Here is a 115343-nt window from a genome sequence, read left to right as displayed (position 1 = left end):
AACAGATGAGCTTGCTAACCAAATTGGTCAAGCATTACAGCAAGGCTTAAATGTCTTCTGGCGGGAGCGGCTTCGTGCCAATTTCGCCCTGGATAGTCAGCTTGAGATTGAATTTGAAACGCATTTCAAACGGTTTTTCATGCCAACGATTCGCCATCAGGAATATGGCAGTAAAAAACGTTATGCCGGCTTGGTAGGCGATCAAGTGGTGTTCAAAGGCTTAGAGAATGTTCGCTCCGATTGGAGTCACCTTGCACGCCGTGTTCAAGCAGAGCTGTTTGAACGAGTGTTCTTTGGTTTGGAATGGAAAGCGTGGCTGATTTCGCTCACGCGTGAGATGTATACCGGTGTTTTCGATAGTGAACTTATATATCGAAAGCGTCTCCGAAAGCCGCTAGACGCCTACGAGAAGCAAATTCCACCTCATGTCAAAGCGGCAAAGATGTTGCCAAGAAAGCCGCGGAGGGGGGATTGGATTGAATACCGCATCACGCTGCAAGGCCCGGAACCGGTGGGGATTTCTAATCGCAAGATGGACTACGATCACTATTTAGAGAAGCAAATAGCGCCAGCAGTGGATTCTCTGCTGGCGGTATTTGGCGAAAGGTTAGAGGCGTTAATAAGTCAACAAATTGGCTTAGATTTCTAACGGTTCTAATTTAGCTTAATGACTAGCTAATGGTTGCTGTGATGGCAGCATGTTGTTCTGGCTTCAGGCGAGGGCCGAACTGTGAAACCACTGCGCCACTTGCGGTGCTTGCCAGCTCGCCGGCATATTCCCAGCTCTTTCCTTGGCAAATCGCCGCGAGGAAAGCGCCTGCGAACATGTCGCCAGCGCCATTCGTGTCGATGGCTTTAACCTTGCTCGCCGCATGGCTGCGCTCTACTTTACCATCAAAACTGACCGCGCCATTTGCACCGCGGGTAATCACATAAGCGGTGCTGAATTCACGCAACGCTTTGCCTGCGGCATCAATGTTGTCAGTGTTAGTGAATTGAAGTGCTTCCTGCTCGTTACAGAAAAGTAGGTCCACGCCATCGCCAATTATCTGTAGCATACCTTCGCGGAAAAACTGCACCATGGCTGGGTCAGACAGTGATAGGGCAACTTTGTTACCGGCCGCGCGAGCCACTTCGCGAAGACGGATGGCCGCCTTGCGACCAGTTGCAGAGGTTACTTGATAACCTTCAATGTATGCCCAATCTGCAGAGGCTGCAGCGGACTCATCAAGCTCGGCCACTGAAAGAGTCTCGCTGATGGCAAGGCAAGTGTTCATGGTGCGCTCTGCGTCTGGTGTAATCAGAACTAAGCAACGTCCCGTTGTGCCAGCCGGGTCATTAATGCCAGTGTTGCTGTCAACGCCGGCTGCTCGTAAGTCAGCGGCGAAAAAAGCACCATTTTCATCGTCGGCCACTTGGCAGCAATAATAGCTCTTCGCACCGAAGTAGCTCGCTGCAATAATACTGTTGCAGCCTGAACCACCGCTTGCGCGCGAAGCGACCGTTCCGCGATCATTCAACTGATCGAGGGCTTCGTGAAGGCGAGCGTCGTCAACGAGGCTCATAATGCCCTTATCAATGTTCATGTCGACCAAGTCTTGATCGTTCACTTCAATTTCGGTGTCCACGAGGGCGGCACCCAAGCCAAAAATCTGATAGTTGTTCATGCGGGCTCACATTTGATGATGTCTATAAAGCGGTCATTATCGTTGCGCAGCGTAAATTTGCAACTTTAGCGCGTAAATTACCTGAGTTATCGCTAATTTTATTCGGTTAGCCGAGGCGGGTTCGGCCACATTAGCAGCGCCTGTTACTGTTGAGCGGTCCAAAGCCATAGAAGAGGGGCGCAAAAGTAGGTTGTATTGATAATCTTGGTCTATTTTTAGAGTAGCTTGGAAGATTGCTGATATTAGCGGTGTAACCTATTACACGGTCTAAAGTCGGTAATATTACGAATGCATGAGTCAAAACTTTTGCTAGCTTGATGTAGGCGCTTGGGATATAATTTGCTCCCAGTCAAAGAGCCGTCACAGGTGCCAATAAACGATATGGAAAACGTTTTATTTGGCGGCGGCAGCTAGAGCTAAAAGCTCCGGCATGCATCAAATTCCAAGCGAGGTGAGAGAGCTCATCTCGCTTTTTTATAGCCGAACGTTTTTGAGTTCAATGAAAATCACGTAGTCGAAAGGCTAGGTGCTTTGTTGTGCCAGAAATGTAAGGCCCTACGTTCGAAGGAGACGAAATGAGTCACATAGCCATTCTCGCGTTAGCAGATGGAAGCGTTTTTCGAGGCACTGCAATTGGTGCGACGGGTTCCGCTAGTGGTGAGGTAGTTTTCAACACGGCCATGACAGGTTATCAGGAAATTTTAACTGACCCATCATACGCCGAACAGATTGTTACCCTAACTTACCCTCACATTGGAAATACGGGTTCAAACAGCGAGGATGAAGAATCGCAAAAGGTTTGGGCCAAGGGCTTGGTAATTCGTGATCTTCCCTTGCTGGCGTCAAACTTCCGCAGCAAAGAAAATCTTAGTGACTATTTAGTACGGCATAACATCGTTGGTATTGCCGACATCGACACTCGTCGCTTAACTCGTATCCTTCGCGAGAAAGGCGCGCAGAGTGGTTGTATCGTCGCGGGGCAATTTGCCAGCGAAGAAGAGGCAATTGAAAAGGCGAAAGCATTCCCGGGTCTGAAGGGTATGGATCTCGCCAAAGAAGTTACCGCCTCAAACGCGTTCAAATGGGAAGTTGGTAGTTGGCAGCTAGGAAAGGGTTTCGTCTCGCCAGCCGAGAAGCCTTACAAGGTTGTTGCCTACGATTATGGTATCAAGCGCAACATCATGCGTATGCTGGTTGATCGTGGCGTTGAGCTACGAGTTGTTCCGGCTCAGACCCCAGCGAGCGAAGTGTTGGCGATGGAGCCAGACGGCGTGTTTCTTTCGAATGGTCCAGGTGACCCAGAGCCGTGTACTTATGCAATTGAAGCAATTCAAACGCTGCTAGAGCAAGATAACCTGCCGATCTTTGGTATCTGCCTTGGGCATCAGCTACTTGCACTGGCTTCTGGCGCTAAAACCGAAAAGATGAAGTTCGGTCATCACGGTGCTAACCACCCTGTACAAGTGCTCGAAACTAAGCAGGTCATGATCACATCTCAAAACCACGGCTTCGCTGTAGATGAGAGCTCGCTGCCAGGTAATCTCGTGGCGACGCACAAGTCATTGTTTGATGGCTCTCTTCAGGGTATTCACCGCACGGACAAACCAGCATTCAGCTTCCAGGGACACCCTGAAGCAAGTCCTGGTCCACACGATGCAGCACCATTATTTGACCACTTTATTGAGCTGATGGCTCAGCGCAAAGCATAACGGAGCGGGTATGCCAAAACGTACAGATATTAAAAGTATTTTGATCCTGGGTGCTGGTCCAATTGTAATTGGACAGGCCTGTGAGTTCGACTATTCCGGTGCGCAGGCGTGTAAAGCGCTTCGTGAAGAAGGTTATCGAGTTATTCTAGTTAACTCTAACCCCGCTACGATCATGACCGATCCGGCTATGGCTGATGCGACCTATATTGAGCCAGTAGAATGGCGCACTGTGGCGAAGATTATCGAAAAAGAGCGACCTGATGCAGTACTGCCAACAATGGGTGGTCAGACTGCGCTAAATTGTGCGCTAGCTCTTGCGGATAATGGCGTGCTCGAGAAGTTCGAGTGTGAGCTAATCGGCGCAAGCCGAGATGCCATCAACATGGCGGAAGATCGCGAGTTGTTCGATCAGGCCATGAAGCGTATTGGGCTTAAGTGTCCGCCAGCAGGTATCGCTCGTAACCTTGATGAAGCACGCGCTATCCGCGATCGCTTTGGTTTCCCGATCATCATTCGACCTTCCTTTACAATGGGTGGATCGGGCGGTGGTATTGCCTATAATCGTGATGAGTTCGAAGAGATTTGTACTCGTGGTCTAGATCTATCACCAACTTCAGAACTGCTAATCGATAAGTCATTAATTGGTTGGAAAGAGTACGAAATGGAAGTTGTTCGCGACAAGAACGACAACTGTATCATCATCTGCTCAATCGAAAACTTTGATCCGATGGGTGTTCACACAGGCGATTCAATCACCGTAGCGCCAGCACAGACCCTAACGGATAAAGAATATCAGATTATGCGTAATGCCTCGGTGGCAGTGCTCCGAGAGATCGGGGTTGAAACCGGTGGCTCAAACGTTCAATTCGCGGTAAATCCAGAAAATGGCGACCTTGTGGTCATTGAGATGAACCCGCGGGTCTCGCGCTCTTCAGCGTTAGCTTCAAAGGCAACCGGTTTTCCGATTGCCAAAGTGGCGGCAAAGCTGGCAGTTGGTTACACCTTAGATGAGCTTCAGAATGACATCACGGGTGGTGCAACACCGGCATCGTTCGAGCCGGCGATTGATTACGTTGTGACGAAAATCCCTCGTTTTACCTTCGAAAAATTTGGTGATGCGGATGCGCGCTTGACCACGCAGATGAAGTCTGTGGGTGAAGTTATGGCGATTGGCCGTAGCTTCCAAGAGTCTTTCCAAAAAGCACTGCGCGGCCTAGAGGTCGGTTCTGCAGGTTTCGAGACCATAGTAGATATTGATGCGCCTGACTTTGAATCGGTTATTCGTCGTGAGTTGTCAACGCCTGGCGCAAACCGAGTTTGGTACTTAGGCGATGCCTTCCGCGCGGGTATGTCGGTAGCGGAGGTCTTCGAGCTCTCGTCTATTGATCCTTGGTTCCTGGTGCAAGTCAAAGACATTATCGATACCGAGCTGTCAATTAGCACTACTGCGCTGTCTAACATTGACAAAGACGCGATGTACGCACTAAAGCGCAAGGGTTTCTCTGATTCGCGCTTGGCAACGCTTTTCGGTGTCAGCGAAAAGCAATTCCGTCGTACTCGTCAGAAGATGAATATTCGCCCCGTCTACAAGCGAGTTGATACCTGTGCGGCAGAATTCTCCACCGCGACGGCTTACATGTACTCAACGTACGAAGAAGAGTGTGAGGCAGCGCCAAGTGGCCGCGATAAGATTCTTGTTCTCGGCGGTGGGCCTAACCGAATTGGCCAGGGAATTGAATTTGACTACTGCTGTGTTCACGCAGCATTAGCAATGAGAGACGACGGTTACGAGACCATCATGGTTAACTGTAACCCAGAAACGGTTTCAACTGACTATGACACATCAGATCGTCTTTTCTTTGAGCCAGTCACGCTCGAAGATGTGTTAGAAATCTGTGATCTTGAGCAGCCTAAGGGTGTTATCGTGCAGTTTGGTGGTCAGACACCGCTGAAGCTTGCGCGTGAACTTGAAGCTGCTGGCGTACCAATTATTGGTACTACGCCGGAAGCGATTGATCGTGCCGAAGATCGTGAGCAGTTCTCCGATATGATTAAACGCCTAGGCCTGCGCCAGCCGCGTAACGCTACGGTGCGTTCAATTGATGAGGCTGTTGTTCGAGCTGAAGAGATTGGTTACCCCCTTGTTGTACGTCCTTCGTATGTCCTTGGTGGTCGAGCTATGGAAATTGTCTACAGCGAAACTGAGCTACGCACCTATTTCCGCGAAGCGGTTGAAGTATCCAATGATGCGCCGGTTCTATTGGATCACTTCCTTAATGCAGCAATCGAAGTAGATATTGATGCGGTATCAGATGGCGAGACCGTTGTCATCGGTGCAATCATGCAGCACATTGAGCAGGCAGGTGTTCACTCGGGTGACTCAGCCTGTTCATTACCTCCTTACTCTCTGCCCGCTGACGTGCAAGATGAAATGCGCGAGATGGTAAAGAGCATGGCGGTTGAGCTAGGTGTTATTGGTTTGATGAATGTTCAGCTCGCTTACCAAGACGGAGAGTGTTTCGTTATTGAGGTAAACCCACGCGCCTCACGAACGGTTCCGTTCGTTTCTAAGTGTATCGGTACTAGCCTTGCTAAGGTTGCTGCGCGCTGTCAGGCAGGTATTTCACTGGCTGATCAAGGTTTTACTTCGGAAATTGTTCCGGATTATTTCTCGGTTAAGGAAGCGGTGTTCCCGTTCAATAAGTTCCCTGGTGTTGACCCAATTCTTGGGCCTGAAATGAAGTCTACGGGCGAAGTTATGGGTGTGGGCGATACCTTCGCTGAAGCCTACGCTAAAGCACAGCTTGGCGCGAGCGACGAAGTGCCGACGGAGGGTGTAGCTTTCCTATCGGTCCGTGAACCTGATAAAGAGGGCGTTGTGGAAGTTGGCCGTGACCTTGTAGAGCTAGGCTTTGAGCTGGTTGCTACTCGAGGTACCGCTAAGGTGCTTCAGGAAGCCAATATCCCAGTTCGCTTGGTGAACAAGGTAATGGAAGGGCGCCCAAATATTGTGGATATGATTCGTAATGATGAGATTACAATGATTATCAACACCACTGAAGGGCGTGTAGCGATTCGTGACTCGGCGCTAATCCGTTCGAGCGCAGAGATACATCGCGTATACTACACCACCACCTTGGCTGGTGGCCGTGCGGTGTGCATGGCGCTTCAGCATAAAGGTGAGGTTCAAGTTCGCCGCCTACAAGATCTACATGGGAGTATTAAAGGATGAATAAGACTCCTATGACAGTCGAGGGCGCGCAAGCGCTCGAGACTGAGCTAGAGCGTTTGAAGAAGGTGGATCGCCCCACTATTATCAAGGCTATCGCTGAGGCTCGTGAGCACGGTGATCTGAAGGAGAACGCTGAGTACCATGCTGCTCGTGAGCAGCAAGGATTCTGCGAAGGGCGTATTCAAGAGATTGAAGCGAAGTTGTCCGATGCACAGATTATTGATATCAAAAAAATCCCGGCAACCGAAAAGGTAATTTTTGGCGTAACGGTAACCATCATTAACGTTGATACTGAGGAAGAAAAACAGTATCGCATTGTTGGTGAAGATGAGGCGAATCCAGCGGAGAATCGGATTTCCTATTCTTCACCAATCGCCCGAGGCTTGATCGGTAAGATGGTTGGCGATGTGGTGAATATCCAAACCCCGGCCGGAGTGGTTGAGTTCGAAATCGATGCGGTTGAGCACTAACTAGCATTGATTTTTTAGTGACAAAAAAAGAGCCTGCGAAGGCTCTTTTTTTTTGCGGCTTAACTTTGGAGCTACTCACCAGTGGGGGTGAGTGTCAGCCACCACTTTTAGCTTGCTAACAGCTTATCGAAGTAGGTTGGAAAGCTTTGGATTAGGCTTGCGGGCCTCACGGCAGATAAGAATGATCTTGCCGATGGTTTGAACAAGCGTAGAGTTGGTCTCGGCAACAACGGCACTGGCAACCTCGGCCCGATCGATTCGCTCAGGGATAGCGAGCTTAACCTTGATTAACTCGTGATCATTTAGCGCGCGATTCAGTTCGTTGAGTACGCCTTCCGTTAGGCCATTTTCAGAGATCATGACAACCGGTTTGAGGTTGTGGCCAATTGCGCGAAGTTGTTTTTTACGTTGTTGTGTGAGTGTCATTAGTTAACTCTACCAAGTTGAATTCATCGTTTGACGGCATTCTACATTAAAGCACAGGAAAGCGAACTAAGTGATTCGCCTGAGTACAATAATTATTCACTTAGATGGCTTCGTTACCATGAATGTTCGCCTAGCTTGAGTGTTAACGTCAATGACGAGCATAAAGCTTAGAATTTATTGGATTACCGAAGTAGTAAAAAAAGTAATTATGGCCGATACTTGAAAAACTAGGATCTAGACCCGATATAGTTGTTTAGATAACAACGCGGCGATACACGTCGCACAACTTTGAGGATGCTTCTTTGAAAGATATGACTCGGACCATGGTACTTTGGCTAGTAATTGTCACCGTGCTTTTCATGGTGCTGCAAAACTTTAGTAGTCCAAACACTAGTCAGGATATGGCCTACAGTGACTTCATTACGTCTGTTAAAGCAGGTCAGGTTGATGCTGTCACCTTCCAGGGTTCAGTCATTCGCGGAACCGATACGAGCGGTCAAGATTTTAAGGTCTTTATTCCGTACTACGACGATGCGCTAATGAACGACCTTTACAGTGCAAACGTTAAAGTGACCGGTGAGCCAGTGGAACAGCCGGGTATTTTGGAGAATCTCTTCTACTCCATTCTCCCTGTGCTCATCATTGTAGCTGTGTTTATTTTCTTCATGCGCCAGATGCAAGGCGGTGGCGGCGGCAAGGGCGGCCCGATGAGTTTTGGTAAATCTAAGGCTCGTTTACTAAGTGAAGATGAGATCAAGACCAGTTTTGCCGATGTTGCGGGCGTCGATGAAGCCAAAGAAGAAGTATCTGAATTGGTAGAGTACCTCCGTGATCCGAGTAAATTCCAACGTTTGGGCGGAAAAATTCCGCGTGGTGTCTTAATGGCTGGCCCGCCAGGAACAGGTAAAACATTGTTGGCAAAAGCAATCGCTGGTGAAGCGCGGGTGCCATTCTTTTCAATTTCGGGCTCTGACTTTGTTGAAATGTTCGTCGGTGTTGGTGCATCACGTGTGCGTGATATGTTTGAACAGGCTAAGAAGCGTGCACCTTGCATTATTTTTATTGATGAAATCGATGCAGTTGGTCGTCATCGTGGTGGCGGTGTAGGCGGCGGCAACGATGAGCGTGAGCAAACCCTAAACCAGCTTCTCGTGGAGATGGACGGATTTGAAGGTAACGAAGGGGTAATTGTAATTGCTGCTTCAAACCGACCTGATGTGTTGGATTCGGCACTACTCCGTCCTGGTCGTTTCGATCGACAGGTGTTTGTTGGACTGCCAGATATTCGGGGTCGCGAGCAAATTTTGCGTGTCCACCTTCGTAAAACGCCAGTCTCTGATAACGTTAATGTGCCGGTGATCGCTCGGGGCACGCCAGGCTTTAGTGGCGCTGATTTGGCTAATCTAGTCAATGAAGCAAGTCTCTTCGCTGCGCGTATGAACAAGCGTTTGGTGACAATGGATGAGTTTGAGCGAGCGCGAGACAAGATCATGATGGGCGCTGAGCGTAAGTCGATGGTCATGTCGGATTCTGAGAAGGTGAATACAGCCTATCACGAAGCGGGTCACGCTATTATCGGTCGTTTGGTGCCAGATCATGATCCGGTGCATAAGGTTTCGATCATTCCCCGAGGGCGAGCTTTAGGCGTCACACAATTCCTGCCAGAAGAGGATAAGTACTCCATTTCGAAGCGTGGCTTAGAATCACAAATCTGCGCGTTGTTTGGTGGTCGTATCGCCGAAGAGATGACGCTTGGGTTCGATGGTGTTACAACTGGGGCGCAAAATGATATTGAGCGCGCTACCGCCTTAGCTACCAATATGGTCACTAAGTGGGGGCTTTCCGAGAAGTTGGGCCCGTTGAACTACGCTGGCGATGAAAGCCAAGCTCAGCAGGGGCAGCAACCGCGAGTTTCTGGTGAAACGGCGAAGGCGATTGATACCGAAGTACGCCGCATCACAGATTCCTGTTATGAGCGAGCGTCAACTATTTTGAAGGAGAATCGCGATATCCTCGAGGCAATGAAAGACGCACTCATGGAATTTGAGACTATTGACTCACTTCAGGTTGATGATCTAATGAATCGTACTGAGGTTCGCCCGCCGAGTAATTGGGAGACTCAGTCTGAGGCTAAGGGGTACGGATCTGCTCCGGCGGCTGAGGCCGATAATGGAGAGCCTGATCCAGCTCCAAATGATGACGCTGGTGACAGCGAAGAATCGAAATAATTCAAAAATGCTTCTGAAAGGAAGCATTTTTTTTAGAGGACGATAATGCATAGTGCCTTTTCAAATCCGACCCCCCAAATCATGGCGATTCTCAACGTAACGCCAGACTCCTTCTCTGACGGCGGCGCGCTTTACAGTGGTTCCGCGCTTGATGGCGGTCTGATTGTTGATACCGTAGCGAGGCTAGTCGCTGAAGGCGCTAACATTATAGATGTCGGTGGAGAGTCAACGCGTCCAGGAGCTGCGGCCGTCACGGAGCAAGCTGAGTTGGATCGCGTGCTTCCAGCCGTAGAGGTAATTAAGGCGAATTTTGATGTTGCCGTCAGTATCGACACTAGCACCCCTTCGGTGATGAGGGAAGGAGCATGCTTGGGGGCTGATATGTTGAACGACGTACGTGCATTTACTCGAGAGGGTGCGCTTGCAACGGCGGCTGAGACGAGACTCCCAATTTGCGTGATGCATATGCAAGGTACGCCCAATACCATGCAGATCGCCCCAAGCTACCATGACGTCTGCGCGGAAGTAGTTGACTTTCTGCTCCAGCGAAGAGCTGAAGCGTCACGAGCGGGTGTCGCCGAGGATCGGGTTTGGTTAGATCCGGGTTTTGGTTTTGGTAAAACGCTTGAGCATAACCTCGCCCTGATGAGGGGCTTGTCGGGACTAGCTGATCATGCACCACTGTTAATCGGTGTTTCAAAAAAACGGATGATCGGTGATGTGACGGCTAGAGAAGTCAATGAAAGGGTGGTCGGTAGTGCGCTATTCGGCTATCATGCTTTGCAAAATGGCGCACGAATTCTTCGGGTTCATGACGTCAAATCGACCCGCGACGCTATTGCAACATTCCTCGCGCTCGATCAATAAAAAAATAGAAATAGGGTAAGTTTTATATGTCTCGAAAGTACTTTGGCACCGATGGTGTTCGTGGTCGCGTCGGCCAATTCCCAATTACTCCTGAATTTGTCATGAAGTTAGGCTGGGCTGCAGGAAAGGTTTTTATGCAGCAGCGCGGTGATCGCCGTCCCCTCATTTTGATTGGCAAGGACACACGCTCGTCGGGCTATATGTTTGAGTCGGCACTTGAATCAGGTTTGATCGCGGCGGGGGTTGATGTCGGTCTACTTGGGCCTATGCCTACGCCGGCGATTGCCTACCTTACAGAGACCTTTAATGCCATGGCTGGTATCGTAATTAGTGCCTCCCATAACCCACACTATGACAACGGTATTAAATTCTTCTCCAGTGTTGGTCAGAAACTCCCCGATGAGGTTGAGTCTGCCATCGAGCGGATGATTGATGAGGAGATGACAGTTGTTGACTCTGCAGACCTTGGTAGGGCCTCGCATGTCACCGATGCGGGTGGTCGCTACGTTGAGTTTGCGAAGTTTACCGCCCCAAGAAACTTCTCCTTGCAAGGAATGAAGATTGTTGTCGACTGTGCCCACGGAGCGGCCTATCAGGTCGCGCCGAAGGTGCTGCTAGAGTTGGGAGCGGAAGTGATTACCATTGGTGCGAAGCCTGATGGTCGTAATATCAATGAGGCTGTTGGGTCAACCTCACCTGAGGCAATTCGCGCTAAGGTGATTGAGGAATCTGCCGATCTCGGGATTGCGCTTGATGGTGATGCAGATAGATTGGTTATGGTTGATCAGCATGGCGAGCTACTTGATGGTGATGACATTCTCTACTTATTGGCGCGCTACAATTACGAGCGTGGATTAGCCTGTGACGGTGTCGTGGGTACGCTGATGTCGAATATGGGGCTAGAAATTGCGGTTAAGAAGATGGGAATGGGCTTTGTTCGTACCAAAGTTGGCGACCGCTATGTCATCGAGGCAATGAAGGCAAATAACTGGCCTATTGGCGGTGAGTCATCGGGGCATATCATTTGCTCTAATGTGCAAAGTACTGGCGATGGCCTCGTTGCTGCGCTTCAGGTTTTAGTTGCGATTCGCTCGCTGGAGATGACCCTCGCCGATGCAAAAGCTGGTATGACTCGTTATCCCCAGAGAATGATTAACGTCTCGGTGGAGCGAATTGCAGCGTTGGATTCCACGAAGTCGATTTGGGATGCTGTATCCGCAAGCGAGGCGGCCTTAGGTGAGCGTGGGAGGGTTTTGTTGCGTCCCTCCGGCACTGAACCGCTTATTCGTGTGATGGTGGAAGCTGAGACCCAGGATTTGGTAGACGAGCACGTAGAGGTCTTGGCTGATGTTGTTCGCGCATCCCTGAGCTAAGTTGTTGAAAAGTTTAAAAAATTCTTGTCAGTCCTGGTGCGCTGTTATAAGATTCGCGCCACTGACTGATTCATCGGAGATGGATGGTTATGAGAGTTAACTACGTACTTGGAAATTGGAAGCTTAACAACCAGCGTAAGGATATTGACGATTGGTTGGAGGTCTTCAAACATACCGCTAAAGCGGGTGTCAGAGTAGGTGTTTCTCCAACGCTTGGTTACTTGGATTATATGAGTGGCAAGTGTGAAGGTCTTATGGTTGGCGCTCAAAACGTGAGTGAATTCGACCAGGGAGCATTCACTGGAGAGGTCTCGGCAGCAATGCTGAGTGACTTGGGTGTAAGCTTTTGCTTGGTAGGGCACTCCGAGCGTCGTCAATTTTTTCAGGAAACAAATGAAAAAGTTGCCGATAAGGTGAAAGGCCTATTGTCTCACGAGATAATTCCTGTAATATGCTGCGGCGAATCTCAGGTAGAGTACGAAACTGGTCAGGCGAAGGAAGTTATTGGTGCTCAGTTAAGCGCAGTGTTCAGTCGTTTGGAAGTGAGTCAGTTGTCAAAGGTGGTGGTAGCGTACGAGCCTGTTTGGGCTATTGGTACCGGATTGACAGCTACCCCAGAGGTAGCGCAAGAGATACATCAGTTTATACGTCAGTTTGCCGGTGATTTTTTTGGTTCGGTAGCGGCGCAGAGTCTGTCCATCTTGTACGGTGGCAGCGTTAATGAACAAAGTGCGGCGGAGCTGTTTGCTCAGCCTGATATTGATGGTGGTTTGGTTGGCGGAGCATCGCTGAAACCCACATCATTTATGCAGATTATTGAGGCGTTAAGCTAAATGGAACAAGTGTTAATCATAGTTTTTGTTGTTGTAATTGTAGCGCTTGTCGCTTTAATTATGCTTCAGCAAGGTCGTGGTGCGGATGCAGGTGCTTCATTTGGCGCTGGTGCATCACAGACAGTATTTGGTAGTTCGGGTTCAGGTAACTTCCTGACGCGTACTACAACAATTTTAGCATTCGTTTTCTTTGCGGTAAGTCTTTCGTTGGCTTATATCGCAAAGGAGAAGAGTCAAGTTCAGAACTCAGTGGTTCCTGAAATTCAGGAAGTTCCGAGCGCTGACACTGATGTGCCGGTAATGGCTGATGATTCGTCGGAAGATGAAGCGCCAGAGGTCCCTCAGTAGTAGTAAATTAGCCGAAGTGGTGGAATTGGTAGACACGCTATCTTGAGGGGGTAGTGAGCTATGCTCGTGCGGGTTCAAGTCCCGCCTTCGGCACCATATAAAAAAACCAGTTTGATGCGGGATGGAGCAGTCTGGTAGCTCGTCGGGCTCATAACCCGAAGGTCGTTGGTTCGAATCCAGCTCCCGCTACCAATTTTAAGATGGTAGTTTTAGATAGAGTGCCCGGTCGGGCTCAGCTTTCAATCGGCGCAGCCGCTGAAGGTCGATGGTGATAATCCAGCTCCCGCTACCAATTTTAAGACGGTAGTTTTAGATAGAGTGCCCGGTCGGGCTCAGCTTTCAACCGGCGCAGCCGCTGAAGGTCGGTGGTGATAAGCCAGTTCTTAGTGTTAATTTCTCTCTTCCTTTCTTGTTGAAGGCTGTGTTAGTAGCTTGGTTTGAGCGTGCGGAAGAAGAAGTAAGATCCTGCCTTAGTTTAAGGTGTTGGTTCTAAAATCCGAAAGGATTAATGTTTTTGATGCGGGATGGAGCAGTCTGGTAGCTCGTCGGGCTCATAACCCGAAGGTCGTTGGTTCGAATCCAGCTCCCGCTACCAATTTTAAGATGGTAGTTTTAGATAGAGTGCCCGGTCGGGCTCAGCTTTCAATCGGCGCAGCCGCTGAAGGTCGATGGTGTTAAGCCAGCTCCCGCTACCAATTTTAAGATGGTAGTTTTAGATAGAGTGCCCGGTCGGGCTCAGCTTTCAATCGGCGCAGCCGCTGAAGGTCGATGGTGTTAAGCCAGCTATCAATGAAGAATTTAACCTCGGTTGAGGTTCGTTGTGAAAGTCCGAAAGGATTAATGTTTTTGATGCGGGATGGAGCAGTCTGGTAGCTCGTCGGGCTCATAACCCGAAGGTCGTTGGTTCGAATCCAGCTCCCGCTACCAATTTTAAGATGGTAGTTTTTAGATAGAGTGCCTGGTCGGGCTCAGCTTTCAACCGGCGCAGCCGCTGAAGGTCGATGGTGATAAGCCAGCTCCTGCTACCAATTTTAAGATGGTGGTTTTAGATAGAGTGCCCGGTCGGGCTCAGCTTTCAACCGGCGCAGCCGCTGAAGGTCGATGGTGATAAGCCAGCTCCTGCTACTATTGGTGGTTCGTTTCTCGGCTCACGAAGTGAATGTGAGTCGATGCCTCACTTAGTTATACATTGGCATGTTTCTTAGAGCTTGAGTCAATGTAGGGACTAAACGTCGTTTTGATTAGCGTTATAGGTGTGTTAGGGGTTCCTCTGGGTTGACTAGTGGAGCTAATCGCTTATAATTTGCACCAGTTTGATGCGGGATGGAGCAGTCTGGTAGCTCGTCGGGCTCATAACCCGAAGGTCGTTGGTTCGAATCCAGCTCCCGCTACCAATTTTAAGATGGTAGTTTTTTAGATAGAGTGCCCGGTCGGGCTCAGCTTTCAACCGGCGCAGCCGCTGAAGGTCGATGGTGATAAACCAGCTCCCGCTACCAATTTTAAGATGGTAGTTGTTTAGATAGAGTGCCCGGTCGGGCTCAGCTTTCAACCGGCGCAGCCGCTGAAGGTCGATGGTGATAAGCCAGCTCCCGCTACCAATTTTAAGATGGTAGATGTTTTTAAGTAAGGTCACCTTTAGATTGGTTTCTAGAGGATCGAAGGACGATGACCTTAGCCTTTCGTATGAAAGCGCATTGATCTCTTGAGTTTTAAGAGATGACAGTTAGGTGAAGCTTATGCCAATTGTGTGCGCACAAAGGCTAACGTTGATCACCCTACGATGGCCCCTTTTTAGGGGCTTTTTGCTACTTGGACGTTACAAAGAAGTTTGAGTAGGGATGGGTTTAGATCCCATTTTTTGGTTAATTTTGAGGTTTATAATGGCAGGAACAAAAGCGGATAAGTTAGAGGCTTTGCTGGCACCAGTAGTGGAAGCCCTTGGCTGCGAACTTTGGACGTTGGAGTATTTATCAAAGGGCAAGGACGTCACGCTTCGCCTCTATATTGATCGTCCTGAGGTTGGGGTGAGCTTAGAGGATTGTGAGCGCGTAAGCCGTCAGGTCTCTTCGGTGATGGATGTTGAAGATCCAATAAGCGGTGAGTACACGCTCGAGGTGTCATCGCCTGGTTTGGATCGCCCGTTAGTTAAGTTATCGCACTACCAAGGTAGTGTTGGCGAAAAGATTAAACTACAGCTGCGTATGGCCTTTGAAGGTCGACGTAAGTATCAAGGAATAATTGTCGGTATCGAAGGCGATGAGGTTGTACTTCACGTAGATGGGGAAGAATTAGTCTTCCCAATTGAATCGATCGAAAAGGCTAAGGTCATTCCTACTTTTAATAATTAATTTTTAGATTATCGTTTTTAAGGGCGCGAATATGAATAAAGAAATTCTGTTAGTTGCGGAAGCTGTATCAAATGAGAAGGGTGTACCTCAGTCGCTTATTTTCGAAGCTATTGAGACCGCGCTTGCGACAGCTACAAAAAAGCGTTACGAAGAAGAATCAGACATTCGAGTAGTGATTGACCGTGAGTCAGGTGACTATGAGTCGTTTCGTCGTTGGGAAGTGGTCGCCGATGATGTCCTAGCAATTCTAGGTACTCAGCTAACCACTGAAGAAGCAGCGGAAGTAAACCCAGAGCTCAAGATTGGCGACTTCCATGAAGAGCAGGTCGAGAATATCAACTTTGGCCGTATTGCTGCGCAAACTGCAAAGCAAGTTATCGTGCAAAAGGTTCGTGAAGCTGAGCGTCAGCAAATTGCTGATGCGTATCGCCTGAGAATTGGTGAAGTGTTAAGTGGCTCGGTTAAGACCGTTAACCGTGAGTGGATCAAGGTTGATTTGGGTGCTAATGCCGAGGCTATTTTACCTCGCGAGAACTTAATCCCTCGTGAAATATTCCGCATGAATGATCGTGTCCGCGCTGTACTCCAGGAAGTTCGCGACGATGGCAAAGGCCCACAGCTTATCCTTAGCCGTGCGTCGAATGAAATGTTGATCGAGTTGTTTAAGATCGAGGTTCCGGAAATCTCTGAACAGGTTATCGAGATTCGTGGAGCAGCTCGAGACGCAGGTTCACGCGCTAAGATTGCGGTTAAGACTAACGATGGTCGTATTGACCCAGTAGGTGCTTGTGTTGGTATGCGCGGGTCGCGCGTTCAGGCGGTATCTGGTGAGCTTCAGAACGAGCGTGTAGATATCATCCTTTGGGACGATAACCCAGCTCAGCTCGTGATCAACGCAATGGCTCCAGCGGAAGTTGAGTCAATTGTCGTTGATGAAGATGCGCATTCAATGGACGTAGCGGTGGATGCCGAGAACCTGGCTCAGGCCATTGGTCGTTCGGGTCAGAACGTTCGATTAGCGAGTGAATTGACTGGATGGCGTATTAACGTTCTATCTGTTGAGGACTTTGCTGAACGCCAGCAAGCAGAAGTGGGTCAATTCGTTAATCTCTTTATTGAGCATTTAGATGTTGATGAATCGTTGGCGGAAGTATTGGCTGACGAAGGATTCACTAGTTTGGACGAAATTGCCTACGTGCCGATGGAAGAAATGCTGTCTATCGAAGGTTTTGACGAAGAGATGGTTACCGAGCTTCGCACCCGTGCTAAAGATGCATTGCTAACATTAGAGCTTGCTTCTGAAGAGCGTCTTGAGAAAGCCGAACCAGCAAAAGATCTGTTAGAGATGGATGGCATGGACCGTCATTTAGCGTTCGTACTAGCGAGCCGCGGCATCATCACTATGGACGATCTAGCAGAGCAAGCCGTTGATGACATTAGTGACATTGACGAACTCGATGAGGAGCGCGCAGCCGCACTTATCATGACAGCCCGTGCGCCTTGGTTCGAGTAATACCAAAGAGCGTCGCGAATACGAAACACGGGGAGAAATTACATGGCTGATGTAACAGTTAAAGATTTAGCAGAACAAATTGGTACAACTCAAAGCAAACTCATTGAACAAATGAAGGATGCAGGGTTGAAAACGCGCAAAGGCGACAGTTTGGTCTCCGCTGAAGAGAAGCAGACCCTTTTGAATCACCTAAAGGCGTCTCATGGTGAATCAACGGATGCGCCGAAGAAGATTACCTTAAAGCGTAAAACTACCACCACGTTAAAAGCAGGTGGACGCAAAACTGTAGCCGTCGAAGTTCGTAAGAAACGCACTTTTGTAAAGCGCAGTCCAGAAGAAATTGCGGCGGACGAAGCTGAAGCGGCAGCCGCTGAAAAAGCAGCGGCAGAAGCACAAGCTAAGGAAGCAGCAGAAGCGGCAGCTGCGGCTAAAGCGGCTGAGGAAGCTGCAGCGGCAGAGGCGAAAGCGGCAGAAGCGAAAGCGGCTCAAGCGAACGTTGAGAATGCGGAAGCTGAAAAGGCGGCGGCTGCCGAGGCTGCGCGTCTTGAAGAAGAGCGTAAAGCAGCGGAAGTTCAAGCTCGTGCTGCGGCAGAAGCTGCCTTGAAGGAAGCTGAAGCCAAGAAAGCACAGCCACAGCGTCGTGAGCGCGAAGCTGAAAAGCCAAAGGGTAAAAAGAAGCCGCTTGGTCGTGGTGAAAACTTCGATCGCCGCGGTGGCCGCAAGAAGCTTAAGGCGAAATCGAACGCCCGCGGCGGAGCACGTGCTGATAATCAACATGGCTTCCAAAAGCCGACAGAGAAGATTGTTCGTGAAGTAGAAGTTCCAGAGACCATTACGGTTGGTGAACTGGCTCAAGCTATGGCCGTTAAAGCGGGTGAAGTGATTAAGACACTGATGTCGTTGGGCTCAATGGCTACCATTAACCAGGCGCTAGACCAGGACACTGCAACCCTAGTGGTTGAAGAAATGGGTCACACGGTAAAGACTGTTTCTTCAAACCAAATGGAAGAAAGCTTGGTTGAGGACTTTGTTCAAACCGACGGTGAGGAATTAACTCGCGCGCCAGTTGTAACCGTCATGGGTCACGTTGACCATGGTAAGACTTCACTCCTTGATTACATCCGTAAAACGCATGTGACCACGGGCGAGGCAGGTGGTATTACCCAGCATATTGGTGCCTACCACGTTGATACTGGTCACGGAATGATTTCATTCCTGGATACCCCAGGACACGCTGCATTTACGGCAATGCGAGCCCGTGGTGCACAGGCTACTGATATCGTCATCTTGGCGGTAGCAGCTGACGATGGTGTAATGCCCCAGACTGAAGAGGCGGTTCAACACGCCAAGGCAGCCGGCGTACCACTTATCGTTGCGGTTAACAAAATGGATAAAGAAAGTGCCGATCCAGACCGTGTTAAGAACGAGTTAGCGGCAAAGGAAGTTATTCCAGAAGATTGGGGCGGTGATACTCAGTTCGTTGAAGTCTCTGCTCATACTGGTCAAGGTATCGATGAGCTACTTGAAGCCATCTTGCTTCAGGCAGAAGTTCTTGAGTTGAAGGCAGTCCATTCTGGTTCAGCACGTGGCGTGGTGATTGAATCTCGCCTAGATAAGGGGCGCGGTTCGGTATCAACCGTCCTTGTTCAGGCGGGTACGCTTGAAAAGGGGGATATCGTTCTTGCAGGTCATCAGTACGGACGAGTTCGTGCGATGTTGGATGAGAACGGTGAAACCGTTGCTAAGGCTGGTCCGTCTATTCCGGTAGAAATTCTAGGGCTTGATGGCACTCCAGCCGCAGGTGATGAGTTCTTAGTTGTGCCTAACGAGCGTCGTGCTCGTGAAGTGGCTCAGTCTCGTCATGACCGCGATCGTCACGATAAACTGGCTCGCCAGCAAGCAGCGAAGCTTGAAAACATGTTTACTAACATGGAAGAAGGCGATAAGAAGACCTTGTCGGTGGTTGTTAAAGCAGACGTTCGTGGCTCGCTTGAAGCGATCTTGGCGGCGCTTGCAGACCTTGGTAATGACGAAGTTCAGGTTCAGGTTGTCTCCAGTGGTGTGGGCGGTCTTACCGAGACTGACGTTAACCTAGCGGTGACATCGGGAGCGATTATGCTCGGCTTTAACGTTCGTGCTGACGCCACCGCGCGTCGTACTGCTGAGGCTGAGTCTATTGAGATTCGTTACTACAGTGTTATCTACAATCTTCTTGATGATCTTAAGGCTGCGTTAACGGGTATGTTGGCGCCTGAGCTTCGCGAGAATATCGTTGGTATCGCAGATGTACGTGAAGTATTCCGTTCGCCGAAGTTCGGCCAGGTTGCTGGTTGTATGGTGACAGAAGGCACAGTTTATCGTGCTAAGCCAATTCGCGTTCTTCGTGATAGCGTGGTGATCTTCGAGGGTGAATTGGAATCGCTTCGTCGTTTCAAAGATGACGCTCAGGAAGTTCGTAACGGAATGGAGTGCGGAATCGGCGTTAAGAACTATGATGTAAAAGTCGGTGACCAAATCGAAGTATTTGAAGTCCTCGAAATTCAACGTAGTCTTTAAAGAAAGGTTTTATGGCTAAAGAGTTTGCAAGAACAGATCGAGTCGGCGATTTCTTGAAGAAGGAATTGTCGCTTTTGATCCAGCGTGAAATGCGTGATCCACGAGTTGGTATGGTAAGTATTACTGACGTCGAAGTGACTCGCGATTTAAGTTACGCAAAGGTGTTTGTCACCTTTATGGGGGTTGAAGGCGAAGAGGCAATAGCTGAAGGTGTCAAAGTGCTTAACGGTGCAGCTGGCTACCTCCGCTCGCTCTTAAGTAAAACACATAGAATGCGTACAACCCCAAAGATTAAGTTCTTATATGACAAGAGTGTCTCACAGGGGTCATACCTTTCAGGATTGATTGATCGCGCGGTGTCAGATGACCGCCGCGACGACGAGGAGTAATTCGTGGCAAGAAGGCGTAGAAGACCATTTGGCCGTCGTTTAGATGGGATCTTGGTATTAAATAAAGGTATTGGTGATTCTTCCAATGATGCACTGCAGCGTGCGAAGCGAATTCTATTCGCCGCAAAGGCTGGTCACACAGGAAGCTTGGATCCGAAGGCAACTGGCGTATTGCCAATTTGTTTTGGCGAAGGCACTAAATTTACTCAGTTTCTACTGGACGCTGATAAAGAGTACAACGCTAGTATTAAATTCGGTGTTCGCACCGATACCGGTGACGTTGAGGGCGAAGAGCGTGATCACACACCAGCACCGGAGCTTACTGAAGCGGATGTCGTTGAAGTACTAAAGCGCTTCGAGGGCGAGCAGAAGCAGGTTCCGTCAATGTATTCAGCGCTTAAGCACAATGGCGTACCGCTCTACAAGCTAGCGCGTGAAGGTAAGACTGTCGAGCGTGAAGCTCGCGATATTACCTTGTTCCATATTGAGCTGAAATCATTTACTCCAGGCGAATACCCGGAGGCAGTGATCAATGTTCATTGTTCCAAGGGAACTTATATTCGTACCTTGGTTGAAGATATTGGTGAAGCGATTGGCTGTGGTGCACACGTTACCGCTCTACATCGTATTCAAGCGGGCCCGTTCCACGAAGATGATGCGCACACATTAGATCAACTCTCGGAAATGAGAGGTGAGAACCGCGCAGAAGTTTTGGATCATTTGTTGATTCCAATTGAAGCTGCAGTGGACCACCTACCTAAAGTTGTGTTGAATGAAGCAGCAGCTTATTATCTTCGTCAGGGTCAGCCCGTGCAAGATAATGCAATTTTACGTATCGCAGATGCGGGAGATTGGGTTAGAATTGCAGATGAATCTGGTAACTTCATGGGTATTGGTGAAGTTAACGAAGATGGCCTGTTGGCGCCAAGGCGCCTAGTGGCTGAATAACGCAGTAATGCGACTTTCCCGAAAGGGACGAACCTGTCTGTAAATATGCGCGGTCAGGCTTGATTTTACGGCATATTATGAGAGGAGTATGACTCATGGCACTAAGTGCACAAGAAAAAGCGGCTATCGTAGCCGATTACGCTCAGGGCGAAGGCGATACTGGTTCACCAGAAGTTCAGGTAGCTTTGTTGACGCATAACATCAACAAGCTTCAGGGCCACTTTAAAGGCAACAAGCAAGATCACCACAGCCGTCGTGGTCTTATCCGTATGGTAAATCAGCGTCGTAAGTTGCTTGATTACCTTAAGGGTAAAAATGTTGCTCGCTACGCCGACTTGATTAAGCGTCTAGGTTTACGTCGCTAAGTCACTTACAACCTCGGGCGCCTAGCGCCCGTTGTTGTTTTACAGATAAAGGAAAATAATGTGAATCCTGTAATTAAACAGTTTCAATACGGTAAACACCAAGTAACGCTTGAAACCGGCCGTTTGGCTCGTCAAGCTGATGGTGCCGTTTTAGTATCGATGGATGACACGGTTGTTTTATGTACGGTCGTTGGTGATAAGAACGCCAAAGAGGGCCAGAGCTTTTTCCCTCTATCCGTTCATTACATCGAGAAAACCTATGCCGCAGGTAAAATCCCAGGTGGCTTCCTTAAGCGTGAAGGTCGTCCGTCAGAGAAAGAAACCCTGACATCACGTTTGATTGATCGTCCAATTCGCCCGCTATTTCCGAATGGCTTTATGAATGAAGTGCAGGTTGTCTGTACTGTGATGTCAGCGGGTAAAGAAGTTGACTCAGATGTCGCGGCAATGATTGGTACTTCTGCTGCATTGGCTATCTCTGGTATTCCATTCGCTGGCCCAATTGGTTGTGCACGTGTTGGTTATTCAGAGAGCGAAGGCTACCTATTAAATCCTACTATCAGTGAGCTACCAGCTTCTGAACTTGACATGGTTGTTGCCGGTACCAAGGATGCAGTGCTAATGGTTGAGTCGGAGGCTAATGAGCTTCCTGAAGACATCATGCTTGGTGCGGTGCTTTACGGTCACCAGGAAATGCAGACAGTGATCAGCGCAATCAACGAATTGGCTAGCGAAACGGCTAAGCCAACTTGGGATTGGCAGGCCGCAGCAGTTAACGAACCGCTAGTTGCGGCTCTAGATCTCGCTTTCGGTGAGAAAGTTGCAGCCGCTTACCAGATTACGGTTAAGCAAGAGCGCTCAGGTACACTTTCAACCCTTCGTGATGAAGCGATTGCTACCTTGGCAACTGACGCGTCGGATTACGATGCAGCCGAAGTCTCATCTTACTTCGGTAAGCTAGAGAAGCGTATCGTCCGTCGTCGTATTCTTGCTGGTGAGCCGCGCATTGATGGTCGTGATACTACTACCGTTCGGGCACTTAAGAGCGAAGTGGCCGTAATGCCAAATGTACACGGTTCGTCAGTGTTCACTCGCGGTGAAACACAGGCTATCGTGGTAGCAACTTTGGGTTCACTTCGTGATTCTCAAATTGTTGATGCACTAACTGGTAGCTTCCGTGACTACTTCATGCTGCACTACAACTTCCCTCCTTACTCAGTAGGTGAAGCGGGTCGTATGGGTGGTGTCGGTCGTCGTGAAATCGGTCATGGTCGTCTTGCTCGCCGTGGTGTTGCTGCGGTTATGCCAAACATTGAAGAATTCCCATACACCATTCGTGTGGTTTCTGAGATCACCGAGTCAAATGGTTCGTCTTCAATGGCGTCAGTATGTGGTACTTCACTCGCAATGATGGACGCAGGTGTTCCGCTGAAGGCACCGGTAGCAGGTATTGCGATGGGTCTTGTGAAAGACGGCGAAGAAGTTGCCGTCCTAACTGATATCCTTGGTGATGAAGATCATCTTGGTGATATGGACTTTAAGGTAGCTGGTACAGAGCAGGGTATTACTGCATTGCAGATGGATATCAAGATTGAGGGTATTAACGAATCAATCATGGATACCGCGCTATCTCAAGCAAAGGACGCGCGTTTGCACATCCTTGAAGAGATGAATTCGGTGCTCGCAGCGTCTCGCTCTGATGTTGCCGAAACGGCTCCACGTTTCCACACCTTGAAGGTTCACACCGACAAGATTCGTGACGTGATTGGTAAGGGCGGTGCAACGATCCGTTCTATTACTGAGCAAACTGGCGCAGACGTCGATATTGAAGATGATGGTACTATCAGAATCTACGCAGCTAATGGCGAAGATCTACGTGCCGCTGTCAACATGATCGAAGGCATTACGGCTGAAGCTGAGATTGGTGCTACATACGAAGGTACGGTTCAGAAGATCGTAGACTTCGGTGCTTTTGTTAACTTCCTTCCGGGTAAAGATGGTCTAGTACACATCTCTCAGATTGCTCACGAGCGTGTTAACGCAGTGGGTGATTACCTCAATGAAGGTGACGTAGTTAAGGTGAAAGTACTTGATGTTGACCAACGCGGTCGCGTCAAGCTGTCTATCAAAGAGACTATTGAAGCACCTGCTCCAGAAGCTGATTCTGAGTCTAGTGAAGACTAAGCTCAATTAGCGATCAAAAAAACGAGGCCAATGGCCTCGTTTTTTTATGTCTGCAACTTGAGCATGACCGCGCCGCTACTAAACCGGTGTCGTCATGCTCGCAGAGCGCTCTCTATTGCGCTTATCGACGTTCAACCGCCATCGCGACACCTTGGCCACCACCAATGCATAACGTGGCAATACCGCGTTTTAATTGGGTCCGTTCTAGGTGGTGAAGTAATGTTACCAAAACTCGGCAGCCTGAAGCGCCAATGGGATGTCCCAGTGCAATCGCACCCCCCCCTATGTTCACCTTGTTGCTATCAAGCGCGAGCGATTGACTAACGCACAGTGCTTGAACGGCGAAGGCCTCATTCGCTTCAATCAGGTCAACCTCTGCCAATTCCCAGTTTGCCTTCTCGAGTACTTTTCGCGTTGCTGGTACTGGTCCGGTGCCCATAATCTCGGGTGCAACACCAGCGCTAGCATGCGCGCTAATATGGGCCAACACAGTAAGTCCTAACGACTTAGCCTTTGCTTCGCTCATGACCACCACAAACGCCGCGCCATCGTTGAGTGACGAGGCATTACCGGCAGTCACGGAACCATTCTTATCGAATGCTGGGCGAAGTCGGCTTAGCGAGTCAATGTTTGCCTCAGGCTTAATGCCATCGTCTTGGCTAACCTCAACAGTTGGACCCCGACGAGGAGTAACGCTAATAGGCGTGATTTCCTGCTTGAACCAGCCGGCTGCTTGAGCTGCTGCGGCCTTCTGGTGAGAAGCTACGGCAAATTCGTCCTGCGCCGTGCGGCTTAAATTTTGAGTAGGGTGAGCCGCAACAAGATTCTCCGCTGTGATACCCATATGATAGTCATTAAAGGCATCCCAAAGGCCGTCGTTAACCATGGTGTCAACGAGGTTCCAGTTGCCCATACGCTGACCCTTGCGACTGTTAGGTAATACATGCGGCGCATTACTCATGCTTTCTTGGCCACCGGCAATGATTATCTCGGCATCACCATTGTCAATGGCTTGAGCGGCTAGGGCGACAGCCTTTAGTCCAGAACCGCAGACCTTATTGATGGTTAGGCTAGCGCACTGCTGACTAAGACCCGCGGCAAGCGCAGTCTGACGGGCCGGGTTTTGGCCACAGCCGGCAGTAAGTACCTGACCGGCTATAAGTTCGTCAACCAGTTCCGGTGCTAGGTTGATACTGTTTAGGCAGTCCTTGACTACTTGCGTAGCAATTTCTACGGCACTTAGGCTAGCGAGCGATCCGCCAAACGAACCTACTGGACTCCGCTTTGCGGCGACAATTACTGCAGACATGATAATTTCCTCAATGTTTTTACCAAGTCTAACATAGCCATTGCTCATGGCGCAGGTTCCAAAGCACTAGACTTACGTACTATTATCGTTGCTCGTCAAAGCCTGAGTTTGACGTTACTATGCCCATCATTTAAAAATGACAGTCGTCCTGTGGATCAGAGTGATGAAGGAAGAGCCCTATGAGTGAAGCCGTAACCGTATACTATCTGGCCATAGAATCTGCGGATTTTGTGGCCGTATCAAGTCAGCCGGAAGGTTGTGAAATCAAGCAAAGCACCCAATCGGTGGGCGCTCTCAACGCCTTCTTCTACCGGTGGGTTGGCGCCGACTGGGGGTGGACAGATAAGTTAGAACTTACATCGGAACAGTGGCAGACACACGCTGAAGGCTGCGAGCTTTGGATTATCTATGATCGGGGCACACCGGCAGGTTATTTTGAGCTAGCCACAGAGAAGGGCGTAACGGATCTGCAATACTTTGGTCTAGCGCCGCACGCTGTTGGTCGTGGCTTGGGGAAATTTGCGCTGGAGTTTGCGATAGCGCAAGGTTTGCTTCGTAGCCCTAAACTCACCGTGAATACGTGTACATGGGATCACCCCGCTGCATTGCCAAACTATCTTGCGCGGGGTTTTAAGCCGCTCTACCAAGAGGTTGAGCAGCGCGAGTAACTTATTCGAAGCTGTGCTCTAGGCTTGGGAAAGCACCGCGTTTTACTTCGTCGACATAGTCTGCAAGCGCCGCCGGGATACTCGGGTTGTATTGCAGGTAATTCTTTGAAAACTTCGGCGACTTGGTAGAAATTCCCAACATGTCGTAGATTACCAATACTTGGGCGTCGGTATCGGAACCCGCACCGATGCCAATAACCGGAATACTAAGTTGTTCGCTGATGCGCTTAGCGAGCACGCTTGGAACACACTCTAGCACCATTAGATCAGCGCCAGCGGCCTCCAGAGCCATGGCATCTTCAATCATTGCCTGGGCAGAGTCTGCGTCGCGTCCCTGGACTTTGTAGCCACCTAACTTATTCACAGATTGAGGTGTTAGCCCTAAGTGAGCGCAGACGGGGATTCCACAGTCAGATAACGCTTTGATGGCCTCTGCTAACCAGCGGCCGCCTTCTAGTTTCACCATGTGCGCACCCGCCTGCATGAGTTTGGTGCTGTTCAGTAGCGCATCTTGGGGTGAGCTATAGGTCATGAAGGGAAGGTCACCAATAATTAAGGACGTGTCATTTCCGCGCTTCACGGCGTGAGTGTGATAGCAGACATCGTCGATGGTGACAGGGACCGTTGTATTGTGACCTTGGACAGTCATGCCAAGTGAATCACCAACGAGGATAACATCCACGCCAGCTTCAGCTAATAAGGTCGAAAACGAAGCATCGTAGGCAGCGACGACGGCAAATTTCTGTCGTTCTAATTTAAGCTTCTGTAAGGTTTGAATGGTTACTTTATTCATTGCATCTCTCGGCGTTAAATCGCCATCGGTATTGGGTTGTAGTAGTGGCGGCCATGTCGGTTCGCCAGCAAACACTGGAAAAACGCCTCGTACTCTTGATCGTCATCAAGATCAATCTCAGAGGCATTGATGATAAGTAAAGGCGACTGATCGTAGAAATGAAAGAAACGCGTGTAGGCATCGTTCATTTTATCCAGATAATCGTCGCTAATTAGGCGCTGGATTTGACGATGATTATCACGCAGCTGACGACGACTATGTTCAGTCGTGGTCTGTAAATAGATCACCAAATCCGGTTTAACCGAATCAATGGCCATCGACTCGTAAACCTGTTGATAAAGCTGATACTCGTGATCGGAAAGATTCACCGAGGCAAACAGCAGTTCTTTATTGATTAGGAAGTCCGAGACATAACGATTATCGAAGAGGCTTCCCTCTTTGACTTGGAGATTGATCTTATTTCGTGCGAATAAAAAGTGCAGCTGAGTAGCGAGTGCAAATTGCTTTGGATCACGATAGAAATCATTGAGGAATGGGTTGCTATTCGCCGTTTCTAATAGCTCCGTTGCCTTTAAACTCTCCGCGAGCCGACGTGCTAAGCGAGTTTTTCCGGCTCCGATGTTACCTTCAACAGCGATGAATAGCGGTTTTGACGTTACGGTAAAGGCGTCGTTAGTCACTACAGCAGTCCCCAAACGATTAGTCGATAGGGTTATCTTGCCACAAGCAAAGCTGGTCGTCAGTTAATTCTGCTGCAATATCAGCGACTTTTTTGTCATCAAGTGTCAGATCTGCGGCGACATCAGCCCAAGGTCGCATAACAAAAGAGCGCTCGGTACATCTGGGGTGGGGGATGGTTAGACGATCAGTTTCGATTTTCTGATTATCGAAGTAAAGAATATCGAGATCCAACGTTCTTGAGCCCCAGCGGATAAGTCGTTCGCGACCGTGATTGAGTTCAAGGGTTTGGAGGAAGTCTAACAGATCCACTGCGCTAAGTTTGGTCGCTAACTCGATAACCCCATTGAGGTAATCGCCTTGCTCTCCGGGGCCCACTGCCTTGGATCGATACCAAGGCGAGACGGACACCACTGTCACGGCGCTAGTAGCTCTTAGCGTGTTAATCGCCGACTCAACAATTGCAACTTGATCACCGAGATTACTGCCAAAGCTAATGAATGCCTGCATTGACTTAACTCTTTGGTTTAGGCTTTCCTGGGCGCTTTCTGCGACGAGGTCGCTTAGCCGCAGGCACTTTACTTGCTAAACTTGCACGTTCATCTGCATCCATTTGCTGGTACTTCGTCCACCAATAGCCCAAACCATCGCAGTCTTCACCGGCAGCCTCACGGATTAAGAGGAAGTCGTATGCCGCGCGGAAGCGACTTTGTTCTACCAACTTTTGCGCACGGCTTCCACCACGGTTAGGGAGTCGCCATTGCAGTTCCCAGATTTCTCGAATTTGCGCGGAGAATCGCTTGGGTACCGCAGTGATCCGAATTTGCTGCGAAAAGACCGCGTTGGCGGCTTCACGGATAGCATCGAAGATTGGCATACCCTTGGCAAGTTTTACGCGTTCGTTAAAGTCTGGCCAGAGTAACGCAGCATATAAGAAAGCTGGAGTGACAGGCCGCTCGGCACGAATTCGTTTGTCAGTATTGAGCATCGTTTGCTCAAGGAATTCGCGATAAATTGGATCTTCCAGGTATTGCGATGTATTCGGGAATAAGATCTCGAAGAGACGATACTGGTGTAATAAGTTCAGTGTTGCGAGCGCTTGCCCGGACATGAACAACTTGTTCACTTCGTCAAACAGTCTTGCTGGGGCAATGTCTGCTAGTAAGTGGCGACAGTCGTAGATGGCAGCGGCCGTGGACTTCTCAATTTCGAAGCCAAGTTTGGCGGCGAAACGAACAGCACGAAGCATCCGCACTGGATCTTCACGATATCGTGTTTCAGGATCGCCAATCATTCGCACAATGCGATTATCTAAATCGTTGACACCACCTGTGAAGTCAAAAACACTAAAATCTTCAGTGGTGTAGTAGAGCGCGTTGATGGTGAAGTCACGACGGATAGCATCGTCCTCAATGTCACCAAAAACGTTGTCACGAAGCAATAGCCCAGAGTCCGATTGTTTGGAGGTGGACTGGTCACCGTCCGAATGGTGTCCTCGGAAAGTAGTTACCTCAATGATCTCGGGGCCAAAACGTACATGAACGATACGGAATCGGCGACCGATAATACGTGAATTGCGAAAGAGTTTTCGGACTTCTTCGGGCGTGGCATCGGTGGCAATGTCAAAGTCTTTCGGGCGCTTTCCTAGAAGTAGGTCGCGAACGCCACCACCTACTAAATAGGCAGCGTAATTTGCGCCGTGGAGGCGGCTCATTACCTTTAGCGCATTTCGACTAATGTGCTTGCGAGAGATGATGTGTTCGTCTCGGGAATAGGCAACCGGCTCATGCGGTTTCGACGGGCGGACTTTGTTTAACAACCAATTTAGCATAGATGTAGATTTTGACTCATTACAATAATGGGCAGGAGTCTACCACAGTTTCGTGGTAGAGAAACAAAATGCGCAAAAACTGATCGTTTTAGCTGACCGGTTGGACGGATGAACGCTTCCTAGGAATTCCCAAACGCTGCCGGCGCTCCCACAAACACTTACGCGATACCCCTAGTCGACGGGCAAGTTCGGTTTCCGACATCGCGTCTTGGTTTTCTAACACGAAGCGTTGAAAGTATTCTTCGAGATCGGTGCCAGCCTCAGCCGACTCAACAAGCTGACTTGGTGCTCTGCTTGGGCTAGTGGCGTTGACGCTGATTTCGTCGATGACTTCAGGGCTCTGCTCGGTCTCAATTCCAAGATCGTCAGCCTCGATTGCGTTGCCGGGGTCTGAGAGAATAACGCCGCGTTGAACCGCGTTCTCTAGTTCCCTAACATTTCCAGGCCACGAGTACCGAGATATAGCTTGCTCTGCCTCTAAGGAAAAGTTGGTAGCAGGGCGATCGAATTTCTCAAGATAGCGACCTAGAAGACTATTGGCGATCTCCAGTTTATCTGCACCGCGATCGCGAAGTGCAGGAATGACGAGTTGAATAACGTTGAGGCGATAGTATAGATCCTCGCGAAACTCCCCGCTTTCAACCAGCCGTTTTAGGTTTCTATGTGTTGCCGCAACGATACGAACATCCACTAATTTGGGTTGAACCGAACCAATAGCTCGAACTTCACCTTCCTGAAGTACGCGAAGGAGCCTAGCCTGGGCGGCGAGCGGGAGCTCGCCAATCTCATCGAGGAATAAAGTACCCTGATGCGCAGCGGATACCAACCCCGCGCGAGCTGAATCAGCACCCGTAAACGCCCCTTTTTCATGACCGAATAGCTCTGCTTCAATCAAAGTATCGGGAATCGCAGCGCAGTTAACCGATACCAGAGCATTGTCAGCGCGACTGGAGTTTTGGTGAATAGCCTGAGCAATGAGTTCCTTACCCGTGCCCGTCTCACCATTCACCAGTACCGTAGCATCTGTGGCGGATACTTTATAAATCAGCTTAAACAACTTTTTCATTGGTGCCGATTGGCCAATGAGTTTGCCTATTGGTGATTGAGTAGAACTGGTGGATCCCGTTTGCTTGGCTTTGGGTTTAGCTTTGCAATTCTTTGCAACACTAGAAAGGAGGTCTTGATTACTGAACGGTTTGGCGATGTAGTCAGCCGCACCGGCTTTCAGCGCATCAACGGCAGTTTTCATACTGGCGTAGCTAGTCATGATAAGGACGGGAGTTTCAGTTGAAAAAGGTATTAGTTCAGTGCCTTCACCGCCTGGCATACGAAGATCACTGAGTACCAGGTCGTATTGGCCCAATTCGCCTTTGCTTAACGCATCGGCCACAGAGGTTGCTTCGGTAACCTGATAATTAGCCTTCAACAATAGGCGTTTTATAGAGCCGCGAATAATAGCTTCATCTTCAACAACTAAGATGTGGGGCATACAACTTCCGTCCGTTGACTATTTTCTGGACACTGAGTTTGCCAATTAACGTTACCGCATGCAAGCGAAAAGTGTTACCGGTAACGTTAGGTATTGACGATCATTCACTTTCTTCTGGCGCTAACGGCAGAGAAATGGTGAATTCGGTTCCCTGAGACTGATTGCTTCTTGGCGAAGCGACGTCGATCTCTCCGCCATGCTGGCGGATAATATTATAGACAATGGCAAGGCCTAATCCGGTGCCTTGACCAACTTCCTTAGTTGTAAAGAACGGATCGAATAGCTTCTTTATGTGGTTAGCATCAATCCCATGGCCGTCATCTTGAACTCGCACAAAGCACCATTGACCTCTTAACTTAGCGCTAATCCTAATATCCGCCTCGTCTTCCGATGCGTCGCGGGCATTCGCGAGTAAATTGACAAATACCTGAGTTAAGCGCGTTGGATCGCCCATAACCTCAATCGCATCTTCCAAGTTATTCAGGTAATTGACAGACTTGCGATGATGTTGCAATGCCAATAGCGCTATAGCGTCGTTAATACAGCGGTTGATATCAATGCGAATAGATAGGTCACTAGCGCCGGCTGGATGGGAGAAGTTGACCATAGACTGAACAATATTACTGATGCGACCAGTTTGAATCTGTATTTGAGCAGCAATTTCCGCTGCATCATCGGCGCTGACGCCTTCCTCTAATTCCTGAGCAAGGCAGGTAATACCTGTTACGGGATTGCCAATTTCGTGAGCTACCCCAGCGGCCAGGCGGCCGATAGAAGAAAGCCGCTCCTTGTGAAGCAGTTGTTCCTGGAGTTGCTCAATCTCCGTTCGGTCTTCGACCAACAGAATCCGGCTGTCGCCTTCCTTAAAATTACGACCACGGCGAGCCTTCGAAAGATCCAGATAGCGTCGCTTTCCGTCAACAATCAGTTGCAAACGTTGAAAGTTGTTACCACTCGAAACAAAAGTATGCAGGGCTTCACCCCAGGGCTCAGGGAGGGCGGTCATGACGGTCCCAGTCGCGCGTTCGGGAGAGATGTGAGTAATATTCTCCAGCGTTTTATTCCACAGCATTATCTCGAAATCGGTAGTAAAGGTTGCGACACCGATAGGCATTTGCTCAAGGGTATTACGATGGTGTCGCCGCAATCGATCCAGCTCCGCCGCCATACCGGGAAGTGCACTTCGGCTCTCAGAGAGACGTTGCTCTAGCTGCACTAGATCCACGGGGTCATCGGCGACCACTTCGCGCATCGGCAAGCTGTCATCAACAACCTCTTTAGCAATTGATGGGCCCATTAAACCAGATAAATTAGCTTCAATTTGATCACGAGTCTTACGGAGCTCGGACGGACGGCGTTCGTTGAGATTCAGCGATTGTTGTTTAAGTGCCCGACGAACTTCCGCCATGGCCACGGGCTTGCCGAGTGCGGGAGAGAGCGCTTCAATCATTGCCTGGGGAGTGAGCGCAACGAGTCGCTCACGAGAGGGGACAGATATGTCATTCAGGCCGCACAACTTAGCCGCTGCAAGTTCCTCTTCGGTTTGATGAGTGAGGTGATGGAAGATCACCATCACAACCACGTTCAAGCCAAAGGATGCCATCAGCGTGCTTTGCCATTCAGCTGGGCCGAAACCCAGTTGGAAACCTAGTAAATCGAGCTGTACCGCGGGGTAACCTAAGACTAGTGGCACAACCATCAAGAGGAACCAAGAGATGCCGCCAGTCAGAACCCCTGCGCTAATTGCTCTGCCGCGGGCTTCCGGCCATAGCACAAGTGCGCAAAGTGCCGGGGTAAGTTGCAAGGTCCCCATGAAGGCGGTGAACGCCAAGTCCGTGAGGCTGGCATCCGCGACAAGATAACAAAAGAAGAGCGAAGCGGCCGCGAGAATAACGACTAGATAGCGCTGCCAAGTTGCTAGCCAACGATAGAGACTGGTTCGAGAGGGCATGCCCGTTGATGGCAGAACGAGATGGTTGAGCGTCATGCTGGTGACGGTGAGTAACACGACCACCATGGTGCCGGTAGCGGCGGACAGGCCACCGAATAGGATAATGATCAAAAGCCACGGATTTTCAAGCGCGAGAGCAATACCCAGTGCTGCGTAATCGGTGTTAGCCAGCGGTGCGCCCAAACTGTTCGCGGCCCAGATGATAGGAAAGAGCGGGAGTGCCATGAGCATCAAATACATGGGAATGAGCCAACTGCCCATTCGTAAGGTTTTTAGCTGAAGCTTACGACCGTTGTTGTAGTTGAAGGCATGTGGCACCAAAATACTGCCAGAGAGAAAGATGAGGACGAGCCAGGGCGAATTATTTTGCCCTCGTATCTGATAGAGGATTTGTGCCTGGTCCGGATTACTTACTAACCATTGGTTTAGGTCATCAATTCCGTCGAAGACCATGAAGGTAGCAACGATACCTACCGCCAAGATCCCCACCAATTTAAGTATCGATTCTGCTGCCAGCGCAACCACCAAGCCATTCAAGTTGAGCCGTCCAGAGCCAAATACGAGGGTGAAGACAGTGGTGACAATGACGAACAGCGTAGCGTGGGCCCAGTTTAGGCTGACCGTTTCGATGTTGCTAACCTTAAGTACTTGCCAAGCTTCTGCGACGGCCTTGATTTGCAGTGCAAGCAACGGTAGGGCGGAAACGAGGAGAATTAAGGTTACCGACACCCCAAGTTTGGCGGACGGGAAGCGGAACACCATGAGGTCGGCAAAAGAATTGAGTTGAAATTGGTTGGCAATTCTACTCATTGGAATCAGTAAGAATGGAGCGAAGAGCAGCATAGCGCCAGCACCTAGGTAGTAGGCTAAAGCCCCATAACCATAGTTCTGTGCTAACGATACAATGCCATAATAGCCCCAAGCCGAAATAAAAGTACCTTGAGCTAAGGTGTGAATAAGGGGGCTGCGGCTAATTTTTACCGGAATGATGTTCTTTTCAGAAAGCGTAGCTAAGCCAAATAATGACAGTAAATAAAGAAAGGCATAGAGCCCTACAATCCATGGCTCAAGAGTCACGACTAATTCTCCCAGACATAATAGATAGAATCAGCGCAGATAGCCCCCAAACTATGAACGGTCTATACCAAGAACCATTTGGGTCAGCCAGCCAAGTGTAAACGTAAGGCGACAATAAATAACCCAAAATAATGATAAATAAGACGGTGCGGTTCATGATGATTTCCTTTGGCTCCCAGCATTTAGCCGTAATCTTGCTGCGCTGTCCAGTAGCATTCGTCGGTACCCCTGCCAATTCAATCGTTGAGTTTAACGCCCTTGCGGGACGGCACTTCGATCCCACGATGAAATCGCTTGGCGAATAACGTCCTCGACACTACCTGTAGCTTCACTGGACGCTTGCCCCAAATGAGCTAGCGCTGCTCGAAGTTGTTGCGGACGGTTTGCTGAGCGCAGAGGCTCAGCATGATTCTGCTTTGATAGCTTATTGCCGTCCACGTTGGTGGCGATGGGAATATGACCAAATTGTGGCGCCGGGTAATCCAAATAGGCGAAGAGAGCCAGTTGACTTGCCGCCGCTGGAAGCAAGTCAGCGCCGCGAATAACGTGTGTGATGCCCATTGAGATGTCATCTAAAACGGTGGCGAGGGGATAGCCAATCAACCCATCTCGGCGGCGCACACAGAGTTCTGGGTGGGTTGAGATATCAAAGTTTTGCGGCCCAAGGAATAGGTCATGCCATGACTGCTCACCTTGAAGATTCATCCTCAAGGCGCAAGTTTCGTTCGCAGCCGGAGGATGATTTATACAATAGCCCAGCTCAAATCCATTTTGGCTTTGGAGTTGCTTTCGATTGCAGTTGCAACGATACACAGCCCCGTCATTAACAAGTCGTAGCAATTGGTCTTGGTAGGCTTGCAGCTGCTGACTCTGCCAAGTGATGTCTCCGTCCCAGAAGAGCGAAAAGTCTTGCAGTTGTTGTTGGATAGTCTCTGCGCTCCCCGAAACACAGCGAGGCGGATCAATATCATCAATTCGAAGTCGCCAAACCCCTTGGTTTGCGCGGCAGTCGAGGAACGAGGCTAAGGCACAACAGAGGGAGCCAAAGTGGAGTGGTCCTGATGGGGTGGGAGCAAATCTTCCTATCATAGAAAAAAGAAAGCCGAAGCAAGGCTTCGGCTCTTCATTGTTTAGGCCATCTGGCGTTCTTTGATTTCATCGAGTGTTTTGCAGTCGATACACAAAGTAGCTGTAGGGCGCGCCTCAAGGCGGCGAATGCCAATATCAACACCACAGGTTTCACAGTAACCGTAATCATCTGCTTCAATCAAATCGAGTGTTGATTCAATTTTCTTAATCAGTTTGCGTTCACGGTCACGAGTACGCAGTTCTAAACTGAATTCTTCTTCCTGAGTAGCACGGTCGGCGGGATCAGGAAAGTTGGACGCTTCATCACGCATATGCGAAACGGTGCGGTCAACTTCTTCCATGAGTTCTTTCTTCCAGGCTTGTAGCAACGCAGTGAAGTGCTCACGCTGCTTGATATTCATGTACTCTTCGCCCTTTTTTTCTTTATAGGGAGCGATGCCATGAAGTGAAAAACTGGCTTGATTTGCCATTGTCACAACCCTCATTGAAAAACAACTAATATCAAAATTCCGAATCTCGAAACTCTCTCAAAATTTCGAGGCAGCGGAAAGTAGCAAAAAAAAATGTTTTTAGCTAGTAAAAAATGGGTACTTCCCAAAAGAATTATACGGGATGGCCAATAATTTTAGTTCAACTTGAAGCGTACCTTTTAAAGGTGGCACTATGCAAACTCAAAATTCCACTAATAATTGTTGAATGGAAGCTAGCGTGTCTTTGAGTTCAAGAGAATATTTAGTCCAGATGTCACTGACGCCAGCAGTCTTAATTCGGCGTTACAAGCGATTCCTAGCCGACGTAGAGCTGTCTGGAGAGTTAGTAACCGTTTATTGCCCTAATACAGGAGCAATGACAGGCTGTGGGCAGGCTGGTGATACAGTTTGGTTAAGCATCAGTGATAAGCCGTCTCGTAAATACCGCTACACATGGGAGCTGACGGAAACGCAGTCAGGGCATTGGATTTGTGTGAACCCGCAGCGCGCCAATGAGTTTTTGGGGCAAGCACTGGAGCGTCGATTGATGGCCTCACACTCTCATTACACAAATTGTATAGCGGAACAAAAATACGGAGAAGAAGGCAGTCGAATTGATTTTCTTCTGCAAACTGAGTCGAAGCTGAATGGCTATGTTGAAGCAAAGAGTTGCACGCTATTAATTCAAGAGGATGGGGTGGGCGCATTTCCCGATGCGAAGTCCGTGAGAGCGCATAAACACCTCCGAGAATTGACGCGTTTGGCGCGACAAGGCGTGCCTACCTACTTAGTCTATGTAGTGTTACATTCAGGAATTCGCTCGGTAAGGCCCGCAAGCGAAATCGATCCCCACTATGCACTCCTAACAACGGAAGCAATAGCGGCGGGGCTAGAAGTCTTTATTTTACCGGCAGGAATTGATCAAAAGGGACTTTTCTGGCTTGAGGATGCCAGTAATCTGCGACTAGCAAATTAGCAAACAAACTCATCGGCTCCCATTTTTTTACTGCTAACGAAGAATTCCTGCGAAGCGGCAGGCTAAAATGCAAAAAACTTAGTCGTCGTGTTTACCCTGAGCGCTATGATCCGGGGCCAAATAGAGTGTCAGCGTTTGATCTGTTGCGCTTAAGGATATTGGAGTTAGCTTCTCCTCGGCGCAAGGGCCGGCAATACACTCTCCGTGTGGTAGCTCAAAAATCGCTCCGTGATGTTGGCATATAAGGTGGTGTTGATCGAATTCTAACGTCGAGTCGTCTCGGTAGAGCGCCTTATTGCGGTGAGGGCAGCGGTTCTCAAAGGCAATGAAGTCGTCACGGTTACGAATTAAGATAATATCCCGATTACTCACGGAAACCAGATTTAAGCCAAGTTTAAGCTTTGCTTTTAGAACGGACCCTATAGTGTGCTTAGCGGCTTCAGTCATTAAGCGATTTACCTTATTCGGTGCGACGATACACTGATAGCTTAGCGGTGAATGCTTCAGTAGACTAGCCCGCAATTGTTATCTGGGTAAGCACATGTTTCGAGACTTATTAAATCAAGCTGTTCCGCTGATTGCTGCGATTGTCTTCGCAGGAATTGGTTTTTATTTCATCGGCTACTAGTTTGCTAAATCCTTCGGGCCGCTAAGACGCCATACGTCAAAGCCATCTCGGCGTTCGATATGGTCGCGCTGGTTAAACGCCCGCTGGGCCAACTGACTCACACCCACGAATTGATTTACTACCCACCAAACGGTGCCGTCACGACGCACGAGCCTCGCGCTCTGGTTGATGAACTTTTCAGTAAGTTGAGTCTGGTGGTCAAATCCCTGATGGAAGGGTGGATTACATATAATGTGATTGAATTGTCTAGCCGCTAATGATTCACCGCAATCGTCCGCTACAACCGTCACCTTATGGGCCCACGGTGCCAAATTCTTTGTTGTAGCAATCAACGCTGCCGCGTTGTTGTCACTAGCGGTTAATGAGTCAATGTCTTGCTTAAGCGCGGCCCTAGAGAGAAAGCCCCAGCCACAACCTAGGTCTAAAACTGATCCATCTAACTGCTTATCAATTGCGGCAACTAAAATCTCAGAACCACGATCTACTTTGTCCCAACCAAATAGGCCAGGCTTAGACCAGAATGCCTGTCCCTTAACGTTAAGTTCTCGTAGCTGTGTATAATTGTTGTCATCGATAGCCGTTATTGCCTGCGCCTTGCTAATAATCGCCAGTCGATAACCGCTGTGAAGGGTGGTTTCAATTTGTGGCCCGAACAGCTGCTTGGCCTGCTTCAGCGCGGTCTTAATCCCTTCTTTATTACCACCTGCGATGACTAGTTGACCATTAAGAGAAAGCATTTCCGCGGCGAGATTTAGGCAGCGATAGACGACGGCCCGCTCCTTACTCAGTCGATAAACGACGCGCGAATACTGCTCATCTTGAGGCGCAACGAAGTCGTTAAAAAGAACGGAATCCGGTAGCGCTGAACGAAACCGATTGGTGATACAGTGTTTGGCTTTAATACAGTCTTCGAGCGACCAATGCTCGTCTGCTAGCAGCAAGGTATCGCCACAGACGAAGGGCTTTAATAATTCAATGGCTGGATCTGTCATGCTAATGATGAAACCTCTTCGGGCGTTAATTGTCGCCATTCTCCCTCACTAATATCCAGTTCCAAGGAGCCAATATTGGTGCGATGCAATTGCATTACACGATTTTCACAGGCCGCAATCATTCTCCGAACTTGATGATAGCGTCCTTCGCTAATTGTAATCATGAGCTGGTTGTCGGCCAATCGATCGATAGATTTGGCCGCCACGGGAGTTGGGTCGTCACGTAAGACAACGCCAGCGAGGAGGCGTTCAATGGTTGCTTCAGGGATCGGCCATTTAGTAGTGACTAAGTAACGCTTCTCGCAATTGTACTTGGGGTGAGCAACTCGGTGGCTCCACTGACCATCGTCAGTAAGGATGACGAGGCCAGTAGTCTCCTTGTCCAGTCTCCCAACCGGGTGGAGGGTTTTGAAGGCTGGGGGCAGGAGGTCTATTACCGTTTGGTGAAGCCCATCTATGGTTGCGCATATAACGCCCAGGGGCTTGTGCAACATCACATATTGAGGCACACGAATGGCAACCAGCTCATTATCCACTAGGATGACCGCTTCCGAGTCTACCTTTTGGCTGGCGCTGATGGCGAGATGGCAGTCTACTTTAACGCGTTTAGCTCTCACTGCGGCCTTGGCTTCGCTGCGGCTTAAGTTTGAGTGCTCGGCTAGCCAACGATCCAAGCGGATATTAGCCTTCGTCTTCAATCGCCTGCCCAATTTCTACTTCAACTTCGGTGGCCTCACGAACGGCCAGTACATCGATACTGAAGTTCAGGTCGAGGCCAGCTAGCTCATGATTGCCGTCGACGGTAATGGAGTCACCATCGATATGGGTGACCTTTACTGAGATTTCCTCCCCATCTTCGGTTGTCGCGTTGAAGCGATCTCCCACCTCAAGACTGTCGATTTGAAAAGCATCTCGTGGCGCATTTTGAACCAGCTCATCAACGTACTCGCCGTAGGCTTTCGCTGCTGGAATGTCGAGGTTCATTGAATCGCCTACGGACTTTCCGAGAAGCGCGTCTTCAATTCCTTCGATAACATTGTCGGCACCCATCAATATATGGAGCGGTTCACCTCTCTTAACGCTACTGTCCAGCTCTTGCCCCGTGGCGGTCCGCGCGACAAAATCGAAGGTGACTACCGAGTGAGTGTGAATTTTATCCATTTGATAACCTCTTAAACACATTATTTTGCCGTTACTAGCTTTATACGTTAGCCTGATAACGTCGATTTTTACATTATAAAGGAAACAACATGAAACTACTTCCACTCCTGTGCCTCTCGGCACTATTGGTTGGTTGCGGTGGCGAACAAACCCCGCCGAATCAAACAGCCGGAGCTTTGACGGATGAGCAACTTCGAACGGCAGCACAACTTCGTGACGAAATGTTAGCAAGCAATGTAGCGTGGGAAGTCGTTGAAGATCTCACCACAGAGGTGGGGGCTCGCATGCCTGGAACGCCATCTGACGCAAAGGGCGTGGAGTGGATGGAGCAACGCTTTCGTGACCTGGGCTTCGATAAGGTAACCTTAGAGCCCGTTGAGTACCCGCTATGGGAACGCCATCATGAAATGGCTAATGTGGTTGCACCATTTGAGCAGCCGCTTGCCATTACTGCCCTCGGCGGTAGTGTGGGTACCAATGGTGTGTTGGTTGCTCCAGTGGTGTACTTTGCGACCATCGATGATCTTCAAGCTGCTGCGGACGAAGAGGTAGCTGGGAAGATTGTGTTCATCAATAAGCGCATGGAGAAGACCATTGATGGCAGTGGCTATGGACCAGTAGTGGCGGGCAGAAGTGGTGGCGCCAAAGTAGCAGGAGCCAAAGGTGCCGTAGCCGTTTTAATTCGTAGTGTAGGCACCGACAGCGATCGTTTTGCCCATACGGGAATGATGCGTTACGACGAGGACATTCCAAAGATTCCTGCGGCAGCGCTATCTAATCCCGATGCGGACCAAGTAGAGCGATTGCTTCAGCGTGGAGCGTTAACGGTCTCGATAGATATCTCAGCGGGTTTCACCGGCACTTACACTGGGCATAATGTGATTGCTGAGGTAACGGGTTCTAGATGGCCAGAAGAAGTTATCGTCATTGGCGGACACCTTGATTCATGGGATTTAGGAACCGGCGCGTTAGATGATGGTGCTGGTGTTGCGGTTACCACAGCGGCGGCTCATCGTCTTCTTTCAGAGGATGCACGACCTGGACGAACAATTCGAATGGTGGCCTTTGCCAATGAAGAGCAGGGGCTGATTGGCGCGTATGCATACGCGGCGGCTCATGAGACTGAGATAGCACAGCACTTTTTGGGCTCTGAGTCTGATTTCGGTGCTGGGCGCGTGTGGCGTTACGATACCAATGTCAGCGAAGCGCTATTACCTTCGTTTGAGCAAATATTCCCAATCCTGGAGCCATTAGGCATAGAGCGCGGTGGACTAGAGTCAGGTGGTGGGCCCGACATTATTCCCCTTCAACAGCTCGGTATACCGGTTGTACGGTTGAGCCAAGATGGTACTGACTACTTTGACTACCACCACACCGCTAATGACACATTGGATAAGATTGATCCTGAGGCATTAAATCAGAACGTTGCGGCATGGATTACTCTCGTTTACCTCGCCTCTCATATCCCGGCTGAAGGGAACTAAACGTCCACTAGAAATGGGGGCTTATAACTAAAGGTTACAGTTGTAGTTCAAGATTGTATTTATAAGGTTATAAGCTTTCGTTTAATGTTACTACCATAGATGATTGGTAGAGACACTAGAAATGGATTTAACAGCGATTAACAAAACTCTTCGACACGAATCCCCTGCGGCAATTATCCGTTGGGCGCTGAGTGTGAGTAAGCGTCCAATCGCGACCACGAGCTTTGGTAAAACTTCAGCAGTACTGATTCACGCACTGCAAAAGGAAGCGCCTGAACTACCGTTAATTTGGGTAGATCATGGCTATAACCTTAAACATACCTATCAGTATGTTGAACAAATCATTAGCCGGTTCAAACCAAACCTTCAGGTATTCACTCCTCAAGTTACCACCGAACGTCGACTTGCCATCTCGGGGGGCGTACCGGTACCAGAGGATGAAATTGCGTTTTCCCGTTTTACTAAAGAGGTAAAATTGGAGCCTTTCCAACGTGCCATTCAAACGTATCAGCCCGATGTTTGGTTAACGGGCATTAGTCGTTACGAAACCGATTACCGAAAGACGCTTGATATTGTCTCGCTTGATCATCGTGGCCTACTGCGAGTAGCGCCGTTCTTCTATTGGCAGCAAAAAGACATCGAGGCCTACCTCAAACGTCACAACTTGCCTTCCCCAACGCATTACTTCGATCCAACCAAACTCAGCGATAACGCCGAGTGTGGTCTCCACAAAGCAAGCTGATTGACCGAATTTCTAACGCTAGCTACTTAGGTTGAATAGTGAATTGATAATCGGTTCCTGTGGAAAGTATTGGTAGTGGTTGGGCAGAGGCCCAAGCTGTGTGTCCAATACGGTAGAAGGGTGAAAAAGGATTGCCTGATTGGCCTCCAGGCATGTTATAGAGTCCCTGAGACTCCGCACTTGGGGTCACAATAATATGCTCCGACGCGCCTAAACTCCCGTATTGCACAAGCGGCATATTTGTGGCGCCGTTCAAAGGAAGCCTTTCCATATCTAAAAAGTTCCTTAAGACGCTCGGCAAAGCAGCTGAAAGTGGGTGAGAGATGGTAACGCCATTTACACTGCCCCATTCTGCTCGTGTACTTAAGGTATCATTTTCGGCTAGCCACGGCGTGATAATTTCATCGAAAATAGCCAATTCATACTCCTTCCAAGACGACACCCCGTAAGGCAAGAAATGCGGCGGCTGATCCTGAAGGAGCTGCCATACGGTATCTTCGCCTCTGCTTATCCGAGCTGCTTCTCGCTCAGTTAACTTGGCATTGAACTCAGTGTTCAGCCATTGCCCTATTCGTTGATAAACGTCTGAAATAAGCGCAGTTCTATATTCCGCCACCAGTGACATACCCATCTGGGAGGCCTCGGCTCTGCCGTTCCAGTTGCGTAATGCAAGAGCGGCTGATTGATGCCGAAGCTCCGAAGATTCATCAAGTCTTGAGATTAAGTGATCTGCCCAACGTTGATAGAAAAGCGCGCGATCATCATAGGCAATGGCGAATAGATCAAATTCATCCGCGTTTTCAAGCGTACTCAGGTTATCGCGAATTTGCATCGAACGAGCGCCAAGGTCGTAGGCGTCCGAGCCAATTTTCTCCAACATTGCGCCAGTGACTACCTTAGCGTTGGCCGTCCAAATTTGTCCACTTTCAGGATTGATAATGGCAGGGTAGTCGGCAATATTAAGTTGCTGATCCCAGCTAATATCTGCGACCTGCCAGGCTATTGGTACGCCGTAATCAATGGCTATACGTTGTGGAATATAGCCACCAATAGTCCAGCCAATATTTCCTTCACTATCTGCCATGGTGCAGTTTTGCGGGGGAATGCCAGATTGGTTGCACACGATTTTAGCTTCGTGCACGTTGGCGGCATGCTCCATTTCAAGCAGGTTTAGATTAACAGCTTGAGCTTCGTGAGCCAGCCACCGGGTGGCGTAGGTCCCGCCATCGTTGTTTGCCAAGATCGGTCCCCAACGGCTTAGCTGGACTTCGTGTTGCACGGATCTTCCATCTGGCAGAAGAATATCTTCAATTTGAATCTGAATTGCTTCCCAGCCAGCGTTAGTTCGATAGGCAGTGCTATCTTCATTTAACTCTAAGCTAATGAGATCACTCCAATCGCCATAGGAGTTGGTAAATCCCCATGCAACCATACTGTTAGAGCCCGCTACGATAAGTGGGGCACCAGGAAGGCTTACGCCAACCATTGGAGTAGCTTCGCCGGCCTGGAAGCTAACGCGATACCAGGTATTGGGCACTTGGATACCCAAATGCATGTCATTGGCTAGAATGGCTTTACCCGTTGAACTACGACTTCCTGCTATGGCCCAATTGTTGCTACCTATTGCGCTAAATTGCTCAACATCAATGGTCTGCTCAGCAAGCTCAGTGTTAAGGGATAGGTCAATAAGCTCTGCGGATGGCGTAGCGGGTAGTTGATATTCATACGCAGTGAGTGGAGCTTCCCATTCAGAGAAGGTTGGCGCAAGGAATGCATGAAGAGCAGTGGGTGCTGCGTTAGAGAACTTATGACGAATTCGATCAAAAGACGCTTCTTCATCATTCAATTGAATCCACATTGAAAAACTCACCAGAAAGCTATCTTCAATTAACCAAGGCTTGGGAGCCTGGCCCAACAGCCAGTATTCTGGGGGGCGAACGGTGAGCTCAGCCAGCCCTTGATTGACACCGTTAGTATAGGCGCTTGCGATGTTTAGGTGATTACTTGGTAAGGCATCAACGGCCGCTAACGCTTTTTCTCTGAGTAGATGAGATCGGTAGCGTTTGTCACGGTCGATCGCCATTTCGCCCACAAGTTGACTCAACTCGCCCGCGGCGGCGCGGCGCAGCAAATCCATTTGAAAGAAGCGTTCCTGGGCGTGAAGGTAGCCCATCGCAAAGGCAATATCTGCTCGCGATTCTCCAGTGATATGAGGAACGCCATAACTATCACGAGAAACAACGACAGGCGCACTAATATGAGTTGAATCCACGGTGCCATCTAGGCGAGCCGTTGATAACTGCCCGGCAATAAAGATTACCGCAAACGCTAATAAGATAACTACCGTTAGGGGTAGTAGAATACGAAGTAGAAATTTATTCATAATGTTAGAGATACCAAATTTTCACATTAAAGCCATTACTTACTATTACATATAGTAGGCTAGCCAACTAGTTTATTATGGTTATAATTAGAGCACATGCTTCAGCCGTAAACGAGTGTAACAAGATTGCTAAGAGGATTTAGCATGGTTTATCGGAAACGTAGCGCAGAAAGCATTGCGAAGCATCAATTTCAATAAATCTAAACTAATAAAGGGGGCCTTAAATGGGCTTACTCAACATTGATATTGATAAAGAAATCCAAGCGCATAAAAAGCAGCTAGAGAAGCTTGAGGCGTTAAAGCAGGCCCAGGCCGATAAGTTGCAGGGTATAGAAGAGTTTGGCAACGTGATGAAACGCTTAGCTGCAGACTATGGTTTGTCAGAAGTTGATCTTTTAAGCGCTAAAGGGGATAAGTTTCTGAGCGTTGTCAAAGCGGCGGCTAAGCAAAAGAATCCTCCTAAATATCTCGCGAAGCTTGCCGCATTTTTTGCCGATAACCCTCAGTTGAAGGCAGCTATTACCAAACCATCGGCGAAGCTAAAGAAGTCAGCGAAGAAAAAGCGTGTTAGTGATGAACCTAAAGTACCAGTGGGTCGATATAAAAATCCTCACACTGGCGAGGTTGTTGAGAAGTTAAAACGAGCACCCAAGGTATTAAAAGATTGGTCCAAGCAATATGGTGACGAGACCTTAATGAGTTGGAAAATTTGATTCTAACGGGCACAGCTTTCTATATAAAACGGAGCGCGAGGCGCTCCGTTTTTTTATAAACACGAGAATTCGATGCATCCATCAATATTATACGGCCTGGCTGCTGTTCTGCTTTGGTCAACCGTTGCTACGGCTTTTAAGTTAGCACTGAAGGACTTTTCAGTGATTCAGTTACTGGCGCTGTCGGTAACGGTTTCCACGTTAGTACTTTGGTTAGTAGTGTTCAGTACATCGTCCCGAGCTAATATTCAAACTACCTTTAGGAAGCGTTTCAGCCTTCTGGCACTGGCAGGATTATTAAACCCGGCAGCCTACTATTTAGTGCTTTTTGAAGCCTATGATCGTCTACCTGCGCAGATCGCCCAACCAGTTAATTATACTTGGGCTATCGCATTTTCTTGGCTGGCAGTGCCACTATTAAAGAAGCCGCTGCGACGGGTGGATAAGATAGCGAGTGTGTTGGGCTATTTCGGTGTAGTGGTGATTGCTCTTCAGGGGAAGTCGCCGGCTGAGTTTGATATTGATCTGCTTGGGTTGTCGTTGGCACTATTCAGCACGTTGCTATGGGCTGGGTATTGGTTGCTTTCAACTAAAATTAGCGGTGATTCCTTAGTAAATTTAGCAATAAGCTTTAGCGTAGCGCTTCCGGCAGTTTGGCTAATGGTATTCTATTCAGGTGAGAGTTGGCCTGACAACCCTTCCTATGCCAGCGTTCTATGGGTAGGATTATTTGAAATGAGCATCACTTTTTTGCTGTGGCAAAAAGCGTTATCAACCGCGGTTAATGTCTCAAAGGTCGCCAATCTTATCTTTCTATCGCCATTTATTTCACTGATTCTAATTGGTTTGATTCTGGGGGAGCAGCTGCATGTAACAACGTTCGTGGGGTTAGCGCTAATTTTGACAGCGGTATTGTGGCAGCAGCGAAGTAAAACGGAATAAACTATTCAGCAAGTAAACAACTTTAGTGGATTGAGCTAAACAGTGATTGACTAAGGTTAGGCAAAATAAGCACGACAATTGAAAATGGAATGCGAACAACAGCCTCTACAAATAGAGCGCCTATGTTGCTCGCAACCTCCTGAGCGTTTTTAGCCAACAATAAGAGTGCTTGTGCTAAACGGGATTACTATCTAAGGCATTAATAAGCTGCTGCACTTTGGCTTTAAGTCGGGCCGCATTCGCAGGTCCGATTCGGATCATCAACTTCTCTACGTCGGAAAGGTTTTCTAAGCGAGGATCGGCGAACTTATAGTAAACCGACGGCCTCACAAGCTCTATATTCCCAGCCACTTCGGGAGCATTCACCACGCGTTGAAGAGCGGCGCGGAATGCTTGATCGAAAGAGGTTGGAATCCCGAGTTCTGCATAGGCTTCCTCAAGGCGAGGAGACCAAAAATGGTAGAGTTCAATAGCAGTGTCTTCGTCTACGTATTCAATGGCACTGATCACCGTGTCATAACGCGCAAAGTTACTCGAAGAGAGTTCGATTCGGCCAGGCTGATTCTCCACTAAAAAAGCCCCTTCAAGTACCGTATTGGCAATAGGGCGGTTTTTAAACATGAGTTCACCGCGTGACAAAGCATCAACCATCGCAACGGTCTTACGGAGTATTTGAGTTGGCTCAAGCCATTCGATCACGGGGTGCGCAGGGCCAAGCTGGGCAACACTCAGTGCGAAAGGCTCGTCACTTTGGTTGATTGGAACGGGTTGTGGTTTGGGCTCAATAATCTCGGGCTCGACATTCAGCTCATTGGCAGTCTCAATTAACTCGGCTTGCTGAGTCGGTTCAGGCTCAGGCTCAACTGGTGGGGTTTCAATGGCAGAGTCGGCTGCCACATCAACCTCGACGGTCTCCATTGCGGTGGTATTATCATCGTTAATAACGATTAAGGTGATGACTGCAATCGCAATGATTCCGATAATGAAGAATAAAAGCGGCTTTTTATTGGTGGCGCTTTGCTCGGTCATAAGATGCCTTGTTGTTGGGGCTACAGTTGATTAAAGTGTAAGTTGGCTAGTGTGAAAGCAATATAAGCATTAATGCATAGTAACACTGCATTCTAAGTATTGTATTCACGAATCGTTGAGATTTTGCCAATTTTTCATTTTCTTATAGTCGCAGTGGCGACTGTAGGTATCTTTGGAGTTCTGTCAGTATGACCATCAAAAGCACCAATAATTCCCCTGAGATTCGTCGCGCTACTGAAGCGGATGTTCGGTCCTTAGTTAGCTTTAACCAAAGAATGGCCTGGGAAACTGAGCAGAAAGAGCTGGATGAATCAGTACTACTGAGAGGGGTTTCAGCAGTATTAAGCTCTTCTGATAGAGGTTTCTATCTTGTTGCTGAAGCCGAGGGTGAGGTAGTGGCCTCGCTCATGGTGACCTACGAGTGGAGTGATTGGCGTAATGGCTTTTTTTGGTGGATACAAAGTGTTTACGTAGTACCTAGCTGTCGACGTCAGGGGTTGTACCAGCAACTCTATAGTAAGGTGCAAACACTCGGAGCGGCAGCCGGTGCAATCGGCTTTAGGCTTTATGTAGAAAAAGAGAACCAAGTTGCGCAAAAAACGTATCAAGCTCTGGGTATGAAGATGTGTGATTATGATATGTATGAAGCGATGGCGACTAACTCATCGCAAAAAAACGATTAGGAGAAAACAGTATGAGCTGGGTAATTTACGGTGCAACAGGTTATTCAGGCGGTTTGCTAGCGGAGCGAGCGGCTAAAGCTGGGCTGAAGCCGCTGCTATCGGCGCGTAACGAGGAAAAATTGAAACAGGTTGCGCAGCGTCTTGGTCTGGAATATCAGGTTGCCGACGTAAATGATAGTGCAGCGCTGGCAAAGCTGGCGGCGAATAGTTCCGTAATCGTCAATTGTGCAGGCCCGTTCTCCGCTACGGCTAAGCAAGTTATTGCGGCCTGTATTTCAGGAAAGGCCCACTACATTGATATTACCGGTGAGATGGCGATCTTTGAGTATGTCCAGACTCCAGAGATTAGTGAAGCTGCAAAAGCCGCCGGTATTGTCGTTTGTCCAGGGGCAGGTTTTGATGTGGTACCAACGGATTGTCTAGCGGCAACCCTAGCGCAAAAATTGCCATCAGCGGTATCGTTGGAGTTAGGTTTTGCGGGCAGTAAACAGTTAAGCCAAGGCACAGCAAAGACTTCCGTTGAGGGGCTGGCGAAGGGCGGCTTTTCTCGTATTGATGGCGAATTAAAGTCAGAGCCGGTGGCACAGCATACGGCCGAGATAGATTTTGGTGGTGCCGTTGGTAAAAAGTTTGCGATGACTATCCCGTGGGGGGATATCAGTACCGCTTACAGCAGTACTAAAATACCTAATATCAAAGTCTTTGTACCAGCCTCTAAAGCCACGGCTGACAAAGCTCGAGGAGCCTACAAACTCCGTTGGTTATTTGGTTTAAAATTAGTACAGAACTTTCTCAAACGCCGAATCGAGAAGACGGTTGTTGGGCCCGATGCCGATGCACGAGCAAAAGCACGCATGTACCTTTGGGGTAAGGCCATGGATGCGCAGGGTAATACTGTTGAAGCATGTTTCTCAACGCCAAATGGCTATGAATTGACCATTACCGCGCCGTTGGCCATTGCTGAGCACTTAGCGAAAGGGGTTGAAATGAGTGGATCAATGACGCCATCCCAGCTAATGGGTGCGGATTTTGTTTGGACATTACCTGATGTTGAGGCGCTTAACTGGCGCTAAACGAGTAGGCCTAAGTGAAAGTTGGGGAGCTTGTGCTCCCCGATCTTTAGCGCGAGATTCTCGCCGTTAGGCGAGCTTAAACTTGACCTGACGCTTCTCAGTATCAACCTTAGCGAGTTTTACTGAAATTGGCATGTCAAGATGATAGAAGGTGTCATTATGGGTGGCGCAAAGCCTCCAGCCTTCAAACTGAAAAGTCGATTTCTCGCTGCGCTTAGGCTTTAGTTCCACAAAACCTTCAATCCCGCTTTCGTCTAAACGAACCGCTACGCCCGCTTGGCTGATCTGAGTGATAGTGGCCTTGTATTCGCTCTTCTGATCAAGGTGTTGTTGCGCGAATTGCGTCTTCAATGTCAAATCAATCGTGTTACTTGCCTGACGTCCGCGAACAATATCGCCGTTGAGCTTCTCAAGATCAACTTGATTAACAAGTTCACCGAACTCAGCGCTATTATTTAAAGCTTGATCAATGATCAGATGGTTGAGCAAATCGGCTGCACGGCGAATTGGAGAAGTAACCATTGCATAATGCTCGAAACCCAGCCCCAGATGACCCTCAGACTCCGCTGACACCTTACTAGGCTGTAGCCATCGAACCAAGACTGATCGAAGTGGGATATCGGCGTCTTTGTAGAGTGCTTCTTGCATCAGCGTAACAAACTCATCAAGAGTAGCCGGTACCTTTGCTTCCTCACCCCAATAGTGTTTAAGCAGCTGCTTTAGATCGCCAATTCGTTCAGTTCGAAAGCCTCCATGGTTATTAAAGAAGCCGCTTCCTTGCTCCGCTAGCCAAGTTCCACAATGACGATTAGTCAACAGCATGAACTCCTCAATGAGTCGCTGTGACGTTAATCGCGGCGCTAGCGCGATTTTACTAATCTGTTGCTGATCGTTAAGTTCGTAGTGATAGTCGGGGCGTTCGCTGATGTCGACGGCAGCGCTCAAACGATGTGCCCGAACTGCGGAGTAACAGGCGGCTAAGCGCTCGACAGGCTGCGCAATATCAGCGTCAATGACATCGGAGTTGCCATTTAAGAAAGACTCCACATCGGTATAGCTTAACTTTGCATGAGACTTGATAGTGCCTTTGTAGAGTTCGAACTTAGCGACTTCTCCTGTCTGCTTAATATCGAATTCAGCGATCAGCGCATCACGCGGTTGATCAGCTAATAGTGAAAATTTTTCTTGCGACAAGCTCGGCGGCATCATATGAACTACCTGCCCCGGCAGATAATGACTGGTACTGCGAGCAAGTAAGTTTTCGAGCAGCGGCTGATTACTTTTGAGCGTTGCAACCGGATCAGCAATCGCCACAAACAAGCGAAATCCTTCGTCAACAGATTCTACAAATACCGCGTCATCAAGATCTCGGGCGTGGGCGGAATCAATGGTTACAAACTTAGTCTCGGTAAGGTCCTTTCGTGCTATGTCTTTAGCTGAAGTCAGGGAATCTATTTGGACCGTTGTTTCTTCAGGCCATTCAGTGTCAATCGACATCTTCTTCAGGGTATAGGCGCGTAGATCACTGAGGTTAACTTCGTTGCCGAGTTTGCTGACTGCAAAGGCCTGACTCTTGCCTTCAAGCTTAGTGGGATGACGCAAAAGTTGGGCTTCAACGAGGGTACCTGCTTTGAGTCCAGAGCGTTTATTTGGCGGAACGAAGAACCAGCGATTGAAGCGCGCGTCATCACATTCAATGAAGAGGTGCTTTCCGCGGGTGACCACACGGCCAAAGAACTGCTTGAATTCACTTTTGACTAGGCGCTCTAACTTTGCCTCCTGATCGCCACGACTATTTTCGACAATCTCATATTCGATCTCATCACCGGGGAGCAACTGTTCCATTAGTGGTGGAGCTAAGAACACTTGTCCACCCTCCTGGGTAGAAACGAAGCCAAACTTCATGGGCGTAGCTTTAACAATCCCGCGGTTGAGGTTACGGCTTGCGCGAATATCTTTCTTGAGCGTTTTGAGTTGTTGGAGCGTATCAAGATTTAGCATAGTGGTGGTGTTGAATTCCCTAGTAATCGGCTTATTGATTGCCGAGTTTGAGACGCTCAAGAACGAGTTGAGCGAAAATTATCAGCCTATTTTAACAGCAAATACAGTATAGTGTTTCGATAAAATATAAAAAAAGGAGTAACTTATGGATCTTCGCTCAAAAGTCATCTGGATTACCGGCGCCAGCTCCGGGATTGGTCGCGAATTGGCAATTCAGTTGTCACTTCGCGGTGCGAAACTAATCCTGACCGCTCGACGGGAAGAACAGCTTGAAGAGACTCGCCAACTTTGTGTCAACAGCGAACAGCATAAGATTCTTAGCTGCGATCTTAATGATTACCATCAGGCTGCGCACTGGGCTGAGCGAGCCGTTGCGATGTATGGGCATGTCGACATTCTCGTTAACAATGCGGGGGTAAGTCAGCGTGGTGGGGTGATTGATACGCCGATTGACGTTGATGAAGCGCTGATCCGCTTAGACTACCTCTCTTTAGTGGCCTTGAGCAAAGCGATTATGCCTCATTTTATTGAGCGTCAGTCAGGTTATTACGTCAATATTTCGTCGGTTGCGGGTAAGTTGGGGGCGCCAATGCGAACCTCTTACTCTGGAGCTAAGCACGCGGTGGTGGGGTTCTCTGATTCACTCCGATTTGAGCTGTTCCCTCATAATATTAAGGTGACGGTTATTTGTCCTGGTTATGTCCAGACTCCCATCGCCGTAAGCGCTCTCAACGAAAAGAATGAAGCTGCGAACATGTATGATCCAGATATTGAGAATGGTATGCCAGTTACTACAGCAGTAAGAAAGATCATCCGCGCTATGGAAGCGCAAAAGAATGAAGTGCTGGTTGCAAATGGCATGCCATGGCTAGGCTATCACCTTCGCCGCTTACTTCCGAACACTTTCCCAGCGCTGATGACTAAGATGGTCAAAGCGAAGAAACAATAATACCTACGTTTCTGGGGCTATGAGTTCGACGTCGAGCTCATAGCGTTTGCCGTCACGAATTAAGCTAAGCGATAGGGTATCGCCATACTGATGCTGCTCTAATACGCCGAGGAGGTCATCGGGAGAGCGCATTAATGCGCCATTAATTGCGATCAAAATGTCACCGAGCTGGAGTCGTCCGTTATTGTCGCGACTAAGACCTATAATACCTGCGATATCGGCACTTAAATTAGGGGTTACTCTAGCAATAGCCATTCCTTCAATATTAAGCCTACGCAATAGTTGCGCTGGTGCTAGCTCAATACCTAATACAGGTCGTTGTACTCGTCCATATTCAATGAGCTCGGGTATCGTCTGCTTCACCGTATTTACCGGAATTGAGAAACTAATACCTGCACTGGCACCGGACGGGCTGTATATGGCGGTATTAACGCCAATTAAGAGTCCTGCGGAGTTTAGCAGTGGCCCACCCGAATTGCCGGGATTGATGGCGGCGTCGGTTTGGATTACCTCTCGAATAGTGCGATTACTCGGCGATTCGATAGTTCGGTTTAGAGCGCTGACCACTCCAGTCGTTAAGGTGGTGTCTAGGCCGAAGGGGTTACCGATGGCGATGACCTTATGGCCAACTCGTAATCGCTGTGAATCCCCGCGCGCTATGGGCTGAAGTAGCTCATTAGCTACTTCAATTTTCAGTACTGCTAAATCGCGTTCAGGTGCTATACCAACTAATTTTGCAGGGTAGTCTTCACCCTGAAAGCGAATGATGATTTCTACCGCGCCTTCTATGACATGGAAGTTGGTGACGATATGACCTGCTTGATCCCAAACAAAACCAGTGCCGGAACCGGCCGTACTCTCGTACACCCGACGGCTAAAGAGGTCGCGCCGCAGCGTACGGTTAGTGACGAAAACAACCGATTCACTGGTACGTTCGTAGACCTCGATGGTATTGGCTTCGTCGTTGGTTAATGCAGGGTAAGGGGTAGTGGTAGTTGCCAGTGAATTAGCCGTCATCAACGCTATGGTCAGTAATGCGATGAGACGAGTAAGTGTCATTTCTGGGTCAGCAGCGCGTCAGTGTTGACTCGAGTAGCTATTCGCTCTATCTGGTCGGCACTGACAGGCTCCGATAGCAAGTTCCCTTGAATATAGTCACAGCCAAGGGTAGAGAGAATGAGCATTTGCCCTGGTGTTTCAACGCCCTCTGCCACCACGGTAAGTTTTAGCGTATGGGCAAGCATAAGAATGGCATCAACGATACCCGTACTTTCGGAGCTGTGCTCCAAGTCTGAGATGAACGATTTATCTAGTTTGAGGGTATCTAGAGTAAATTTACGGACATAAGACAGTGAGGAATAACCAGTTCCGAAATCATCAATCGCAACGCGAACCCCTAAATCGCGAACCTCAGCGACTGACTCAGCAATATGGTGGTGATTACCAATCATGATGCTCTCAGTAATCTCAAGTTCTAGGAGACCTGGGTCAATCGGCGCCAGCTTCAGTGCCGCCTCAATGTCATGGACAAAGTCGGGGTGCATGATTTGAGCTGGGGAGATGTTAACGGCAATACTTAGCTCAATCCCGTCCTGACGCCAAGCCTCGAGCTGCTTTACCGCCTGTCGAAGCACCGAGTTCCCCAGTGTTCTGGCTTGACCAGTGTCTTCAGCAATGGCAACAAACTCGAGCGGCGAAATTGGCCCTAGTCGAGGGTGATGCCAGCGCGCAAGTGCCTCAACAGAATCGATCACGCGTGTTTTTAGTTGTTGTTTTGGTTGGTAAACCAAGAATAGTTGTTCGTTTGCAATAGCGTCACGCAAGTCATGCTCAAGCTCAAAGTTACGACTTAAGTTATCCATTGTTTCAGGATCGTACTCGGTGAGGTTGGAGCCCACTAGAGTCTTTGAAACTTGCATCGCATTATTTGCGGCGCGAAGTAGACCGGCAATATCACTGCCGTGATCTGGCGCGAGGCTGAGGCCCGCTGCAACAAGAAGGCTAATCTGCTCGTCTTTGTAGGGGATGGGCTCGCCAATGGTGGAGATAACTTTTTGCGCAAGCTCGCCGATCGCGCTCAACCTTGGGTGTTGGATAACAATGGCGAATTCATCTCCGCCGATGCGGTAGACTTGGTCGAAGTTAGCCTTTAAACGGTTTGCCGACTCACGAATTAGCATATCACCAAGATGATGACCATAGGACTGGTTATAGGTTTTAATCCGCAGGAGATCAATCACAATTAGCCCAGTAATTTGACCATCAAATAAGGCGCCTTCAATTAATTTTGTGCCCGAATTCATGAGTGAAATTCGGTTGGGGCACAAGGTCATCGAATCTTCACTCGCTTGGACTTGGAGTTGAGTAGACTTTTCTTGAACTAATTCTTCCAAGTAACTGCCGTAGTTCTTTAATTGAGCTTCTCTTCCCTCGATGGCTTCGAGCATGGTGTTGACGCTACTAGCAAGGCGCCCAAATTCGTCCTGGCGGCTGGTGTCAAAACGGTAGTTAAAGGTGCTATCCAGCGCAATTTGCTCTGCACGATCGGATAAGTGGCGGATGGGTTTGAGTGTTAAGTTATCAAGGAGTTTAACAAGCAGCGGGGAAACCATGCCGGCGAGCAGGATCATTCCTAAGACAATAGCGATGGCTCGATTCAGCCACTGTTGATCATCAATGGGTGTGAAAATATAGCGCAACTGGCCCATTTTTTCGCCCTGATAATTGATGTCGACCAACTGTTGAATATCTGAACTATTAGGTGTGTATCCATCGGCGGACGCTTTAACAATAATATTTTGTGAGTTGTCGAAAAGCGTACTACAGCCTTCGCCAGCTTGGCTTAAAAGAATTTGCTGAAGCTCGTCTGATTGAAAGCTATTCGGGTTCTCGAAAAAGCGTTGAGCCGCCAGCTGCATCACGCCAACTCGTTCTTCAATCAAACTTTCTTGTATCCGCTTAAGACCCAAGTAATCGTTTATCAAGAATGCTGCGGACAGCATTACAATCAAACCGAATAATACACCGGTTAGAATGATTGCTTGATTGGCTTTAACGGACAGTTGTTTCATAAACTATTACTGTGGATCTAAAATTGCCCATCAGTTTGAGTACCTTGATATCAATGTTAACTAAGACTTTAACATAAAGTTAGTTGCTTGCTAGTAGATCTTGGTAATTTGACAACTAAATCAATGACCATTCATCCATCTCAAAAGCGCCGCATGATCTTGAAGAAACAATGTATTTGGAAAATCTCTCTGTTGCGCTGCGCTTAGCTGAGTATTTAGTCCAATACTAGGCATGCCTGCAGCATCGGCAGCAGCCAAACCGGCCGATGAATCTTCGATGACTAAACAGCGTTCCGGAGGCGTGCAGAAATAGGAGCTCGCTTTTAGGAAGAGATCCGGAGCGGGTTTGGCTCGAGTGACATCCTGTGCCGAAAAGCGAATTGGGAAGTAGCCGAGTAATCCTGTTTGACTTAACGTTAATGCGATCTTTTCATGGCTGCCTGAAGAAGCAACACACATAGGAAAGGCGCAAGCGCTGAGTTGTTGTACTAGGACTTTACAGTTGGGGAAACTCAAGTTGACTTGACGAAACTGTTCAAAGGTATCCCTTTGCATAACCTGCAGAAAATCAGCGGGTAAAGTTAACTGAAACTCATTAACGGCTCGTCTAAGGCTCTCCGTAAGGCTTCGACCGCGGAAAAATTGTTCCGTCGCGGTCGGCGCTAGAGGCCAGTTGTGCAGGGAAAGATGGCGGTGTAACACATTGTTGGCGACATTTTCGGTATCTACGAGCACGCCGTCGCAATCAAAGATAAGCAGCTCAATATTGTCCATCACTGGTCCACATCAACCACGTAGCGTTGGATAATTGAATCGAGCTGATTAGCGATTGCCGCTCCGCCGCGAATTTCAGCTAGCGGAATGACATCGCGTGGAGCTTGCGCTATCAGTCTGTCTAAGGCTAGATCAGCATCAGCTTTATAGGAAAGGTGCCAAGCTTCAGGTTGGACGCCGCCACGGAACGTCCTGTAGGGGCGAAAGAAACCTTCCGTTCGCTGCTCATCGACATAGAAACTCAGCCAGCGCCCCAGCTTTTCGAAGGGGCCTCCCGGCTGGTATTCTTCAGGAGTGAGCTGGATTTGATAATTAGCAGGCAGTGCAGCCGCATCATAAACATCAATATCCGTCCCCCAATGATGTCTCGAAAGACCTGGTATCGCGGACCACTCCATCACGCAGTTCAACCACTGTTGATCAGTTAGCTCGCTGGCCTTTTTCTTGGTGCCCGCGACGTCAAACACATAGTCTGGGGCATTTTTGCGCTGCCAGATCTTTGTCTGCCTTTCGATCGAACGAAAGCCGGAGGCTATCTTTAGCTCTATGCCATCCTTTGCTGCACGTTGCTGCAGGAATTTAAAGGCTTGCAAGGTATTGGCGGTAAGCCCCTCGGTATTGGCGTTGCTCATAATGATCTCAAGACAAATAGTTAAGCTACGATAACCAGAGCACAAAGCGATCGCAAGTATTGAGAACAGGCTTATTGCACCCGCTCATAAGTCATTATATGGTAGTGCGCATCCGAAGGAGGGGTTGATTTTGAGTAAAGCATTTATCTGTAGTCGCGGTGATATTTCGGCAAATAGCAAGCTTCACGCTGTGCGCGAGACCTTGGCGGATTCATTTCCTATGCTTAAGGCTGCTCATTTAGATCAATTTTTTTCGGGCGTGCCATGTATTTTAATGGTTGGTGAATACGCAAAGCTGGCACCGCTAGTTCCTCGTTTCGAAACCATTGGCTTAGCGGTTGAGATAGTAGAAAGCAATGCGAAAATCAGGGCGCTAAGCTTTACTAAGCTTAATTGGTTAAGTTTTCTCCCCGAGGTGAGCGAAGACCAGGAAGCGACAGCGCAGGCGAATCCAGGAATGCAGACTGAGGCGGGCGCTGGTGATGCTGAACAAGCTGATTTGCAGCCAAGTTCGCCAGCTGAGACTATAGCTAGTTTGGATGAGCTACCACCCTCAATGGCCGACGTGTTAAATGAGAAGGATAGTTTGCCTGAATCGGACGATATCTCACTTGATTTCACTTTCGAGACCACAAGCACAACGGCTGCGGAGGATGCTGGATCCTTGCAGGTTGAAGAAACTCCTTCAGTGCATGAGTCAAACGCTGATCAGCTTGCAGATACGCTTACTTTGGATCTTTCGCATCCAGACTCTACAAAGGGAATGATAGCTACTTCCATTGCGTCCGAGCAGGCCCAAAGTACCGAAAATCTCGACGCGTTGGATAGTTTATCACTGGGTATAGATGATGATTTAGCGGCGGAACTGGAGGCGCTAAAGACCGACCCAACTTCATTACAAATGGCAGGTTCGGCCAAGGCAGCGGAACAGTCGCCACTCGATAACGAAAGTTCCGTTGAGATTAGCTTTGAACGGGTTGAACTAACGGCTGAAGACGAATCTCAAACCGAGCAAGACCAATTGACTGAAGAGGTTGCTTCGCAGCAATCTACTACGTTTGATTTTAGCAACCTGAGTCTGGCGCCGCTTGAAGAAAATGATGAAGATTCAGAGGCTAAATAGCCAATAGCCAATAGCCAATAGCCAATAGCCAATAGCCAAAGGCTCGCTTAGCGCCAGAACAAAAAAAGACGAGTAGCAAGCTGACTCGTCTTTTTTACATGAGCGGTGTGCTGGTTCACCAGGCGTTAGATTAGCCTTGGTAAGCTGCCGCTGCTTTGAGGATTTCAGCGCGCGCCGTATCGGCATCTGCCCAACCGTCAATTTCCACCCATTTACCATCTTCTAAGTCTTTGTAGCGACGGAAGAAGTGCTCAATCTGTTGAGTGAGTAGGCTAGGTAGCTGAGACGCTTCGGTAATGTCGGCGTATTCTTTAGATAGCTTCTCGTGAGGCACGGCAACTAACTTAGCGTCTTTACCAGCTTCATCAGACATAAGTAACACGCCAATTGGACGGCAGCGAATCACTGCGCCAGGTGCAACGGGATAAGGTGTGATCACCAATACGTCTACTGGGTCACCATCTTCAGACAAGGTGTTGTTGATGTAACCGTAGTTCGCAGGGTAGAACATTGGAGCGGTCATAAAACGATCAACCATCAATGCGTCGAAATCCTTGTCAATTTCGTACTTAATTGGCGCGTGGTTAGCTGGGATTTCAATAATCGCGTAGATATCGTTAGGTAAATCTTTACCTGCTGGGATTTTGGTATAGCTCATGGCCGTCTCTCTTTAAGTCACTTCAAAAAAATGAAAGGCCGAATTATACGCGCTCGAACATCATTTATACAACGTTGCCCGCACAAAAAAGCGGTCTTTATTGAATATTGGCTCCTTTAAAGGACGCCTAGGCTCGAAGTTGGGTTATTACATTGGGGTAGCTACTGCCGAGTCGCTAGATTGTAACTGGTGCAATCACCGTTAAGTCGTTAGTCTTAGCACTATGATTAAATTACTGATAGCTAAGCGTCAACGAATAGCACTATGCAGTTGGCATCATATTACTTGCTTAGTGGTTGCAGTCAGCGTTTTGTATTCGTTTACCGTCTCCGCCGATATCCAAACTAGGGATGAAGTTGAAGATTTAGCTTGGGTTAGCGCGCTGAGCGAACAGACTCATGAGCGGTTCGGCGATGGCTGGTTGTGGGATAGTTTTGATCGTCTCGAATCAGCTGCGGTCACGGCGCTAAACGCTAGCGCCGAGTTTCCGCGGTTAATTTGGCAGCAAAGCGCTGTGTGCCTGCTTGATTACCGCGCGCCCTATAATCAGGGGCGGTATCGCTGCGCCAATAGGGCCGATTATATTAAGGGTGATCCTCAGTGGCGAACCCTGGTAGATATCGCCGCATTGAATCGGCGTTATCAACGACAGTGGCGCTTTGCCAACCTAAATTGTCGCGATTATGAAATAGGGCCATGTATTTTAGGCGTGACGGAGAACGGAACGGATGCGATCTATCACGCTAGCTATCGTTTAGACCAGCAGGATTGGCTTAAGGACGGCTTCGAACTCGTTCCTGGGCGTAATCAAGTGAAGTGGCTCGATGATGACACGCTGTTAGTAATGGATACTGGAACCGCGGAATTCACCAGTTCCGCTGGTTATCCAATGCGCTTGGAGAAAATTGATCGAGCTGGCTCACGGACGGTGCTGGCAAGTTTTGCTCAGGACTCAATGGGCGGGACGGTGAATTGGATGGAAGGTGAATTAGTGTTGGTAGAGTGGGTCGACTTCTTCGCTAGACGCTATTTCCATTGGCTCGACGGCGCATTTCAACCATTAAACTTCCCTCATGATTCGCTTTTGGTCGGTCGATATCGGGACGGGTGGCTGCTTCAATCAAGGTCCTTGCAGGACGCGCAAGCCGACGAGCTAATTTGGTGGCGTGATGGCACTGAAGCTATTCAAGGTACGGAGTTAGTTTATCAGCTCTCTCATCGCGAGCGCCTCCAACAGATTGCCGTAACGGAGAGTGAGGTCTTTTTGTTAGTGAATAACAATTTTGAGACCAAACTACTTGTCACCAGCGATCAACTTCAATCGGAACCACGGGTCATTGCGACGGCCAATTTGGAAGCTTGGCAGCTTGAGGCTGTCATAGATGAAGGGCTTGTAGTAAGGAAAAGTACGCTGCTATCAGGGCCCAGCAGATGGCTAATCTCGGCATCACAGGCAACGGAAATTGATCGCTCTACATTCCAGCTGGATACTGAAGCGTACGAGGTGGAACTGAGTTTTGCCGAGGCAACAGATGGCGAAGAAATTCCTTACCTCATGGTGACTCCCACTGAAAGCGTAGGAAGATCCGCACCAACGCTGATCGATGTCTATGGCGGCTTTGGGGTCTCTGTAGCCGCGGTGAATAACGCCGTTGCCTCAAAACTATGGTTGGAGCGAGGCGGAAGGTTGGTATTCGCTGCGGTTAGAGGGGGAGGGGAGTACGGGCGCTGGTGGCACCGTGCAGGGCAGCGTGAGTACAAAAATCAAACGGTTGACGATCTAGTTTCAGTGGCATCATCATTGACGGATCGTGGTCTTAGTTCAGCGAAGCAATTAGCCTATCGCGGCGCATCAAATGGCGGTTTGGTTGCGGCGGCAGCGGCGATTCGAGCACCAAGAAAAGTTGCAGCAGTTGTGTTGGAAGCCCCGTTGACGGATATGATGAACTATCATCGAAGCCTCTCGGGCCCTAGCTGGATGGTCGAATACGGTAATCCAGAAATTCCTGCGGAAAGGGAGTGGCTCCTTCAGTACTCGCCAATACATAATATTCAGGCCGATGAATCCTATCCATCTATTTTGTTGTTGGCTGCGCAGAACGATGATCGCGTAGACATTGCCCACTCGCGGGGTTTGGCCGAACGTTTAGCTGCTTTGGGTCAACCTATCTACTACGACGAGCGAGCCACAGGAGGTCATTCTATTGCCGTGACAGGCGATGATATTGTGGCGAAGGAAGCACTGGTATTTAATTTTCTTTGGGAGACGCTATTGGATGAAGAATGACAACAAGCAGGAACCCTGCGGTTGGTGTCTTAGCGATCCAATTTATCGGGACTATCATGACTCCGAATGGGGGGTGCCACTTCGTGACGAACAGCGAATCTTTGAGTTTCTCCTGTTGGAGGGCGTTCAGGCTGGTCTTAGCTGGATCACGGTATTAAAACGGCGCGAGAACTATCGCCTTGTTTACGACAATTTTGATGCCCAAAAAATTGCGGCATGGAGTGATCAAAGGAAGCAAGCTATCCTAAGCGATGCGCGTATCATTCGTAATCGCCTAAAAGTAGACAGCGCCCAACGCAATGCGCGAGCCTATTTGGATATGCGTGATCAGGGACTAACGTTAACTGACTACTTTTGGGCCTTTGTTGAGGGTGAAGCTATCCAGAATAGCTTTGAAAAATTATCTGATGTACCGGCAGAAACGCCGTTGTCGCAGCAAATCTCAAAGGATCTTAAACAGCGGGGCTTTAATTTTGTAGGCCCGACAATTATTTACGCTCATATGCAGGCAATGGGTCTAGTGAACGATCACTTACTAAGCTGCCCAAGGCATTCGGCCTGCGCGGCACTAAGGGTTAATGGATGATGAAGTGGATCAGTAGTTTAATCATTGTGATAGGTGTCATCGGTTGTCGGATGGGAACAGTTGGAGTTACCGATTTTACGCCATCAATGTCTCATCAAATCGCTATAGACGGGAGTAAACGTTTTCGCTTTGAAGTTCACAAGGATTTGGACAAAGAGCTGATTCGGAGCTCGCGCGGGCGATACAATGCCGAACGTTTTGCCAGTGCCTTCGACGATCTACTAGAGCGCGAGCTAAAAAGCTCAGCTTACTGTAGGGAAGGTTATTTTGTGATAGATCGCTTGGACCACCCGCGCGATGCGTTTATTTTTGGTGAGTGTAATGAAGGGGCGACGTCAGAGGACATCGCCCTTTGGGGGGATGCCTAGATATCGAAGTTGGCGAGTTTCTTTGGCGTTAAGTTGTGCGCCAGTTTAACGTACACCGGTTGTCCGTTGACGTAGGGTGGGTAGTCCTCACCTTGAATGAGGGGTAGTAAATAATCCCTTCCCGCCTGAGTAATACCAAAGCCATCCTCAGAGATAAACGACTTCGGCATGAAGCGCTCAACGTTGGCGATATCTTTCAGTGGTGCCGGGATGAATCCCCACTCGCCATTGTCAAGGCGTTGAATCGCCGGCATCACTGAGTTTAGGCCTTCGAGTGCGTATTCAATGGCTTTTTCACCGGCTTGATAGGCTAGGTCAACATCTGTTTTCGAAGCAATATGCCGTGCCGAGCGCTGTAAATAATCGGCGAGGGCCCAGTGATACTTATAGCCTAGCTCACCCTTGATGAGATTGGCTAGGACTGGTGCAACACCACCTAATTGCGCATGGCCGAAAGCATCAACTGACGCTTCCGATGCAGCCAGGAAGCTACCATCACCAGTGTGGGTCCCTTCGGAGGCGACAATTGAGCAGTAGCCATAGGTTTCTACGCAATGCTTGACCTTGCTAAGGAACTTTTCTTTATCAAAGGCCACCTCAGGGAAGAGAATAATATGTGGTGCATCACCTTCTTCCTGTTGGGCGAGAGCACCCGCCGCGGCAATCCAACCTGCGTGACGCCCCATCACTTCCATGATGAATACTTTGGTTGATGATTCGCACATGGAAGCGATATCGAGGGATGCTTCTTTGATGGAAACGGCCACGTACTTCGCTACTGAGCCAAAGCCGGGGCAGAAGTCGGTGATGGGGAGGTCGTTATCAACCGTCTTTGGAATACCGATACACTGAATTGGATAGCCCATGGTTTCTGATATCTGTGAGACTTTGTGGGCGGTATCCTGAGAGTCATTACCGCCGTTGTAGAAGAAGTAACCGATATCATGAGCCTTAAAGACCTCGATCAGGCGCTCATACTCGGCGCGGCTTTCTTCGATACTTCTTAACTTGAAACGACATGAACCGAATGCTCCAGCAGGGGTGTGACGCAGTGCTGCAATGTCTTCATCAGAGTATTGGTTGGTATCGATAAGCTCTTCGCGTAAGGCGCCGAGAATGCCGTTACGACCAGCATAGACCGTACCGATCTTGTTTGGGTGTTGACGAGCAGCTTGAATGACACCACAGGCCGTGGCATTGATGACGGCGGTGACGCCACCGGATTGAGCATAGAATGCGTTTTTGATTGTCATGTCGACAATGTTCCTGTTAAAAGTGTGGAGGATTGCTATTCTAACGCCTTTTTACAGCGTTTGCATGGGGCAAATAACAGGGTATTCTAAGCGATGTCACTTAGCTAAGTAGCTTGCTTGCCGACTAAGCAATAGTTTCTCACTTTACCAACTTGTAGGAAGATTAATGCACATACATATCTTGGGTATCTGCGGCACCTTTATGGGAAGCTTAGCAATTTTGGCTAAGGAACTTGGTTATCGTGTCAGTGGCTGTGATAAAAATGTCTACCCACCAATGAGTTCTCAGTTAGCGTCAGCTGGCATTGAGCTTATCCAGGGTTATGACGCATCTCAAGTCACACTCAATCCTGATATCTATGTTATCGGTAATGCCATGAGCCGAGGTAATCCACTGGTAGAGGAAATTTTAGAGCGCGGTTTTCGTTATGCGTCGGGGCCTGAGTTTTTGCACGATCATGTTCTACCTGAACGCTGGGTCATTGCCGTGTCAGGGACGCATGGAAAGACCACCACAGCAACAATGGTTGCTAGTATTCTTGAATTTTCGGCAATGTCGCCGGGCTTTTTAATTGGTGGCGTTCCGCTTGGTTTTGAACGCTCAGCGAGGCTCGGCAATTCGCCTTTCTTTATTGTGGAGGCAGATGAGTACGACTCCGCTTTTTTCGACAAGCGAAGTAAGTTCGTCCACTACCAGCCTAAAACACTTATTATTAATAATTTAGAATTCGATCATGCTGACATCTTTCCGGATCTTGCCGCGATACAGCGGCAATTTCACCACGTTATCCGTCTGGTGCCGCGCTCGGGGCAAGTGATTTATCCCGCGAAGTCGGAGGCAGTGGCAGAGGTTTTGGCGCAGGGGTGCTGGTCAGAACAAATGAAACTAGGTTGTTCAGACGGATGGGATACTGAACTTATCAACGCTGATGGCTCACGCTTTTCGGTTTACCTTTGTGGTGATAAGGTTGGCGAAGTGGCTTGGAGTCTAACCGGTAATCATTCCGTTAGTAACGGCCTGGCCGCTATCGCTGCCGCCCGCCATGTAGGAGTGGTACCGTCTCTCGCCTGTGAGGCGCTTAGTCAATTCGCGGGGGTAAAAAGGCGAATGGAATGCCTATGGGATACGCCCAGCTTGAAAGTTTATGATGATTTTGCCCACCACCCAACGGCGATTGAAACAACCCTGAATGGCCTGCGCGAGAAAGTGGCCAATGAAAAGATCTTGGCGGTGATCGAACCGCGTTCTAACACCATGAAGTCCGGAGTTCATAATCCGCTACTAGGGTCATCCGCAGCAGCGGCCGACGCGGTTTTGTGGTTTGATGATAATGGCCAAGCAGGGCTCGACAGGGTGATCCAATCAGCAGATCAGCGAGTAGTAACTGAGTTTGCGGCCCTGAGGTCACATCTTCTGTCTGAGCTAACTGATTATCAGCATGTTGTCGTAATGAGTAATGGTGGCTTTGGCGGACTTCATCAAGAAATTATCGCCCACCTCAAGGAGTAAGACGTGACGAGACGAATATCTTTAGCACTAACAGGGGGAAGCGGAGCGCAATATGGTTTGCGACTCTTAGAGGCCCTCACCGCGGCGGGATGTCACGTCTATCTGATGGTATCTGATGCGGCGTGCGTGGTGATAAATACGGAAACTAGCACCCAGTTACCCCAAGATCATGCAGGTAGGGCAGAGGTCTTTGCCGCCAAACATGTTAATGCCCCAGGTAGCTTTGAGTTATTAGCTAAAACGGATTGGTTTTCCGCCCCAGCCTCAGGGTCCAATGCACCGGATGCAATGGTCATTTGTCCCGCCTCTGGTGGTACCTTGTCCGCGGTCGCAGTGGGAGCCTCCAATAATCTTATTGAACGAGCTGCGGACGTGATGCTAAAAGAGCGCAAGCCGCTCATTCTTGTTCCTCGTGAAACTCCGCTTTCGACCATACACCTACGAAATATGCTCCAGCTCAGCGAGGTCGGTGCGATGGTATTGCCAGCTAGCCCTGGCTTTTATAATAAGCCCTCGTCTATTGAGGATCTTATCGATTTTGTCGTAGCTCGCATTCTCGATCAATTGAAGGTTGAGCAAATGCTTCAGCCTAAATGGGGAAAATAACTGAATGATAGATGACGCTTTCGCGGTTCATAAAGCGCCCACTTTTTTCGCTCGCTGGATGTCGCTACGACTACTAATAATTACCGTTTTTGTTGGTCTTGTAGGCGCCTCTCTCTGGCAAATCCCCAATGCAAGATTGGATGCCTCGTCGGACTCCTTAACCCTAGAAACTGATCCAGGCCTCGCTCTCTATCGCTCCGTGTCTACGCGCTATCGCTCTGGCGATTTCTTTGTTCTTGCGTTTAGAGCCCACGATGGCGATGCGCTGTCAGTATCATCATTAGCCACTCTCGAAGCGCTTCAAGACGACTTGGCTCAAATTGAGGGCGTTGAATCGGTTATGTCGGTGCTAAATGTACCGTTACTTCAAAGCCCACCAGTTGGCTTGGAGAGCTTGAGTTCTGAAGCGCGAACGTTGCTTAACGCCGAGGTAGATATCGAGATGGCGCGGGCTGAGTTTCATGAGAGCCCAGTGTATCGAGATACGCTTCTAAGTAAGGATAACGCCACCACCGCATTGCTTGTCTCATTGCCTGTTGATACGGATTACTACGCGCTGGTGGATCGACGAAACCAGTTACTTGAGCAATCGGAGTTACCAGACGCCAATTTAGCGCTCGAAGACGCTCAGGCTGCGTTACTTGCCTATCGATCTCAAGAGCAAGATATTACCAAAGCGCGCTTAGCTGAATTGCGGAGCGTCGTTGCGAAATATGACAGCGATGCGGATATCTTCATTGGCGGCGTCCCTATGATTGCCTCCGATATGCTCGATTTTATTCGAAGAGATATTCAAGTGTTCGGCTTGGCAAGCCTAGCGTTAATGATTGCTGCATTGGCCGTGTTCTTCAGGAATTGGCGTTGGGTAGCGATCCCACTCACCATGAGTGCGAGCGTGGTTATTTTGATGTCCGGCTGGTTGGCGACCATTGACTGGCGGTTATCGGTTATTTCTTCGAATTTCGCCTCGCTTTTGCTCATTATCTCGTTGGCTATTGGAATTCATCTATCGGTTCGATTTAGAGAACTCCGGGCGCTCTCCGATGCGTCGCTGAACGACGTTTTATGGTCCACCCTGCATAGTATGTGGAAGCCATGTTTTTATTCCGTACTGACTACCTTGGTCGCTTTCCTATCACTGGTGGTCAGCGGTATACGGCCTGTAATCGATTTCGGACAAATCATGGCAATGGGGATTACGCTCTCCCTGGTGCTGACCTTTGCGCTATTCCCCTTGCTGGTGGCGTTGAGCAAACCGAAGGCGGAGGTCGAAAGAAGCTCGTTCACATCGAAGATTTTGGCTTCATGGGGACAGCTATCGCTGCATCGAGGCAAACAGATTTTCGTGGTGTCAGTACTGTTACTACTCGGGGCATCCTATGGCGTTACGCAAGTGAAGGTAGAAAATCGATTCATCGATTACTTCGCCAAGGATACCGAGATCTATCAAGGCATGGCATTGATAGATCGTGAATTAGGAGGTACCACTCCGCTTGAAATTGTTGTTAGTGCACCGCGATCCGCCAACGACATGGAACTTCCTTCCGGCGGAAGTTTCGATGACGGATTTGGCGCTGACTCGCAAGAATACGATGCTAACTCCAAAGAATACGATGCGGGTTCTGGAGGGGATAGTGCTGAAGATGGCGGAAACGGGAACGTTGCGTCAAGTGAAGGCCTTGACGACGGTTTCGGTGGCGGTTTTGACGACGGTTTCGGTGGCGGTTTTGACGACGGTTTCGACACTAACGGTGGCTTCGATGATTTCGGTGGTGAAACATCCGCTACGTCATGGTGGTTCTCTATGTCTGGCGTTAATGAACTAAGACAGCTTCACGAGTACATTGACGAACTCGAGGCCTCTGGCAAAGTGATGAGTCTTGTCACCACCATCGACGTAGCAGAGGGGCTTAACAAGGGGCCTCTAGATGATTTCACCTTGGCGTTTTTAAAGACCGTTATGCCCGAGGATATTGCCGCGCAGGTGGTGCGTCCATATTGGCATGAGGAGACTGACGAGGCGCGCATTGAAGTCCGCATAGTCGACTCAACGCCTGGTCTATCTCGTCAATCTTATGTTGATGATATCGTGGCCTTTGCGAACGATGAGGCGGGGTTGGCAGGTCGGGTTGAAGCCACCGGAATGCTAGTGCTTTACAATAATATGGTTCAGAGTCTTTTTAGCTCGCAAATCGAAACGCTCGGAGCGGTATTCGTGGGGATTTTTGTCATGTTCTGGCTGCTCTTTAGGCGCTTGGGCTTGGCGTTAGTCGCGATTATCCCCAACCTTTTGGCGGCAATATGTATCGTGGGCTTCATGGGGTTGGCGGGTTTGCCGCTGGACTTTATGACTATCACGATTGCGGCGATCGTAGTGGGTATTGGTGTGGATGATTGTATCCACTATGTCATTCGCTATCAGCATGAGCTCGCTGTCGACGGTGACAAGCGCGCAGCGCTCACTCGCGCCCATCACACCATTGGGTCGGCAATGAGCTATACCTCGTGGACAGTGGTTCTGGGGTTTGCAGTACTGGCGCTCTCTAAGTTTACGCCTTCGGTGGTTTTCGGATTATTGACCGCATCGGCGATGGTATTAGCTCTTACTGGAGCACTAATACTGTTGCCTCGTTTACTGTTGCTGTTACCCATTTCTCAGCTGCTTCCTGCGGGGCAAAAGCCTTAATGCAGTGTCGATTAGGGTGCGGCGCATGTTGCATCGCGCCCTCAATTAATACGCCAATTCCAGGTATGCCTAATGGCAAAGCGGCCAATGTTCGGTGCGCGAATTTGGATGACGATAATCTCTGTCAGTTATTCGGTTCCCCCGATAGACCTGCGCTTTGTGAGCAATTTACGGCCACTCCCGAAAACTGTGGCCAAAGTGCCGTAGAGGCGATCAAAATTTTGTCCACCCTCGAGGAATTGACTCGCTAGCGAACTCTACTGAGAGTTTGCTTAGTGGGCTAGGTCATTCCTTATAACCAAGTGTTTGCCCCAGTATAGATAAAGGTTGCTGTGATAATCACGGCGAAGCTTGTATCCTTGAATTTTTCATTAATGAGAATAACCCAATGCGAATTGTGATTCTTGATGCAGAGTCAATGCACCCCAGTGACCTCGATCTAAGTAGCTGGTGTCCAGCGGATGCAGAGTTGATCCAGTTTGAGCATACTGCGCCAAAAGAGGTGGCAGCGCGGCTAGAGGGTGCCGATGTAGCCATCCTTAACAAAGTCAAAATCGGCTCAGCCGAACTGGCGCTAGCTGATCGCCTCAAACTTATCGCGGTTACCGCAACCGGGACCAATAATATTGATTTTACCGCCACTCGCGCTGCTGGCGTGAGGGTGGTTAATTCAGTTGATTATGGCACTCAGTCCGTTGTTCAACATTCGCTAAGTCTAATGTTTGCCCTATCGGGTAATCTCATTGCCTATGCAAAAGAGGTTGCCGAGGATCGCTGGGCCGATAGTGCTCACTTCTGCTCTTTGGCTCACCCTATTAATCAGATAAATGAAAAGACATTAGGGATTATTGGCTACGGCGTACTTGGGCGCGAGTTGGCTCGTCAAGCGCGGTTGTTGGGTATGCGAGTCATCGTTGCGCAAAGTGTCCGCGCTGGTGCTGAAGTCCAGTCGGATAGAGTTGCCCTAAAGACCTTAGTCAGCGAGGCAGATGTGATTAGTTTACATTGCCCACTTACCGACGATACCCGCGGATTGATTGGTCTAGCTGAACTCGAAGCGATGAAACCCGACGCGCTACTTATCAACTGCGCACGCGGCGGGATTGTGTGTGAGGAGGCCCTAGCAACGGTATTAAATAGGGGGCATCTTGGCGGGATTGGCTTTGATGTCTTGGCTGAGGAGCCGCCGAAAAAGAATCATCCGTTGATTAGTACTTTTCATCCAAATGTTGTGATCACTCCTCATGTGGCTTGGGGTTCGCGGCGCGCACGACAGACCTTAGTTGAACAAATTGGTGAAGATTTGGCGGCTTTTATTGCCGGTAATCCGTTAAAGAGAGAGGTTGAAGGATGAGTGAAACGCTCAATGTTGGAGACTACATGACGCAGCTTGGTGAGCGTGCGAGAGCGGCATCTCGATCTGCGCGCGTACTGACAACCAACCAGAAGAATCACGCGCTACGCAGTATTGCTGAGGTCTTAGCGTCTAGACGAGATGCCTTAGTCGCGGCAAATGCCGACGACCTTCAAGCCGGAAGGTCACGTGGTCTATCTGAGGCAATGTTGGACCGTCTGCTACTTACTCACGAGCGAATTGACGCTATGCTTGAAGGCCTAAGACAGGTGGCTGAATTAGCGGATCCAGTGGGTGAAATCACTGATTTGAGCTATCGCCCCAGCGGCATCCAAGTGGGCAAAATGCGGGTTCCACTTGGTGTGGTAGGGATTATCTACGAGTCTCGGCCGAATGTGACGTTAGAAGCTGCTAGTCTGTGCTTGAAATCCGGGAATGCAACGGTGCTTCGCGGTGGTAGCGAGGCAATCTACAGTAACCGTTGTATCGCTCAATGTATCACCGACGGATTAGCCGCCGCCGACTTGGATCCAGCGATTATTCAGCTCGTTACCACCACTGATCGTGAAGCCGTGGGCGCCTTGATTACTATGCCCGATTATATTGACGTCATTATTCCACGCGGTGGTAAGACTTTGATCGAACGAATTACGGCGGAAGCGCGTGTTCCGGTCATTAAACATCTAGACGGGATATGTCACACCTATGTGGATAAATTTGCCGACCTTAACAAGGCACTGGCGGTGAGTATAAACGCTAAGACGCAACGATTTGGAACCTGTAATACTACCGAGACCTTGTTGGTGCATAGTGATGTAGCCGCGGAATTTTTGCCGCGCTTTGAAGCGGAGTTAGCCCCGTTTAATGTTGAGATTAGGGCCTGCGAACAAGCCTTAGCAAAGTTATCTAACGCGGTGCCCGCGTCGGAAGAAGACTGGGGTACCGAGTACCTAGCTCCCATTTTGAGCGTTAAAGTTGTTGAATCACTGGCCGCGGCGATCGGGCATATCGAATGCTATAGTTCCGCCCATACAGAAAGTATTATTACTCAGGACTATTCTAGGGCACGAAGGTTTATGACCGAGGTTGATTCCTCGAGTATTATGGTCAACGCGTCAACGCGTTTTGCCGATGGTTTTGAATACGGCTTAGGCGCTGAAATAGGCATCTCCACGGATAAATTTCATGCTCGCGGTCCAGTTGGACTCGAGGGCTTAACCTCACAAAAATGGATTGTGTTGGGCGATGGTCACATCAGAGGCTAGAAAACTGATAGCCGTTTATGGCGGTACGTTTAACCCTATTCATCAGGGGCACTTGCAGGCCGCTGATGAAATAACCAAACTCTGTGACGTTGATCGATTACTGTTAGTGCCAGCAAGTATCCCTCCTCACCGAGCCGCTCCCTCAGTTAGCTTTGATGATCGTCTGAGGATGACGGAGTTAGCTATCGCTGACAACGACCTCTGGGCGGTAGATGATCGTGAACATCGGCGCGAAGCTCCGTCCTTCACTATTGACACGTTAGCCTCACTACGGGACGAATTCGGACCCGAAGTAAGCTTAGCTTTCTGCGTAGGGAGCGATGCCTTTCAGAGTATTAATACGTGGCATCGCTGGCGAGAACTAACGGATTTTGCGCATGTTATTGTTGCTCAAAGATGCGATATGATAGCGCCACTCAATTCCGCAGTTGAAAAGTGGTCGGCATCTAAGGTATTGTCGGCGCCGTCTCAGCTGAGAGATCGTCCAAGTGGCGGTATTTTATATTTGAGTCAAAGGCCAATGAACTGTTCGTCGTCGGATATTCGAGCGAAATTGGCGCAAGGGGCCAGTCCCAATCTATTATTACCAGAGTCGGTGTTGCGGTATATTCAGCAACATCATCTCTACCAAACTGAGTAACCATATGACCGATCCAATGATCAAAGTCGTCGTAGACGCGCTAGAAGATATCAAAGCCGTTGATATTACCGTTCTGGATGTCAGCGACAAAACAGACGTATTTGACACCATCATCATCGCAACGGGTAACTCAAACCGTCAAGTGAACGCCTTGGCGGCTAATGTTGTGGATGAAAGTAAACAGCGCGGTCTGCAGCCAATCGGCGTTGAAGGTAGAGAGGCGTCTGAGTGGATACTTGTCGATCTTGGCGATATCGTTGTCCACACGATGCTTCCAGCTATTCGCGAGTTCTATGCGCTAGAAAAACTTTGGGGCGATAACCCCGAGGCTGACGCAGAGTAAGCCTAACGATGAAGGTGACCATCATCGCCGTGGGCACTAAAATGCCCGCTTGGGTTGAAGCGGGCTGTGGCGAATACATCAAGCGACTGCCGCGAGACTACAATCTTCGTTTTGTAGAGATCCCAGTGGGTGCTCGCGCGAAAAATCCCGATATTCAACGAGCTAAGCAAAGTGAGGCCGATGCTATTCTTGCTGCGATCCCCAAGGGTGACTGGGTGGTTGCGCTAGATGTTGCGGGTAAGATTTGGAGTACTGAGCAGCTGGCCGGTCACTTGGATTCCTGGCGAATGTCAGGAAACGACCTCTGTATCCTAATTGGCGGTCCCGACGGCTACGCACCTTCAGTGCTGGCTAGGGCTAATCAGCGGTGGAGTATGTCCCACCTCACATTACCACACCCCTTGGTACGAATAGTACTTGCGGAACAACTCTACAGAGCGCACACTATATTGCACAATCATCCCTATCATAAATAGTAATTTCTAGGCCGCCGTGCAATGGCTCAAAACCAAATAAAAAATATTGAGCTAGAACTAAAAACTTATCGCCGTCGAATTGTCGTGGCTGGTTTATTTGTTTTGCTACTCACCGCTATTCTGGTAGCTAGGTATGCTTATCTGCAAATTGAAATGTACGACCAGTTTCGTACTCAAGCCAATGAAAACCGTATTCTCACTGAGCCAGTAGCCCCATCGCGAGGCTTGGTTCGTGCTCGAGATGGTGAGCTGATAGCGCGGAGCAGACCTTCTTATACACTGTCCATCGTTCCCGAACGCGTAGCGGATATTGACGCTACCATTGACACACTAAGCCAATGGGTGACCATTAGTGACGGCCAACGCCGACGTTTTTTTCGTCGGGTAGGCGAGCGACGCAGGCCTTTTTCTCCCGTTATTCTTCGCTTTGAACTATCGGAAGCAGAAATTGCTCGAGTTGCGGTTCAACGTCATCACCTTGAAGGTGTTGAGGTTGCTGCGCACTCGGTTCGGGATTACCCGTTTGGTGGATTATTCGCACATTCATTGGGCTACGTTGGTCGAATCAATGAGCGCGAGCTTGCACAGCTCGATGCTGAGCGCTACGCCGGGACGCTAGCGACGGGTAAAACGGGTATCGAGAAGACTTGGGAAGGCGAATTGATGGGCTACCCTGGCCAGCAGGAGGTTGAAGTCAATGCTCGTGGTCGCGCTCTAAGAACGCTTGAAACTCGCCCGTCTACCGTTGGCAATGAGCTGGTTTTAACCCTCGATTTAACCGTCCAGCAGGTTGCTTTTAGCGCCCTAGAGGGTCGCCGTGGGTCCGCAGTGGCTATTGATGTGAGTAATGGCGAGGTTTTAGCGTTGGTATCAACACCGGTCTTCGACCCTAATCTCTTTGTTACGGGTATTAGCCACGAAAACTACCGTCTACTGGTTGAGGACTTGGATTCACCAATGTTCAATCGGGCTATTCAGGCACGCTATCCGCCAGGGTCTACGGTCAAGCCTCAAATTGGTTTAGCAGGCTTACATTACAACCTAGTGAATCCTCACAACGAAATTGATGATCACGGTTATTTCACCCTCCCGAATGATGACCATCGCTATCGTGATTGGAAGCCCGAAGGTCACGGCAAGGTGAATTTCTTTGATGCCATGGCGCAGTCCTGCGATACCTATTACTATTTGCTTGCCTACGAAATGGGTATTGATCGCTATTCGAGTTTTCTTGCCGGCTTTGGCTTCGGTACATTAACGGGTATTGATTTACCGCAAGAGCGGCGAGGGATTCTTCCTTCTAGACAATGGAAGCGGGACTATCGCGGACGCGCTTGGTACCCCGGTGATACCATTAATGTCGGCATCGGGCAGGGTTTCTTTTTAGCAACGCCGCTGCAGCTTGCTAATGCTACCGCTACCATCGCCAGCCGAGGGAAACGTTATCGACCTCATCTAGTGCAAGCTGTCTTAGGAGAATCCAGCAGGGATATTGAACCTGAGTTAATGGCTGAGGTCGAAGTAACAGACCAAGACTGGGATGATCTTCATACTGCCATGCACGACGTAGTGCATTCGCTGCGCGGAACGGCACGAGGCTTGTCCCTCGGGAGCAGCTATGAGCTGGCAGGTAAGTCGGGAACGGCACAGGTAGTTGGTATCGCGCAGGATGCGGAATATGACTCCGAGGAATTAAACGAGCGCTTGCGTGATCACGCATTGTTTGTTGCCTTTGCGCCCTACCAAAATCCCCAGATAGCGGTAGCGGTGATTGTCGAGAATGGCGAGGGTGGATCCACGGTAGCGGGCCCCGTAGCTAAACAAGTAATGGATGCGTGGCTGCTAGATGACGATGGTCAGCTAAAAAAGGAGTTTCAATAGGTGCGCGATTTTAGCCGGCAGTCGAAAACGCAATTTGAATCGGCAAGCTCTTGGCTTGGTAGGCTGCATATTGACCTGCCACTGTTGCTCCTGCTGTTGACGCTGACTTCCGTTGGCGTGGCGGTACTTTACAGTGCCTCCGACCAGAGCTTGGCGACTGTGAAGCGACAGTTAAGCTTTTTCGCGGTGGCGTATATTGCGATGTTCATCGTGGCTCAGTTCAAACAGGAAACGCTGATGCGGTTAGCTCTGCCCGCCTGGATATTCGGGGTCTTCCTGTTAATACTCGTAGAATTCATCGGTGTGGGGGCGAAGGGCGCTCAACGCTGGTTAGCCCTACCTGGGCTACCGCAGTTTCAGCCGAGCGAAGTAATGAAGTTAGCACTTCCTATTGCTCTGGGAACGTGGCTTCAGAACCGACAACTACCGCCGTCCTTTAAAGATCTGGTGGTCGCCGCAGCGATAATCCTCGTCCCAGTGCTATTGATTGCCACGCAGCCAGATTTAGGCACGTCAATTCTGATTGCGGCAAGCGGCCTAATCGTTATTCTTGTTGCCGGAATTTCCTGGAAATTAGTGTTTCTTTGTATCGGGTCTTTAATTGCTGCCGCGCCTGTTTTTTGGTTCTTTTTACTTAAGGAATACCAGAAAACTCGCATTTTGACGCTGCTGGATCCTGAGGCTGATCGCTACGGCGCCGGCTGGAATATTATTCAATCAAAGATTGCCATCGGCTCAGGCGGAGTGGATGGCAAAGGTTATTTATCAGGCACTCAGAGTCAATTAGATTTTCTACCCGAAAGTCATACCGATTTTATTATTGCGGTATTTGCTGAAGAGTGGGGGCTAACGGGTGTGTTAGCGTTGTTGACACTCTATTTGCTAATCATTGCGCGTGGCCTATGGATTGGGCTCAACGCACAGGAGACTTTCGGTCGAATGGTTGCGGCGGCGGTTACCCTCACATTTTTTGTCTATGTGTTTGTGAATATGGGCATGGTTTCGGGCCTCTTGCCGGTGGTTGGAGTCCCGCTTCCGTTGGTAAGTCAAGGTGGCACCTCTATTGTGACACTAATGGCGGGATTTGGTTTGTTAATGAGTATCAGTACCGAGAAAAAGCGATTGTGGTACTGAACTAAACGCTTGGAGTTAAGTATGAAAAAAGTTTTACGTGGTTTAGTGGCAGCTTCACTCTTTGCTAGCCCAAGCCTCATGGCTTACGAGCGAGATGAGGATTTAGTAGAGGCGTGGATTAACGAGGTAAGTACAACGCATGGTATTGATGCAACTTATCTTCGTGACCTAATGGATGAGGCTAAGTATCAGCAGTCTATTATCGACGCGATCTCTCGTCCCGCTGAACGAGTTCTCACCTGGTCAGAGTACCGTAATATCTTTATCGAGCAGGCTCGTATTGACGGGGGTGTTGAGTTTATTGAACGAAACCTGGATACCCTAAAGCGCATTGAAGCGGAAACGGGAGTATCCGCGGAGTACATCGTTGCTATTATTGGTGTGGAAACGCGCTACGGCAGAATTATGGGCAATTACCGCGTCATTGATGCGCTTTCAACGCTTGGTTTTAGCTATCCACGTCGTAGTAGTTTCTTTAAAAAAGAACTGACTGAATTCGTGTTGATGATTGAGGAAACCGGTCTTGATCCACTGTCTCTGAAGGGTTCCTACGCGGGCGCTATGGGCCTTGGTCAGTTTATTCCATCAAGCTACCGAGCCTATTCGAAGGATGATACAGGTGACGGTGTAGCGGATCTCTGGACGAGTGAACAAGATGCTATTGCGAGCGTTGCGAATTACTTCAAACGTCACGGCTGGAAAGCAGGCGAACCGGTGTTGGTAAGCCTAACAGCCCCTGAGAATGCGGAAGAGTATCCTCGCTCTCCATTAGCGCTGGATAGGACCATGGCCGAGGTTGAAGCAATGGGCTACCGTCCGGATGCCGTTTTGGCAGCGGATACAAAGGCGCGAATCTTCTTTTTTGCTGATAATCCAGGCGGTGAATACGTTGCTGGACTGCAGAACTTTTATACCATTACTCGTTATAATCACTCCAGCTACTACGCGCTGGCGGTGCACCAGTTGGCCGAGAATCTTCGCGAGCAATCGGTCTTGAGTGCCCAGTAAGCATTACAGGTCTAGTCAACATCCCTCATGTGAATGCCCTTGCTATTGTAACTTCACCCGTTACAATGGCGGCGCATGAGGGCAAACAGTCCTCATCCGTGATGACGGACTCCTATTGATGGGGTGCTGAATAAAACTTATTCAGCAAACTCCTCTCTTGTGATCCACACTATCTGTGTGGGTATCTTTCTAGGAAGCTAGTCGGTTCAAATGCGCTGCGTTAGATGATTGCAGTGTCATGCCAGAGTCCCGTTCTCGCGTAAAGTTAGGGTTAATCGTTTCCCTGAGAATGTGGCGGGCAAGTTAATTTGCCGATGGAATCTATGTTACTGCCTTAACGGTGGTCTCCTCCTGTGAGCGCTACACGCCTCAAGATCCTTGATTTAAGCCCAATGGCACCGCGGTTGCCATGACCAGATTGCGCTCTTTTCGCGGTAAAGGGTGGTGCATTGGCACAATTGGAGATTTACATGTCTGAATCGAATATTACGTTCGACGAGCTCGGCTTATCTGAGCAACTATTGAAAGAAATCAAATCGCTTGGCTACGAAAAACCGTCGCCTATTCAAGAGCGCGCTATTCCGGTATTACTGGACGGACGTGATATTTTGGGTCAAGCGCAAACTGGTACCGGTAAAACTGCAGCCTTCGCGTTGCCGCTAATCGATAACCTCGACCTTAAAGCGAACCACATTCAGGTTTTGGTACTAACGCCAACGCGTGAATTAGCTATTCAGGTTGCTGAAGCATTCCAGCGTTATGCTGCTTCAATCCGTGGCTTCCGTGTACTGCCAATTTATGGTGGTCAGCCAATGAATATCCAGATGCGTGGCCTTCAGCGTGGCGCACAGGTTGTCGTGGGCACGCCTGGTCGCGTTATCGATCACTTGAATCGTGGTAGTCTCAAGCTCGATAAGCTACAAGCACTGGTATTAGATGAAGCTGACGAGATGCTTAACATGGGCTTCTTGGAAGACGTCGAAAAAGTGATGGAATTCCTGCCTGAAGAGCGTCAGATTGCGCTGTTCTCGGCAACGATGCCAAAGGCTATCGAGTCGGTTGCTAAGAAGTATTTACGCAACCCAGAGCATATCGAAATTGCTGGCGCCAAGCGTGAGAACAAAAATATCAAGCAGTACAGTTGGGTCATGAAGAATGACCGCAAGCGTGATGCTTTAACACGTTTGCTCGAATCTGAAGAGTACGATGCGGCCATTATTTTCGTTCGTACTCGTGTTGCTGCCGATGAATTGACCATGATCTTGAATGCGCGCGGTTACCGTTGTTCGGCACTTCAGGGTGACATGGCACAGAAGCAGCGAGAGCAAGCGGTTAACTCATTAAAGAAGGGTCAACTAGACATTATCATTGCAACGGACGTTGCGGCGCGCGGCCTTGATGTTGAGCGTATTTCGTTGGTAATTAACTATGACATTCCCTATGACGTAGAAGCCTACGTTCACCGTATTGGTCGTACTGGCCGAGCTGGTCGCGAAGGCACCACAGTGTTGTTCTCAACACCACGTGAGCGTCGCATGCAGCAAGCTATCGAGCGTCATTTGAAAATTGAAATGCTGCGCTACCAGCTTCCGAGTGGCGAAGATATTGCCGAACGTCGTGTTCAGCAGTTGATTGATGACCTCAAGGGTGAGTTCGAAAAGAACGAACTATCTGACTACGAGGCAATTGGCTCGCAGTTGTTGTCACACTTTGAAATGTCACCAGAGAAACTGTTAGCTGCACTACTTCGTTCGCAATCAGCTCAGCGCCCGTTGCTTGCTCCACCGCAGATTGATTTTAACGCTGGCCGTGATTCAGGTCCTTCTGATCGAGGTCCGCGCGATCGTGGCGATCGTGGTAACCGCGGTGGTGATCGTGGCGGCCGTCCGGAAGTTGCATTGGAAGCTGGCTTTAAGCGTTATCGTTTAGACGTTGGCCACAACCACCAGGTTAAACCAGGTAACATTGTGGGTGCGATTGCTAACGAAGGTAATATCAACGCTAAATCTATCGGCCGAGTGCAAATCAACGAAGGCTATACGCTGGTTGACCTGCCTGACGATCTACCGAAAGAATTGGAACGCCATTTACAGAATACACGTGTTTGTGGACGCCCAATTAAGCTTCGCGAATGGACCGATAAGCCAGGACAAGGTCGTGGTGGTAAGCCAGCTGGCCGCGCACGTCCGGGCGGCAAGCCAAAGGGAAGAGCGAATAGCTCTCGTCCTAGCTCGCCACGCCGTTCTTCGTGAATAGGTAGAGATTGCATCTTGGGTGTAACCCCGTAGTTTGCTATGATGACGGAACAATAAGTAGGGTGCGGATACGCACCCTCGTTCCGTGATTAACGTAAGGGTTCGCTGAATGAATTTTCGCTCTATAATTGCCACCACTCTCCTTTTAGTTGCTGGTTTTCAGACTGCTCTCGCAGCGCCAGTAATTGTTCCGCGTGCTCCCGATTTAAACGCATCGAGTTGGATTTTAATTGATGCCACAACCGGGCGTGTTCTCACTGAGAATAACGCAGATCAAAGACTTCCTCCTGCCAGTCTAACCAAGATGATGACCGCTTATATTGTCTCGAAAGAGGTTCATGAAGGCCGAATCAGCGAGAATGACCTAGTGCCTATTTCGGTTAACGCTTGGCGAATGGGTGGCTCGAAAATGTTCGTGCGAGAGGGCACCTCGGTTCAGCTTCTGGAGCTTTTAAAGGGGCTGATGATTGTTTCTGGTAATGACGCTACGGTCGCTTTAGCGGAATACGTGGCGGGTTCTGAAGAAGCCTTTGCCGATGTGATGAATCAGCAGGCACTATTGATTGGTATGGAGAATACCAACTTTAAAAACTCTACCGGTTGGCCAGCAGAGAACCATTATACCACTGCAGCAGATCTTTCTAAGCTTGCGCAAAGACTCATCCATGATCATCCGGAGCATTACCGAATCTACTCGGAGCGACGTTTCTCCTATACGCCGCCTGGTGAAAGCGCCATTTCCCAGCCAAATCGTAACTTACTACTCGGCCGAGACCCATCCGTTGATGGAATGAAAACCGGTCATACCGAAGCGGCGGGTTATTGTCTAGTTTCTTCCGCGCTTCGCGATGGCACGCGCTTAATTGCGGTGGTCATGGGGACTTCTTCTCCCAACGCTCGCGCAACGGAGAGTGCTAATCTATTACAGTGGGGCTTCCGCTACTTTGAAACTCAAACGGTCTTGGCAGCGGGTCAGACTTTAGAGTCGGCAAAAGTCTGGAAGAGCACCATTGATCAAGTTGAGCTGACTATTCCAGACGACATGACACTTACCTTGAATCGCGGCAGCTTTGACGATTTAGCAATCTCTGCGCAAGTTAATGACCAGCTCGAAGCCCCGCTTAGTGCTGGTGATGTGGTGGGTTTTGTTGAGGTTCAGTTAAACGGTGAGGTGGTTGGCCATGCTAATATTGTAGTGGCTAGTGATGTTCCCGAGGCAGGATTCTTTAAGCGCCTCTGGGATTCCATTGTATTATTCTTTTCAGGTTTGTTTAGCTAATGGCAGATGAAAAAGACGTAAAAATTGAGTTTCCCTGTGAGTACTTTATCAAAGTAATGATGAAGGCTGAGGACGCTACGCGCGCGGATGTCCACGAGATCTTGGCTAAGCATATCGCCAATTACAACGCTAAGGACCACCAAACTCGTCCTTCTAGCAAGGGAACGTTTGAGTCGCTAACAGTTCATTTTTGGGCCGAGAGCGAGGAACATATTATGACGATGTTCGGCGAACTCAAAGTGCATGACGGCGTGAAGATGGTTCTATAGGTGAGCAGCACGCTTAATATCCGCCACTTAGGCTTGGTTGATTATCATCAAACCTATGAAGCCATGCAACGTTTCACCGATCAGCGTACCAGTGACACGGCAGATGAGATCTGGTTACTTGAGCATCCACCGGTGTTTACTCAGGGTAGGGCCGGGAAAGAGGAACATCTATTGACGATGTCCGACATCCCCGTTGTGCAATCGGATCGCGGTGGACAGGTTACCTATCACGGGCCAGGGCAGCTTACGGCTTACGTATTAATTGATGTTAAGCGTCGTGCTTCGGGTGTTCGTGATTTAGTTACTACTATTGAACAAGCTATTGTGAGATTACTCGCTGACTTTGACATTGATGCCAGTGCTAAGGCGGACGCGCCGGGTGTTTATGTGCAGGATGATAAAATAGCGTCATTAGGCCTACGCATCCGTAAGGGCTGCAGTTTTCACGGGCTCGCGCTCAATATCGATATGGACATGACGCCGTTTTTACAAATTAACCCCTGTGGCTATAGTGGGTTGAAGATGATTCAAATGAGTGACTTTTGTACCGAGCTTCCCTCGGTTGATGAAGTGGGCTCTCAGCTAGCTGAAAAATTTATACAGTTACTCAATTATCAGCAGGTGGAGCATTATCAAGGGCTCCCTGTAGAGGTTTACAACGATGTCTAATGAAAAATTTATTGACGCTGCCGAACCGGTAAAGCGTACCCGCCGAATCCAAGCAGGTGAAAAGCTTCGTAATGCGGATAAGGTCGAGCGTATCCCCGTTAAAGTCATCAACGATGACGTTGAGATTCTGCGTAAGCCTAAGTGGATTCGCGCCAAGGTTCCCGCTGGTAAGGAAGTGGAGCGAATTAAGTCGGTGTTGCGGGAGCGAAAGCTGGCATCGGTCTGTGAAGAAGCATCATGCCCAAACCTTGGAGAGTGCTTCACCAACGGAACCGCTACCTTTATGATCATGGGTGAAATTTGCACCCGTCGCTGTCCATTTTGTGATGTCGGCCACGGCAAGCCCCTGGCATTAGACGCAGACGAACCGCGTAATTTGGCGGATGCGATTGCACACATGCAGCTCCGTTATGTGGTGATTACCTCGGTGGATCGTGATGATCTTCGCGATGGCGGTGCCAACCACTTCGCCGAGTGTATTCGTGAAATCAAAGCGCAGACCCCCAACGTACAAATTGAAATCCTGACCCCTGACTTCCGCGGCCGCATGGATGTGGCGCTGGATATCTTGGAAGAGACACCTCCAGATGTGTTTAACCACAATATGGAAACGGTTCAGCGCCTCTATCGCGAAGCTCGTCCCGGAGCTAATTACGCTTGGTCATTGAAGTTACTCAACGAGTACAAACAGCGCAAAGGCGACGCAGTATTAACCAAATCGGGGTTAATGGTCGGACTGGGTGAAACCAATGAAGAGATTCTTGAGCTAATGCGCGATCTGCGTGCTCACAACGTAGATATGCTGACTATTGGTCAGTATCTGTCACCTTCGCGGGATCACCTAGCCGTGAAGCGTTATGTGACGCCAGAAGAATTCGATATGTTTGCCTCAGAAGGCTATAAAATGGGCTTTAAACACGTTGCCTCAGGACCGCTTGTTCGTTCCTCTTACCACGCCGATAAGCAGGCTAAGGGCGAATTCGCGTGATTGCGGGTGCCGATGTAGAGTGGATTCAAACGCTCGATTACATCGGCACCGCAGTGTTTGCTATCTCTGGAGCGCTAGCTGCTGGACGTAAGCAAATGGATGTGTTCGGCGTGGTGGTTCTCGCAATGGTGACCGCCGTTGGCGGCGGCACAATTCGCGACATGATGTTAGATAACGGAGCGGTTTTCTGGCTCCATGCCACCGAGTATATTTGGATTGTTTCCGCTGCGGCTGCAGTGACTATGTTAGTAGAAAAGACCACCCGAGTTTCTAGCTATCGATGGCTGGAATTCTTCGATGCGGCCGGACTTGCGGTGTTCACGGTTATTGGTGTTGCTAAAGCACAGGCAAATGGCCTATCGGTAGAAATATCGTTGGTTTTTGGAGTGATGACGGGCACCTTTGGGGGCTTGATTCGCGACGTCCTGGCCAACGATGTACCTCATCTTCTTCGCCGAGAGATCTACGCCACGGCTTCATTATCAGGTGGCCTTTGTCTCGTTACCCTCGATTACTTCGGGGTAGCAGCGCTAACCGCTATTCTCACAGCTATGGCGGTGGTCTTTGTAGTGAGAATGGCGGCGCTCTATTTCAAGCTATCGCTACCCGTATTCAATTATCAGGGGAAGTGAGTTCCCCGATAATCATCAAGCCTCTGAACTCTTCACCAACTGGCTGTAATAGCCATCCTGGTCAAGCAGGCTTTGATGTGTGCCCTGTTCAATAACTTTACCCGCATCCATTACTAGGATTTCATCGGCATCGATGATAGTGCTTAAACGGTGCGCTACCACAATTGTTGTGCGGTTCTCCATGGCGTGGCTGAGCGCGTCTTGAATGAGCTTTTCAGATTCGTTATCTAGGGCCGAAGTTGCTTCATCGAGAATTAAAATTGGCGCGTCTTTGAGCAAGGCGCGGGCAATAGCAATACGTTGACGTTGGCCACCGGAAAGCATTAGCCCACCTTCACCAATATTGGTATCTAAACCCTCCGACTGCTCTTGAATAAAGTCCCAAGCGTTGGCCTTTTTAGCGGCGGCGATGATAGCGTCACGACTATGATTTTCAAGCTCACCGTAGGCAATGTTGTTAGCAATCGTATCATTGAATAGCACGACGTTCTGATTCACTAGGGCAATTTGCGAGCGAAGCGCATCCAATGAGAAATCGGTGATAGATTTGCCATCTATTTCAATCTTACCCTGCCAGCCCTCATAGAATCGAAGTAGCAGATTAGTAATAGTGGACTTGCCGCTGCCTGAACGACCTACCAGCGCCAGTACCTTCCCAGGTTGAACGGTGAAGTTGATATCGCTGAGTACCGTCTCCGTATTGTTATAACTAAAGCTAAGATCTTTGACTTGAATACTACCGCTAAGATTCAGTGCTTCAGGCTGATCCGTATGGGTTTCTTCCTCTTGATCAAGGACGCTAAAAATTGAGTCCCCGGCGGCGATGCCCTTCTGAAGGTCAGCATTCACTTCTGAGAGTTGGCGAATAGGTTTTGGAAGTAGTGACACCGCCGTCATGTACGCCATTAAGCTTGCTGCCGATGAATTTCCGGCAGTTTCTGGAGACAGAATTAAGAAAATAACACCACCAATTGCCATGGCGACGATGACCTGCATCACTGGCGTTGAGATGGCCCTGGAAAAGGCGAGCTTAAGGTTCTGTGCGGCGTTGTTCGCAGATGCCTCATTAAATCGCTTACGCTCTCGCGGGATACCACCGAAAGCTCGCACAATTCTAAAGCCCTGAACAGCCTCGGTAGTGACATGTGTAATGTCGCCGGCAGATTCTTGGATGCGTGTGCTATAGCGGCGAAACATTTTTGATACGACGCTGACGATCACGGCGAGAATAGGACCAACAACCAAGAAAGTGAGCGTCAGCTGCCAGTCTTGCCATATTAGGTAGCTGAGTAGGCCGATCACGGTAAGCCCTTCGCGAATAAGAACTTTCACCGCATTGGTGGCCGCCGCCGTTACCTGCTGAGTGTTGAAGGTGATTTTGGAGACGGTATGCCCGGAGTTCTCGGCATCCAGATCACTGCTCTTAAGCACGGTAATTTTGTTGAACAAATCAACGCGAAGATCGTGGATCAAACCTTGGGCAACTTTTTCAATAAAAAAGGTCCCTAAGAAAGAGCCGATCCCACGAATCATAAAGATGCTGACGGCTAAAAGCGGCAATAGAATCTGCCAGGGCGGCAGCGTATCACTGAATACCCACCACTTCTGCAGGTAAGCGGGGATGGGGAGATTATCTAGGGCGTTAAGTAATAACTCCATAAGTCCAGCAAAGGCAGCTTGGGTTGCCGCAAAAATAGCAAAACCAATGAAGCTTACAACAAAAGCCCAGCGATATGGCAGGGCGTAGCGAAGAAGTCGACGGTAAGTGGTAAAGCCGCTAGCTTGGGTTTGCTTACTCATGAATGGGATTACCTTGAGTGGTCACAATGGGAGTTTAGTCATCAATCCGAGGGGTCGCAAAGACCCCTCATTTTAACAAACTTTAGTAGTCAACTTTACGGTGTGCCCAAGCTTTTGAATCAGCTTTATTGTCCAACTCTGGCAGGCGTGTACGATCAAATACTGGGTCAATGCCAGCTTTGAACTGGCGTTCGAAATCAGCAATGACCTTTAGCGCTACACCGCTGAGCATCAGTAGTGCAAAGACGTTGATAATGGCCATTGCGCCCATGGTTAGATCGGCGATATTCCAAATAGTTTGCAGTTCTACTACTGAACCAAGAATCAAAGTGCCCATCACCAGTACTCGGAATACGAGTACCATGCCTTTGTTTTCCTTGATAAAACGCAGGTTAGATTCGCCATAGTAGTAGTTCGCCATGATAGAGGTAAAAGCAAACAGAATGAGGGCAACCGCGATCACATGGGCGCCGATGGGGCCAATATGATTTACCATAGCGGCCTGGGTCAGGGTGATCCCTTCAAGCCCTTGTGAGTCTCCTAAGTTGATCCCAGAGAGTAGTATGATTGAGGCGGTGGCGGTACAGATAACGATGGTGTCAGTAAAAACGCCGGCCATTGAGATCAGTCCCTGAGTAACCGGATGCTTAGGGTTCGCAGTTGCCGCGGCATTTGGCCCGGACCCCATGCCAGCCTCGTTAGAGAACAAACCACGTTTTACACCCTGTTCGATGGCGACCTTGATGGCGTAACCGAGTACGCCTGCACTTGCCTGCTCTAGACCCATAGCATGGCTGACAATCAGCTTAATTAGACCTGGAAGCTCCGAGATATTTAACGCTACAACAACAAGTGCTACTAAAAGGTAGCTAACGGCCATAACTGGCACAATCAGTTCAGCCACTTTCGCAATGCGTTTGATACCACCGAAAATAATCAGGCCGATAAGTACAGCCAGTATGTTACCGGTTACGAATTTTGACACGCCCCAGGCATTTTCGACCGCCGCCGCCACTTGGTTTGCCTGTAGTGCCGAAAAGGCGAAGCCAAAGGAAACAATCAAACACACGGCAAAAGCAATACCGAGGCCCTTCGATCCTAGTCCCTTTTGAATATAATAAGCTGGACCACCTCGATAGGTGCCATCCTCGTTGTCAGTTTTATAAACTTGGGCAAGGGTGGTTTCGATAACTGAAGTGGCCATCCCGACAACCGCAGTCATCCACATCCAGAAAATAGCACCTGGGCCGCCTACTAGCAGCGCGCTAGCAACACCGGACAGGTTACCGGTTCCTACGCGCGCTGCGAGCGACGTAGCGAATGCCTGAAAGGGGGTAATACCCTGCCGCGTGGTGGATCGGCTTGATAGTAATGCCCGCCAGGCGGTGCCGAAGGCTCTAATCTGAATAAACCGGGTGCGGAAGGTAAAGTACAAGCCACCGCCAATCAGCAAGTAGATGAGCACATAGCTCCAAATGTAGGTGTTGCCCAAATCAACAAGATCAGTAAACCAAGTGAAGTCCATAGTATGTCCAAGTCTTTTTATCGTTTAGTTGCAATGAGTTTAACGGGTTTCTGCGTCAATGTTGAGCACCGATTCGTAGGGGCGTTGCATTTGTGCTAAAACCGCCTGGTAGGCTAGTCCATAGATAGTTGGCCCTAACGCCAACTTACTGGGCCCTGAGCGGGGCAGACCGTGGACTGCTAGTCGGGTAGTTCGTACTCGCTCGGGGAGCGGAACATGACGGCGCCAGGGGCTCTTGGATGGAATATGCAGGTAGAGTAATTCTCCGTCATCGGGAACTCCCGCCACACCAGGCCTGTCTTTTATCCCCCCATCCCAAAGTAAGTCTCCTCGCATCCTTTGCGGGTGAAAGAGAAACGGAATGGCGCATGAAGCAAATACACCGTCAATTAAGTCACCGCTGCTGATCACTTTCGTGCCGCGTTCTTTAACTGAATATACGGAAACGCTAAAGGGAGTTTCGGTGTCCTCAAACCTCCGCTGAGGCACTAATTGACGTAGCGTAGCTTTGAAACCATCGGGCTTTAACAGCCCTAAGCCTATGCCTGGGCGCCAGAAATCACTGCGCTGGAGTAGGCTCAATCTCTCGGCAATGGCGTTGCTACTCAGACCGCACGCAAGCAGGCAGCCAATCAGCGCACCGGCACTTGCACCCGATATTGAAGATGGACGATAGCCAGCTTCCCAGAGGGCGGCGCTGGTAGCGGCATGGCTATAGAAACCGAAAAACCCGGATGATAAAGCAAGATGTGATGGCGCTAGTAGATAGTCATTAAAGGTCATGGGTGATTAGCTCGAACAACTGATACAAATTGATTTCGCCCAACCAGGGGAAGGCCCAGCAAAGGCCTCAAAGCCGTCGATAGGTTGGTATGGTTTAGCGAGACACGCTTTTAAGGCTTTAAGGCGACTAAAGTCACCACTTTCTGCGGCGGTGATGGCTCCTTGCGCAAGGTAATTTCGCAAAATGTAGAGTGGATTACGACCATTAATAGTGCCACGATGCTTCGCCGGATTGGTGTGGCTAAGGCTCCATTGATATTCGTGAAGCCACGCGCGAGCCAGCTGGTGGTGGCTGAAAAAGTTGAGAAATTGCTGCTCCGCATCAAGCGCATCGGCGAGGGCACGATGTGCCAGGCTATAATCAACGTTACACTGCGCTAACAGCGCTAACCAGCCTTCAATCAGCGACCTTGCCAGCGTTGGCTCAACCAATTCTAGGCCCAACTTGATACTCATTTCGTTCTGATAGGCGTGCTCGAATAAGCCATCGAAACGCTGCACAGTCGCGATCAACTTTTGATGATCAATCAGGCCACTTAGGGCTTGAGCTAAGGCCGCAAGATTCCATCTCGCAATCTGAGGTTGTTGGTCAAAGGCATACCGACCAGTATGGTCCGAGTGATTGCAGACAAATTGGGGGTCAAAGTTATCAAGAAAAGCAAAGGGACCATAATCCAGGGTTTCGCCAGCGATGGAGAAGTTGTCGGTATTCATAACACCATGACAAAAACCGACTGACTGCCACTTAGCGACCATGCTTGCCGTTTGTGACACAATCACCTCAAACCAATGTGAATAGTCGCCCGCGGCGATATCAGTATGGTTATACCGCTGCGCAATGCAGTAATCGGCCAAACGTCTTAAGTCCTCATGCTGTTGGCGATAGTAGAGTCCTTCAAAGTGACCAAAGCGGATATGAGTGGTGGCGGTACGAAGTAGTGTGGCACCACGCTCCTGCGTCTCTCGATAGACGGGGGTTTGATTAACGGCCATGGCTAAAGCACCTGTGGTAGGAATTCCCAAGCCACGCATGGCGATACTTGCGAGGTACTCACGGATGGTGGAGCGAATGACCGCTCTGCCATCACCACCGCGGGAAAAGGGTGTGGTTCCAGCACCTTTCAGGTGAACATCAATTAGGCCCTGTGCCGTTTCTATCTCGCCTAATAATAGACCCCGGCCGTCACCCAGCTGTGGGTTATAGTGACCAAATTGATGGCCGGAATAATTCATTGCAACCGGTGGTCGCTCGCTCTCAGGCCATTCACAGGCTAAAATTTTTGCAATGGCGGTACGGACTTGAGTATCGTCGGTCAGCGCGATCGTGTTAAGCTCATTATGGTTCATGTCAACGAGTTCGGATCGTTCAACAGCTTGCGGCCTGACAGGGGCAGAGTAAGCGTTGCCCAAACTTGCATAACGATGAGTAAAGCGAAGTGATGACGTGATTAGTGATGACACATTTCGTCCTGAATAGCAGATAGTTAACTAAAATCATCTCGAGAGATTGTCGAGCTCATAGGGGATAATATCACGTGTTTTCAAGCAGAGCTTGTTATCTTGCGCTAGCGACTATGGCGGCATCATGGCCATCATTCGCTCAGCAAGACTCGCTTTGTCCTCTGCCCGACGAATTTGCTTCGACTATTGAACTAACAGGGCTAAGCGGAGAGCTAGAAGCCAACGCGCGAGCCATTTTGACTTCCCAGCTGCAGCTGGTTGGCGCCAATCTAAACCGCGTCCGCTTCGAGTTCGCAATTAGCGACGGGGCTGAATTGATTGAGCAGTCTCTAGAGCCCTTTGGCTACTATTCGCCCGCTATTACCTCAGATTGGTTCTGTGATGAAACGCTGCGTCTGAGTTATCAGGTTGAGGTGGGTATCCCTATTATCATTAATAACCGTAATGTTCAGATTCTGGGGCCTGGCGTTGATAACCCTCAACTGCAGGAATGGCTAGCGGAATTTCCGCTCCAGAACGGCGAACGCCTAGTGCAGCCAGATTACAGTCGAGCTAAGCGCAGAGCACTGAGTCTAACCTCCTCACTGGGCTATTTTGACGCTCGCTATCAGCAGGCTCGAATTGCCATTGATCGTGAACAGGCCACGGCAGATATTGATTTAGAACTGGTAACAGGCGTTCGTTATGAGCTGGGTGATGTGAGTTACCAACAACCGCACATGAGCAATGCGTTGATTGACCGATACATCAAACTAAACCCAGGTGATCAATACGATATTAACGATATCGCGCAATTACAGTCGGATCTCTATGCAAGTGGTTTCTTTTCAGTCGTCGATATTCAAGCTGAGCCTAATCGAGAAACTCACACGGTTCCCGTCAGCATTAGCATGCAGCGGGCTAAGCAAAATGCCTTCAATTTTGGTGTCGGCTACTCTACCGATACTGGCCCACGCGGTAGCTTCAATTGGACGCGACGATGGTTGAATCCTCAGGGGCATTCTGCCGAATTTGATTCGCGGTGGGCGGAGGATGAACAATCCGCTAGTCTGACCTATCGAATTCCCGGTACAGATCCAGCGCGCGAGAATCAATATTATCGTGTTGGCTACGTGGCGGACGACGAACGAGAGAACTATGGCAATACCGTTCACCCAGCCAAGCTGATCATTGATATTGAACGATTTTTTGCTCAAGTTGGTTGGGTTAGGCAGCGCGGAAATTGGACCTTCGATTATTACCTTCAAGGCCAGAAGGAATCGCTGTTAGTGACGGAAGATGTTAGTGATACCTTGAACACGGCGATGGTTTTTCCGGGAGTAGAGCTACGTTATCTTAAAAGTGATGACTTGTTTCGGCCTAGTCAAGGTTTCAGTTTTAGTGCTCGAATGCGCGCCGCTACAGAGTTATTGGGGAGTGATACGGATATTCTCTACTTCAGTAGTAATGCCGTCTATACCCAGCAATTTACACCCAGGCACCAACTTACGTTAAGAGGGTGGTTAGGTACTAACTTAGTCAATGATGAAACCAAACTTCCTGCCAATTTCCGCTTCTATCAGGGCGGTGATACCACGGTTCGAGGTTATAATTATCGAGAGTTAGGCCCAAACCAGAATGGCTATTTAACGGGTGGGGCTTCGGAACTCGGGTTTACCGCTGAGTACGAGTATTTCATGTGGCCAGACGTAGCGCTAGCGGTCTTTACCGATACCGGTGACGCATTCTTTGATCGAGATTTCGACCTCAATCAATCGATAGGCGTTGGCTTTCACTGGTACTCGCCAGTTGGACCTATCCGCATTGACTATGCGGCTCCCGTAGACGCGGGGGAAACAGCAAAACTCCATATCATCATTAGGGCCAACCTATGATTATGTTGAGACGCTTATTGCTCGTTATTTTGTTGCTATGCATAGCGCTTATGGCCACGGTGGCCGTTGTTGCTAAATCCGAGCGCGTAGGGAGCTGGCTGTTCTCATCACTGGAAGAATGGACTGGTGGCGTGGTTGTCGCTGCGGGGTTTGAAGGCGCGTTGTTGGGGGATTTTCGCTTGGATCAGTTGGTTATTGATACCGGCTATGAGCGAATTCAATTCAGCGATTTATCGCTTCACACTGCGATTGGCCCAGAATTGGCGCTACAGCTCAGTGATGTGTACCTCGACGCTTTGCGGATCACGATTTCTGAACGACCCGAGAATACAGATAAGTCGACGGGCTCTGGCGGGCTGCCCGTCGTTTATATCCCCCTAAGGATTGTAGTGGTTGAGCTAGCACTAGCAGATTTTGACCTTACGGTATTCGACCAACCAATTTTAGTTGATTTAGAAGTGTCTAGCTCGGCGGAGATTAGCGGCTCAAGAATTGAGATTAGCTCGCTGCAGACCGCTTTATACGAGCAACGCATTAATGCTTCGGGCTCATTGCTTTTAGCGGAAAGCTATCCCATCGATGTAGCAGTGGAGACGGCTATAACACAAACTTCACCGGTCACTGTCGCGCACGTTGAGATCACTGACTCGGTTGTGGCACCTCGGATTACAATCACTAGCCAAGGTTGGCTTGAGGGTGAAGCGCTGGTTGACTTACCGCAGTGGAAAGCACTTGGAAAGTTGCCAATTAGCGTGCAAATGAAGCTAGGTCCGGTGGCTGATCAGTCGTTCGTTAAGCTGCCAGAGGAATTTGAACAGTTAACGGTGACGCGCTTGGAGGTTGATGGTACTTACGATGCTGGCATCGAGACTGCGATTGCGGCAGATTTCGAGCTTCCAGAACATCAATTTAGCGGCCACCTCAGCACCGATCTCCGCACTAATTTTCAGCGATTGTGGCTAGACAGTTTCAGTTTGATCCCCGCTAATAGCCAGTCAGTATCGAAAATCACGGCGACCGGCGAATTGGCACTTGTAGAGTTTGCCGCGGACCTGAATATCGGTTGGCAGGGCTTAGCTTGGCCACTCGTATCGCCTCAGTACCAATTTCATCGTGGCGCCATAACCTTAAAGGGTGATTTAAGCGACTTTACCGTCCTTGGCGGTGGTGATGTTAGTGTTGTGGAGGTTGGCTCAGCGCATGCTAGTGTTGATATCCACACGGTAGAGAGCGAACTAACCATCAATGATTTGGCGCTAGTGGGTGAGTTCGGCGAATTAACCGTCGACGGGAGAGCAAATTGGGGCGAAAGACAGGATATTGACGTTGACTTAGTCTTGCAGGGCTTTAACTTAGCACTTATTGACCCAGCACTACAGAGTGCCATAAGTGGGCGAGCTAAGCTTCAAGCGACAACGGCGGACAGTTTAGCGGCCCACCTTGCTGTCCAGCACTTAGGTGGTAGTTTTCGGCAGATGCCAATCACCGGAAGTGGCGACGTCCATTATGGAAACAGCTGCTTGGCAGTTAGCGGCCTATCTGTTTCATCAAATGAGAGCTTCTTAACGGCTGATGGTAGTGCCTGCACCAATGAAAATCTCGAATTTGATTTTGCGGTGGTCGAACTCGGCGATTGGCTAATTCCCGAGTTAAGTGGCGATATTCAGGGTTCAGCCCAGCTTCAGTTCGGCAATGAGCTTGCGGAAATGGCTATCGTCCTGAGTTCACAAACTCAGTACTTGGGCTATAGCGATCAGCTTTCATTAACGAATGCATCGGTACAAGCATCGGTGGCGTTAAATGATGAGGCTGAGGCGTTAAGTTTAAACGTCACGGCCGATAAATTTGAAGCTATGCATATTGATGTGAACGCGGTGAATATTGCCGTGTATGGGAGCTTAGCCGCGCATCAATTTACCATAAGTCATGGTGAGGTAAGTCCTCAGCTCCATGGCATGGACGTATCTGGCTCAGGAAGCTTTGAACCATTCAGTTGGCAAGGGCGTATCGGCCAAATTGCGATTCACGCCCTGCGAGAGTGGCGATTAAATGAACCCTTTTTGATCTCAGCGTCCAACCAAGATCTTATGGTTAGCCCCTTTTGTCTGCTTGCCCCTGGCGATGCGAAGTTTTGTGCCGGTATTGATATTCAAGCGCGAGAACTTCAGTCAGCAGAGCTCGAGGTAGCGAGTGTTCCGATAGCTTGGGCGAGCCCGTTTCTTCCCTTTCTCAGTAACGCTGATAATCTTATTGCGACCGATATTCGCTATCAATTTAACCCATCAGGTTCTGAGTTCTTTGGCGAGGCATCGCTATCGGGTGACTCGTTAACCTTAGTTTCTCGTGGTGGCTTATTGATGCAAGCTCCTATTCGTGATGCCCAGATAAGTGCTCAGCTAACGGGAGACATTATAAGTGTTCGTGGCGACAGCTTGCTCGGCGAAAACGGCGACTTCAGTTTGGATGCTCAGATTGTTAGTCCTTTAGCGGACCCGCAAATAGAGGCTCAACTCGCGGCCAATCTATCAGAGTTCGATTGGCTTGATGATACTCTTGTAGGGGTAGAAGAGCTGGCCGGCAAACTCTCTCTTCAAGCCAGTGCTGAAGGACCGCTGAGCGCTCCGTCAGTGACGGCTATCGCCGCTATTCAGGAGGGCAGTCTAGCGTTAAACGAATATGGTACGCGCTTAGAGCAATTTAATACTCGGGTAGCGTTAACACCGAATTGGCAAATTAGCGTTGACGGTAGCGCTAATATGGGCGGTGATATTCGTTGGCGTGGCGACTTAGATGTAGAGACCGGCGATCTGTCTCTGCAGTTAACGGGCGAAGAACTGCGCTTGGCGCAATCGACAAAGTTGTCGGTATTGGCTAGCCCAAGCCTTCAATTGGTGTCGGAGCAGGGAAATTTAACGATGACCGGTGACATCGACATTATTGATGGAAATTACCATCTTGATGATGCGCCCGAGGTAGTGAGTAACTCGAGCGATGTTGTCTACGTAGATGAACAACTAGCCGACGACAACGATTCACTCTTGCCTGAGAGATTAGCGCTGGACTTTAATTTGAATATTAGGCCCGGGTTTCGCGTAACCAGTGAGGACTTTTTCAGTGATGTAGGTGGCAATTTGGCGCTAAAAAAGCCATTTGATAGTAGTCTTCGGGCCTTCGGGACGATCAATATTAGTGCCGGAGAGTATCAGGTTTATAGTTCTCGTATGCCTATTAAATCGGGGCGAATCAGTTTTTCTGGCGGCGCTATCGATAACCCGACCATTGATATTGTGGTGGAGAAGAAAGTTGATGATGTGGTGGTAGGTGTTGAAGTTAAGGGTACCTCGCTAGATCCTACGGTTGAACTCTATTCGCAGCCTTATATGAGTGATACTGAGCGTTTGAGCTATCTCGTTTTCGAAACCCCGCCCAGCGATGATACCGCCGCCCAGCTTGCGTTTATGCAGGCTACAGAGCTAATTGGCGCCGGGACGCGGGTGAACGATATCTTAGGTGAGGCAACCTTCACTATTTCACCCACCAAGGCCTCTATTGGCAGGCAGCTCAATGCCGACTTCTGGGTTGGTTTTAATTACTACTTGGACTCAGCCGGTCAGCAGAGTACCCATTCTAACGATGACAATACCGAATTCTTAGTTCGCTATCGGGTTAACAACAATATCAGCCTGGAAGCATCAATGGGCGAGGATCAGGGTATTGATGCCTATTACACCTTAGAAACCGACGATCCGTGAAATTGAGGAGACATTGAGCCACAAGGCCTCTGTAGGTACTTCTAAAGACCCTATGCGAGCACTCGCTAGCTTTATGCTATTGCACTGGCAGAACGCGTCACTGCGATGTGGAGACAAGCACCATCGACACCTTTTCACGGGTGTTTTCGAGAATTAGGCGTTCGCCATCCATTCGTGCCTCGTTGACCATTGCGAGGACGCCGAAGAAACTATTTTCAAGTGCATCGGCATTACCGGGACAGGCCATCTTTGTTGATGCAGTGGGGCCAACCTCGAAGGTAGAACCGTAGGATTCTAAGGTGGCCTGGTAACGATTACAGCCGCCCGAGCCGCTAATGGAGTTGCCAGAAAAAGTAATCGTTGGCGGGTGAGATCCTTGCCAGCTGTTACCGTTGATAGCGATAACCTGCCATTCTCCATATTGGTCAAAGACAATGCTTTTTGCTGGAATACAGGCAACGAGCACTAGCGTTGCGATAAGAATGAGTATCCGTTTCATAGCTTTTCTCTCCCTCAATAATGCCAGACTCAAGTGTAGACTGAATTGAGGCGAAAAAAAAAGAGCGCCGTTTGGCGCTCTTCTCAGTTTTGGTAATATGCTAGACGCTGATTTAGTCTTCGAGGTAGTGCTCAAGCGGAGGGCATGAACAGATCAGATTACGATCACCAAAGACATTATCAATACGGTTAGCCGTAGGCCATGCTTTACCTGCCTTCACGAAATCAGCCGGGTAGGTCGCCTTTTCGCGTGAATAAGGACGATCCCAATCACCTAGGATATCAGCCTGGGTATGGGGCGCATTACACAGTGGATTGTTATCCGCCGGATACTCACCGCGACCTACCGCGTCAGCTTCCGCGCGGATGGTTGCCATGGCGGTAATGAAATTATCAAGCTCGCTCTTCGATTCAGACTCGGTAGGTTCAATCATCAGCGTGCCGGCTACAGGGAAGCTCATGGTTGGCGAGTGGAAGCCAAAATCCATAAGACGCTTGGCGATATCTTCTTCGCTGACGCCTGTCGCTTCTTTAAGCGGACGAATATCGATGAGACATTCGTGGGCCACACGGCCACTCGTCCCCGTGTAGAGCACCGGGAAGTGCGGCGCTAAATGCTTGGCCAAGTAGTTGGCGCTCAAAATAGCCGTCTCAGTAGCGGCCTTTAGCCCCTCAGCACCCATCAGCTTAATGTATGCCCATGAAATGGGAAGAATGCTGGCCGAACCCCAAGGCGCCGCTGAGATTACGCCATTCTCCATGGCTGTCCCTTCAACCTGTTGAACAGGGTGAGCGGCCAAGAAAGGAGCTAAGTGAGATTTAACACCAATGGGTCCCATACCTGGGCCACCACCGCCGTGAGGAATACAGAAAGTCTTGTGGAGGTTGAGGTGTGAGACATCACCACCGAAATGACCCGGCGCAGCAACGCCTACCAAGGCGTTCATGTTGGCGCCATCGACATAAACCTGCCCACCGTGCTCGTGGATAAGATCACACAACTCGGTAATTGATTCTTCAAATACACCGTGGGTTGATGGGTAGGTCACCATGATAGCAGCAAGATTCTCGCTGTGTTGCTCAACTTTAGCTTGGAGGTCCGCCATATCCACGTTACCTTTTTCATCACAGGCAACCACCACAACACGCATGCTGACCATCTGCGCTGAGGCTGGGTTCGTTCCGTGCGCCGAGGCAGGAATCAAGCAGACGTCGCGGTGATGATCACCACGTGACTCGTGATATTTTTTGATCGCGATCAAACCCGCATATTCACCCTGAGACCCCGCATTAGGTTGCAGACTGACATTGTCATATCCGGTTGCTTCACAGAGCATCTTTTCCAGCTCTTCAAACAGCTTTAGGTAGCCCTCAGCTTGCTCAATGGGCGCGAAGGGGTGCAATGCGCCGAATTCAGGCCAAGTGACGGGGATCATTTCTACCGTTGCGTTTAGCTTCATGGTGCATGAACCGAGCGCGATCATAGAATGATTAAGCGCGATGTCACGTTTCTCTAGACGGGCTAAATAGCGCAGCATCTCGGTTTCAGAATGATAAAGATTGAAAACATCGTGGCTCAGAATTTCATCGTCCCGAAGCATTGAACTCTGAATGCCTAGGCTACCCTGCGCCATTAACTGCGCATCAAGTTCAGTCCAGTCGATATCGGTATCTTCACCGGTAAACGCGCTGATTAGTACATCTAGGTCAGCCAAAGTCGTCTTTTCGTGGAATGACAGGCCTACAGCACCATCTAGCACTCGGACGTTCATCTCGGCTTCAAGCGCCCGTTGAATCACATCAGTCGTTTTCTCTTTGGTCTCAACTGTTAGCGTATCGAACCAGTTCTTATGACGAAGCTCGAAACCCTGTGATTCAAGTGCTAGTGCAAAGAGGTCAGTAATACGATTGACGCGTTGAGCGATGCGCTTAAGCCCTTTAGGACCGTGATAGACCGCGTAGAAGCCGGCCATTAACGCTAGGAGAACCTGCGATGTACAAATGTTTGAATTTGCCTTCTCTCGGCGGATATGTTGTTCCCGTGTCTGCATTGCCATTCGGAATGCTTTCTTACCGCGGGTATCTACGGATACGCCAATAATGCGTCCAGCTGAAGCGCGTTTGTATGCATCGCGGAAAGCGAAGAATGCCGCATGTGGTCCGCCAAAGCCCATGGGTACACCAAAACGCTGTGCCGAGCCAATAACAATGTCTGCGCCAAGATCACCAGGCGCTTTTAACAGAACCAAGCTTAGGATGTCAGCCGCTACGGTAACCAGTACGTCTTTGCTGTGGGCGACGTCAATGATTTGCTTGATGTCTTCGATGTTACCCGTAGACGTAGGGTACTGCACTAAGGCCCCAAAACAATCGGTATTCGCTAGCTCGGTGGCGGCAGAAGCCACGATGACCTCGAAGCCAAAGTGTTCCGCACGGGTCTGAATGACGGCGATGGTCTGAGGGTGAACATCCGCATCAACAAAATAGACATTTGACTTGTTCTTACGGGCGACGCGCTTGCTCATGCTCATCGCTTCTGCGGCGGCGGTTGCTTCATCTAGCATTGAAGCGTTTGCGAGTTCCATGCCGGTTAGGTCAGTGACCATCTGTTGGAAGTTCAAGAGACCTTCTAATCGGCCCTGCGCAATCTCAGGCTGATAAGGCGTATATGCCGTGTACCAGCCTGGATTTTCCAAGACATTCCGGAGGATAACATTAGGCGTTAAGGTGTCGTGGTAGCCCATACCAATGAATGACTGGAAGATCTGGTTACGCTGAGCAATATCTTTTAAGTAGGCAAGCGTATCACGCTCTGAAACGGCTTCGGGGAGATCCATTGACTGTTGACGACGAATGCCCGCCGGAACGGTGTCGGCAATCAAGTCTTCAAGTGAGTCGCAACCTAGCTCGGCGAGCATTTGCTTTTGGTGGACTTCACTTACGCCAATGTGGCGCTCGATGAACTCTCCGTGGTGTTCGAGTTCGTGTAGGCTCGGGTTACTCATGTATCACTCCGCAAATAGACCTATTAACTAGCCGCAATAGCTAATCGTGTTTTAAGTTTGAACGAATCCTAGCAATCAATGGTTCACAACTCAATGTAAATGTTTCCGATAAGAAACATTGGTTTTGCGCTTGTCTATCGGATAGGAGTAGAATCAATAATAAGTAATTGTCATGTTCGAACATTGAGGGAATTTTTGTGAGTGAATTATCCGGTGGCGTCTTAGAGCGAACCAAGAATGAAGAAGCGGAGTTTGTCCAGCCGCTCGTGCTGGGTGAGCGCCTGAGAGAGATTCGTTTGAGTCATAACCTTACCCTAGCGGATGTCGCGGAAATGACCGGCGTGGCTCGTTCTACGTTATCGAAGATAGAGAACCAACAGCTCTCGCCAACTTTCCAAGTTGTTCAGCGATTGGTCGCAGGCTTATCCATTGATATTCCGCAGTTATTTCGCACCGCACCAGCGTCGGTAGACGGAGCAGCACGTCGCACTTGGACCTTAGCGGGAGAGGGGCAAGCGCATCCAACGGCGACCTACGAGCACGAGCTACTCTGTACCGAATTATCACAGCGTAAAATGGTCCCTTTTAGGACGACGGTAAGAGCTCGCAGCTTTGATGAGTTTGGCGAGTGGGTACGCCATGACGGTGAAGAATTTTTATGGGTATTGAACGGCCCTGTCGCCGTGTATTCTGAACACTATGAGCCGTTGCAACTTAACACCGGTGACTGTATGTACTTTGATTCACGGATGGGGCACGCACTGGTTAGCTGTGGCGAGGATGATGCTGAGGTACTCTGGGTTGTAGCGCGTTAACTGTTAGGACTACCTATTGACCTGATAGCTTTGCCCTCTACACTGGCTTATTTGAGATTAAAATAACGAGGCTACTATGAACAAATCAGTTTTGGCACTGGCGCTACTTGTTGCCACGCCGGTATTGGCAAATGAAGAAGTTGAACGCACCATAGACTATCGCCAATCGGTTTACACCGTGGTAGGTAAACAGATGGGTACATTGGCTGGCATGGCTCGGGGTCGTATTGACTACAATCAGCCAGCTGCTCAATTAGCCGCCGACACCATCGCCCAACTTGCCCTGGTAGCACCGCATACATTTAGCGATGAGAGCGTGGGTGTTGACGGAACGGACGCGCTAGTAGCCTACCAAACGGATCGCGCGGATTTTGATACTGTTATGGAAGAGTTTCAGGCAACAAGCGCTACCTTAGCATTAGCTCTAGATGATGCGGACGAATTCCCGCGTCGCGAGTTTGGTGCAATGGCGCAAACCTGTAAAGGTTGCCACGATCAGTTCAAAGCTGACTAATCGCTTAGCGCCTGTTAAGGGCTTAGTTCAGTTTGACTTGGATCTTAGTCGATCCAGCTCAAAGCAAAAAAACCGCCTGTTAGGGCGGTTTTTTTTGGTCGGTATTCAGCTTTTCGCTTAGTGCTCAGCCTTAGCAAGCTATGACTGAGCATCTGAAAAAAGTGATTCCCGTTTAGTCAGCAGAGAGCTCAGTGACACCCATGTTGAAGAGGGTGAAACCAAAGATGTCCGCGTACTGCTCGATGGTCTTACTTACCGGTGTACCCGCGCCGTGGCCCGCGTTAGTCTCGATACGAATTAGTACCGGATTAGTGCCGCCTTGCTTCGCTTGAAGTTCCGCCGCAAACTTGAACGAGTGTGCAGGGACTACACGATCGTCGTGATCACCCGTAGTGATTAGTGTGGCAGGGTAAGGAATGCCTTCCTTAACGTTGTGAACGGGTGAGTAGCCTAGAAGATACTTAAACATCTCTTCGCTTTGCTCAGCGGTACCGTAGTCATAGGCCCAGCCCGCTCCCGCCGTGAAGGTGTGATAGCGAAGCATATCAAGTACGCCAACTGCTGGAAGGGCTACTTTCATGAGGTCTGGGCGTTGCGTCATGACTGCGCCAACGAGTAGACCGCCATTTGAACCACCTCGGATGGCCAAGTGATCAGAGTTGGCATAGCCGGCAGTATTTAGGTATTCGGCTGCAGCGATGAAATCATCAAACACGTTTTGTTTCTGTAGCTGCGTGCCAGCGTCGTGCCATTCTTTGCCGTATTCACCGCCGCCACGGAGGTTTGCAACCGCGTAAACACCGCCTTGCTCTAACCACACGGCATTCGCAACTGAGAAGCTTGGCGTGAGTGAAATATTAAAACCACCGTAGCCATAGAGAATAGTTGGATTAGTACCATCAAGTTCAATACCGCGTTTATGGGTAATAATCATTGGCACTTCTGTGCCATCCTTGGAGGTATAGAAAACTTGTTCGGAAACATAATCGCTGGCATCAAATTCAATGCCTGAGGCGCGGTAGACATCCGATACGCCTTGATGCGGTTCGAAGCTATACGTAGTCCCGGGTGTATTGTAGTTTGTGAAACTGTAGTAAATGGTGGTGGCATCATCTTTTGCAGAGAATCCACCCACACTACCTAGTCCGGGAAGCTCAATGTCTCGGATGAAATTTCCGGCGTAATCGTACTGCTTTACTTGTGAGATTGCGTCAACCATGTACTCCGCAAAGAAATAGCCTGAGCCGGTAGAGGGCGACAGGACGTTATCAGTTTCAGCAATGAAATCCACCCAGTTTTCTGGTGTTGGGTTGCTGGCATCAACGGTAACAATGCGCTTATTTGGTGCGTCGAGGTTGGTGACCAAATAAAGCTTTGCTCCGTCGTTATCAATAACGTAGGTATCAGAGCGGGTATCGTCGAGGATGGTGACGAGCTCAGCTTCGGGGTCGCTTAGATCGAGCATAAACAGTTTATTACCCGAAGTAGACACCGATGCTGAGATGAAGAGGAAGCGATTATCGTCAGAAACGCCGCCACCAACATAGCGATGTTTCTCAGCTTCGGAGCCACCAAAAATAACCGGATCGTTACTTTGTGATGTGCCTAGCTGGTGGTAATAGAGCTTGTGTTGATCAGTTTTAGCGGAAAGTTCGCTGCCGTCAGGCTTGTCGTAGCTTGAGTAGTAGAAACCTTCATTGCCCAGCCACGAGATTCCGCTGAACTTTACGTCAACCAAGGTATCTTCTATTGGCTGCTTGGTCTCAGCATCAATAACAATGATTTTTCGCCAGTCACTGCCACCTTCTGAGATAGAGTAGGCAACGAGTGAACCATCATCAGAAAAGCTGACTTGAGCGAGAGAGGTAGTACCATCTTCGCTAAATTGGTTAGGGTCGAGGAAGATTTCAGCCTCGGATTCGCCTTTTTGGCGCCACAAAACATATTGATTCTGTAGCCCGTCGTTTTGGTACCAGTAGGTGTAGTCGCCCTCGGTGAACGGGGCACCAACTTTTTCGTAGTTCCACAGTTCAGTTAGGCGGTCTTTGAGTTCTTGACGAAATGGGATTTGGTTTAGGTAGCTGAAGGTAACTTCATTCTCCGCCTGAACCCAGTCTGCGGTTTCCTCGCTCATATCGTCTTCAAGCCAGCGATATGGGTCGGCGATTTGATGGCCAAAATAGGTATCAACAACGTCACCTTTGGCAGTAACGGGGTATTCAATAGTGCTATTGTTGCTGTTGGAAGTACAGCCAACAAAAGCTAGCAAGGCTAGGCCAATCGCAGTCTTCTTCATGATTATAATTTCCTATAAAGTAAGTCATCGTTGCTAGATGCAGCAGCGACATCAACCGAACGAGGGTATCAAAGCTAGCTAGACTCTACAATTCGCCTACGGTTAATACCTAAGTTAAGACAGTTTTGATCACTTTCTATCTAAGGTGGAGCGATCATTCCGCTGGCGCCGCCTACCGCCACACCGGCCAAAATTATGGCCACGATTAGTCCAAGAGTACTAAAGCCTTGAGTGGGAGTATTTGAATTGCACAGTGACTGGTCTTTGTCACCCGAAATCATGGCTCCTAGGTAGTCTTTTTTTATCATTAGCCGATAACCAATGATGGTAACTATGTGAACCAATACAAATAACTGAAGCGCGTTAAAATTTAGGTGATGCAGGGAGGTGAGCGTTGCAACGAGTTCGCTGGATACGCTGTCGGACCAAGGTCCGCCTACATATAACGCCGTATCAAAGCTAAATAATCCGCTAATCGTCTGAAAGGATAGCAGTAAAAGTAATGCGAGGGACATGTAGCTCCCCCAAAAACCATGGCTTGATGAAAGCGGTTGAGGAGCCATCCGAGCTCGCCAGGCTTGCATAGGGCTGAGAACCCAAGAGTTGAAGCGCGCATAGCTTGACCCCCAAAGGCCCCAGCAGACTCGGAATGTTAATACGCCAATCAAGGCATAACCACTACGATAATGCCAGTCGGCGAATTCATAATTGTCTGCCGCCAGCTCAGCAGTTATCCAGCTGGTAGCGAAAAGTACTGGAAGTAGCCAGTGGCTAAGTCGAACGGCTCTATCCCAGACGTAGACGCGTGACATGATATTTTCTCTCCTTCGCTGCAGTACATGAATTGCGGTTGTTGAGGTTATAACAAAGTTTCGTAGTGATTGTCTTGCAATTGCCTCTCGCTTTCTTAGTATGAACTATTGATAACGAATTTTACTAGGTGGGATATGCTAGGTTTACACGGTCGATCATTTTTGAAACTGCTGGATTTTAGCGCTGCTGAAATCAACGATTTGGTTAATTTAGCGGCAGAGCTCAAGGCGGCGAAGCGAGATGGAACAGAAGTTCAACGTCTTAAGCGAAAGAATATTGCCTTGATCTTCGAAAAGGACTCCACTCGCACCCGATGTGCCTTTGAAGTGGCTGCTTTTGATCAAGGTGCTCAGGTGACCTTTATCGGCCCTCAGGGCGGTCATATGGGAGCTAAAGAGACGGTCGCGGATACCGCCCGCGTACTTGGACGTATGTACGATGGAATTCAATACCGCGGCTATGGACAGGAAATTGTTGAGACGCTTGCGGCGAATGCCGGTGTACCTGTTTGGAACGGCCTAACCGATGAGTTTCACCCTACACAAATTTTGGCCGACCTGCTGACAATAAAAGAACAGCTGAACCGTCCATGGAATGAAGTCGCTTTTTGTTACTTGGGCGACGGCCGCAACAATATGGGGAATTCGCTCATGGTTGGCGCGGCGAAATTAGGTATTGATTTTCGAATTGCTGCGCCAGCTAGCTGTCAACCGGATGAGGCACTCGTCGCTCAATGTCGCGAACTTGCTAAAGAGAGTGGAGCAAGCATTCAGATTTCGAATGACATCGATGCAATGGTTGCTGGTGCTGATGTTATCTATACCGATGTATGGGTCTCTATGGGTGAGCCCGAATCAGTATGGGATGAGCGCGTGCCACTTCTTCTTCCATACCAAGTAAATGAAGCGCTAATGGCGAAAACGGGTAAAGCGGAAACGATCTTCCTACATTGCTTGCCCGCCTTTCATAATACCGAAACGAAGGTTGGGGAGGCCATAAAGCAGCGTTATAGCATTGACGCAATGGAAGTTAGCGATAGTGTGTTCGAAGGTCGCCAATCGGTAGTCTTTGACCAAGCTGAGAACCGCTTGCATACGATTAAGGCAGTGATGGTAGCAACGCTCAGTCAAGACTAATTGCCGCGCGTTGTAGCTAAAGCTCGTTTCAAGTCTTAGCTATTCGAAGCAGCGCTTAGCTACGCATTTATTTAGTGACTTGCGCACTTACTAAGTAACTTCTTCGGGCATCATACCCGCAAGCAGTAAGGACACCTGTTCAAGCTGATGCCAAGCTCGGTCAGCTTGACTGGTTTTGATGCTTTCATCTACCGACGCGCAATATTCAAGCGCGGCCTTGAGTGATGCGGCGGTTAATCGTTTCGCCGCCTCTCGCATGAGGTGAACGCGGTTGAAGAAGATGCCAAGACGCTTTAGTTCGCCATCATTGGCATTACGTGCCACCAACAGCTTTTTTACGGCCATCAGTTGACGGATATTGGCGGCGATAGCGCTGAGTACAATTATGGGTTCCGTGCCCTCTCCACGAAGCCCGTAGAGCGCTCTAACCGCAGCGTTGATATCGCCTTTAAGGGCATGTTCGATAAGCTGAAAGGCGTCATAACGCGCGCTATCGGCTGTTGCCTGGAGGACTATTTCAGTCGTCAATAGCTCACCGTGATCAAGCAGCTTTAGTGCCGAAATTTCCTGGGATGCGGCAAGTAAATTACCTTCTGTTCGTTGCGCTAGCATCGTAAGCGCGTCATTTTCGACCTGAACACCTTCAGCTTTGAGTCGTGAGCTTAACCACTCTTTGAATTCACTGGACTTGATTGGCCAGATAGGAAGATGAACAGCATGCTGTTCAATCGCTTTGAACCACTTGGCTTTGGTGGCACTTGATTCAACTTTTGCGGTGGAAACTAGAATTAGTGTCTCATCGTTACGATGTTCGACCAGGTAGGCTAAGGCCGCTTTAAATTTATCGTTAAACTTAGCGTTGAATTGAATGTCGATAAACTTTTGTGAGGCAAATAGGGATAGGCTACCAACCGAAGCCATAATCGGCTCCCAGTCACTGTTATGCTCCATGACGTAGCGCTCTCGCTCTAAATAGCCTTGATGCTTTGCAAGTTGACGAATGAGGTCAGCACTTTCAATATTGAGCAGCGGTTCATCGCCACTAATCCAGTAGAGCCCGTGTGGCTGAGATCGAAAGGTTTTTTCGAGTGCCTCACGCTGAATCTTCATGGTCTTAGGTTGCGCCCTAATATGGTGGCTTTGCGGGCAATTGACTGGGCGAGTTGTTGTTCGAGGCGTTGATCTAAAGACAGCTCTTCTTCGGTCATCGCATCTAGAATACGCTTATCATAATTGTAGTTACCTGACTGACTCATTCGCGTTGCCGCTGAAACGGTCTCGCCATTCATGTCGGTCATGCTCACTTCGGTTGATAGTGTGATTCGATACACGCTAGCCTCACCAATTTGATCCACCGCCACTACACGCTTTTCCTTGCGAATACGCCCAACCTCGATAGTCAGTGTTTCGCTCCCCTCAACAGCTAGCGCGCGACTCAGGGTGAGTTGCTCGCGCAATGCCGCGGCTACTGGGTTATTAACCTGGGACACAACTGCAACACTAACCCCCTCAGTATTCAAGGTGGCTGTGTCCCCCCGCAACTGCCAGCCACAAGCTGACAGGGCGAGCGATAAAACTAATAGGCTAACGATCCGTGTAAGCAATTTCATGCTAGCCAACAACCACGTTAACAAGTCGGCCTGGTACCACAATGACTTTGCGAATAGTCAGTTCAGCGATGTGCTTTTGTACGTTGTTGTCAGCTAAAGCTAATGTTTCAACGGCTTCCTTGGAGGCATCGGCTGGCACATCAAGTTTAGCGCGAACTTTGCCGTTTACCTGAACAACTAGCGTGATAGAGTCTCGCGTCATAGCGGCTTCATCAGCCTTTGGCCAAGCGGCATCGAGTAGCGTTAAGCCGTTACCAAGCGCATCCCAGAGGGTGTGGCAAATATGTGGTGCGATGGGAGCTAACATTTGCACGGTTGCTGCAATGGCTTCGCGCTCTACGGCGAGGCCAAGTGGACTCTCTCGGTCGGCAAGCTTCGCGACTTCGTTCATCAATTCCATGATAGCCGCAATAGCCGTATTGAAGGTTTGTCGACGACCAAAGTCATCACTGACTTTAGCAATGGTGCTGTGAGTTTTAAGCCGGAGCGCTTTGTGCGCAGCGGTCAACTTCTCAACTTCGATTGCACCTGGCTCCCCCGCGCTTAAGTGGGCATGAGCAATACGCCACAACTTCTTGAGGAAGCGGTGCGCGCCTTCAACGCCTGAATCGGACCACTCTAAAGATTGCTCCGGTGGGGCAGCAAACATAATGAAGAGACGGACCGTATCGGCACCGTATTGGTCAATTAGCGCTTGCGGGTCTACGGTGTTGCCCTTCGATTTGGACATTTTGGCGCCGTCTTTTAAGACCATACCTTGACATAATAAACGTTTGAACGGTTCGTCACTCTCTACCAATCCGGCATCACGAAGCAATTTATGGAAGAAGCGCGAGTAGAGCAGGTGTAGAATAGCGTGCTCAATACCACCAACGTACTGGTCTACAGGGAGCCAGTAATTAGCAGCTTTTGGGTCCAGCATTTGTTGATCGCTGCGCGGTGAGCAGTAGCGCGCGTAATACCATGAGGATTCCATGAAGGTATCAAAGGTATCGGTTTCACGCGTATACGACTGACCGTTTACCGTGACCTTCGCCCATTCGGGGTCCGCCTTGATGGGAGACTGAACACCGTCCATTTCAACGTCTTCCGGTAATACCACGGGAAGTTGGTCAGCAGGTACTGGCTGTTCAACGCCCTGTTCGTCATACATCATTGGGATAGGTGTACCCCAGTAACGCTGACGGGATACTCCCCAATCTCTTAGACGATAATTGACTTTGACCTTTCCTTTACCAAGTGCTTCAAGTTTACTCGCGATCGCGTCGAAGGCAGCGTCTGATTCAAGGCCATCGAATTCACCCGAGTTAATCAAGGTACCCTTTTCGGTAATTGCTGCAAGGGTGATATCACCTTCGGCGTCCACAACTTGCTTGACCTCAATCTGGTACTTTTGAGCAAATTCCCAGTCACGTTGATCGTGCCCAGGGACAGCCATAACCGCTCCAGAGCCATAATCCATCAATACGAAGTTCGCAACGAATACTGGAACAATATCGCCAGTGATAGGGTGGATAGCTTGGATGCCCGTATTAAAACCAAGCTTTTCCATTGTCGCCATATCGGCTTCCGCAACGGATTGGACTTTACAGGCAGCTCGGAATTCAGCTAACTCGGAATTGTCTTTGGATAAAGCAACGGAGATAGGGTGCTCGGCGGCAATCGCAACGTAACTCACGCCCATGACGGTGTCGGGACGAGTTGTGTAAATGTCGAAACCGGAGATGTCTTCAACGGGAGCTGCTAATTCAAAGTGCATTTCCACACCCTGAGAGCGACCAATCCAATTCTTCTGCATGGTGCGGACCTGCTCAGGCCAGCCATCAAGCTGATCGAGGTCATTGAGAAGTTCTTCAGCGTAGTCAGTGATCTTGACAAACCACTGGGGGATTTCCTTACGCTCTACCGCAGTATCACAGCGCCAGCAGCAACCATCGATAACTTGCTCATTAGCGAGAACCGTCTGATCGTGGGGGCACCAATTGACTGCAGAGGTTTTCTTGTAGACCAGATCCTTTTTGTATAGTTCCGTGAAGAACCACTGTTCCCAGCGATAGTACTCCGGATGACAAGTGGCGACTTCGCGCGACCAATCGAAACCAAAACCGAGTTGATCGAACTGTGATTTCATATCGCCAATGTTGCTGTAGGTCCATTTGGCTGGAGCGGTATTGTGCTTGATCGCGGCGTTTTCAGCGGGTAGACCGAAAGCATCCCAGCCCATTGGCTGCATGACATTCTTGCCCTGCATGCGTTGGTAGCGTGAGACGACATCGCCCAGTGTATAGTTGCGAACATGACCCATGTGCAGCTTACCGCTTGGGTAAGGGAACATAGATAAGCAATAGAATTTTTCCTGCTCCGGTTTCTCGGTGACCGTGAAGGCGTTGGTTTCGTTCCAGTAGTTCTGTACCGCGGCTTCAATAGCCTGTGGTAAATAGTTTTCTTCAATAGACATTCAAATAATTCTCGCGAGTCGCTGTCGACAGATACTTGTCATTATAATGAATGCTAGCGGGCTTTACAGCTAAATCGCCGCTTAGTGGAGGAAATTTTTCCACCACTAAGCCTACACCTAAGGAAGGGCGTAGATTGGACTTTGTTCTACTCGTAACGAAGGGCGTCAATAGGACTTAAGTTTGCTGCTTTCGCTGCCGGTACAATACCAAACACTACGCCAACAGAAACCGAGAAGCCCAGCGCTAACCAGATGGCCCAGAGCGGGACGGCTGCGGAAGGGAAGCCGGGGATCATTGCAGCAACGCCCAAGCCCAACAAGTAACCAATCCCTAAGCCAATTAACCCACCGATAAGGCATAGCACAATCGCTTCGGCTAAAAATTGGGTAAGGATAAAAGAGCGTGTTGCGCCCAAGGCTTTATTGATGCCAATCTCGCGGGTACGTTCCGTAACTGAAACAAGCATAATATTCATAATGCCAATACCGCCAACTAATAGCGAGATCGCAACAATACCACCTAGGACTAAGGTTATGCTGTCGGTGACCGATTCGAATGACTCAAGTAGCTGGTCAGCAGTAGAGATTTTGAAATCGTTGGCATCGCCAGGAGCTAAATCTCGATGTTGACGTAATAGGCGTTCAATCTTTCGTTTCGTGGCATCGAGTTGAGTGACGTCTGTAACGCGTAGGCGAATTTGAATATTTGCAAAGCGCTGTCTTCCGAGCAATGCTTCAGCTGCGGAGTAGGGTACCAGAACTACGTCATCTTGATTGAAACCTAGTAGTTCACCGCGTTCTTCCATGATCCCCACGACTTTAAACCACTCACCTGCGAGTTGAATAAACTCCCCGCGTGGATCGTCAGGAAGCTCGAGATCTTGGCGAACCTTCTCGCCGATCACAACTACCTTGCGTCGGGTATCGTCATCAGTGGAGCCAATAAAGCGTCCCTGTTGAGGTAGCCAGTCATCGAGAAAGATATAGCTGCTGCTCGTCCCAAGAATGTTAGCGCTCGAGGTGTTGGTCCGATAGCGGATGCCGCCGCCGGCAGCGCTCGAAACCCACAGAATTGGCGTAACATAGGAAATGCCGTCTATTCGCTGTTTAATGACCTCGAGATCACTGTTGTCTAAACGTGAAAACTGGCCCTGCATTCGCTCGGAAAAGGGTGTGTACGCTTCAATCGTCAGCGAGTTGCTGCCGAGAGATTGGAACTGTGAGCTGATACTCATGGAAAAACCCTGAACGACGCTCACGACAGCAATCGTTGAAGCAACTCCTACGATAATACCTAAAGTAGTGAGTACCGAGCGAAGCACATTAGCTCTGACCGCTTGAAAAGCTGCCCTTAAGATCTCAAAGAACATGGCCAGGCTCCTTGGTTACGTCCTTAACGATCTCGCCGTCACGAAGCACGATTTCTCTGCGACAGTGGGCGGCAATCTCCGGCTCGTGGGTCACGATGATAATGGTTTGACCTTGGTTATGAAGTTCGTCGAAGAGTGCCATGATACTTTCGGTCGTTTTTGAGTCTAGGTTACCAGTAGGCTCATCCGCTAACAGGATACTCGGTTCGCCCGCTAAGGCTCGTGCCACGGCAACTCGCTGTCGTTGGCCTCCGGAGAGCTGGTTAGGTAGATGATCTACCCGATCACCTAGTCCTACGCGCTCAAGTGCGGCTTGGGCAATCTTTAGCCGGTCCTTTCGTCCCAATCCGCGAAAAACAAGCGGTTGAGCAACGTTATCAAGTGCGCTCATCCGCGGTAGCAAGTTGAAGCTTTGAAAAATAAAACCGATACGTTGGTTTCTTGCGGCAGCAAGCTCGTCTTCGGTTAAACCACTTACATCATCACCAGCAAGCAAATAGTTGCCCTCGGACGGTGAGTCAAGGCACCCCAAAATATTCATTAAGGTAGACTTTCCGGAACCGGAAGGACCGGTGAGGGCGACGTATTCGTTGCTATCAATTTTTAGGTTGACGCCCTTTAATACATCGAGTCGATCACCCGCCAGCTCATAGCTTTTTACTATCTGTTCTAGCTGAATCACCGGGGAAGAACTCATTCGCTAACATCCGCGCTGACTGGGTCATTCTCTTTCAGGGTAAGAAGGACTCTGAATGGACCGGAAACAATCTGTTGTCCTTCACTTAGTCCTGAGCGAATCACCTGAGTTTCATCGGATGAGGCGCCCAATTCTACGGTTTGCTTCTTGGCGAGACCGTTCTCTACAACCCAAACGTAGTGGGATTCGTCTTCGCCCTCCAGATCAGTAACCACCGCCTCAACCGGTACTATAAAGGCGTTGGTGGCTGCCGTTTGGTAGATTTCAGCACGACAGCTCATACCAGAGAAGAGTGAGCGCTCACCGTTGTCTTCCAGGCGTATCTTTACTTTGAAGCGAAGGCCGTTCCGCCCAGGATAGCTTCTTGCCGTATTACCAATGGACTCGACAACGCCTTCAATCGCAAGATCCGGAAAAGCGACGGCAAAGACGTCCGCACGTTGACCAACAGCTAATGCCGCAATGTCAGCTTCGTCAACATACACTTCGGTTAGGATGTCGTCCTGGTTGGCAATGGTCATCATCGATGAGCCAACGATATTCGTGGTGCCGGAAATAACCGTCTCTCCAACCTTGATATCTAAGGCCGTTACTACGCCAGTAATGGGTGCGCGAATGATGGTTTTGCGGAGATACTCGTTAGCTTTATCGCGCAATGCCTTGGCTTGGCTGAGCGCTTGCTCGCGCGAGGCAAGATCAAGCTGAGCCAGTACTAAGGCGTGATCGATAGCCTCGAAACCTTCAACATCAATGAGCCCCGCATCGTAAAGTGATTTTTGTCGGGACCAACGACTTTGCAGGTTGTTAATTTCATTTTGTTGACGCTCGATAGCAATTTCCTGAAGTCGGACATTGGCGTTCTGTTGATCGACTTCGGCCTGAAACTGCTCGGGGTCGAGTCGAAGAAGAATATCTCCCTCGGCAACGGCATCGCCTTCCTCCACGTTTAGCTCAATTACCTTACCAATGACTTCGGAGGTTAGTTTCACTTCATTCCGAAACACCAAAGCGCCCGAGGCAATCACGCTAGTATCAACCGATCCGCGGGTCACTGAGGTGAATTCAACCTCTTTTGAGGTACCGGTATCACTCTTTTTGAAATAGGCGAGTGATACCACAGCTGCCACAATAGCGACGATAATAAGCCAATTCTTCAATCGCTTAGCCCCCAATTACGGCGGTAGCAGACAGCATCAACACCGTTGGTAATGCGGCAAAGATAACGGCGCTAACTGGACGGTGCTTATTTGCCATCAGGATCAAGCTGATGATAGCGATGCTCCAGATTGATAGCAGATCGAACTGGCTAAACATCTGATAGAGCGGCTCGCCAAACTCGCGACCCATAATTAGTGCGTTAACAGAGGTGAGAGATAGCTGTTCGGGAGCCAGTGACCCTGGTGCCGAAATAAAGACATTAACAATGGCGCCGAGCTGAGCGAAAATCATAGGTACGGATGCCCAGAGGGACATTGAAAACCATGTGCCATAGCTCTGTTCTGGTGTGCCAGAGACGCGGTTGATAATTAGGTAGTAGACACTGATCAACGCCGTCACAATAGGAATGAAAACGGCTGCACTCACGGCGGTAATCAGCATCATAGCGTTCAGTGACATCATACGCATACCGGCAGCTGCTTCATCGTAGCCTTCCGCCGGAATCCCTCGTAAGCTGAAGGCGATGAAATCTTCCATGGTGATGGACGAGAAATAAACGACTTGAGCAGCTACGATGCTTGCGATGATAAGAAGGAGCGGTAAAACAATGCCCTTCTTAGTGGTAAAAAAGTTAGTGCTAAACTGCTTGGGTTGCGCAATCACTTGCGAGACATTGGCGAAGAATCCATTTTCACTAGACATAAGTATTACTCCTATAATTATTTGTCTAGCCTATAGTTTCACCTGCGCCAAGTCAACGTTGAACATATTGCCATTTGTTAATCAAAGTTAACTTAGTATGCTTTGAAGCCAGCGTTTGTTTTCCTTAATGGATTCGCCCTGAAGCTCGCTATAGCGTGTAAGTTGATCTTCGGCGATTGGCCCAAGGGTAAAGTAGCGGGCGTCGGGGTGACTGAAATACCACCCCGAGACCGATGAGACGGGCTCCATGGCGAGTGATTCCGTTAAGGTGATACCCGTTTGTGCTTCTACATCAAGCAGCTCCCAAATTAGCAACTTGCCACGATGGTCCGGGCAGCTAGGGTAGCCAGGGGCTGGTCTAATACCCTGATACTGTTCTCGAATTAGTGCGTTGTTATCAAGCGACTCGTCAGCGGCATAGCCCCAAATACGCGTTCTAACTTCACGGTGCATCCATTCTGCGAAAGCCTCGGCGAAACGGTCTGCGAGTACCTTGACAATAATTGCACTGTAATCATCGTGAGCGGCCTCAAAGGCTTCGACATAAGGCTTAATCTCATCTCCCGCGGTTACCGCGAAGGCGCCAATGGTGTCGTTGAATCCTTTGGGTGCAATATAGTCGGCCAACGAGAGTGACGGTTTACCAGCAATAATCTTTTGTTGTCTGAGGCAGGGTAACTCGATGGTGCGATTGCCATGATGGATGGTAATTCGCTCGCCGTCCGATTCCGCTTGGAATAGGCCAATGACACCCCGTGGCTGAAGCCAGCGCTCTTTAACCATAGTGGCAAGCAGGCGTTGCGCGTCATTGTAGAGTTTGGTGGCCTCGGGACCCTTAACCGGATCGTTGAGTATATCGGGGAAACGACCATTAAACTCCCAGGCGTTAAAGAAGGGCATCCAGTCAAAGAATTCAAGTAGCTCGCTCAAGGACGGGGTGAGGCACTGAGTCCCTAGCTGACTAGGGGTTCGCGACTGAAGGTCTGAAAAGTCTAGTAGGGTACGCCTTTCTAGGGCCTGATGGTATCCGTCTAACTTAGTTTGGCGGCGATTAGCGTGAGCGTTGCGTTTGAGCGCTTGGTCGTGCCGAATTTTATCAATCACGTCCTTAGATTGTGTGCCGAGAAGCGATTGTGCAACACCCACCGCCCGCGAGGCATCCTTAACGTAGGTGGCTACGCCACTATATTGCGGTGCAATTTTAACGGCGGTGTGGGCAGGACTAGTCGTAGCGCCGCCAATGAGCAGTGGAAGCTGATCACCACGACGTTCCATTTCGCTTGCAACATGGACCATTTCGTCAAGCGATGGGGTGATCAGGCCGGACAAGCCAATGAGGTCTGCCTGATGTTGATCTGCTGCCGCGAGGATGGCTTCACAGCTTACCATTACTCCCAAGTCGATGACTTCAAAGCCATTACACTGGAGTACGACGCCAACAATATTCTTGCCAATATCATGAACATCACCCTTAACGGTCGCCATAATGATGGTGCCCGCAGAGTGGGAGCTACCGGATTCTTTTTGCGCTTCGATAAAGGGAATTAGATGCGCTACAGCACGCTTCATTACCCGGGCTGACTTCACTACCTGAGGTAGGAACATTTTCCCATCGCCGAACAGATCGCCTACTCGATTCATGCCGTCCATTAACGGCCCCTCAATGACATCCAGTGGACGGTCACTGAGCCGTCGCGCTTCCTCAGTATCCTCGACAACAAATTGGTCTATACCCTTAACCAACGCATGGCTAAGGCGCTCTTTTACTGGAAGCTCACGCCAGCTTAAATCGGCAGTTTGTTGGGTCTGATTGGATTGTCCGGACCATTTTGGCGCTGCGTCAACGAGTCGGTCGGTGGCATCATCGCGTCGATTAAGAATGACATCTTCTACGAGTTCTCTCAGTTCGGCGTCCAGGTCGTCGTAGATCGCAAGTTGACCGGCATTAACAATTCCCATATCCATGCCTTTAGCAATGGCGTGGTAGAGAAAAACTGAGTGCATCGCTTCACGAACAAAGTTGTTGCCACGAAAACTAAAGCTGACGTTAGACAGGCCACCTGAGATCTTAGCTCCGGGGCAGCTGTGCTTGATTGCCGCACAGCTTTCGATGAACGATAGTGCGTAGTCGTTGTGCTCGTCGATACCCGTGGCGACGGCAAAGATGTTGGGGTCAAATATAATGTCATAACCAGGAAGTCCTACCTCTTGAGTTAGGAGTTGGTAGGCGCGTTGACAAATTTCAACTTTACGAGCCAGTGTTTCGGCTTGTCCTTGCTCATCAAAAGCCATGACTACCACGGCGGCACCGTAGCGGCGTGCTAATTTTGCCTGTTCTAGGAAACTCGCTTCGCCCTCCTTGAGCGAGATGGAATTCACCACGCTCTTACCCTGAAGGCACTTTAACCCCGACTCAATGATTTGCCACTTGCTTGAGTCAATCATAATGGGAACTTTGGCGATATCTGGCTCGGCCATGGCAAGATGAAGGAAGCGAACCATGGCGGCTTCCGAATCGAGCATACCCTCGTCCATGTTGATATCGATAATCTGCGCTCCGTTTTCGACCTGCTGCTTGGCAACTTCGAGCGCGGTGTCGTAATCTTGCGCTTCAATAAGGCGCCTAAAGACGGCCGAACCGGTTACGTTGGTTCGCTCGCCAACATTGACGAAAAGGCTATCCTCGCGGACTTCCAACGGCTCTAGCCCGCTGAGACCAAGGTAGTTGTTATCGGCAAAATTATCGCGTGAACCAAAAGCTGTCATCACTTTAGTCAGGGCTGCAATATGATGAGGCGTAGTCCCGCAACATCCTCCCACAATGTTTAACCAACCTTGTGACGCAAACTCACCCACCAAATCCGCCATTTCTTCAGCGGTCTGGTCGTACTCACCAAATTGATTCGGTAGGCCAGCGTTGGGGTGCGCGGAGATTGCGCAGTCGGCGATATCTGCAAGCGCTTTGATATGCGGGCGCAGTTCCTCCGCACCCAAGGCGCAATTCAAGCCAATCGACAACGGCTTTGCATGCTTAACGGAATGCCAGAATGCTTCCACCGTTTGACCAGACAGGGTCCTCCCTGACGCATCGGTAATGGTGCCTGAGATCATGATTGGAATGTGGCGTTCAAGCTTTTCTGCAACGGTATCAATGGCGAAAATGGCTGCTTTGGCATTGAGTGTATCGAAAATGGTTTCGATCATGATGGCATCAACACCACCATTGAGCAGTGCCAAGGTTGCTTCTTGGTAGGTTTCGAGAAGCTGATCGAAATTAATGCTTCGGGCGCCAGGGTCATTGACATCTGGGCTTAGCGACGCCGTTCGGTTGGTTGGCCCTAAGACACCTACCACATAGCGTTGAGTCCCCGTGTTGGCAGTGATTTCATCGGCAACACGGCGAGCGAGGCGTGCGCTCTCGAGGTTCAGCTCGCCGACCAAGGATGCCATTTCGTAGTCCGCCATAGATGGCGAATTCGCATTAAAGGTATTGGTGCAGATGATATCCGCACCCGCTTCGAGGTATTGGCGATGAATTTCCTCGATGATACTAGGCTGGGTTAGGCTTAGTAGGTCATTGTTGCCCTTTAGGTCGCAGGGCCAGTCAGCGAATCGCTCCCCGCGATAGTCCGCTTCGGCTAGCTGGTAACCCTGAATCATGGTGCCCATGGCGCCATCTAATATTAAGATTCGATCTTTTACAGCTTGATCTAACATTTCCATCCGTCCTTAAGCAAGCTCAACCGCTGGGCGAACACCCAATGAGTGACAGACTGCGTAGCAGAGCTCGGCGCGATTAAGTGTATAGAAGTGGAAATCATTGACACCTTCGTTCTGCAGCGCCAGTACTTGCTCAATGGCAATATTTGCGGCAATTAACTGCCGCGTCTCGGGGTCGTTATCGAGTCCCTCAAAGCTGTCACTCAGCCATCTTGGGAGTTCTGTGCCGCATGCCCCAGCAAATCGTTTGAGGGTGTTGAAATTCGTAACGGGTAGAATACCGGGGATAATTGGTTTGTCGATACCGGCCAGCACACAGCGGTCGCGAAATCGCAAATAGGCCTCAGTTGAGAAAAAGAATTGGCTAATTGCAAAGTCGGCACCGGCATCGAACTTTCGTTTGAGATTATCAATGTCGAAGTGTGCACTGGGTGCTTCAGGATGAGTTTCTGGGTAAGCGGCTACGCCAATACGAAAGTCGTGCTGGCGCTTTAAGCCGGCGACCAAATCGGCAGCGTAATGATAGCCATCGGCCTTGGGAGTGTAGACACTGCCAGCACCCGAAGCGGGGTCACCTCTGAGTGCCATGATGCTTCTAACTCCCATTTTCCAGTAGGAGTCAGCAACCTCGTCGACTTCTGATTTGGAGGCATCTACACAGGTTAGATGAGGCATTGTTGGTATAACAGTCTGCTCACCGAGTGCTTTAATAACGCGGTGGGTGTTGTCACGTGTGGATCCGTCAGCCCCATAGGTGACAGATACAAACTCAGGCGCGAGTGTCTTCAGTCGCGCCACGCTCTTCCAGAGTGTTTCCTCAATTGCCGGACTACTGGGTGGAAAAAACTCAAACGAAACCTTGGGTGCCGGATGTGAAGATCTAGCTTGGCGTTGAGCTCGGAGTTCGTGTGCACCTTGAAACATGACTAACCCTTAAATTAATAAATCTTGATGTATCAAAATATTTTGATGTATATGGTTTCATCATAACTAAATATTCATTGGATTCAAGCGCCTAAATGCCAGGTGTTTTCTTGGTATTGTGCTAGGGGTCAATGATTCTGTGGTGTACTTCGGATGCATTACTTTTTTGCATAAAATGCAATAAATCCAGTAATTCGATGATTTTTCAAGCTTCTAGGCTTTAACGAGTGCACTCAGTCAATTGGCACTGACTAAACCCTACTGGCAGGCTTCTAGAAAAAGTCTCTGTGATGTCATGGTGACGGGATGGCTCGCGGAGGTACTCGGGTCGCTTAGCGCTACTCTACCGCATCGCTCTAGCGATACAGTGTTACTGCACCGCATCGCTAGAAAGAGAGAGAGTCTTATCGCAACGCATCGCTAGAGCGATAGAGTGTTATTCCTCTATCGTTGGTAGTCGCTATCCACAATTGGCGGTTGATGACGGCCATCTTTGGGATACCCGAGGAGCGACTTGCGGAGCTGTCCGCTACCTGCAGCGTATCGCTTTCAGCGGGTGTCGTGGAGTTAAAACGAATGATGTTTACTGATGAGCGACCTGTTGGTTGGCGGTGCAGGTGACTAATGTAGCTATAATCGTCATGTTGGAGTGAGTCGATTCGACCTAGTGTGGTTTGCGACAAAGTTGTTGGTTCAGCGCCTACTACCTTATATCTCAGTTCTGAGACACCTGTTGCTTGCGTGAACCAAGCCATCGCTAACTTCCCTTGGCTCTCCCATACACTTGGACCGTTCACTGGGCAGCCGTTAATCTGCCAGTTATCCTGGTGCCACAACGTTGGCTCTTCAAAGCCTACGCCTTGCCAATGGGAAACAGCAATGTCCCTAATCTCGTCAACGGTGCGGTCTCTATAGGCTAGGACTGGCACTCCTGATACCTCTGAAAGGGCTGTATGGCAGCAGTCACAGCTTCGTGTATCCAGGGTCTCATTCGTACGCACGCTACCGTCTGAATGAATAAGCGCCCAATTAACCATCATTGCGCCGCTGTGAGCACCATGATGACCAACGGTGTTACGACCGTCTAGCCAGCTAATTAGAAAGGCATCCTCAAAGGGAATGATGTCAGCGAAGCCATGTTCGCCCCCACCATTGTCATTGTTTAGTTGCTGAGGCGGCTGCCATGTTTCGCCGTTGTCGAAGGATTGAACCAGCCAAATATCATAGCTATATGTGCCTTCGTCGTGTTTTCTGAGAAACCAGGTGACAATGTGGTCACCGTTACGGGAAATGGAGGGAAAATCAGCCCAATTGACGAACCAGTCATCGCCGCTAGCTACAACCTGTTGGTGGATCTCACCCGTGTTATCAATGTGGCCCACAACCAACTCGGTATTTTGATGGTTTAGCTGCTGAAAACTGATGAGCCCACCTTGCTCGTCGCTAAAAAGGCTGGGCGTCGTTCCCTGGTCAATATGGAACGATGAAAATGTCGGTGGCGTATTTTTTTCGCTGTGTAGCCCATCACAGGCACATAGAAGTATTACGCTAATGGCAACTAGAGTTCGAAGCATTCGGGTGTCAACCTTTTGTCTGTTTGTTCACCGCTAATTAAACAACCAAGTCCATAATGAATTGAAGCTATATTACGGTTAAACGAAAAAAGCCGAGACGAGGTCTCGGCTTTTTAAAGTGTGAACCAGAGTTTAGAAGTTCTTCTGGATACTCACACCGAAGGTAGCCGGCTCACCTGGGTAGGCCTTAAGCTTACCATCCTGAAGCGGCACGTCGAACACCGTTGCATGGAATTCTTCGTCGGTGATGTTACGACCCCAGAAGATCACATCAACATCCGCATCAATGAAGCTAATGCCAGCACGGGCGTTAATGCTACTGTAAGCATCCTGTGCTTTAAGCGGATCATTGTTTCCGTCAGTCATGGTGTCTGAGCGATAAACGTATTCGGCTTGGACAAAGCCTTCTACGCCAGAGCTTAGATTGAAGCCTTGGTTTAGACCGAATACAGCGTCATGCTCAGGTACGTTAGATAGACGATCGCCAGAACGATCACAGAAGCCCTGACCAGAATCGCCTGGATCGGCCATACCTGTCTGCCAA

At 49.4% G+C, this 115343-nt stretch carries 96 protein-coding genes and 5 tRNA genes (2 of these 101 cut by a window edge); 57 read left to right on the top strand and 44 right to left on the bottom strand.

Annotation, left to right across the window (positions count from 1 at the left end):
- Positions 1-649 carry the end of a DNA polymerase II gene (locus DFR27_RS07270; RefSeq protein WP_121876788.1) on the top strand. The gene continues 1643 nt to the left of window position 1, outside the view, so only the last 649 of its 2292 coding nucleotides appear in the window; its start codon lies off the left edge, out of view; it ends in the stop codon at positions 647-649.
- A 22-nt stretch (positions 650-671) separates the two neighbouring features.
- Here DFR27_RS07270 and DFR27_RS07265 read toward each other — a convergent pair whose 3' ends face one another.
- Positions 672-1667, bottom strand: coding sequence for an adenosine kinase (locus tag DFR27_RS07265; protein WP_121876787.1), 996 nt, complete (start codon positions 1665-1667; stop codon positions 672-674).
- A gap of 575 nt (positions 1668-2242) precedes the next feature.
- Here DFR27_RS07265 and carA point away from each other — a divergent pair.
- From carA to greA, 3 genes are read left to right on the top strand one after another with little or no spacing between them, the layout of a single operon-like run.
- Positions 2243-3376 (top strand): glutamine-hydrolyzing carbamoyl-phosphate synthase small subunit, encoded by a 1134-nt coding sequence (gene carA / locus DFR27_RS07260; protein WP_121876786.1) that lies wholly within the window; start codon positions 2243-2245, stop codon positions 3374-3376.
- A 10-nt stretch (positions 3377-3386) separates the two neighbouring features.
- Positions 3387-6608, top strand: coding sequence for a carbamoyl-phosphate synthase large subunit (gene carB / locus DFR27_RS07255; protein WP_121876785.1), 3222 nt, complete (start codon positions 3387-3389; stop codon positions 6606-6608).
- Complete coding sequence (greA, locus tag DFR27_RS07250) at positions 6605-7078, top strand: transcription elongation factor GreA (protein WP_121876784.1); 474 nt, start codon at positions 6605-6607, stop codon at positions 7076-7078. Before carB ends, greA begins: the two co-directional genes overlap by 4 nt.
- Positions 7079-7201: 123 nt before the next feature.
- Here greA and yhbY read toward each other — a convergent pair whose 3' ends face one another.
- Positions 7202-7504 carry a ribosome assembly RNA-binding protein YhbY gene (gene yhbY, locus DFR27_RS07245; RefSeq protein ID WP_121876783.1) on the bottom strand — a complete coding sequence of 101 codons (303 nt, stop codon included), beginning with the start codon at positions 7502-7504 and terminating at the stop codon, positions 7202-7204.
- 311 nt (positions 7505-7815) lie between these two features.
- Between yhbY and ftsH the strand changes: the two genes are divergently transcribed.
- The 17 genes from ftsH to pnp all read left to right on the top strand — a co-directional run bounded on the left by ftsH (position 7816) and on the right by pnp (position 23456).
- On the top strand, positions 7816-9732 hold the full coding sequence (ftsH, locus tag DFR27_RS07240; RefSeq protein WP_211327604.1) for an ATP-dependent zinc metalloprotease FtsH: 1917 nt from the start codon (positions 7816-7818) through the stop codon (positions 9730-9732).
- 81 nt (positions 9733-9813) lie between these two features.
- Positions 9814-10599 carry a dihydropteroate synthase gene (folP, locus tag DFR27_RS07235; RefSeq protein ID WP_121876988.1) on the top strand — a complete coding sequence of 262 codons (786 nt, stop codon included), beginning with the start codon at positions 9814-9816 and terminating at the stop codon, positions 10597-10599.
- A gap of 26 nt (positions 10600-10625) precedes the next feature.
- On the top strand, positions 10626-11972 hold the full coding sequence (gene glmM / locus DFR27_RS07230) for a phosphoglucosamine mutase (RefSeq protein ID WP_121876781.1): 1347 nt from the start codon (positions 10626-10628) through the stop codon (positions 11970-11972).
- An 89-nt stretch (positions 11973-12061) separates the two neighbouring features.
- A complete protein-coding gene (gene tpiA / locus DFR27_RS07225; protein ID WP_170150811.1) occupies positions 12062-12805 on the top strand; it encodes a triose-phosphate isomerase in 744 nt (247 codons plus the stop codon).
- A complete protein-coding gene (gene secG, locus DFR27_RS07220; RefSeq protein ID WP_121876779.1) occupies positions 12806-13153 on the top strand; it encodes a preprotein translocase subunit SecG in 348 nt (115 codons plus the stop codon).
- Positions 13154-13163: 10 nt separating this feature from the next.
- Positions 13164-13249, top strand: a tRNA-Leu gene (locus tag DFR27_RS07215).
- Positions 13250-13268: 19 nt separating this feature from the next.
- Positions 13269-13345 (top strand) — tRNA-Met (locus DFR27_RS07210).
- A gap of 326 nt (positions 13346-13671) precedes the next feature.
- Positions 13672-13748, top strand: a tRNA-Met gene (locus tag DFR27_RS07205).
- Positions 13749-14003: 255 nt separating this feature from the next.
- Positions 14004-14080 (top strand) — tRNA-Met (locus DFR27_RS07195).
- Between the two features lie 390 nt (positions 14081-14470).
- Positions 14471-14547 (top strand) — tRNA-Met (locus DFR27_RS07190).
- A gap of 486 nt (positions 14548-15033) precedes the next feature.
- The gene (gene rimP, locus DFR27_RS07185) at positions 15034-15501 is read left to right on the top strand and encodes a ribosome maturation factor RimP (RefSeq protein WP_121876987.1); all 468 of its coding nucleotides are present in this window, start codon (positions 15034-15036) and stop codon (positions 15499-15501) included.
- 31 nt (positions 15502-15532) lie between these two features.
- Entirely contained in the window at positions 15533-17014 is a 1482-nt protein-coding gene (gene nusA / locus DFR27_RS07180) for a transcription termination factor NusA (protein WP_121876777.1), read from the top strand.
- Positions 17015-17056: 42 nt separating this feature from the next.
- Positions 17057-19570, top strand: a complete 2514-nt coding sequence (gene infB / locus DFR27_RS07175) for a translation initiation factor IF-2 (RefSeq protein ID WP_121876776.1) — start codon at positions 17057-17059, stop codon at positions 19568-19570.
- Positions 19571-19581: 11 nt separating this feature from the next.
- Entirely contained in the window at positions 19582-19959 is a 378-nt protein-coding gene (gene rbfA, locus DFR27_RS07170; RefSeq protein WP_121876775.1) for a 30S ribosome-binding factor RbfA, read from the top strand.
- 3 nt (positions 19960-19962) lie between these two features.
- Positions 19963-20907, top strand: a complete 945-nt coding sequence (gene truB / locus DFR27_RS07165; protein WP_121876774.1) for a tRNA pseudouridine(55) synthase TruB — start codon at positions 19963-19965, stop codon at positions 20905-20907.
- A gap of 95 nt (positions 20908-21002) precedes the next feature.
- Complete coding sequence (rpsO, locus tag DFR27_RS07160) at positions 21003-21272, top strand: 30S ribosomal protein S15 (protein WP_121876773.1); 270 nt, start codon at positions 21003-21005, stop codon at positions 21270-21272.
- A 60-nt stretch (positions 21273-21332) separates the two neighbouring features.
- Entirely contained in the window at positions 21333-23456 is a 2124-nt protein-coding gene (gene pnp / locus DFR27_RS07155) for a polyribonucleotide nucleotidyltransferase (protein WP_121876772.1), read from the top strand.
- Between the two features lie 121 nt (positions 23457-23577).
- Here the strand turns inward: pnp and DFR27_RS07150 are convergent, their stop codons facing one another.
- A complete protein-coding gene (locus DFR27_RS07150; RefSeq protein WP_121876986.1) occupies positions 23578-24765 on the bottom strand; it encodes an acetyl-CoA C-acetyltransferase in 1188 nt (395 codons plus the stop codon).
- Between the two features lie 179 nt (positions 24766-24944).
- Here DFR27_RS07150 and DFR27_RS07145 point away from each other — a divergent pair, with 179 nt between their 5' ends.
- A complete protein-coding gene (locus DFR27_RS07145) occupies positions 24945-25433 on the top strand; it encodes a GNAT family N-acetyltransferase (RefSeq protein WP_121876771.1) in 489 nt (162 codons plus the stop codon).
- A 1-nt stretch (position 25434) separates the two neighbouring features.
- Here the strand turns inward: DFR27_RS07145 and panB are convergent, their stop codons facing one another.
- The 9 genes from panB to dksA form a co-directional block, all read right to left on the bottom strand.
- A complete protein-coding gene (gene panB / locus DFR27_RS07140) occupies positions 25435-26226 on the bottom strand; it encodes a 3-methyl-2-oxobutanoate hydroxymethyltransferase (RefSeq protein ID WP_121876770.1) in 792 nt (263 codons plus the stop codon).
- Positions 26227-26240: 14 nt separating this feature from the next.
- On the bottom strand, positions 26241-26906 hold the full coding sequence (locus DFR27_RS07135; protein ID WP_121876769.1) for a deoxynucleoside kinase: 666 nt from the start codon (positions 26904-26906) through the stop codon (positions 26241-26243).
- A gap of 19 nt (positions 26907-26925) precedes the next feature.
- Positions 26926-27414, bottom strand: a complete 489-nt coding sequence (gene folK, locus DFR27_RS07130; RefSeq protein ID WP_121876768.1) for a 2-amino-4-hydroxy-6-hydroxymethyldihydropteridine diphosphokinase — start codon at positions 27412-27414, stop codon at positions 26926-26928.
- A 4-nt stretch (positions 27415-27418) separates the two neighbouring features.
- Positions 27419-28735: a polynucleotide adenylyltransferase PcnB gene (gene pcnB / locus DFR27_RS07125; protein ID WP_121876767.1), complete on the bottom strand. Its 1317-nt coding sequence runs from the start codon at positions 28733-28735 to the stop codon at positions 27419-27421.
- 88 nt (positions 28736-28823) lie between these two features.
- A complete protein-coding gene (locus tag DFR27_RS07120; RefSeq protein WP_121876766.1) occupies positions 28824-30224 on the bottom strand; it encodes a sigma-54-dependent transcriptional regulator in 1401 nt (466 codons plus the stop codon).
- 100 nt (positions 30225-30324) lie between these two features.
- Complete coding sequence (locus DFR27_RS07115) at positions 30325-33252, bottom strand: ATP-binding protein (protein WP_121876765.1); 2928 nt, start codon at positions 33250-33252, stop codon at positions 30325-30327.
- Positions 33242-33409, bottom strand: a complete 168-nt coding sequence (locus DFR27_RS07110) for a hypothetical protein (RefSeq protein WP_170150801.1) — start codon at positions 33407-33409, stop codon at positions 33242-33244. The genes DFR27_RS07115 and DFR27_RS07110 overlap by 11 nt, the downstream gene beginning before the upstream one ends.
- Positions 33410-33501: 92 nt before the next feature.
- Positions 33502-34341, bottom strand: a complete 840-nt coding sequence (gene gluQRS / locus DFR27_RS07105) for a tRNA glutamyl-Q(34) synthetase GluQRS (RefSeq protein ID WP_121876763.1) — start codon at positions 34339-34341, stop codon at positions 33502-33504.
- A 41-nt stretch (positions 34342-34382) separates the two neighbouring features.
- Positions 34383-34811 carry an RNA polymerase-binding protein DksA gene (dksA, locus tag DFR27_RS07100; RefSeq protein WP_121876762.1) on the bottom strand — a complete coding sequence of 143 codons (429 nt, stop codon included), beginning with the start codon at positions 34809-34811 and terminating at the stop codon, positions 34383-34385.
- Positions 34812-35049: 238 nt separating this feature from the next.
- On the opposite strand from dksA, the gene sfsA reads away from it, so the two are divergent.
- Positions 35050-35787: a DNA/RNA nuclease SfsA gene (gene sfsA, locus DFR27_RS07095; protein WP_245962628.1), complete on the top strand. Its 738-nt coding sequence runs from the start codon at positions 35050-35052 to the stop codon at positions 35785-35787.
- Positions 35788-35865: 78 nt separating this feature from the next.
- On the opposite strand, the gene DFR27_RS07090 is transcribed toward sfsA, so the two are convergent.
- The 4 genes from DFR27_RS07090 to DFR27_RS07075 form a co-directional block, all read right to left on the bottom strand.
- Positions 35866-36234, bottom strand: a complete 369-nt coding sequence (locus DFR27_RS07090) for a Rieske (2Fe-2S) protein (protein WP_121876760.1) — start codon at positions 36232-36234, stop codon at positions 35866-35868.
- A gap of 177 nt (positions 36235-36411) precedes the next feature.
- The gene (locus tag DFR27_RS07085; RefSeq protein ID WP_211327593.1) at positions 36412-37407 is read right to left on the bottom strand and encodes a class I SAM-dependent methyltransferase; all 996 of its coding nucleotides are present in this window, start codon (positions 37405-37407) and stop codon (positions 36412-36414) included.
- Positions 37404-38105: a pseudouridine synthase gene (locus tag DFR27_RS07080; RefSeq protein ID WP_170150810.1), complete on the bottom strand. Its 702-nt coding sequence runs from the start codon at positions 38103-38105 to the stop codon at positions 37404-37406. The genes DFR27_RS07085 and DFR27_RS07080 overlap by 4 nt, the downstream gene beginning before the upstream one ends.
- Positions 38089-38568, bottom strand: a complete 480-nt coding sequence (locus DFR27_RS07075) for an FKBP-type peptidyl-prolyl cis-trans isomerase (protein WP_121876757.1) — start codon at positions 38566-38568, stop codon at positions 38089-38091. Before DFR27_RS07075 ends, DFR27_RS07080 begins: the two co-directional genes overlap by 17 nt.
- A gap of 89 nt (positions 38569-38657) precedes the next feature.
- Here DFR27_RS07075 and DFR27_RS07070 point away from each other — a divergent pair, with 89 nt between their 5' ends.
- Positions 38658-40052, top strand: a complete 1395-nt coding sequence (locus tag DFR27_RS07070; RefSeq protein ID WP_245962627.1) for a M28 family peptidase — start codon at positions 38658-38660, stop codon at positions 40050-40052.
- Between the two features lie 121 nt (positions 40053-40173).
- Positions 40174-40794 carry a phosphoadenosine phosphosulfate reductase domain-containing protein gene (locus DFR27_RS07065; protein ID WP_121876756.1) on the top strand — a complete coding sequence of 207 codons (621 nt, stop codon included), beginning with the start codon at positions 40174-40176 and terminating at the stop codon, positions 40792-40794.
- Between the two features lie 22 nt (positions 40795-40816).
- Here DFR27_RS07065 and DFR27_RS07060 read toward each other — a convergent pair whose 3' ends face one another.
- The gene (locus DFR27_RS07060; RefSeq protein ID WP_121876755.1) at positions 40817-43177 is read right to left on the bottom strand and encodes a penicillin acylase family protein; all 2361 of its coding nucleotides are present in this window, start codon (positions 43175-43177) and stop codon (positions 40817-40819) included.
- Positions 43178-43401: 224 nt separating this feature from the next.
- On the opposite strand from DFR27_RS07060, the gene DFR27_RS07055 reads away from it, so the two are divergent.
- Together DFR27_RS07055 and DFR27_RS07050 are read left to right on the top strand one after the other, a co-directional pair.
- Entirely contained in the window at positions 43402-43890 is a 489-nt protein-coding gene (locus tag DFR27_RS07055; RefSeq protein ID WP_121876754.1) for a DNA binding protein, read from the top strand.
- A 72-nt stretch (positions 43891-43962) separates the two neighbouring features.
- Positions 43963-44832, top strand: coding sequence for a DMT family transporter (locus tag DFR27_RS07050; RefSeq protein ID WP_121876753.1), 870 nt, complete (start codon positions 43963-43965; stop codon positions 44830-44832).
- 174 nt (positions 44833-45006) lie between these two features.
- On the opposite strand, the gene DFR27_RS07045 is transcribed toward DFR27_RS07050, so the two are convergent.
- Complete coding sequence (locus DFR27_RS07045) at positions 45007-45861, bottom strand: DUF3014 domain-containing protein (RefSeq protein WP_121876752.1); 855 nt, start codon at positions 45859-45861, stop codon at positions 45007-45009.
- 188 nt (positions 45862-46049) lie between these two features.
- Between DFR27_RS07045 and DFR27_RS07040 the strand changes: the two genes are divergently transcribed.
- Positions 46050-46544 (top strand): GNAT family N-acetyltransferase, encoded by a 495-nt coding sequence (locus DFR27_RS07040; RefSeq protein WP_121876751.1) that lies wholly within the window; start codon positions 46050-46052, stop codon positions 46542-46544.
- A gap of 11 nt (positions 46545-46555) precedes the next feature.
- Complete coding sequence (locus tag DFR27_RS07035; RefSeq protein ID WP_121876750.1) at positions 46556-47617, top strand: saccharopine dehydrogenase family protein; 1062 nt, start codon at positions 46556-46558, stop codon at positions 47615-47617.
- 66 nt (positions 47618-47683) lie between these two features.
- Here DFR27_RS07035 and DFR27_RS07030 read toward each other — a convergent pair whose 3' ends face one another.
- Complete coding sequence (locus DFR27_RS07030) at positions 47684-49618, bottom strand: RNB domain-containing ribonuclease (protein WP_121876749.1); 1935 nt, start codon at positions 49616-49618, stop codon at positions 47684-47686.
- A gap of 145 nt (positions 49619-49763) precedes the next feature.
- On the opposite strand from DFR27_RS07030, the gene DFR27_RS07025 reads away from it, so the two are divergent.
- A complete protein-coding gene (locus tag DFR27_RS07025) occupies positions 49764-50567 on the top strand; it encodes an SDR family oxidoreductase (RefSeq protein ID WP_121876748.1) in 804 nt (267 codons plus the stop codon).
- Between the two features lie 3 nt (positions 50568-50570).
- Here DFR27_RS07025 and DFR27_RS07020 read toward each other — a convergent pair whose 3' ends face one another.
- The 4 genes from DFR27_RS07020 to DFR27_RS07005 form a co-directional block, all read right to left on the bottom strand.
- The gene (locus DFR27_RS07020; protein WP_121876747.1) at positions 50571-51626 is read right to left on the bottom strand and encodes a S1C family serine protease; all 1056 of its coding nucleotides are present in this window, start codon (positions 51624-51626) and stop codon (positions 50571-50573) included.
- On the bottom strand, positions 51623-53638 hold the full coding sequence (locus DFR27_RS07015; RefSeq protein ID WP_121876746.1) for a putative bifunctional diguanylate cyclase/phosphodiesterase: 2016 nt from the start codon (positions 53636-53638) through the stop codon (positions 51623-51625). Before DFR27_RS07015 ends, DFR27_RS07020 begins: the two co-directional genes overlap by 4 nt.
- A 120-nt stretch (positions 53639-53758) precedes the next feature.
- Complete coding sequence (locus DFR27_RS07010) at positions 53759-54412, bottom strand: HAD family hydrolase (protein ID WP_121876745.1); 654 nt, start codon at positions 54410-54412, stop codon at positions 53759-53761.
- A complete protein-coding gene (locus DFR27_RS07005; RefSeq protein WP_121876744.1) occupies positions 54412-55044 on the bottom strand; it encodes a M15 family metallopeptidase in 633 nt (210 codons plus the stop codon). Before DFR27_RS07005 ends, DFR27_RS07010 begins: the two co-directional genes overlap by 1 nt.
- 130 nt (positions 55045-55174) lie before the next feature.
- On the opposite strand from DFR27_RS07005, the gene DFR27_RS07000 reads away from it, so the two are divergent.
- Positions 55175-56167 (top strand): hypothetical protein, encoded by a 993-nt coding sequence (locus tag DFR27_RS07000; RefSeq protein WP_121876743.1) that lies wholly within the window; start codon positions 55175-55177, stop codon positions 56165-56167.
- Between the two features lie 130 nt (positions 56168-56297).
- Here the strand turns inward: DFR27_RS07000 and ppa are convergent, their stop codons facing one another.
- The gene (gene ppa / locus DFR27_RS06995) at positions 56298-56825 is read right to left on the bottom strand and encodes an inorganic diphosphatase (protein WP_121876742.1); all 528 of its coding nucleotides are present in this window, start codon (positions 56823-56825) and stop codon (positions 56298-56300) included.
- 223 nt (positions 56826-57048) lie between these two features.
- Between ppa and DFR27_RS06990 the strand changes: the two genes are divergently transcribed.
- The 3 genes from DFR27_RS06990 to DFR27_RS06980 are packed head-to-tail and all read left to right on the top strand — an operon-like array spanning position 57049 to position 60066.
- Entirely contained in the window at positions 57049-59112 is a 2064-nt protein-coding gene (locus DFR27_RS06990) for a prolyl oligopeptidase family serine peptidase (protein WP_121876741.1), read from the top strand.
- Positions 59102-59698 carry a DNA-3-methyladenine glycosylase I gene (locus DFR27_RS06985; protein ID WP_121876740.1) on the top strand — a complete coding sequence of 199 codons (597 nt, stop codon included), beginning with the start codon at positions 59102-59104 and terminating at the stop codon, positions 59696-59698. The genes DFR27_RS06990 and DFR27_RS06985 overlap by 11 nt, the downstream gene beginning before the upstream one ends.
- Positions 59695-60066, top strand: a complete 372-nt coding sequence (locus tag DFR27_RS06980) for a hypothetical protein (protein ID WP_121876739.1) — start codon at positions 59695-59697, stop codon at positions 60064-60066. Before DFR27_RS06985 ends, DFR27_RS06980 begins: the two co-directional genes overlap by 4 nt.
- Here DFR27_RS06980 and DFR27_RS06975 read toward each other — a convergent pair.
- Positions 60063-61319 (bottom strand): 6-phosphofructokinase, encoded by a 1257-nt coding sequence (locus tag DFR27_RS06975; protein ID WP_121876738.1) that lies wholly within the window; start codon positions 61317-61319, stop codon positions 60063-60065. The genes DFR27_RS06980 and DFR27_RS06975 overlap by 4 nt on opposite strands.
- Positions 61320-61485: 166 nt before the next feature.
- On the opposite strand from DFR27_RS06975, the gene mpl reads away from it, so the two are divergent.
- From mpl to DFR27_RS06890, 18 genes are all read left to right on the top strand, one after another.
- Positions 61486-62829, top strand: a complete 1344-nt coding sequence (gene mpl / locus DFR27_RS06970; RefSeq protein WP_121876737.1) for a UDP-N-acetylmuramate:L-alanyl-gamma-D-glutamyl-meso-diaminopimelate ligase — start codon at positions 61486-61488, stop codon at positions 62827-62829.
- A 3-nt stretch (positions 62830-62832) separates the two neighbouring features.
- Positions 62833-63435, top strand: coding sequence for a UbiX family flavin prenyltransferase (locus DFR27_RS06965; protein ID WP_121876736.1), 603 nt, complete (start codon positions 62833-62835; stop codon positions 63433-63435).
- Positions 63436-63439: 4 nt separating this feature from the next.
- Positions 63440-66121: an efflux RND transporter permease subunit gene (locus DFR27_RS06960; RefSeq protein ID WP_121876735.1), complete on the top strand. Its 2682-nt coding sequence runs from the start codon at positions 63440-63442 to the stop codon at positions 66119-66121.
- Positions 66121-66372 (top strand): YkgJ family cysteine cluster protein, encoded by a 252-nt coding sequence (locus DFR27_RS06955; RefSeq protein WP_121876734.1) that lies wholly within the window; start codon positions 66121-66123, stop codon positions 66370-66372. Before DFR27_RS06960 ends, DFR27_RS06955 begins: the two co-directional genes overlap by 1 nt.
- Positions 66373-66509: 137 nt before the next feature.
- Positions 66510-67475: an NAD(P)-dependent oxidoreductase gene (locus DFR27_RS06950; RefSeq protein ID WP_121876733.1), complete on the top strand. Its 966-nt coding sequence runs from the start codon at positions 66510-66512 to the stop codon at positions 67473-67475.
- Positions 67476-67501: 26 nt separating this feature from the next.
- Positions 67502-68740, top strand: a complete 1239-nt coding sequence (locus DFR27_RS06945) for a glutamate-5-semialdehyde dehydrogenase (protein ID WP_245962626.1) — start codon at positions 67502-67504, stop codon at positions 68738-68740.
- Positions 68721-69380, top strand: coding sequence for a nicotinate-nucleotide adenylyltransferase (gene nadD / locus DFR27_RS06940; RefSeq protein ID WP_121876731.1), 660 nt, complete (start codon positions 68721-68723; stop codon positions 69378-69380). The genes DFR27_RS06945 and nadD overlap by 20 nt, the downstream gene beginning before the upstream one ends.
- A 4-nt stretch (positions 69381-69384) precedes the next feature.
- Positions 69385-69723: a ribosome silencing factor gene (gene rsfS, locus DFR27_RS06935; protein WP_121876730.1), complete on the top strand. Its 339-nt coding sequence runs from the start codon at positions 69385-69387 to the stop codon at positions 69721-69723.
- Positions 69724-69731: 8 nt separating this feature from the next.
- Positions 69732-70199, top strand: a complete 468-nt coding sequence (gene rlmH, locus DFR27_RS06930) for a 23S rRNA (pseudouridine(1915)-N(3))-methyltransferase RlmH (RefSeq protein WP_121876729.1) — start codon at positions 69732-69734, stop codon at positions 70197-70199.
- Positions 70200-70220: 21 nt separating this feature from the next.
- Positions 70221-72080, top strand: coding sequence for a penicillin-binding protein 2 (gene mrdA, locus DFR27_RS06925; RefSeq protein ID WP_121876728.1), 1860 nt, complete (start codon positions 70221-70223; stop codon positions 72078-72080).
- Positions 72081-73214: a rod shape-determining protein RodA gene (gene rodA, locus DFR27_RS06920; RefSeq protein WP_121876727.1), complete on the top strand. Its 1134-nt coding sequence runs from the start codon at positions 72081-72083 to the stop codon at positions 73212-73214.
- 21 nt (positions 73215-73235) lie between these two features.
- Complete coding sequence (gene mltB, locus DFR27_RS06915; RefSeq protein ID WP_211327592.1) at positions 73236-74222, top strand: lytic murein transglycosylase B; 987 nt, start codon at positions 73236-73238, stop codon at positions 74220-74222.
- Between the two features lie 470 nt (positions 74223-74692).
- Positions 74693-76474, top strand: a complete 1782-nt coding sequence (locus DFR27_RS06910; RefSeq protein ID WP_121876726.1) for a DEAD/DEAH box helicase — start codon at positions 74693-74695, stop codon at positions 76472-76474.
- A 112-nt stretch (positions 76475-76586) separates the two neighbouring features.
- Positions 76587-77756: a D-alanyl-D-alanine carboxypeptidase family protein gene (locus DFR27_RS06905; RefSeq protein ID WP_121876725.1), complete on the top strand. Its 1170-nt coding sequence runs from the start codon at positions 76587-76589 to the stop codon at positions 77754-77756.
- A complete protein-coding gene (locus DFR27_RS12655; RefSeq protein ID WP_211327591.1) occupies positions 77756-78025 on the top strand; it encodes an HP0495 family protein in 270 nt (89 codons plus the stop codon). The genes DFR27_RS06905 and DFR27_RS12655 overlap by 1 nt, the downstream gene beginning before the upstream one ends.
- Entirely contained in the window at positions 78026-78694 is a 669-nt protein-coding gene (gene lipB, locus DFR27_RS06900) for a lipoyl(octanoyl) transferase LipB (RefSeq protein ID WP_211327590.1), read from the top strand.
- Positions 78687-79682, top strand: coding sequence for a lipoyl synthase (gene lipA, locus DFR27_RS06895; RefSeq protein ID WP_121876724.1), 996 nt, complete (start codon positions 78687-78689; stop codon positions 79680-79682). Before lipB ends, lipA begins: the two co-directional genes overlap by 8 nt.
- Positions 79679-80314: a trimeric intracellular cation channel family protein gene (locus tag DFR27_RS06890; protein WP_245962625.1), complete on the top strand. Its 636-nt coding sequence runs from the start codon at positions 79679-79681 to the stop codon at positions 80312-80314. Before lipA ends, DFR27_RS06890 begins: the two co-directional genes overlap by 4 nt.
- Positions 80315-80329: 15 nt before the next feature.
- Here DFR27_RS06890 and msbA read toward each other — a convergent pair whose 3' ends face one another.
- The 4 genes from msbA to DFR27_RS06870 all read right to left on the bottom strand — a co-directional run bounded on the left by msbA (position 80330) and on the right by DFR27_RS06870 (position 85883).
- Positions 80330-82114 carry a lipid A export permease/ATP-binding protein MsbA gene (msbA, locus tag DFR27_RS06885; RefSeq protein ID WP_121876723.1) on the bottom strand — a complete coding sequence of 595 codons (1785 nt, stop codon included), beginning with the start codon at positions 82112-82114 and terminating at the stop codon, positions 80330-80332.
- A gap of 82 nt (positions 82115-82196) precedes the next feature.
- Positions 82197-83639, bottom strand: coding sequence for an alanine/glycine:cation symporter family protein (locus DFR27_RS06880; protein WP_121876722.1), 1443 nt, complete (start codon positions 83637-83639; stop codon positions 82197-82199).
- 39 nt (positions 83640-83678) lie between these two features.
- Positions 83679-84422, bottom strand: a complete 744-nt coding sequence (locus DFR27_RS06875; protein ID WP_121876721.1) for a patatin-like phospholipase family protein — start codon at positions 84420-84422, stop codon at positions 83679-83681.
- A gap of 6 nt (positions 84423-84428) precedes the next feature.
- Complete coding sequence (locus tag DFR27_RS06870) at positions 84429-85883, bottom strand: protein adenylyltransferase SelO (RefSeq protein WP_170150809.1); 1455 nt, start codon at positions 85881-85883, stop codon at positions 84429-84431.
- 74 nt (positions 85884-85957) lie between these two features.
- On the opposite strand from DFR27_RS06870, the gene DFR27_RS06865 reads away from it, so the two are divergent.
- Positions 85958-87757 (top strand): autotransporter assembly complex protein TamA, encoded by a 1800-nt coding sequence (locus DFR27_RS06865; protein ID WP_121876719.1) that lies wholly within the window; start codon positions 85958-85960, stop codon positions 87755-87757.
- Positions 87754-91509, top strand: coding sequence for a translocation/assembly module TamB domain-containing protein (locus DFR27_RS06860; protein WP_121876718.1), 3756 nt, complete (start codon positions 87754-87756; stop codon positions 91507-91509). Before DFR27_RS06865 ends, DFR27_RS06860 begins: the two co-directional genes overlap by 4 nt.
- A gap of 97 nt (positions 91510-91606) precedes the next feature.
- On the opposite strand, the gene DFR27_RS06855 is transcribed toward DFR27_RS06860, so the two are convergent.
- Together DFR27_RS06855 and gcvP are read right to left on the bottom strand one after the other, a co-directional pair.
- Positions 91607-92008 carry an META domain-containing protein gene (locus DFR27_RS06855; protein ID WP_121876717.1) on the bottom strand — a complete coding sequence of 134 codons (402 nt, stop codon included), beginning with the start codon at positions 92006-92008 and terminating at the stop codon, positions 91607-91609.
- Positions 92009-92120: 112 nt separating this feature from the next.
- A complete protein-coding gene (gene gcvP / locus DFR27_RS06850; RefSeq protein ID WP_121876716.1) occupies positions 92121-95012 on the bottom strand; it encodes an aminomethyl-transferring glycine dehydrogenase in 2892 nt (963 codons plus the stop codon).
- Between the two features lie 197 nt (positions 95013-95209).
- Between gcvP and DFR27_RS06845 the strand changes: the two genes are divergently transcribed.
- The gene (locus tag DFR27_RS06845; protein ID WP_245962624.1) at positions 95210-95827 is read left to right on the top strand and encodes a helix-turn-helix domain-containing protein; all 618 of its coding nucleotides are present in this window, start codon (positions 95210-95212) and stop codon (positions 95825-95827) included.
- Positions 95828-95903: 76 nt separating this feature from the next.
- Entirely contained in the window at positions 95904-96341 is a 438-nt protein-coding gene (locus DFR27_RS06840) for a c-type cytochrome (protein ID WP_121876715.1), read from the top strand.
- 172 nt (positions 96342-96513) lie between these two features.
- On the opposite strand, the gene DFR27_RS06835 is transcribed toward DFR27_RS06840, so the two are convergent.
- Positions 96514-98637 (bottom strand): prolyl oligopeptidase family serine peptidase, encoded by a 2124-nt coding sequence (locus DFR27_RS06835; RefSeq protein WP_121876714.1) that lies wholly within the window; start codon positions 98635-98637, stop codon positions 96514-96516.
- Positions 98638-98777: 140 nt separating this feature from the next.
- Positions 98778-99449: a cytochrome b/b6 domain-containing protein gene (locus DFR27_RS06830; RefSeq protein ID WP_121876713.1), complete on the bottom strand. Its 672-nt coding sequence runs from the start codon at positions 99447-99449 to the stop codon at positions 98778-98780.
- Between the two features lie 135 nt (positions 99450-99584).
- Here DFR27_RS06830 and argF point away from each other — a divergent pair, with 135 nt between their 5' ends.
- The gene (argF, locus tag DFR27_RS06825; RefSeq protein ID WP_121876712.1) at positions 99585-100586 is read left to right on the top strand and encodes an ornithine carbamoyltransferase; all 1002 of its coding nucleotides are present in this window, start codon (positions 99585-99587) and stop codon (positions 100584-100586) included.
- A gap of 90 nt (positions 100587-100676) precedes the next feature.
- Here the strand turns inward: argF and holA are convergent, their stop codons facing one another.
- The 11 genes from holA to DFR27_RS06770 form a co-directional block, all read right to left on the bottom strand.
- Complete coding sequence (gene holA, locus DFR27_RS06820) at positions 100677-101696, bottom strand: DNA polymerase III subunit delta (protein ID WP_121876711.1); 1020 nt, start codon at positions 101694-101696, stop codon at positions 100677-100679.
- A complete protein-coding gene (locus DFR27_RS06815) occupies positions 101693-102196 on the bottom strand; it encodes an LPS-assembly lipoprotein LptE (RefSeq protein ID WP_121876710.1) in 504 nt (167 codons plus the stop codon). Before DFR27_RS06815 ends, holA begins: the two co-directional genes overlap by 4 nt.
- Before the next feature lies 1 nt (position 102197).
- Positions 102198-104648, bottom strand: a complete 2451-nt coding sequence (leuS, locus tag DFR27_RS06810) for a leucine--tRNA ligase (protein WP_121876982.1) — start codon at positions 104646-104648, stop codon at positions 102198-102200.
- A 152-nt stretch (positions 104649-104800) separates the two neighbouring features.
- Positions 104801-106024, bottom strand: coding sequence for an ABC transporter permease (locus DFR27_RS06805; RefSeq protein ID WP_121876709.1), 1224 nt, complete (start codon positions 106022-106024; stop codon positions 104801-104803).
- A complete protein-coding gene (locus DFR27_RS06800) occupies positions 106014-106721 on the bottom strand; it encodes an ABC transporter ATP-binding protein (protein WP_121876708.1) in 708 nt (235 codons plus the stop codon). Before DFR27_RS06800 ends, DFR27_RS06805 begins: the two co-directional genes overlap by 11 nt.
- The gene (locus tag DFR27_RS06795) at positions 106718-107878 is read right to left on the bottom strand and encodes an efflux RND transporter periplasmic adaptor subunit (RefSeq protein WP_170150808.1); all 1161 of its coding nucleotides are present in this window, start codon (positions 107876-107878) and stop codon (positions 106718-106720) included. The genes DFR27_RS06800 and DFR27_RS06795 overlap by 4 nt, the downstream gene beginning before the upstream one ends.
- Before the next feature lie 4 nt (positions 107879-107882).
- The gene (locus DFR27_RS06790; protein WP_121876706.1) at positions 107883-108581 is read right to left on the bottom strand and encodes a YIP1 family protein; all 699 of its coding nucleotides are present in this window, start codon (positions 108579-108581) and stop codon (positions 107883-107885) included.
- Positions 108582-108668: 87 nt separating this feature from the next.
- On the bottom strand, positions 108669-112298 hold the full coding sequence (gene metH / locus DFR27_RS06785; RefSeq protein WP_245962622.1) for a methionine synthase: 3630 nt from the start codon (positions 112296-112298) through the stop codon (positions 108669-108671).
- 12 nt (positions 112299-112310) lie between these two features.
- Positions 112311-113225 (bottom strand): methylenetetrahydrofolate reductase, encoded by a 915-nt coding sequence (gene metF / locus DFR27_RS06780; protein ID WP_121876704.1) that lies wholly within the window; start codon positions 113223-113225, stop codon positions 112311-112313.
- 404 nt (positions 113226-113629) lie between these two features.
- Positions 113630-114799 (bottom strand): sialidase family protein, encoded by a 1170-nt coding sequence (locus DFR27_RS06775; RefSeq protein WP_121876703.1) that lies wholly within the window; start codon positions 114797-114799, stop codon positions 113630-113632.
- A gap of 132 nt (positions 114800-114931) precedes the next feature.
- Positions 114932-115343, bottom strand: the final stretch of a protein-coding gene (locus DFR27_RS06770) for a TonB-dependent receptor (RefSeq protein ID WP_121876702.1). 2117 nt of this gene lie beyond the right edge of the window; the window shows 412 of its 2529 coding nt (coding positions 2118-2529); its start codon lies beyond the right edge, outside the window — the gene reads right to left on this strand; the stop codon is at positions 114932-114934.

This window comes from Umboniibacter marinipuniceus (genome assembly GCF_003688415.1).
GTDB classification, from domain to species: domain Bacteria; phylum Pseudomonadota; class Gammaproteobacteria; order Pseudomonadales; family DSM-25080; genus Umboniibacter; species Umboniibacter marinipuniceus.
This window is presented reverse-complemented; position numbering and strand designations above follow the sequence as displayed.

Bases quoted from the DNA above. Each gene is read 5' to 3' on its own strand.
- secG (WP_121876779.1), top strand. From the start codon at position 12,806: ATGGAACAAGTGTTAATCATAGTTTTTGTTGTTGTAATTGTAGCGCTT.
- glmM (WP_121876781.1), top strand. From the start codon at position 10,626: ATGTCTCGAAAGTACTTTGGCACCGATGGTGTTCGTGGTCGCGTCGGC.
- nusA (WP_121876777.1), top strand. From the start codon at position 15,533: ATGAATAAAGAAATTCTGTTAGTTGCGGAAGCTGTATCAAATGAGAAG.
- dksA (WP_121876762.1), bottom strand. From the start codon at position 34,811: ATGGCAAATCAAGCCAGTTTTTCACTTCATGGCATCGCTCCCTATAAA.
- DFR27_RS07050 (WP_121876753.1), top strand. From the start codon at position 43,963: ATGCATCCATCAATATTATACGGCCTGGCTGCTGTTCTGCTTTGGTCA.
- mrdA (WP_121876728.1), top strand. From the start codon at position 70,221: ATGGCTCAAAACCAAATAAAAAATATTGAGCTAGAACTAAAAACTTAT.
- metF (WP_121876704.1), bottom strand. From the start codon at position 113,225: ATGTTTCAAGGTGCACACGAACTCCGAGCTCAACGCCAAGCTAGATCT.
- DFR27_RS07060 (WP_121876755.1), bottom strand. From the start codon at position 43,177: ATGAATAAATTTCTACTTCGTATTCTACTACCCCTAACGGTAGTTATC.
- DFR27_RS07005 (WP_121876744.1), bottom strand. From the start codon at position 55,044: ATGAGCAACGCCAATACCGAGGGGCTTACCGCCAATACCTTGCAAGCC.
- DFR27_RS07145 (WP_121876771.1), top strand. From the start codon at position 24,945: ATGAGTGAAGCCGTAACCGTATACTATCTGGCCATAGAATCTGCGGAT.
- lipA (WP_121876724.1), top strand. From the start codon at position 78,687: ATGTCTAATGAAAAATTTATTGACGCTGCCGAACCGGTAAAGCGTACC.
- DFR27_RS06975 (WP_121876738.1), bottom strand. From the start codon at position 61,319: ATGACAATCAAAAACGCATTCTATGCTCAATCCGGTGGCGTCACCGCC.
- DFR27_RS06875 (WP_121876721.1), bottom strand. From the start codon at position 84,422: ATGACCTTTAATGACTATCTACTAGCGCCATCACATCTTGCTTTATCA.
- msbA (WP_121876723.1), bottom strand. From the start codon at position 82,114: ATGAGTAAGCAAACCCAAGCTAGCGGCTTTACCACTTACCGTCGACTT.
- DFR27_RS06905 (WP_121876725.1), top strand. From the start codon at position 76,587: ATGAATTTTCGCTCTATAATTGCCACCACTCTCCTTTTAGTTGCTGGT.
- DFR27_RS06880 (WP_121876722.1), bottom strand. From the start codon at position 83,639: ATGGACTTCACTTGGTTTACTGATCTTGTTGATTTGGGCAACACCTAC.
- ppa (WP_121876742.1), bottom strand. From the start codon at position 56,825: ATGAGCTATACCAAAATCCCAGCAGGTAAAGATTTACCTAACGATATC.
- DFR27_RS06840 (WP_121876715.1), top strand. From the start codon at position 95,904: ATGAACAAATCAGTTTTGGCACTGGCGCTACTTGTTGCCACGCCGGTA.
- DFR27_RS06955 (WP_121876734.1), top strand. From the start codon at position 66,121: ATGCAGTGTCGATTAGGGTGCGGCGCATGTTGCATCGCGCCCTCAATT.
- folP (WP_121876988.1), top strand. From the start codon at position 9,814: ATGGCGATTCTCAACGTAACGCCAGACTCCTTCTCTGACGGCGGCGCG.
- DFR27_RS07010 (WP_121876745.1), bottom strand. From the start codon at position 54,412: ATGGACAATATTGAGCTGCTTATCTTTGATTGCGACGGCGTGCTCGTA.
- gcvP (WP_121876716.1), bottom strand. From the start codon at position 95,012: ATGAGTAACCCGAGCCTACACGAACTCGAACACCACGGAGAGTTCATC.
- DFR27_RS06945 (WP_245962626.1), top strand. From the start codon at position 67,502: ATGACGCAGCTTGGTGAGCGTGCGAGAGCGGCATCTCGATCTGCGCGC.
- folK (WP_121876768.1), bottom strand. From the start codon at position 27,414: ATGCAGGCATTCATTAGCTTTGGCAGTAATCTCGGTGATCAAGTTGCA.
- rimP (WP_121876987.1), top strand. From the start codon at position 15,034: ATGGCAGGAACAAAAGCGGATAAGTTAGAGGCTTTGCTGGCACCAGTA.
- nadD (WP_121876731.1), top strand. From the start codon at position 68,721: ATGGTCACATCAGAGGCTAGAAAACTGATAGCCGTTTATGGCGGTACG.
- DFR27_RS06855 (WP_121876717.1), bottom strand. From the start codon at position 92,008: ATGAAACGGATACTCATTCTTATCGCAACGCTAGTGCTCGTTGCCTGT.
- DFR27_RS06805 (WP_121876709.1), bottom strand. From the start codon at position 106,024: ATGTTCTTTGAGATCTTAAGGGCAGCTTTTCAAGCGGTCAGAGCTAAT.
- greA (WP_121876784.1), top strand. From the start codon at position 6,605: ATGAATAAGACTCCTATGACAGTCGAGGGCGCGCAAGCGCTCGAGACT.
- pcnB (WP_121876767.1), bottom strand. From the start codon at position 28,735: ATGCTAAATTGGTTGTTAAACAAAGTCCGCCCGTCGAAACCGCATGAG.
- DFR27_RS07020 (WP_121876747.1), bottom strand. From the start codon at position 51,626: ATGACACTTACTCGTCTCATCGCATTACTGACCATAGCGTTGATGACG.
- infB (WP_121876776.1), top strand. From the start codon at position 17,057: ATGGCTGATGTAACAGTTAAAGATTTAGCAGAACAAATTGGTACAACT.
- metH (WP_245962622.1), bottom strand. From the start codon at position 112,298: ATGTTAGATCAAGCTGTAAAAGATCGAATCTTAATATTAGATGGCGCC.
- DFR27_RS06950 (WP_121876733.1), top strand. From the start codon at position 66,510: ATGCGAATTGTGATTCTTGATGCAGAGTCAATGCACCCCAGTGACCTC.
- DFR27_RS06985 (WP_121876740.1), top strand. From the start codon at position 59,102: ATGAAGAATGACAACAAGCAGGAACCCTGCGGTTGGTGTCTTAGCGAT.
- DFR27_RS06835 (WP_121876714.1), bottom strand. From the start codon at position 98,637: ATGAAGAAGACTGCGATTGGCCTAGCCTTGCTAGCTTTTGTTGGCTGT.
- rsfS (WP_121876730.1), top strand. From the start codon at position 69,385: ATGACCGATCCAATGATCAAAGTCGTCGTAGACGCGCTAGAAGATATC.
- DFR27_RS12655 (WP_211327591.1), top strand. From the start codon at position 77,756: ATGGCAGATGAAAAAGACGTAAAAATTGAGTTTCCCTGTGAGTACTTT.
- DFR27_RS07030 (WP_121876749.1), bottom strand. From the start codon at position 49,618: ATGCTAAATCTTGATACGCTCCAACAACTCAAAACGCTCAAGAAAGAT.
- DFR27_RS07025 (WP_121876748.1), top strand. From the start codon at position 49,764: ATGGATCTTCGCTCAAAAGTCATCTGGATTACCGGCGCCAGCTCCGGG.
- mltB (WP_211327592.1), top strand. From the start codon at position 73,236: ATGAAAAAAGTTTTACGTGGTTTAGTGGCAGCTTCACTCTTTGCTAGC.
- DFR27_RS07035 (WP_121876750.1), top strand. From the start codon at position 46,556: ATGAGCTGGGTAATTTACGGTGCAACAGGTTATTCAGGCGGTTTGCTA.
- DFR27_RS06960 (WP_121876735.1), top strand. From the start codon at position 63,440: ATGATAGATGACGCTTTCGCGGTTCATAAAGCGCCCACTTTTTTCGCT.
- rpsO (WP_121876773.1), top strand. From the start codon at position 21,003: ATGGCACTAAGTGCACAAGAAAAAGCGGCTATCGTAGCCGATTACGCT.
- DFR27_RS07045 (WP_121876752.1), bottom strand. From the start codon at position 45,861: ATGACCGAGCAAAGCGCCACCAATAAAAAGCCGCTTTTATTCTTCATT.
- ftsH (WP_211327604.1), top strand. From the start codon at position 7,816: ATGACTCGGACCATGGTACTTTGGCTAGTAATTGTCACCGTGCTTTTC.
- DFR27_RS07120 (WP_121876766.1), bottom strand. From the start codon at position 30,224: ATGCCCCACATCTTAGTTGTTGAAGATGAAGCTATTATTCGCGGCTCT.
- DFR27_RS07110 (WP_170150801.1), bottom strand. From the start codon at position 33,409: ATGAACCGCACCGTCTTATTTATCATTATTTTGGGTTATTTATTGTCG.
- carB (WP_121876785.1), top strand. From the start codon at position 3,387: ATGCCAAAACGTACAGATATTAAAAGTATTTTGATCCTGGGTGCTGGT.
- rlmH (WP_121876729.1), top strand. From the start codon at position 69,732: ATGAAGGTGACCATCATCGCCGTGGGCACTAAAATGCCCGCTTGGGTT.
- DFR27_RS07265 (WP_121876787.1), bottom strand. From the start codon at position 1,667: ATGAACAACTATCAGATTTTTGGCTTGGGTGCCGCCCTCGTGGACACC.
- DFR27_RS06990 (WP_121876741.1), top strand. From the start codon at position 57,049: ATGATTAAATTACTGATAGCTAAGCGTCAACGAATAGCACTATGCAGT.
- mpl (WP_121876737.1), top strand. From the start codon at position 61,486: ATGCACATACATATCTTGGGTATCTGCGGCACCTTTATGGGAAGCTTA.
- DFR27_RS06910 (WP_121876726.1), top strand. From the start codon at position 74,693: ATGTCTGAATCGAATATTACGTTCGACGAGCTCGGCTTATCTGAGCAA.
- panB (WP_121876770.1), bottom strand. From the start codon at position 26,226: ATGAATAAAGTAACCATTCAAACCTTACAGAAGCTTAAATTAGAACGA.
- DFR27_RS07075 (WP_121876757.1), bottom strand. From the start codon at position 38,568: ATGGATAAAATTCACACTCACTCGGTAGTCACCTTCGATTTTGTCGCG.
- rbfA (WP_121876775.1), top strand. From the start codon at position 19,582: ATGGCTAAAGAGTTTGCAAGAACAGATCGAGTCGGCGATTTCTTGAAG.
- DFR27_RS06790 (WP_121876706.1), bottom strand. From the start codon at position 108,581: ATGTCTAGTGAAAATGGATTCTTCGCCAATGTCTCGCAAGTGATTGCG.
- DFR27_RS07040 (WP_121876751.1), top strand. From the start codon at position 46,050: ATGACCATCAAAAGCACCAATAATTCCCCTGAGATTCGTCGCGCTACT.
- DFR27_RS07150 (WP_121876986.1), bottom strand. From the start codon at position 24,765: ATGTCTGCAGTAATTGTCGCCGCAAAGCGGAGTCCAGTAGGTTCGTTT.
- DFR27_RS07055 (WP_121876754.1), top strand. From the start codon at position 43,402: ATGGGCTTACTCAACATTGATATTGATAAAGAAATCCAAGCGCATAAA.
- DFR27_RS06860 (WP_121876718.1), top strand. From the start codon at position 87,754: ATGATTATGTTGAGACGCTTATTGCTCGTTATTTTGTTGCTATGCATA.
- DFR27_RS06980 (WP_121876739.1), top strand. From the start codon at position 59,695: ATGATGAAGTGGATCAGTAGTTTAATCATTGTGATAGGTGTCATCGGT.
- yhbY (WP_121876783.1), bottom strand. From the start codon at position 7,504: ATGACACTCACACAACAACGTAAAAAACAACTTCGCGCAATTGGCCAC.
- DFR27_RS06830 (WP_121876713.1), bottom strand. From the start codon at position 99,449: ATGTCACGCGTCTACGTCTGGGATAGAGCCGTTCGACTTAGCCACTGG.
- DFR27_RS07070 (WP_245962627.1), top strand. From the start codon at position 38,658: ATGAAACTACTTCCACTCCTGTGCCTCTCGGCACTATTGGTTGGTTGC.
- gluQRS (WP_121876763.1), bottom strand. From the start codon at position 34,341: ATGATAGGAAGATTTGCTCCCACCCCATCAGGACCACTCCACTTTGGC.
- DFR27_RS06775 (WP_121876703.1), bottom strand. From the start codon at position 114,799: ATGCTTCGAACTCTAGTTGCCATTAGCGTAATACTTCTATGTGCCTGT.
- DFR27_RS07015 (WP_121876746.1), bottom strand. From the start codon at position 53,638: ATGAAACAACTGTCCGTTAAAGCCAATCAAGCAATCATTCTAACCGGT.
- DFR27_RS06815 (WP_121876710.1), bottom strand. From the start codon at position 102,196: ATGAAATTGCTTACACGGATCGTTAGCCTATTAGTTTTATCGCTCGCC.
- carA (WP_121876786.1), top strand. From the start codon at position 2,243: ATGAGTCACATAGCCATTCTCGCGTTAGCAGATGGAAGCGTTTTTCGA.
- DFR27_RS07090 (WP_121876760.1), bottom strand. From the start codon at position 36,234: ATGACTGAAGCCGCTAAGCACACTATAGGGTCCGTTCTAAAAGCAAAG.
- DFR27_RS07065 (WP_121876756.1), top strand. From the start codon at position 40,174: ATGGATTTAACAGCGATTAACAAAACTCTTCGACACGAATCCCCTGCG.
- DFR27_RS06800 (WP_121876708.1), bottom strand. From the start codon at position 106,721: ATGAGTTCTTCCCCGGTGATTCAGCTAGAACAGATAGTAAAAAGCTAT.
- DFR27_RS07085 (WP_211327593.1), bottom strand. From the start codon at position 37,407: ATGACAGATCCAGCCATTGAATTATTAAAGCCCTTCGTCTGTGGCGAT.
- argF (WP_121876712.1), top strand. From the start codon at position 99,585: ATGCTAGGTTTACACGGTCGATCATTTTTGAAACTGCTGGATTTTAGC.
- tpiA (WP_170150811.1), top strand. From the start codon at position 12,062: ATGAGAGTTAACTACGTACTTGGAAATTGGAAGCTTAACAACCAGCGT.
- holA (WP_121876711.1), bottom strand. From the start codon at position 101,696: ATGAAGATTCAGCGTGAGGCACTCGAAAAAACCTTTCGATCTCAGCCA.